Raw genomic sequence first — 112,269 nt, 5'->3', positions numbered from 1 at the left:
CGTGGCCTGTGACCTGAAGGAGGCAGACATGACCGAAGCCTATATCTACGACGCCATTCGCAGCCCGCGTGGCAAGGGACGCCCGGACGGGTCCCTGCACGAGGTGACCTCGGTCGCCATGGGCAAGCAGATGCTGAACGCCATCAAGGACCGCTCGGGGCTGGACGGCCACGCGGTCGAGGACGTGATCTGGGGCAATGCGACCCAGGCGATGGAACAGGGCGGCTGCCTGGCGCGGACGACCGTGCTGGCCTCGGACCTTGATCAGCGCATTCCCGGCCTGTCGATCAACCGGTTCTGTGCCAGCGGCATGGAAGCCGTGAACCTGGCCGCAAACCAGGTGAAGGGCGGCGCGGGCGAGGCCTATATCGCCGGGGGCGTCGAAATGATGTCCCGCGTGCCCATGGGATCGGACGGCGCCGCCGTGGCGGTTGATCCGACCGTGGCCATCGACGACTACTTCGTGCCGCAGGGCATTTCCGCCGACATCATCGCAACCGAATACGGGTTTTCCCGCGATGACGTCGATGCCTTTGCGGTCGAAAGCCAGAAGCGCGCCGCCGAGGCCTGGGCCGACAAGCGGTTCGCGAACTCGATCGTGCCGATCCGCGACGTGAACGGGCTTACGATCCTGGACCACGACGAATTCATGCGCCCCGGCACAGACATGCAGTCGCTTGGCGGGCTGAAGGCGTCTTTCAAGGACATGGGCGAGGTCATGCCGGGCTTCGACAACGTGGCCAAGCTGAAGTACCCGCACCTTGAGCGGATCAACCACGTGCACCATGCCGGGAACTCCTCGGGCATCGTTGACGGGTCCGCCGCCGTGCTGATCGGCAACAAGGAATTCGGCGAAAAATACGGGCTGAAACCCCGTGCCCGCATCCGCGCCACCGCCAAGATCGGCACCGATCCGACGATCATGCTGACCGGCCCGGTGCCCGCCACGCAGCGCATACTGGAACAGTCCGGCATGTCGATTTCCGACATCGACCTCTTTGAGGTGAACGAGGCGTTTTCCTCGGTCGTGCTGCGCTTCATGCAGGCCTTCGACGTCGACCATGACAAGCTGAACGTGAACGGCGGCGCGATTGCCATGGGTCACCCCCTTGGCGCATCCGGCGCGATCATCATCGGCACCCTGCTGGACGAGCTTGAGCGGCGCGGCCTGGGCACTGGCCTTGCGACGCTTTGCGTGGCCTCGGGCATGGGTGCTGCGACGATCATCGAACGCGTGTAACCGGACCCCTTGATTTCAACTCCGATCAGGAGAACCGATATGACTGAATTCACACTGGAAAAAGGCGCCGACGGCGTCGCCATCATCACCTGGGACCTGCCCGGGAAATCCATGAACGTGCTGACGCTTGAGGGCGCGCAGCAGCTGGACGCCGCCATCGACGACGCGCTGGCCGATGACGCGGTCAAGGGCATCGTCATCACCTCCGGCAAGGACAGCTTTGCCGCCGGGATGGACCTGAACGTGCTGGCGGGCATGAAGGACAGCGGCGCGCAGGGCGTATTTGACGGCGTCATGAGCCTCCACCACATGCTGCGCAAGATCGAACGCGCCGGCATGGAGCCCAAGACCAACAAGGGCGGCAAGCCGATCGCCGCCGCCCTGCCCGGCACCGCCATGGGCATCGGGCTGGAACTGCCGCTGGCCTGCCACCGCATCTTCGCCGCCGACAACCCCAAGGCCCGCATCGGCCTGCCGGAAATCATGGTCGGCATCTTCCCCGGTTCGGGCGGTACCACGCGGCTTGTGCGCAAGCTGGGCGTGATGGGTGCCTCGCAGTACCTGCTGCAGGGCAAATCCGTCGATCCGAAGAAGGCGAAATCGGCAGGCCTCATCGACGAGGTTGCCGAAGATCCGGTCGCGGCCGCGAAGGAATGGGTTCTGTCCGAGCCCAAGATCGTCAAACCCTGGGACGAAAAGGGCTTCAAGCTGCCCGGCGGGGCTCCCTATCACCCGGCAGGATTCCAGACCTTCGTCGGCGCCAACGCCATGGTCAACGGCCAGACCTGGGGCGCCTTCCCGGCCCCCAAGGCGCTGCTCTCGGCCGTCTATGAAGGCGCGATGGTGCCCTTCGACACCGCGCTGAAGATCGAGGCACGCTGGTTCACCTCCGTCATCATGAACCCGTCCTCGGGCGCGATGATCCGGTCGCTTTTCCTTAACAAGGAAGCGTTGGAGAAGGGCGCGAACCGTCCCGAGGCCCCGGATCAGACCGTCAAAAAGGTTGGCGTCATGGGCGCGGGCATGATGGGCGCGGGCATCGCGCTGGTGTCGGCCCAGGCCGGCATCGAGGTCGTGCTGATCGACCAGAAGCAGGAGGCCGCCGACAAGGGCAAGGCCTATGCCGAGAGCTACTTCGAAAAGGGCATCAAGCGCGGGAAGTCCACGCCTGAAAAGGCCGAGGCGGTGCTGTCGAAGATCACGGCAACCACCGACTATTCGGCTCTGTCCGACGCGGACCTCATCATCGAGGCGGTGTTCGAGGACGTCGGCGTGAAGGCCGAGGTCACGAAGAACGTCGAAGCCGTGGTGCCCGAGGACTGCATCTTCGCCACCAACACCTCGACCCTGCCGATCACCGATCTGGCGAAGGCGTCGAAGCGGCCCGAGCAGTTCATTGGCATCCACTTCTTCTCGCCCGTCGAAAAGATGCTGCTGGTCGAGATCATCAAGGGCGCCGAGACCGGCGACCGCGCGGTGGCCAAGGCGCTCGACTACGTGCGTCAGATCCGCAAGACGCCGATCGTCGTCAACGACGCGCGCTTCTTCTACGCCAACCGCTGCATCATCCCATACCTCAACGAAGGCGCCCGCATGGTTGCCGAAGGGGTGGAACCGGTGCTGGTCGACAACGCCGCGCGTTTGCTGGGGATGCCCGTCGGCCCGCTGCAGCTGATCGACGAGACCTCGATCGACCTCGCCGTCAAGATCGCCAAGGCGACGAAGGAAGCCCTGGGCGACAAGTATCCGTCGGACAACAAGCCGGTCGATGACCTGATGTTCGCGCTTTACGATCAGGGTCGCCTGGGCCGCAAGTCGAACGCGGGCTTCTACAGCTATGACGACAAGGGCAAGCGGGAAGGCATCTGGGACGGTCTTGACGACCTGACGCCCACGCTCGACGACCAGCCCGACCTGATCGAGGTGCAGCATCGCCTGATGTTCGCCCAGGTGCTGGAAGCTGTCCGCGCGCTGGAGGAAGGCGTGCTTGAGGACATCCGCGAAGGCGACGTCGGCGCGATCCTCGGCTGGGGCTTCGCCCCCTGGTCCGGCGGGCCCTTCAGCTGGCTCGACATCCTCGGCGCGGAATATGCGGCTGAGCGCTGCGACCAGCTGGCCCAGAAGTTCGGGCCGCGCTTCTCCTGCCCCGACCTCCTGCGCGAGATGGCGTCGAAGGGTCAGTCCTTCTATGGCCGCTTCGGTCAGGACGCGAAGGCGGCGTAAGCCACTGCCAGACAAACGAAACGGCCTCTTCGGAGGCCGTTTTTTTGCGCCATATCCCGCACAGAGTCCAAAGGGGGAATCGCGCCGTCCCGCCGACTTGGCCCCTGCCCGCTTCCCCGAAGGGATCCGTAGCGCTACACTGCCTGAAAACAAACAGAAGCAGTGCCCATGATCCCTCTCCGTGCCGCCCTCCTCGCGGGGCTGACCTTGTTGCCCGTTGCCGCCCATGCCGCCGATCCCTACCGGGTTGCGGGGGTCGAAGACGAAGACCTGCTCAAGATGCGGGCCGGGCCCGGGACCGGGTTCGACGTGATCGTCGGGCTGCCCAATGGCACGCGCCTGCTGGTGCAAAGCTGCGAACGCAGCGGGGCGACGGTCTGGTGCAAGGTCTCGCTGGATCGGGCGCGGCGGCTCAAGGGCTATGTCTCGCAGGCCTATATCCGGCCCGAATGACCCGCGCCCAATCCCTTTGAACTCCGGTCCCGGCTGGCCTATAGACTGCACCCGCAGCATCCAGCCGAGGGCCCCCATGAGCACCGAAAAGACACTCGTTCTGTCCAGCGACCACGCCGACATCGACCTGCGGCGCACCATCGCCGCCCATGCCGAGGCACAGGGCTGGACCGTCACCGACATTGGCCCCCAGACCAATGAGAGCACGCATTACCCGCTGCACGGCGAAGCGGCGGCCAAGGTCGTGGCCTCGGGCCAAGCGCGGTTGGGGATCGTGATCTGCGGCACGGGCCAGGGCATCATGATGGCGGCGAACAAGGTCAAGGGCATCCGCTGCGGCGTCTGCCACGACACGTTCTCGGCCCGGATGATCCGCCAGCACAATGACGCCAACATGCTGTCCATGGGGGCGCGGGTGATCGGCCAAGGCTTGGCGCTGGATATCGTCGACGCCTTCCTGTCGGCCGAGTTCGAAGGCGGCCGTCATGCGACCCGCGTCGACATGATCACCGCGATCGAAGGCTGACGCCGCCGTCACGACCAACAGACGACAAAAAAGACCACGGCCTGCGCCGTGGTCTCAGTCCGCCCGACGTGGACGGGTGGAGCAAGGTATCAGACACGCGATACCGAAGGGAACTTCTGTAAACTCAGGCCGCCATGGCCAGACCGTGGTCCAGCTCGGCGCGGATGGCGTCGACCAGCGCGCCGTCGGTCCAGGACTTGAGGGTGCGGTATTCGCGGCCGCCCTCGGGGCGGTTCAGCATACCTGCCAGGTCCGAGCGCGAGGGGCAGATGCACATCGCGCCGGAGGCGGCAAAGACGACCTCGTCATTGTCGAACTCAAGCGTCACGACATAGGCGGGGGCTTCGGGGGTGATGCGGGTGATGCCGCAGATGCCGTCCAGGTCCTTGGCCTGCATCAGCACGAAGGGATCATCCAGCGCGGCCTCGGCGGCGTCGCTTTCGATCAGCACGGCCTGGTGCGGCAGCAGCACCATGTCCTGAGCGTTGCCGATGGCACCGGCGGGGACGAACAGCGGCTGCATCGCCTTGGGGCAGGCCCCTTCGGCGAACCAGATCGGATCGCGGCGGACGGCGCGGACCTCTTGCAGGCCGTTGTCGAAGGTCACGACGCGGGCACCGGGTTCGATCGTCTCGATCCGCTGGAAGCCCATGGCCGTCGCGATCTTGGTGCCTTCCACCAGGCCAGAGCACGCACCCATCACACCGCCGTTGTAGGCGCCGGTCATCTCGGTCATCCGCAGGGCCTTGTCTGCGCCTTTGGTGAATGCGTTCGTCATGTTCTATCTCCGGTTCCCGGCGTTTTGCCGTTTCGCTGACCCCTTCATTAAGCAGGGGTTAAACGGCTGGATCGGGTTGGAAATGGGGCAACTTGGCGACTTTGGACACAATCCCGCCCCGGTTCGCGGCAAAACCGCAGGACTGTCGCGGCCTCAGCTACAGTGCGGGGGCGTCAAAGCGGTATCCGAAGCGTTTGATGTCTTCGTCGCAAAGTTTACCCAGCAAATTCGAATCAACTTCGTCGTAATACGACCGGTAGTCCCGCCCGGTGCCCGTCACGTTCTCCTGCGGCAGGTCGAACCGGAACCCGAGGTGATCGAACAGCGGCGCCGCATCGTGCTGGAAATCTTCCAGCCGCAGGAACAGCGCGGGCCATTCCGCCCCCGCCGCGTCGGTCACGTAGTGACGCGCCGGACTGGCACGGAAACTGGCGCCGATCATCGGATGGTTGAGGAAGGGGCTGAACTCAAGCTCTTTCGCCAGCCGCACCGCCGGGTGATCGAAGCTTTGCTTTTGCAGCCAGTGGTAATAGCTGACCGTCCGCGCCCAGGGGTTGCGCACCAGCGCAAAGATCAGCAGGTCGTCCAACTCGTCCAGGCGGACCAGCCCGTCCAGATCGGCCAGCGTCGAATGCTTCCAAAGCCGCCCGCGCGTCTCGATCCCCTTCACCTTGCCCCGCCGGTTCCGCGCCTTGGGCGTGTCGCCCAGCATGATGTCGTCCTTCATCGCCCGATCCTCCAGCGCCAGGGCAAGCGAGGTGCCCCCGGTCTTGGGGATATGGATGAAAAGGTAACGACGGCCGCGCGACAGGATCATGGGCCGGAGTTAGGCGGAACCGGCGCGGTGTGGCAAGGGGGTGCGGCGGCGCGCCTCCGACCCTGAGGCCGCCCCGACATCCCGGATCGCGGTCGCCCAAAACACGCCCCGGTCTCCCCAGGCGAAACCGTCCCCTCTCCCCCCGGGGGAGAGGGCTAGGGTGAGGGGTCGGCAACCCCGCCCCATTGCCCTTCCCGCCCGGCCCCCCTACCAATCCGCCCAAGCCCCCCCCCCCGAAGGACCCCCATGGACATCAGCCCCCTCCTCTTCCTCGCGGCCCTGCTGGTCGGCACCTCCAAGGGCGGGATGTCGTCGATGGGATCGCTGGCCGTGCCGATGGTGGCGCTGGTGATGAACCCGGTGACCGCCGCCGCGACGCTGCTGCCGGTCTATATCGTTACCGACTGGGTCAGCGTGGCGCTGTACCGGCGCGACTATTCGGCCCCGAACCTGAAGATCCTCGTGCCTGCCATGCTGATCGGGGTGGCGCTGGCCACCCTGCTGGTCACCCTGGCCCCCGAGGCGCTTTTGCTGATCCTCACCGGCTCGATCGGGCTCTGGTACTGCCTGCGGTCCTGGCTGCGCCGCACCCCCGCCGCCCGCACCGAACCGCACCGGATCCGCGGCACCGCCTGGGGGATCCTGGCCGGGATCGCCAGCTACATCACCCATTCCGCCGGGCCGCCGACCCAGGCCTACCTGCTGCCGCAACAGCTGCCCAAACTGCAGTACGCGGGCACGATCGCCATCTGTTTCGCCATTATCAACCTGTCGAAACTGCCGGGCTATGCGCTGGCCGGGCAGTTCGACGGGCTGGACCTTCGCCTTGTGCTGTCGCTGACGGCCGTGGGGATCGCGGGCACCGTGCTGGGCCGCTGGCTGACCGGCGTGCTGCCGCAATCCGCCTACGTCAAGGTGATCGAGGTGCTGCTGTTCCTCGTCTCGCTCATCCTGCTGACCAAGGGCGCAACCGCGCTGCTGACCTGAGGGCAATTCCCTCGGCCCCAGATCTGCGCTATCCCGGATGCCGGAAAGCATGGGGAGGATGACCATGGGCTGGATGGCCGACGAAACCGGACTTGAGAAATGCGCAGCGAACTACGTGCCGCTGACGCCGCTGTCGAACCTGCGCCGCGCGGTGAAGATCTGGCCGAAGCGCGAGGCGCTGGTCTATGGCACCTTCCGCAAGACCTATGCCGAATACTACGACCGCGTCACCCGGCTTGCCTCGGCCCTTGTCGGTTTGGGAGTGAAGCCGGGCGATGTCGTGGCGACCATCCTGCCCAACCTGCCCAACCACGCCGAGGCGCATTTCGGCGTGCCCGCCTGCGGCGCGGTCCTGAACGCGATCAACACGCGGGTCGAGCCCGACACGATCGCCTATATCCTCGATCACGGCGGGGCGAAGGTCGTGCTGTGCGACAGCCAGTTCATCCATGTCCTGGCCGAGGCCGTCGAGCGGATGGAAGGCCCCGCCCCCATCATCATCGAATGCCCCGACGATCAGGCCGGCGTCCACGCCCAGACCGACCATGTGACGCACGAGGAGCTGCTGACCAAGGGCGACCCCACCTTCGACTGGATCATGCCCGAGGACGAATGGGAGAGCATTGCCCTCAACTACACCTCCGGCACCACCGGGCGGCCCAAGGGCGTGGTCTATCACCATCGCGGCGCGCATCAGAACGGCATGGGCCAGATCCTGTCGTGGCAGATGACGCATTACCCGCGCTACCTGACCATCGTGCCGCTGTTCCACTGCAACGGCTGGTGCCACACCTGGATGATCCCTCTGCTGGGCGGCACCGTCGTCTGCTGCCGCGACATCACCGCGCCTGCCCTCTTCAGCGCTTTCGCCGACGAAGGCGTCACCCATTTCGGCGGCGCGCCCATTGTGCTCAACATGCTGGTCAACGCCCCCGACGACCAGAAGCGCGACTTTCCCCAGACGGTTCAGGTCTTCACCGCCGGCGCCCCGCCCGCCCCCGCGACGCTGGCCAAGATCGAACCCATGGGCTTCAACGTCACGCAGGTCTACGGCCTGACCGAGGTCTACGGCCCCGCCACCGAATGCACCTGGGACGACGACCTCTGGGGCGACCTGCAAGGCGACGACCGCGCCGCGATCAAGGCGCGTCAGGGCGTGGCCATGCCCGCCTATGAACACATCACCACCATGACCTCGACCATGGAGCAGATCCCCATGGACGGCACCGCCACGGGCGAGATCATGATGCGCGGCAACGGCGTCATGAAGGGCTATTACAAGAACCCCAAGGCCACCGAAGAGGCCTTCAAGGGCGGTTACTTCCACACCGGCGACATCGCCGTGCAGCACCCCGACGGCTACATGCAGATCGCCGACCGGGCGAAGGACATCATCATCTCGGGCGGGGAAAACATCTCTTCGGTCGAGGTCGAGGGCGTGCTGATGGCCCACCCGGATGTGCTGCTTTGCGCCGTGGTGGCCAAGCCGGACGACAAATGGGGCGAGGTTCCTTGCGCCTTTGTCGAACTGAAGGACGGCCGCACCGGGGACGAGGCCGCGCTGATCGCCTTTGCCCGCGAACGGCTGGCCGGGTTCAAGACGCCCAAGAAGGTGGTGTTCCAGGACCTTCCCAAGACCTCGACCGGCAAGATCCAGAAGTTCGAACTGCGGACGCAGGCCAAGACCATGTGAGGGACGGCGCCATCAACCGGCGCCCTCCCCGCTCTGCCTGCAAAGGGCCCCATGATCACGGATATCGAGGATTTCTTCACCAAGGGCTGCGGGCGCTGCGACCGCTTCGACACGCCGGCCTGTTCGGCCCGGCTTTGGATTGACGGGCTGACAAAGCTGCGGGCCATCTGCCGCTCTGCCGGTCTGGAAGAAACCGTCAGGTGGGGGCAGCCCTGCTATCGCCACGCCGACCGGAACATCGCCATCGTGGGCGCCTACCAGCAGAAGTTCATCCTCGGCTTCTTCGATGCCGCCCTGCTGTCGGACCCCGAGGGCGTGCTGGAAAAGCCCGGGCCGAATACGCAGCACGCCAACACCATGTCCTTTACCGATGCAGCGCAGGTTGCGGATCTGGAACCGACCATCCGCGCCTATCTGGACGAGGCCAAGCGCCACGCGGAGGCCGGCACCAGACCGCCAAGGAACACCGCCGCCCCGGACCTGCCGGAAGAGCTGTCGGACGCGCTGGATGCGGATGCCGAACTGGCCGAGGCCTTCCATGCCCTTACCCCCGGACGACAGCGCAGCTACGTCATCAACCTGAGCAGTGCAAAGACAGCCGAGACACGGATCAGACGGATCGGGAAATTCCGCGACAGGATCCTCATGGGCAAGGGCGCGACGGAACGCTAACCCGCGCCCGGCCCGCCGTACGCCACCGTTTCCATCCGATGATTGGAAGCCCGAAACCCCGGCAACCGGACAACACGGTCGGAGACACCCTCCGTGCTGTCCGGCGGCGCCACACCTTACCAAGGCTCCTCCTGCCGCGGCTCGGGGCGCGCGACAAGCCTAGGCCGACCAGCGCCCATGGCGGAATACCTGCCGGGCGGTTAAATGGGCCTATACGTAAGAACAGGGGATTGCAGGAATCGCAGGGCCGTCGGCGGAATTGCTCCTGCCTTCCCCCCATGATAGATTGGTGCCAGAGGCGGAGCAGGCCCAACATATGGCGATCGACACCGAATATCAGCAGCTCGTGGCAACGGGCCTGTGGCGCGCCTCGCCCGAGGGGCAGCGCCGCGAAGTGACCGTGACCATCGGCGCGGAAACTCTGATCCTGTCGGACGATCAGGCCCGTGCGGTGGCGCATTGGTCCCTGCCCGCGCTGGTCCGCGCCAATCCCGGCGTGATCCCGGCCATCTATCATCCCGACGGCGATCCCGGCGAGACGCTGGAACTGGCCGAGACCGAGGATCAGATGATCCGCGCGCTCGACAAGCTGCGCACCGCCATTGAACGCCGCCGCCCGCATCCCGGACGGCTGCGCATGGTCCTGCTGGTGCTGATGCTGGGCGCCGTGATCATCGGCGGCGTCTTCTGGCTGCCCGACGCGCTGCGCCGCCACGCGGTGTCGGTTGTGCCGCAGGCCAAGCGGGCCGAGATCGGCGAAGCCCTGAAAGAGGAAATCACCCGCGTCTCCGGCCCCGCCTGCGACTGGGCCGACGGGCAAGAGGCGCTGAACCGTCTGGCCACGCGCATCGCCCCGCAGGACAAGCGCCTGCGCCTGCGTGTCGTGGAAGAAGCCGTGCGCGGCGCCCTCTTCCTGCCCGGACGCGAGATCCTGATCAACAAGCGCCTGATCGAGGATTACGAAGAACCAGACGTCGTCGCAGGCTTCGTGCTGAACGAACTCCTGCGCGCCGCTGCCACCGATCCGCTGGACGACCTGCTGCGTTTTGCGGGCGCGCGCGCCTCGTTCCAGTTGCTGACCATCGGCGACATGCCCGGCGGTGCGCTGCGCAAATACGCCGAACACCTGCTGACCAACGACCGCACAGCGCTCGACACCGCCGCCCTGCTCAACCGCTTTGCCAACGCGCAGGTCCGGTCCTCGCCCTATGCCTATGCCCTGGATCTGAGCGGTGAAAGCACCCTGCCCCTGATCGAAGGCGACCCCTTCCGCGCCGAGGCCCCGCCCCCCCTGCTGCCCGACGCCGACTGGCTGCGGCTGCAGGAAATCTGCGAATAACGCGCGCCGCGCGGCAAAAGACAGTCACGCCCGATTTCCGGCGGCAGGCCGTCTGAAATCCGCTAGTCTTGGTGCATGATGTTTGACCTGCCCGATCCCGCCACCTGCTATGCCAGCTTCTTTGACAGCCCCGACATGATGCGCGGGCGGCTTTGGGTCGGCGTGACCTCGACCGGCATCCTGTGCCGCCCCGGCTGCCCCGCCCGCAGGCCCAAGCCCGAGAACTGCGCCTGGTTCGCCTCTGTCCCCGCCGCGCTGGACGCGGGCTTCCGGCCCTGCAAACGGTGCCGGCCCACCGAACCCGCCGGGGCCGATCCGCTGGTTGCCCGCCTGTCACGCGCGCTGGAAGACGACCCCGCCCGCCGCTGGAGCGAAGGCGACGTCAGCGCCATGGGCATCGACCCCTCGACCGCCCGGCGCGCCTTTCGCCGCGCCCTGGGGATCACCTTTCTCGACTATGCGCGCCTGCGCCGCCTGCAGGCCGGGGCGCGCGAACTGTCACGCGGGTCGCGGGTGATCGACGCCCAGCTCGAGGCCGGGTTCGACAGCGGATCGGGCTTTCGCGCGGCCTTCGCCCGCCTGCTCGGCCTCCCGCCCGAGGCGCTGGCCACCCGCGCCGACGCGCTGCTGCAGGCCGACTGGATCGACACCGAACTTGGCCCGATGATCGCCGTGGCCGACGACCACGGCCTGCACCTGCTCGAATTTGCCGACCGCCCCGCCCTGCCCCGTGAACTGGCGCGGCTGCACAAGGCGGTGAAGGGCCGGATGACCTTTGGCCGGACAGCCCCGATGGATCAGGCCGCCCGCGAACTGGCCCGGTACCTGGCGGGCGATGACGCCACCTTCTCCACGCCGCTGACCTATCACGGCACGCCCTTCACCTGCGCCGTCTGGGACGCGCTGCGCCAGATCCCGGCAGGCGAGACGCTTAGCTATTCCGCGCTTGCCGCACGCCTTGGCCGCCCCGAGGCCACCCGCGCCGTCGCCCGGGCCAATGGCGCCAACCAGATCGCCGTTCTGATCCCCTGCCACCGGGTGGTCGGCGCCGACGGCTCGCTGACCGGTTACGGCGGCGGGCTTTGGCGCAAGGACCGGCTGATCGAACTGGAACGCAGCTACGGTCGCGCAACAGCCTGACGCACAAGGCAAAAGGCCCCGGATGTCCGGGGCCTTGGTCAATCCTGTCTCGTCAGCCTAGCGCCGGGGAAAGGCGCCCGGGAACCCGGCCTTCTGCGCGGTGCGCAGCGCATGGCCGATCGCGCGGTCCGACCCGAAGGGACCGGCCATCACGACCTGGCCGCTGGCATCGTTGCGGATCGTGACGGGCAGACCCGCCGCCGCCAGACGCTGCGCCGTGGCCTGGGCATTGGACGGCGTGCGGAAGCTGCCGACCTGCACATAACGGCCCGAGATCGGCGCGCGGTCGACCTTCGGCGCCGCGCTGCGGCTGGACACGTTCGGCGCCACGGCCACGCCCTGCGGCCGGATCTCGACCGGGACCAGCCGACGCGGCAGGGTCTTGGTCCAGACCAGCTCCATCTGACGCTTGCCCGCCAGCGTCTGTTCGGCACGGCGCGGATTCAGGCGGTCGTCTTCCCAGATCGGACGATAACCCTTGGGGATGCGCACATCCTGCGCCATGACCCGTTCCTTGTAGGCCGGGGCCGGCATCACCCGCGCCTGGGGCGAGACATATCCCTGCCCGGTCGTACGCGCCCGGACCACTCGGGTCACCGGGCGGTCCGTGGTGCGGGCCTGCACGGGCGCAGGCGCGGCGACCACGACCGGCGCGCGCTTTTCATAGCTGGGCAGGGCCACGGCGGCCGGCGCCGGGGCGGCATAGCTGGGGGCGATCACGCGGGGCGCGGCGGCCACCACGCGGGCCGATCCCGCCGCATAAGGCGCATAGTCCGACTGCGGCCCGCAGCGCAGGGCAAAGCCCCCGTTGCCGCGTTCCATGTACTGACGCCCGACCGGCGACAGGTCTCCGCAGGGATCATCGACCGAGGTCACGGCGCGCGGCGCGGTCTGCACCGGCGCGGCGACACGCGGGCGCGCTTCGACCACGGGGGCCGTCGGCACACGGACGACCGGCGCAGCAGGGCGTGCCACCCGCACCGTCGGCCCGGCGACAGACGCGGCTACCGGAGCGGGTGCCGGGGTGATCACCTGGGGCCGCGCGGCCACGACAGGCGCGGCGGCCGGCGCAGCAGCGACCGAGGCCACCCGGGCAGGCGCCGTCTCGGCCGGGGCGCCGCTTTCGGGCACGGCCGCCGTGATTTCGGTCACGTCGGAGCGCGGCAGCGCGGGCTGCGCGCGGGTCGCGCCCGCCACGTTGGTCGGCTGGAAGCCACAGACCTGCGACCGGTTGCGCGCGACACGCGGCACCCAGGTCACCTGGCCTTCGAACCCGGCACGGATGAAGACACAGCCTTCGCTGTCGACATACTGCTTGCCGGTGAAACTGGCGGGCGGATATTCGGCCGGACCGTCCTTGGGCCGGATGATGTTCTGTGCCGCGACAGGTGCAGCCCCCAGAATCGACAGCAGCAAAACGGCAGAAAACTTGCGCGACAACGGATTCATCCAGACCCCCCGGGGATTTGCCCCGATCCTGCCCCAAACCCCGGCTTGAGTAAAGGGATCAGGACGGGCCAGCCCCCCTATTTGGTGCCGAACATCCGGTCACCCGCATCACCTAGACCCGGCACGATATAGCCCTGATCGTTCAGGCGTTCGTCCAGCGCGGCGGTGATGATCGGCACATCCGGATGCGCCTCTTTCATGCGGGCGACGCCCTCGGGGGCGGCCAGCAGGCACAGGAAACGGATGTTCTTGGCGCCCGCGTTCTTCAGCAGGTCGATCGCCGCGGCCGAGGAATTGCCCGTGGCCAGCATCGGATCGACCGCGATCACCATCCGGTCTTCCAGGTTTTCGGGCACCTTGAAGTAATACTGCACCGGCTGCAGCGTCTTCTCGTCCCGATACAGCCCGACAAAACCGACCCGCGCCGCCGGAATCAGTTCCAGGATCCCGTCCAACAAACCGTTGCCCGCCCGCAGGATCGAAATCAGCGCCAGCTTGCGCCCTTCGAGGATCGGCGCCTCCATTTCCTCGATCGGGGTCTTGGTGGTCTGCATCGTCACCGGCAGATCCCGCGTGACCTCGTAGGCCAGAAGCAGAGAGATCTCGCGCAGCAGCTGCCGGAACGACTTGGTCGACGTCGTCTCGTCCCGCATCAGGGTCAGCTTGTGCTGCACAAGCGGGTGATCGACGATCGTGAGGTGCTGGGTCATGCGGGATGGTCCTTCAGTCTTTCGGCCAGTTTCGCCTTGGTATCACCATCACAGAAGGCCGCGTCCAGTGCGTTGCGCGAGATTTCAAGGAAATCCTCGGCGCCCCAACCGAAGGCGCGTTCCAATTGTTCGTATTCACGGGTCATCGTGGTGTGGAAGAACGGCGGATCATCGGTCGACACGGTGACCTTCACCCCGCGCTCGCGCAGCGCCTGGATCGGGTGGCGATCCCACTTGGGATAAAGCCCCAGAACGATGTTCGAGCCTGGGCAGACCTCAAGCGTGACACCGCTTTCCGCCAGCTGATCGACCAGCGCCAGGTCCTCGATCGCGCGCACGCCATGGCCGACGCGCACGACGCCGATCCCGTCCACCGCTTCGCGGACCGAGGCCGGGCCGCCCCATTCGCCCGCATGCGCCGTCAGCTGCAGCCCCGCCTCGCGCGCCAGGTCGAACGACCAGGCGAAATCGGTCAGCTTGCCCTTGCCCTCGTCCCCGCCGATGCCGAAGCCGGTGATCCAGTCGCCCGCCGTCTCGGCCGCACAGAGCGCCGAGGCCTTGGCCTTCTCGGGTCCGAAATGGCGGATGCAGGTGACGATGCCCCGCATGACGATGCCATCTTTCGCCTCGGCCCGCGCCGCCGCCTCCTGCATGGCATGCAGATATTCGCGCCAGGCCGCCACGTCCGATCCGCCGCAGAAATCGGGCGAGATGAACATCTCGGTATAGATCACCCCATGGGCGGCGCTTTCCTCCAGCACCGCCGTGGTCAGCCGCGCATAGTCGTCGGGCGTCTTCAGGACCGACGTCGCGGCCTCGTACACCGACAGGAAATGCACGAAGTCGCGGAAGTCATAACTTCCGTCCTCCTTGAACACGCGCGAGATATCGACCGATTTCTCCTGCGCCAGCCCCCGGATGAAGGCAGGCGGCGCCGCGCCTTCGATATGCAGATGAAGCTCTAGCTTCGGCAGGTCTTTCAGGCTCATGTCACCCTCTCGTTCATGTCTTGTCGCCGCGCCCGTGGCGGGCTTGGGATGCCTCCGGCGGGGATATTTTCAGCAAAAAGAAAGCATATCTTCATCTTGCCGGAAATACTCCGGGGGAGTCCGCAGGACGGGGGCAGCGCCCCCTAAGTCCACGCCACCCCCAGGTGCGCCGCCGCCAGATGGGCGACACCGGTGAAGGGGATCACCCCCAATTCGCCCGCGCCCTGCCCGGCAACCAGCACCGGCACCCGTTCGCGGGTGTGGTCCGTGCCGATCCAGCTGGGGTCGTTGCCATGGTCCGCCGTCAGGATCAGCATGTCGCCCTCCCGCAGGTTCGGCAGGATCGCCCCGATGCCGGCGTCGAACCATTCCAGCGCCCGGGCATAGCCCGAGATATCGCGGCGGTGGCCGTAAAGGCTGTCGAACTCGACGAAGTTGGCGAAGGTCAGGCTGCCGTCCTCGGCCGTGTCGACCGCGCGCGCCAGGTGATCCATCAGCGCGGCGTCCGTCCCCTTCACCACGTCGTCGATGCCGGACATCGAAAAGATGTCGCCGATCTTGCCGATCGCATGAACGGGCCGTCCCGCCGCCTGCACCCGGTCGCAGAGCGTGGGCGCCGGGGGGGCGATGGCGAAATCCTTGCGGTTGGTCGTCCGCTGGAAATCCGCCGCGGAGGTTCCGACGAAGGGCCGCGCGATAACCCGCCCGACCTTCATCGCGTGCAGGGTCGGCGCGATGGCCTTGCACAGATCAAGCAGCCTTTGCAGGCCGAAGGTCTCCTCGTGCGCGGCGATCTGGAAGACCGAATCCGCCGAGGTGTAGCAGATGGGCTGGCCGGTGCGCATGTGTTCCTCGCCCAGCTCCGCGATGATCGCGGTGCCCGAGGCATGGCAATTGCCCAGGATCGCGTCTGTGCCCGCCGCGCGACAGACCTTTGCCACCAGGTCGTCGGGAAAGGCCGGCGTGGTGTCGGGGAAATAGGTCCAGTCCCAGGGCACCGGCACGCCCGCCAGTTCCCAGTGCCCCGAGGGCGTGTCCTTGCCCGGCGAGACCTCGGTCGCGGCGCCCCAGGTGCCCGTGGGGATGGCGTCGAGACCCGGCGCGTCGATGCCCGAGGCTAGCCGGACCGCCGCCCCCAGCCCGAGCGCATCCAGATGCGGCAGGCGCAGCGGGCCGGACCGGCCGTCTTCGGCCCGCCCCTCGGCACAGGCCTGCGCGATATGGGCCAGCGTGTTGGCGCCCGTGTCGGGCACGTCGCCGTTGAAGAACCGATCCGCATCCGGCGCGCCGCCGATGCCGACCGAATCCATCACCGCCAGAAAGACCCGCGCCATCAGCCGATGCCCTCGCGGATCAGCGGTGGCACCTCGGGCGCGCTCTCGGACAGTCTCACCGCCGCCTGCACCGACCGAACCGCGGCCGTGGCATGATCCATCCGCGAGGCATGGACGCGGCCAAGCGCCTGGCCCTTGGTGACCTTGGTGCCCAGGGGCAGCATGTCCGACAGGCCGACCGCATAGTCGATCTCGTCCCCCTCGACATGCCGTCCGCCGCCCAGGTCGACGACGGCCAGGCCAAGCGCCTGCCCGTCCATTTCCGACACGTAACCGTCGGACAGGGCGGGGATTTCCCGGATCACCGTCGCCTCGGGCAGGAACCGGCCCGGGTTCTCGACGAAATGCACCGGCCCGCCCATGGCCGCGACCATGCGGCCAAAGACCTCGGCCGCCTTGCCGTTGGCGATGACCTCAAGCACCTTCGCCGTGCCCTCGGCCACGTCCGCCGCCAGCCCCGCGCCCGACAGCACCACGCCGCCCAGCATCGCCGACAGCTCCAGAAGCGGCCCCTCGGCCCGGCTTGCCAGCACATCGCAGGACGCCGCGACCTCAAGCGCATTGCCAAGCGCCGGGGCCAGCGGCTGCGACATGTCGGAAATCACCGCCGCCGTGCGGCACCCGGCCTCGTTCGCGGTGGTCACCAGCGCCTCGGCCAGCGATTTCGCCTCGTCCATGTTCTTCATGAAGGCGCCCGAGCCGATCTTGACGTCCAGCACCAGCCCATCAAGCCCCGCCGCCAGCTTCTTGGACAGGATCGAGGCGGTGATCAGATCAAGGCTTTCCACGGTCGAGGTCACGTCGCGCACCGCATAAAGCCGCCGGTCCGCCGGGGCGATGCCTGCGGTGGCCGAGACGATCGCGCAGCCGGTCTTTTCGACGACATCGCGGAACCGCGCCTCGTCCAGCGTGGTGATCAGGCCCGGGATCGCCTCCATCTTGTCGAGCGTGCCGCCCGTGTGGCCCAGCCCCCGGCCCGAGATCATCGGAACATAGGCCCCGCAGGCCGCCAGCGCAGGCGCCAGCACAAGGCTGACGCAGTCGCCCACGCCGCCCGTCGAATGCTTGTCCAGCGCAGGCCCCGGCAGATCCCAGGCCAGAACGCGTCCCGAATCCCGCATCGCGAGCGTCAGGGCGACCCGCCCCTCGTCGGACATGCCGTTGAGCAGCGCGGCCATGGCAAAGGCCCCGGCCTGCGCGTCCGTCACATGGCCGTCGGCCAGTCCGGCGGCGAACCACTGCAATTCGTCCCGCGTCGGCGTGTCGCCGTCGCGCAGGGTGGCGATGATGCGGCGGGCGTCCATCAGACCCCCTCCCCGGCCTTATCCCAGGCCTTGTCCATATGGCTGGCGTCGAACCGGCCCGGCAGGATCTCGGCCAGGGTCATCTGGCGCGACTTGCCGTCGATCGTGCCCATGGTCACCACGACCTCGGGTCCGCCGAATTCCACCAGTTTCTGGCGGCAGCCGCCGCAACAGGGCACCGGCTCGGGGCTGTCCGCGATCACCGCGACCTCGGCGATCTCGGTCTCTCCGGCGGCGCACATGGCGGCGATGGCCCCGGCCTCGGCGCAGGTGCCTTCGGGATAGGCCACGTTTTCCACGTTCACGCCGACATAGACCTTGCCCGACCTCGTGCGGATCGCCGCCCCCACCTTGAACCGGGAATAGGGCGCATAAGCGTTGCCCCAGACATCGCGCGCCGCTTGCATCAGATCCATGATAGCCTCCTGCTTGACCCGAACCGGAGATAAGAACGGGAGTCACAGTCAATGCCCCATGGCGCGGCAATGCAAGGGGGGACGCGGGGTCCGCCCCGTCACCTGCCGTCAGGCGGCAGTCCGCTGCCTGTCCGGGACGACAAATGCAACCGCCGGGGCAAGCCCGTCTTCCCCCGGCACAAGAAATAGTTTAACGCTCAACCATCCAGAGCGGAGGAGTCGGAATGTCCACGGAACAAGGGTCAGGCAAGAGGGAAGCGCTGCGGCAGGCGGCCCTGACGTATCACGAACTTCCCCGCCCCGGTAAGCTTGAGATCCGCGCGACCAAACCGCTGGCCAACGGCCGCGACCTGAGCCTGGCCTATTCTCCCGGCGTGGCCGAGGCCTGCCTCGAGATCAAGGATGATGCCACCAATGCCTCGCGCTATACCGGGCGCGGCAACCTTGTCGCGGTGGTGTCGAACGGCACCGCCGTGCTGGGCCTTGGCAATATCGGCGCGCTGGCCTCGAAACCGGTGATGGAGGGCAAGGCCGTCCTCTTCAAGAAATTCGCGGGCATCGACTGCTTCGATATCGAGGTGAACGAACCCGACCCCGAAAAGCTGGCCGATATCGTCTGCGCGCTGGAACCGACCTTCGGCGCGATCAACCTTGAAGACATCAAGGCCCCCGACTGCTTCGTGGTGGAAAAACTGTGCCGCGAACGGATGAACATCCCCGTCTTCCACGACGACCAGCACGGCACGGCCATCGTGGTCGGTGCGGCCGCCACCAATGCCCTGCATGTCGCGGGCAAGGACTGGGCCGACATCAAGGTGGTGTCGACGGGCGGCGGCGCGGCGGGCATCGCCTGCCTCAACATGCTGCTGAAACTGGGTGTCAAACGCGAAAACGTCTGGCTCTGCGACATCCACGGGCTGGTCTACGAAGGCCGGGCCGAAGACATGAACCCGCAGAAGGCCGCCTTTGCCCAAGCTTCCGACCTGCGCACGCTGGACGATGTGATCGACGGCGCGGACCTGTTCCTGGGCCTTTCGGGCCCCGGGGTGCTGAAGCCTGAACAGGTGGCCCGCATGGGCGCGCGCCCGATCATCTTTGCCCTGGCCAACCCCACGCCCGAAATCATGCCCGAGGACGCCCGCGCGGTCGCCCCGGATGCCATCATCGCCACCGGCCGGTCGGATTTCCCCAACCAGGTCAACAACGTGCTGTGCTTTCCGTTCATCTTCCGCGGCGCGCTCGACGTCGGCGCGACCGAGATCAACGACGAGATGAAGATCGCCTGCATCGAAGGCATCGCCGCCCTCGCCCGGGCCACCACCAGCGCCGAAGCCGCCGCCGCCTACCAGGGCGAACAGCTGACCTTCGGGGCCGATTACCTGATCCCCAAACCCTTCGATCCGCGCCTGTCGGCCACCGTATCCACCGCCGTGGCCCGCGCCGCGATGGAGTCGGGCGTCGCCACCCGCCCGATCGAGGATCTGGACGCCTACCGCGAAAAACTGCGGTCGTCGGTCGTGCGCTCGGCCCTGCTGATGCGGCCCGTCTTCGACGCCGCCCGCACCGCCTCGCGCCGCATCGTCTATGCCGAGGGCGAGGACGAACGGGTGCTGCGCGCCGCCCAGGCGATCCTTGAGGAAACCACCGAACAGCCGATCCTCATCGGCCGCCCCGAGGTGATTGAACACCGCTGCACCCGCGCGGGCCTCAAGATCCGGCCGGGCGTCGATTTCACCGTGGTGAACCCGGAAAACGACCCGCGCTACCGCGATTACTGGGGCACCTATCACGACCTGATGGCGCGCAAGGGGGTCACCCCCGACCTCGCCCGCGCGATCATGCGCACCAATACCACCGCCATCGGCGCGGTGATGGTGCACCGGGACGAGGCCGACAGCCTGATCTGCGGCACCTTCGGCGAATACAACTGGCACCTCAACTACATCAGCCAGGTGCTGGGCAATGCCGACCTCAGCCCCCATGGCGCCCTGTCGCTGATGATCCTCGAGGACGGGCCGCTGTTCCTGGCCGACACCCATATCCATTCGACCCCCACGGCCGAACAGATCGCCAAGGCCACCATCGGCGCCGCGCGCCACGTCAAGCGCTTCGGCCTGACACCCCGCGTGGCCATCTGCGGCCGGTCGCAGTTCGGCAACCAGGAGACCGAAAGCGCCGCGCGCCTGCGCGACGCCATCGCGATCCTCGACAGCACCCCGCGCGACTTCGCCTATGAAGGCGAGATGAACATCGACACCGCGCTTGATCCCGAGCTGCGCGAACGGGTCTTCCCCGGGTCGCGGATGGACGGGGTGGCCAACGTGCTGATCTTCGCCAACGCCGACGCCGCATCCGGCGTGCGCAACATCCTCAAGCTGCGCGGCGGCGGGCTCGAGGTCGGGCCGATCCTGATGGGCATGGGCAACCGCGCCCATATCGTGACGCCCTCGATCACCTCGCGCGGGTTGCTGAACATGGCCGCCATCGCAGGCACGCCGGTGGCGCATTACGGCTGACGCAGCGCGCCGCCCCTGGCCAGGTGGGCGGCGCGCCCCGCATCGCGGGATTACTTCTTGGTGGTGCTGGTGCCGGGTTTCGCCGGTTTCGGCTTCTTGTCGCCCATGGCGGTCATCCTTGATGAGGACACGGCACGATGCCGTGCCTGCCCCCATTCGACGCCTCGCAGCCCCGAGTCGGCAAGAAGATTCACAGCGGAATCGCCCGACAAACACGCATCCCCGGATCACATTTGCTTGTCGGCCCGCCTGACTTTGCAAACATCGCCAGATTTTGCCCCCGCCCCCTGCAACAAAATGGCTTTGCAAAAGTTTGCAGGCCCGGAAACCGCATTTCTGCAAAACTTTTGCGCCAAAGCGCCGCGCCCCGGCGCTTGAAACTTGCGCGAAAGAAGACCTTCATCCTACCAAACCCGAAGTCTCGGAGGAGGAGGAGAGCCACCATGGGATACAGCGACGTCTACGCCAGCTGGCAGAAGGACCCCGAAGCGTTCTGGATGCAGGCCGCCGAAGCGATCGATTGGGACCGCAAGCCGACCCGCGCGCTCGATGACAGCAACGCCCCCCTCTACGAATGGTTCACCGACGGCATGGTCAACACCTGCTGGAACGCCGTGGACCGGCACGTCGAACAGGGCCGCGGCGAACAGGCCGCCATCATCTACGACAGCCCCATCACCCACACCAAGCGCGAGATTTCCTTCGTCGAACTCCGCAACCGCGTCGCCACCCTTGCCGGGGCCCTGCGGGCCAAAGGCGTCGAAAAGGGCGACCGCGTCATCATCTACATGCCGATGATCCCCGAGACGCTGGAAGCCATGCTGGCCTGCGCCCGCATCGGCGCCGTGCATTCCGTGGTCTTCGGCGGCTTTGCCTCGAACGAACTGGCCGTGCGCATCGATGACTGCACCCCCAAGGCGATCATCGCCGCCTCCTGCGGGTTGGAGCCGGGCCGCGTGGTGCATTACAAGCCGCTTCTCGACGGGGCCATCGACCTTGCCACCCACAAGCCCGACTTCTGCGTGATCTTCCAGCGCGAACAAGAGGTTGCCGAACTTACCCCCGGCCGCGACGTCAACTGGCACGGGTTCCAGTACGGTGTCGAGCCCGCCGAATGCGTGCCCGTCGAAGGCAGCCACCCGGCCTATATCCTCTATACCTCCGGCACCACCGGTCAGCCCAAGGGCGTCGTGCGCGCCACCGGCGGCCACCTCGTCGCGCTGAACTGGACGATGAAGAACCACTACAACGTCGATCCCGGCGATGTCTTCTGGGCGGCGTCGGACGTCGGCTGGGTCGTGGGCCACAGCTATATCTGCTACGGGCCCCTGATCCACGGCAACACCACCGTGGTATTCGAGGGCAAGCCCGTCGGCACCCCCGACGCCGGCACCTTCTGGCGGGTGATTTCCGAACACAAGGTCCGCAGCTTCTTCACCGCCCCCACGGCCTTCCGCGCGATCAAGCGCGAGGATCCCAAGGGCGAATACGTCAAGAAATACGACCTGTCCTGCCTGCGCGCGCTCTACCTTGCGGGCGAACGCGGCGACCCCGATACGATCAACTGGGCCAAGAACATCCTTGGCGTGCCGGTGATCGACCACTGGTGGCAGACCGAACTGGGCTATCCGGCGGTCGGCAACCCCATGGGGATCGAGCTTCTGCCGGTCAAGGTCGGCTCTCCTTCGGTCGCGATGCCGGGCTATGATTTCAAGGTGCTCGACGACGAGGGCAAGGAACTGCCCGCGGGCGAGCTTGGCGCGCTGGTCACGCCCCTGCCCCTGCCACCCGGCACCTTCCCGACGCTCTGGAACGCCGAAGCGCGATTCCGCAAGTCCTACCTCGACCACTTCCCCGGATACTACGAGACCGGCGATGCCGGCATGGTCGACGAGGACGGCTATGTCTGGATCATGGCGCGCACCGATGACGTCATCAACGTCGCGGGCCACCGCCTCTCGACCGGCGGGATGGAGGAGGTCCTGGCCAACCACCCCGACGTCGCCGAATGCGCCGTGATCGGCGTGAAGGACGACCTCAAGGGTCAGCTGCCCGTCGGCTTCCTCTGCCTGACGACCGGGGTCAACCGCCCCCACGACGAGATCGTCAAAGAGGTCGTCACCATGGTCCGCGACGCCATCGGCCCCGTCGCCGCCTTCAAGCTGGCGGTCGTGGTGGACCGCCTGCCCAAGACCCGGTCTGGCAAGATCCTGCGCGCCACGATGGTCAAGATCGCCGACAGCGAAGACTACAAGCTGCCCGCCACGATCGACGACCCTGCCATCCTGGACGAGATCAAGGTCGCCCTCCAAGGCATTGGCTACGCGAAATAAATCACCCCGCGACACGTAGGGTGCGTGCATGCACGCACCGCCACCACGCATGGGACAGACAGAAAAAGGGCGGGGTTTCCCCCGCCCTTTGCGCGTCATGCGATCGCGTCAGATCACTTGCGGCGACGGCGCACCAGCCCCAAGGCGCCCAGCCCGCCGATCAGCAGCGGCAGACCTGCCGGCAGCGGAACGGCCGGCGTCGTCGTTTCGGCCTCCGTCAGGAAGACCTGAGAGGCAGAGCTGTAGGAAACGCTGCTGTCCGTCTGAACCGAGAACGTCGCGGTATGCGTGAAGTCCAGATCCGTCAGGCCATTGTTGTCCCCGAAACGTACTGCGCTTACGAAGAGATGGCCAAAGATCTTGAGCGTCTGGTTGTTGCTGGTGAGTGTTGTAGACGCAGTCAGAACTTCGTCCAACATGTCGGTAATTTCGTTCACAGAGTCGTCGCTACTGCCAAAAATTACAAGGCGTTCATAGCTGTCGTAGTCCAAGGCGCTGCAGACGTCTTTACCTAAGCACTGCCAGCTCTGGGAATCTCCCGCAAACGAACCGTCATAGATCGCGACTTCGGCTCGAATAGTGAACGACGATCCGATGAAGGCGCCCGCAGCCAAGGCATCTGAGTTAATGGTTCCGTCGACGCCCAAGTTAACCGTGGCCAGTGTCCCCATCCCACCGGTGAACGTCAGGGTGTCCCCCATGGTTGCCGCCCCGCTGCTTTGGGCAGAGAACCCACTGGGACCGCCGGTATTGCCGACCTCTGCCGTTGCGCCGGCCTTGAGCGTACCGGCGGCAAGATCCGCAATAGCCGAAGCCGTGGCGGTGCTTTTCCCCTCGGTCGGCAAGTCCAGCGACGAGTCGGTCGAAAGGGTTGAGCGTTTTACCGCATCGTCTTGAGTGTCTTCTAATTCTTCTGCAACTTTGCCGTCAGAGCCAATGCGGGATGCCTCGCTCGCTACCATGGTTTCAGCGAACCAGCCGTTGGGAGCCACCGACGCTGCAAAGGCCTGCCCCGGAACCACGGTGACAAAGCCCGTGGCCGCCAGCGCAAATGCGCCATTCAGGCACATGAATTTAATGGATTTCATCGTAGTTTCCTTGAACTAGATTCTAAAATTAGGTCGGCAGAGGTTGCCGTGAAGCAACAATTCGGTCAAAGGATTTTTGCCAAAAGGAAATACAGGTTTACTCTGATTCAAGCCCAAGGTGTCGCCAAGGCGCGTCGCACGCCTTTTGGTTGCGCCGAGACGATCGCTCCCCCCGACAGAACCACAAAAAAGGGCGGGGTTTCCCCCGCCCTCTCTCGGTCGAAAAATCGGCCGTCAGTGCTTAGACATGAAGTCGTCGACTTCGCGCTTGGCCTCGTCCTTGGCATAGCCGTAGCGTTCCTGCAGCTTGCCTTCCAGCTTCTCGCGGTTGCCCGCAACAACGTCGAGGTCATCGTTGGTCAGCTTGCCCCACTGGACCTGAGCCTCGCCCTTGATCTGCTTCCAATTGCCTTCGATTTGATCCCAGTTCATGACAGTATCCTCCGTTGAGATGTCATTCGCAGGGTCAACCGACACGACCCGTGGGCGGTTCCCGCCGACCTACAGGTCGCGCCCCCAGGTCTGCCCCTTCAGATTGGCCCCGAAAGACATGTGGTGCGATTCCTCCATCAGCTCAAACCCCCGGGATTGATAGATTTTCCGCGCAGCCGTCAGCACATCGTTGGTCCAAAGCTCGATCCGCCGATAGCCCACGGCGGTCGAGAATGTGAGACATTGATCAACCAGTTTACCGCCCAGCCCCAGGCCGCGCGCATGGGCTTCGACGTGCAGCAGGCGCAATTGGGCGATCTCGGGGGTCTTTTCCATCACGAAGACCGCACCGGCGGGCTGGCCATCGACCTCGGCCAGCCATCCGGTTTCGCGCAGGGCGGGCTGGCGGGCGGCGAAGTCGGACAGGATCTTCAGCACCAGCGTCTCGTAGTCGCCGTTCCAGCCGTATTCGCGGACATACAGCCGGGTCTGCTGCGCGATGACCCAGCCCATGTCGCCGGGACGGATGCGGCGCAGGGTGATCTCCGGCGCGCCGCGGTCGCTCAGCAGGCGCTCGGCCTCGGTCAGGACCTCGACCAGCCGTTCACGCTCTCCGTCGCGCAGGGTGTCGAGGTAGGCGCCGATCTGGTCCTGCTGCGCCTGCACGTTGTCGAGGTAGAGCGCATGGCCCTTCCCCGTCAGGAACAGCCGCAACCGCTTGGCATGGTCGGGGTCCGGGCGCCGGTCCAGCAAGCCGCCCTTTTCCAGATCCGCGACGGCCCGGCTGACCTGCGCCTTGTCCAGCCCGACCGCACGGGCAATCTCGGCAGCTGTCGGCGCCGCCTCTCCGGCGATGCCGATCTGGTAGAGCACCCGCATCGGCGTCAGCCCGTAATCGGTGCCGAGGAAGCGGTCGGACAGCGCGCCGACGAATGCGGTGTAGAACCGGTTGAACTGCCGAACGGCTTCGACCTGATCAAGACTGGCGTACATGTGATGACCTCCGCAACACTCAGGTTGCAGATGTCGATCATTGTGTTGATCGAGTCAACACATATCCGTCACATGAACTGTTCCCGGATCAACCGCTCCTCAAGCCCATGGCCGGGATCGAACAGCAGCCGGTGCACGATCTTCGGCTCGGACACGATTTCGACCGACAGCACATTGGGCACCGACCGGCTGTCGGCGTCGGCCATCACCGGGCGTTTCTCGGGCTCGAGCACGTCGAACCGCACATGCGAGGCCACAGGGATCAGTGCCCCGCGCCAGCGCCGGGGCCGGAAGGGGGCGATGGCGGTCAGGGCCAGAACGTCGGCATCGATCGGCAGGATCGGACCGTGGGCGGAATAGTTGTAGGCGGTCGATCCGGCCGGGGTGGCCAACAGTGCGCCGTCGCAGACAAGCTCCTCCATCCGGACCTTGCCATCGACGGAAATCCGCAGCTTGGCCGCCTGTGGACCCGCGCGCAGCAGCGACACCTCGTTGATCGCCAGCTCCTGCGTGACCTTGCCGTCGGCCCGGGTCGCCCGCATCGACAACGGATTGATCAGCGCCAGTTCGGCGGCCTCGACCCGCTCCATCAGGTCGATGTCGTGGAATTCGTTCATCAAAAAGCCGACGGTGCCACGGTTCATGCCATAGACCGGCGCGTGCAGGTGCTGCGTCCGGTGCAGCGTGGACAGCATGAAGCCATCACCGCCAAGCGCCACGATCACATCGGCCTCGGCCTCGGGCACATGGCCGTATCGCGCCGCCAGTTCGTCCCGCGCCTGCCGCGCCTTGGGCCCCCGGCTGGCCACAAAGGCCAGTTTCTTCACCATGCCGCCGATCCCCTGCCGGAGTTTCCGTTCCGCTTATCGCCTTCCGAAACAACCATAAACTTCCGCGCCTTGCCAGCCCTGCCGCAAACGTAACCGAAAGCGTCACAATCGCCCCTTCCAGCCTATGGTCTATTCCGGTAAGCAACCCGCAAACCTGCCATCGGAGATCCCGCCATGAAAGACATCAAGGACGAAGGCTTCTTCACCGAAGCGCTTGAATCCCGCGACCCCGAAATTTTCGGTGCCATCCGCAACGAACTTGGCCGCCAGCGCGACGAGATCGAGCTGATCGCCTCCGAGAACATCGTCTCGGCCGCCGTGCTTGAGGCACAGGGATCGGTGATGACGAACAAGTACGCCGAAGGCTATCCGGGCAAGCGCTACTATGGTGGCTGCCAGTTCGTCGACGTGGCCGAGGAGCTGGCCATCGAACGCGCCAAAGAGCTGTTCGGCTGCAACTTCGCGAACGTCCAGCCGAACTCGGGCAGCCAGATGAACCAGGCGGTCTTTCTGGCGCTGCTGCAGCCGGGCGACACCTTCATGGGCCTCGATCTGAACTCGGGCGGTCACCTGACCCACGGGTCGCCGGTGAACATGTCGGGCAAGTGGTTCAACGTCGTCTCCTACGGCGTGCGCCAGCAGGACGAACTGCTTGATATGGAAGACATCCGCGCCAAGGCGCTGGAACACAAGCCCAAGCTGATCGTCGCCGGCGGCACCGCCTATTCCCGCGTCTGGGATTGGCAGGCGTTCCGCGATATCGCGGACGAGGTTGGCGCCTACCTGATGGTCGACATGGCCCACATCGCGGGCCTCGTGGCCGGCGGCGTGCACCCCTCGCCCATTGGTATCGCCGATGTCGTGACCACCACCACGCACAAATCCCTGCGCGGTCCGCGCGGTGGCATGGTGCTGACCAATGACGAGGCGATCGCCAAGAAGATCAACTCGGCCGTGTTCCCCGGCCTTCAGGGTGGTCCGCTGATGCATGTCATCGCCGCCAAGGCCGTGGCCTTCGGTGAAGCCCTGCGCCCCGAGTTCAAGGATTATGCCGCGCAGGTCGTGAAGAACGCCCAGGCCATGGCCGACCAGCTGATGAAGGGTGGGATCAACATCGTCTCGGGTGGCACCGACAACCACCTCTGCCTCGCCGACCTGCGTCCCAAGGGCGTGACCGGCAAGGCGGCCGAGGCCGCCCTGGGCCGCGCCCACATCACCTGCAACAAGAACGGCGTGCCCTTCGATCCTGAAAAGCCCTTCGTGACCTCGGGCATCCGCCTGGGTGCGCCCGCAGGCACCACGCGCGGCTTCGGTGAGGCCGAATTCCGCCAGATCGCCGACTGGATCGTCGAGGTCGTGGACGGCCTGGCAGCCAACGGCGACGCCGACAACGGTGAGGTCGAGGAAAAGGTGAAAGCCGAGGTCTCGGCGCTCTGCGCGAAGTTCCCGCTGTATCCGAACATGTGATATCCGGGGGCCCGCGCCCCTTCACATATGCGACAATTCAGAAAGGTCCGGCGCCGAAAGGATGCCGGGCCCTTTCCTTTTGCAACATTTCAGATCAAACCGCGCCACCTGGCAAAGGCGATGACAAGCGCTGCCAGAAGCAGCAGGTTGAACGCCAGGGACGCCAGCCCGCCGATCAGGCGCCGACTGCGCAGGTCCTTTACGTCGACGGACTGGATGCCCTCCATCAGCCGGTCAAAGGCCCGGTCCAGTTTCTTGGCGTCCAGTTGTTGCTGCAGCTTGGGATGCCCGGCCAGATCCTGCGCCGCCAGGATCTCGGCCCCGGCCTTGCGGGCCCGGATCGGAAGGCGCCGCCCGGCCCGCGCCAGCGCCTGACGCAGGTCGGCCGGCTTGCCGCCGAAGGCCTTCTTCAGCGCGGTCTCGGCCTCTTTCACGCGCCGATTGAAGCGGGAGTCGTCGTACATCTGGCAGCACCTCTGGGCAAATCCTACAATTCCGCTCCGGCGTGCTCAACCGCTCTGGCAAGTCGTCCGGCGCGGGCCTAGGGTCGCGGCATGTTGAACATGATCCGCCACGACGGCCCCGCCGGGACCACCCCCCTTGTCATCGCGCACGGCCTGTTCGGGTCGGCCAAGAACTTTGCCGGGGTCGCGAGAAAACTGAGCGAAACCCGCACCGTGGTCTGCGTCGACATGCGCAATCACGGCGACAGCCCCTGGACGGACACCCACAGCTATCCCGACCTTGCGGGTGACCTGGCCGAGGTCGTGCAAAGCCTGGGCACGGCGGATCTGATGGGCCATTCCATGGGCGGCAAGTCGTCCATGGTGATGGCGCTGACCCGGCCAGAGGGCCTGCGCCGCCTGGTGATCGCCGATATCGCGCCCGTCGCCTATGACCACAGCCAGACCGACAAGATCGACGCGATGGAGGCCGTCGACCTGTCTGCCGTCACCCGCCGGTCCGACGTCACCGCGCGCCTGCAGGAGCTGGGGGTCAGCGCGGGCTATGCCGGGTTCTTCACCCAGTCCTTCGATCTGGCCGAGAAGCGCTGGCGCTTCAACCTCAGAACCCTGCGCGCCGAGATGGACAAGCTGGTCGGCTTTCCGCAGGTCGAGGGCCGGTTCGACGGCCCTGCGCTGTTCCTGTCCGGCGGCGACAGCGATTATGTCCTGCCCGAGCACCGCGATCGCATCAAGACGCTGTTCCCGAACGCCTATATGGCCAAGCTGCCCCGCGCCGGCCACCTGCTGCACGGCGACCGCCCCGAGGCCTTCCTGACCGCCGTTCAGACCTTCCTGGACGCCCCGGATCGTCAGGCGTCGTAAAGGCGACGCGCCACGGCCCAGGTGACCGGCACCGCCGCGACGGCCCCGAACACCGCGGCCATCAGGATCGGCCGCAGGGTGTCCTGCCCCGTGACCAGCGCCACGACAACGGCCGACCCCGCAAGGGTCGTGCCGATCAGCGAATAAAGCATGGAGGCCAGGCGCAGCATGGGCGGTCCCTTTCGTGATACCGGGATCAGGGTGCGCCACGGTCGCGCGACCGGCCTTGATCTGGATCACCCGACCGCGTCAGGTCTCGGCCAGCTCGTCCGAGGTTGAGCCCTCTTCAAGCGTGTCCCCGATCCCGGAGCCGGTGTCAGGGTCGCGATCCGGGTCCCCCGACGACGGGTTCGATCGCGCAAAGCCGCTGCGCAGCCCGCCGACGGATTGATCCACCAGACGCTCGATCTCTCCGATCCCGGGATTCCGCGCCTCGATCTCGGCGATGATGTCGCGCAGGGCATCCTGCAGAGCACCTTGCGGGATAGGCGCTAGGTCGGGCCGCTCGATCCCCTGCCCCGCAGGCGCGCCCGGATCCCCCGTGCCCTGCGTCGAGACCACCGGATGCGGCCGCGTGACCAGCCAGCGCGGCCCGCCCATGTAGACGGCGGCGTACAAGGTCTTCGCGGTCTTCTCGGACGCGCCACCGACCCGCAGCGCCTCGTAGAACATGCGGTGCGTCGCCTGCCAGGGGCGCGTGTGGTAATAGGGCGTCGCTTCGTTCCCGACACCGCAATAGCTGTCGTGGATCGCCGCCGCCTTGGCAAAGGCCGGATCGGTCGGCCGCCCCACGACGGACACGAAGACCGGCGGGATCGACGCCCCGTCCGTCAGGATCCCCTTGGGCGCGATCCAGGTCTGCTGCCGCGCGTCGACGAAGTTCAGATCCTGCGCCAGCGGCTGGAACGGATAGGGCCTGCGCGGCAGCCGCACGATGTCCGAGGCCAGCTGCAGCGGCGCATTCACGAAGGCACAGAAGGTCCCCGCCGCCCCGGTACAGAACGTCGCCCCGCGCGTATCGCTGTCGGGTGGCGGAACGCAGGCCGCAAGAAGCGGCCAGGCGGCAATGGACAGGGCAAGGCGCAGGCGGGGTGTGGAGAGACGACGCGTAACGGGCACAGGGAAATCCGGCTGAGACAAAGACTGACTTGAATGGCCGGGATGATTCCACGTGGGGGGGCGTCGGGCAAGATGGTAATGTTGCCGGGGGGTGTTCAGCCTTTCCTAACCAGTTTGCGGCACCTTGGCCGCATGCCCAACTACCGCCGCCCCCATTTGTCCGGGGCCAGGATCTTTTTCACCGTCACTCTCGCCGATCGCGACAGCGACCTCCTGGTTAGGCAGGTCGACCTGCTGCGCACTGCCGTGCGCCGGACCCGCGCCGAACGTCCCTTCGCGATAGAGGCATGGGTGGTCTTGCCGGACCACATGCACTGCATCTGGCAGATGCCAGACGGCGACAGCGACTATCCGACGCGATGGCGCCTGATAAAGTCACGGTTTTCCCGACAGCTGGACCCGGGCCCGCGGCGACCAAGCCACGTCCGGCGCGCGGAACGGGGGATCTGGCAGAGACGGTACTGGGAGCATCACATCCGGTCAGACCGCGAATTTCACAGACTGCTGGAATATTGCTGGGCCAACCCGGTCAAACATGGCCTCGTCGATACACCGCACGACTGGCAATGGTCATCCATCCATTCCGACGCGCGGTGTCCAAGGGAGCGTCCGTGCGCCGTCGAAAAGGTTGTGAACGCCGCGTAGGGTGCGTGCTTGCACGCACCATATCAGGCATTGGCGGCGGTGCGTGCAAGCACGCACCCTACGGGCGTCGCCAACGATGTGTAGGAAGGACCCCAACCGGGTGCCGCACGCGATTTGGCTAAAGCCAATTCGCTTTCGCGCACTCACGCTTAAGATGGATTAATTATCCATCTTAAGCGCGCTGATAAACGCTTCCTGCGGGATATCCACCTTCCCGAACTGCCGCATCTTCTTCTTGCCGGCCTTCTGCTTGTCCAGCAGCTTGCGCTTCCGGGTGGCGTCGCCGCCATAGCACTTGGCCGTCACGTCCTTGCGCAGCGCGGCGAGGGTTTCGCGGGCGATGACCTTGCCGCCGATGGCGGCCTGGATCGGGATCTTGAACATGTGGCGCGGGATCAGGTCCTTGAGCTTCTCGCACATCGCCCGGCCCCGCATCTCGGCCCGGTCGCGGTGGACCATCATCGACAGCGCGTCGACGGGTTCGTCGTTCACCAGGATCTGCATCTTGACGAGGTTGTCCTCGCGGTACCCCTCAAGCTGGTAATCGAAGGACGCATAGCCCTTGGTCACCGATTTCAGCCGGTCGTAGAAGTCGAAGACGACCTCGTTCAGCGGCAGGTCATAGACGGCCATGGCGCGGCCGCCGACGTAGGTGAGGTCCATCTGGATCCCCCGCCGGTCCTGGCAGAGCTTCAGCACGTCGCCCAGGTATTCGTCGGGCACCATGATGGTCGCCTTGATCCGCGGTTCCTCGATATGATCGACATGAGTCATGTCGGGCATGTCGGCGGGGTTGTGCAGGTCGATCTTCGACCCGTCGCGCATGTAGACGTGGTAGATCACCGAGGGCGCGGTGGTGATCAGTTCGATGTCATATTCACGCTCGATCCGGTCGCGGATGACCTCGAGGTGCAGCAACCCGAGGAAACCGCAGCGGAAGCCAAAGCCAAGCGCGGCCGAGGTCTCCATTTCATACGAAAACGAAGCGTCGTTCAGCGCCAGCTTCTCGATCGCGTCGCGCAGATCCTCGAATTCGGCGGAATCCACGGGGAAAAGGCCACAGAAGACGACCGGGATCGACGGTTTGAAGCCCGGCAGCGGTTTTTCGCAACCCTTCTTCTCGGTGGTGATCGTGTCGCCGACCTTGGTGTCGCGCACCTGCTTGATCTGTGCGGTCAGGAACCCGATCTCGCCCGGGCCCAGTTCGGTGACGTTCTGCATCGCGGGACGGAAGACGCCGATGCGGTCGACCTGGTACTTGGCGTCCGTCTGCATCATCTTGATCTGGTCGCCCTTTTTCAGGACGCCATCCATGATCCGCACCAGAACGACCACGCCGAGATAGGGGTCATACCAGCTGTCGACCAGCATCGCCTTGAGCGGCGCGTTGCGGTCGCCCTTGGGCGCGGGCAGCCGTTTGATGATCGCCTCGAGCGTTTCGGCAATGCCGATGCCCGACTTGGCCGAAACCAGCATGGCTTCGGAGGCGTCGATGCCGATCACGTCCTCGATCTGTTCCTTCACCCGTTCGGGTTCGGACGCAGGCAGGTCGATCTTGTTGAGGACGGGGACGATTTCATGATCCGCGTCGATCGCCTGATAGACGTTGGCCAGCGTCTGCGCCTCGACCCCCTGGGTCGAGTCGACGACCAGCAGCGATCCTTCGACCGCGCGCATGGACCGCGAGACCTCGTAGGCAAAGTCGACGTGTCCGGGGGTGTCGATCAGGTTCAGCACATAGGTGTCGCCGTCCTGCGCGATGTATTCGATCCGGACGGTGTTCGCCTTGATGGTGATCCCGCGTTCGCGCTCGATGTCCATCGCGTCGAGCAGCTGCTCTTTCATCTCGCGTTCCGAGACGGTGTTCGTCGATTGGATCAGACGGTCGGCCAGGGTGGATTTACCGTGGTCGATATGGGCAACGATTGAGAAGTTGCGGATATGTGCGAGATCGGTCATTCGCGCCAGATAGCAGAGGTTTCGCGCCCGTGGAAGATGGCATGAGCGGGCATGGTCACAGCAGCGGTCCGAACCCGTCGCGGCGTGGCCGCGAGAAGGCCTGCCCGGCCCGCTCTCTAACGCATTCGTGATCGGTCAAGCCCCCCGCCCGTCCTATCCTTGCCCCAAGACCAAACCCAGGGAGAGACGACCATGCTGACCCGACGCACGATCCTGCTGACCGGCGCCGCCGCTGCAGGCACCACGCTGATCCGCCCCTATGCCGCGATGGCCGAAAGCCACGCCGCCATGGCCGGCGACACCTACACCACCGCCAACGGAGAGATCGTGATCCACCCGGTCTCGCATGCCTCTTTCGTGATGGAGACCCCGGCGGGCGTGATCTACAACGATCCCGTCGGCGGCGCGGATCTCTACAAGGATTTCCCCGCCCCCGATCTGATCCTGATCACCCACCACCACGGCGACCACTACGACCAGCCGACGCTGGACGCGCTGTGGAACGACAACGTGACCATGGTCGCCAACCCGACGGTCTTCGACAAGCTGCCCGAAGAAATGAAGGCCAAGACGGCCTCGATGTCCAACGGCGACACCGGCGAGGCCCGCGGCCTGCCGATCGAGGCGATCCCCGCCTACAACCTGACCGAGGACCGGCTGCAGTATCACCCGCAGGGCCGCGACAACGGCTATATCCTGTCGGTCGACGGTCTGCGCGTCTACATCGCCGGCGACACCGAGGACATCCCCGAGATGCGCGCGCTGACCGACATCGACATCGCCTTCGTGCCCTTCAACCTGCCCTACACCATGGACGAGGCACAGGCCGCCAGCGCGGTGGCGGAATTCGCCCCCAAGGTCGTCTACCCCTACCACTACAAGGGCAGTGACGTCGGCAAGTTCGAAGCAGGCCTCAGCGCCGCCGGCAGCACGACCGAGGTTGTCGTCGGATCGTTCTACGGCCAGAGCGCCTGATCGCCCACGCTTCGTCGCAAAAAGGCCCGCCGACTGATCTGTCGGCGGGCCTTTCTGCGCTCGCATCTCTCGTCCAGGATACGCCGATCGGCGAACCCTTGCCGATGCGCTGCCCGCCTGTGGAAAACTTGATAAATCTTAACGAATTTGGTTTATTGCGGCTTGTGCGGAAACGGCAAAACGTCGACCGCAGATGGTTACCGTGAACGACCCGGGGCAAACCCGGACCTGGGACAAAGGCAGTAGAATGCGCATTCATCTTCTCGCGGCATCGGCCGCGCTTATCCTTTCCTCCGCCGCAGCCGAAGCAGGGCCGATCAGCCGCGCCTGCATGGCCTCTGACCGCAACGCCCGCAGCTATGCGCTGTGTGGTTGCCTGCAGCAGGTCGCCAACCGGACGCTGGACCGCAGCGACCAACGCCTGGCCGCCAAGATCTTCCGCAAGCCGCAGATGGCGCAGGACATCAAGATGTCGGGCAGTTCGTCGCAGAAGGCGTTCTGGCAGAAATACAAGGCCTTCGGCGCCAACGCGACGCAGACCTGCGCGTCGTGATCGCCTAGGCGCGCGTCAGACCGCGGGCGCAGGCCTCGATCAGGTCCAGCGCCCCGTCGAAATCGCGCGTGTAGTAGGGGTCGGGCACGTCTGACACGCCCCTTTCGGGGGCGTAATCCGTGAACAGCCGCACGGGCGTGGTGACGCCCGGTGGCCGCAACGCCTCGACCCCGCGCAGGTTCGCGCCGTCCATGCAAAGGATCAGGTCGAACCGCGTAAAGTCCGCCCGGTCGAACTGCCGTGCCCTGAGCGCCGACAGATCGTACCCCCGGGCCTTCGCCGCCGCCTGCATCGGGCCATAGGGCGGATCGCCCACGTGCCAGCCGCCGGTGCCACAGCTGTCCAGCGTCAGGTTGGGCGCCATGGCCCGCACCACCCCTTCGGCCGCCGGTGAGCGGCAGACATTTCCCAGACAGACAAAGAGGATGCGGGTCGGGTGGGCCATGCGCTATCCTGCCCCCGTACACCGAAAGGAGCAACCATGGACCACATCGTCATCCTGACCGGCGCGGGCATCTCCGCCGAAAGCGGCATGGGCACCTTTCGGGGCGCGGGCGGGCTGTGGGAAGACCGCCGCGTCGAAGAGGTCGCCACCCCCGAAGGATTCGCCCGCGATCCTGCGCTGGTCCACGCCTTCTACAACGCCCGCCGCCAGAAGGCCGCCACGGTCGCCCCGAACGCGGCCCACAAGGCGATCGCCCGGTTGCAGCGCGACTATCCCGGGCTGGTCACGCTGATCACCCAGAACGTCGATGCGCTGCATGAAAAGGGCGGCTCCGACCGCGTGATCCACATGCACGGGCATCTGGCCGGGGCGCTGTGTGCCGCCTGCGGCCACAGGTGGGAGGCCCCCGCCGAAATGCATCCCGGCCATGCCTGCCCGGTCTGCAACGCCCCCGCCGCCCGTCCCGATGTCGTCTGGTTCGGAGAGATGCCCTATCACATGGAGGAGATCTTCGAGGCCCTGGCAGGCTGCACGCTGTTCGCCGCCATCGGCACCTCGGGCAATGTCTATCCCGCCGCCGGCTTCGTGCAGGAGGCCGACCGCGCCGGCGCCCATACGGTCGAGATCAACCTGGAGCCCTCGGCGGTGGTGTCCGACTTCGCCGAAACGCGGTTCGGTCCGGCGACCCGGACTGTGCCCGACTGGGTCGACGAGGTCCTGGCGCGCGGCTGACCGCGCACCCCCCGGCGCGACACCGGGGTCCGATGGCTCAGTGCGACGGCGCTGTCTTCGAATGGTCCATCGCTCCGTGATCCATGGGATCCTGGCGTTCAAGATCCACGGGCACGTCGATGGTCATTTCGCCCGCCTTCTCGAACACCAGCGTGACCGGAAAGGTCATGCCCTGTTCGAAGGCCGTGGTCAGCCCCATGAACATCACGTGATCGCCCCCCCGCGCCAGGTTATGTTCGCCCCCGGCGGGCACGGCAAAGCCATCCCCGACCCGACGCATCTTCATCACGCCGTCATCGCCCGCGATATGGGTGTGCAGCTCGGCCCGCTTGGCCACGCCCGAACGCACGTCGATCAGCCGGTCATCATCGTCGCCGGTGTTCACCAGCGTCATGAAGGCCGCACCCGCCATGGCGGACGGCCCCGAAGACCGGGCATAGGCATCGCGGACCTCGATATCCGCCAGCGCGGCGGTCGCAAGCGACAGGGTGGACAGGGCGGCAAGGGCCGGGGTTCGTATACGCATGCTAAGTCCTTTGGATCTTGTGTCGGAAAATCGGGATCACGCCCATCCCGGCAGCCCCCGCGCCGCGCAAACCCCGACGCTGGCCGCCCCGACGGGCAAGGCCACCGAGGGTTCCGGCGCGGCATGGGCCGCCGCCTGCCCGGTCATCACGACCCGCAGGATCGTCAGCCACGGCAGGCCAGGATGTCGGATCACGCACATGACTGCGATCTATCCACGGCAAGGCCGGAAATAAAGTGTGACAAACGGAAACAGCCCCATCCGGTCACCCGGACGAGGCTGCGAAATCCGCGATCGAAAGGATCAGGCCTCGGCCTGGACCTTCGCGATTTCTTTTTTGACTTTCAGCGCGGCGGCGGACAGCTCGGCGTCCTTCGCCTTGGCCAGGAACTTGTCCAGGCCACCGCGGTGGTCCACGGTCCGCAGGGCTGCGGCGGAAATGCGCAGCTTGATGTTGCGGCCAAGCGCTTCAGAGCGCAGGGACACGTCATTCAGGTTCGGCAGAAACCGGCGACGGGTCTTGTTGTTGGCGTGGCTGACATTGTTGCCAGTCATCGGGCCTTTACCGGTCAGTTCGCAACGGCGCGACATGGGTCACTCCTCGTCTCATCTGTCGGGGCGAATGGTCGCGCCCAGGGTCGGAAAGCAAATGGGCACAGTCATGGACCGCGCCCCGAATTCAGTCCGGGCCTGATACGCCCCTATCCCCGACTCGTCAAGACCCGCCTCTCAGCTTTTCGCACTGGCGGAAAATCCCCTTCACCTTCCCGGAAATACTCCCGCCGGAGGCATCCGCACCCCGCCACCCAGACCACTGCCCGGATCAGCCGCGCAACCGTGCCAGCATCTCTTCCGCCGCCGCCGTGGCCGTCTTCTGCCCGCCCGCGACCGCCTCGGCCAGCCGGGCCATGTCGTCGCGCGCCTGCGCCGCGTTGAGCTGCGCCAGCAAGCCGTTCTTCACATCCTCGCGGAACCAGTACCGCGCCTGTTCGGCCCGTCGCCCGTCGAAATGCCCGGTCTCGCGCCGCCAGTCGCTCAGCGCCTGCATCTCGGCCCAGGCCTTTTCCAACCCGGTCTCCTCGACCGCCGACACCGTCATCGCCTTGGGAAACCCTTCGGGATCCTGCGGCCGCTTGCGCAGAAGCCGAAGCGCGCCGGCATAGTCCGCACAGGTGCGCGTCGCGGTGGATTTCAGCTCTCCATCCGCCTTGTTCACAAGGATCACGTCGGCCATCTCCATGATGCCACGCTTGACCCCCTGAAGCTCGTCACCCCCCGCAGGTGCCAGCAGCAGCAGGAACAGATCCGTCATCTCGGACACCATCGTCTCGGACTGGCCGACGCCCACGGTTTCCACCAGCACCACGTCAAACCCCGCCGCCTCGCACAGCGCCACCGCCTCGCGCGACCGGCGCGCCACGCCGCCCAGCTGCGTCTGCGAGGGCGAGGGCCGGATGAAGGCGTTCGGGTCGCGCGACAGCCGTTCCATCCGCGTCTTGTCCCCCAGGATCGACCCGCCCGACCGCGCCGAGGACGGATCGACCGCCAGCACCGCGACGCGCAGCCCCAGGCCGGTCAGCATCATGCCGAACGACTCGATGAAGGTCGACTTGCCGACGCCGGGGGTACCTGACAGCCCGATCCGAAGCGCCTGCGGCCCGTCCCGCCCGGCCAGCGCCTCGAGCAATTCGATCGCCTGCGCCCGGTGATCCGCCCGCCCTGATTCCACCAGCGTGATGGCCCGGGAAAGGCTGCGGCGGTCCCCGCCTGCGATCTTGTCGGCCAGTGCTGCGATATCCATGCGATCCCCCGTCAAACCGGGGTCTTGTATGCCCCGGGGTCATGGGCGCGGCAACCCGTCTGGGCGGGGTCGAGGCCTGCGCTCGGCATCAGGTTCGCCATGCTCATGCTAGACACCGGTCATGTGTCCCGCCCGGCGGATACGGCGGGCTGCGCCGCATTGACCGGCAGGTGTTTGCAAGCAAGCACCGAGAGGGGCCCGCCCCCGTCGCCATTGTCACTCGGACCAATGGCGCTCGAATGGCGACCGGCGCTTTCGCGCCACCCTCGGGCCGGTCGCTGCCCTCGTCAATACGATCAGCCGACATCTTACGGTGGCACCCCATCTGGCATCCCCACGTCCAATCCCCGATAAGACAACCATGACCCGCACGCCCCTGCCCATCGACGACACCCTGCCCGCCCTGATCGACGCCCTGCGCGATATGGGTCGCGCCGTGCTGCAGGCCCCGCCCGGCGCGGGCAAGACGACCCGGGTGCCGCTCGCCATGCTCGACGCGGACCTCACCGGGCAGAAGATCGTCATGCTGGAACCCCGCCGCCTTGCCGCCCGCGCCGCCGCCGACCGCATGGCCGCCACCCTGGGCGAAGAGACCGGCCAGACCGTCGGCTACCGCATCCGGGGCGAGGCGAAGACATCCAAGGCCACAAGGATCGAGGTCGTCACCGAAGGCATCCTGACCCGGATGATCCAGTCCGACCCGGAACTCACGGGCATCGGCGCGGTGATCTTTGACGAATTCCATGAACGCAGCCTGAACGCGGATCTGGGCCTCGCCCTCTGCCTCGAAATCGCGGGCGCCCTGCGCGACGACCTGATCCTGCTGGCCATGTCCGCCACGCTGGACGCCGCGCCGGTGGCGGCGCTGATGTCGGCGCCGATCCTGACATCCGAAGGCCGCGCCTTTCCGGTCGATATCCGCCACGCCGACCGCCCCGCCCCCAGGGACGCCAGGATCGACCAGATCACCGCCGATGCCGTGCTCGCGGCGCTCCCGGAAACCCAAGGCGGCGTCCTGGTCTTCCTGCCCGGCGAGGGCGAGATCCGCCGGACCGAGGCCCGCCTGAAGGACCGCCTGCCCAAGGACACCCACCTGCACACGCTCTTCGGGGCCATGCCCCTGCCCGCGCAACGGGCCGCCATCCGCCCGGCGGACACGGGCCGCAAGATCGTCCTCGCCACCTCCATCGCCCAAACATCCCTGACGATCGAAGATGTCCGGGTGGTGATCGACGCGGGCCGCGCCCGCCGCGCCCGGTTCGACCCCGGGTCGGGGATGTCACGGCTGGTCACCGAACGGGTCTCGAAGGCCGAGGCGACGCAACGCGCGGGCCGCGCGGGCCGGGTGGCCGAGGGCACCTGCTACAGGCTCTGGACCCGCGGCGAGGACGGCGCCCTGCCCGCCTTCGCCCCGCCCGAGATCGAGACCGCCGACCTCGCCCCCCTCGCCCTCGACCTGGCGCAATGGGGCGCCACGCCCGATGCGGTGCCGCTGCTGACGCCACCGAACCCCGGTACCTATGCCGAGGCCGTCACGCTGCTGACCGATCTGGGTGCGCTTGACGGTGGATTGATCACCGACCACGGTCGCGCGCTGGCCCGGCTGCCGACCCATCCGCGCCTGGCCAACATGCTGGCCCGCGCTGGCAGACAGGCGGCCACGCTCGCCGCCCTGCTGGCCGACCGCGATCCGCTGCCGCGCGGGGCGCCGACGGATCTCTCCCTCCGGATCGAGGCGCAGAGCGACCTGCGCCGCTACACCGACCGCCACCCATGGCAACCAGACCGCGGCGCGCTGAACCGGATCCGCGACGAAGCAAAACGCCTCAGCCGCCTCGCCCCTGACGCCCCCGAGATGCCGCTGGCAGAGATGGCCGCGCTGGCCTATCCTGACCGCATCGGGCAGCGCCGCAAGGGCGACCAGCCGCGCTATGTGCTGTCCGGCGGCAAGGGCGCGATCCTGCCCGAGGGCGACACGCTGGCCGCCGCCCCCTTCCTCGTCGCCACCGACCTGGACGGCGACCCGCGCGAGGCAAAGATCCGGCAGGCCGTCCAGATCAGCGCGACCGAAATCCGCGCCGCCTTTCCCGACCGCATCAAATGGATCGACACCTGCGACTGGTCGAAACGCGACCGACGCGTCATCGCCCGGCAACAGGAACGCCTTGGCGCCATCGCGCTGGACGACCGCCTGTGGAAGGACGCCCCGGAGGAAGCGATCGCGAAAGCCATGCTCGACGGTGTCCGAGACCTCGGCCTGACGATCAGTGACAAGGCCCGCCTCTTCCTCGCCCGCGCGCAGCTGGTCGGCCCGGACGCAGGTCTGCCCGCCTTCGACGACGACACGTTGATGGGTACGCTGGACGACTGGCTGCTGCCGCACTTGCGGGGCGTCAGGGACGCGGCCGGGTGGCGCAAGTTCGATATCCTGCCCGCGCTCAAGGCCCGGCTCGACTGGGGCCAGAGCCAGACGCTTAACCGGCTGGCCCCCGCGCAGTTCACCACGCCGCTTGGGCGGCAGATCGCGATCGACTATGCCTCGGACCCGCCGGAAATCGCGCTGCGCCTGCAGGAAATGTTCGGCCAGACAGTGCACCCGATGGTTGGCCGCACGCCACTGAAGGTCACGCTGCTGTCCCCCGCAGGCCGCCCGATCCAGACGACAGCCGACCTGCCCGGCTTCTGGTCCGGCTCCTACGCCGATGTGCGCAAGGACATGCGCGCGCAATACCCCAAGCACCCCTGGCCCGAGGATCCGACCCAGGCCGATCCGACCCTGCGCGCCAAACCCCGCAAGGGCTGACAGGGGCAGACAGCCCGGCCCGTCTTCTTCTGGTCAAAAATACCTCGGGAGGGTGAGGCGCAGAGCGCCGAGGGAGGGCAGCGCCCTCCCTACCCCATGATGCTCAGGCGCCGAGGCACCAGCGCATGACGGCCTTCTGGGCATGCAGCCGGTTTTCGGCCTCGTCAAAGATCACCGACTGCGGGCCGTCCATGACCGACGAGGTCACCTCTTCCTCACGGTGCGCGGGCAGGCAATGCATGAACAGCGCGTCCTTGCCCGCGGCCTCCATCAGGCGATCATTCACCTGGTAGGCCCGCAGCAGGTTGTGGCGACGTTCGCGCGACGACTGCGCATCGTGCATCGACACCCAGGTATCCGCAACGACCAGGTCTGCGCCGTCCACGCCCTTCCAGGGGTCGCGCTGGATGGTGAAATCGACCCCCGCCTCGCGCGCCATGTCGACGAATTCGCGGTCGGGATCCAGCTGTTGCGGGCCGCAGAAGGTCAGCGAGAAATCGAACTGCTGCGCCGCATGCAGGAACGAGGCAAAGACGTTGTTGCCGTCGCCCATCCAGACCACCTTCTTGCCTGCGATCGACCCGCGGTGTTCCTCGAAGGTCAGGATGTCGGCCATGATCTGGCAGGGGTGCGTGCGGTCGGTCAGCCCGTTGATGACGGGAACCGAGGCATATTCGGACATCTCGTACAGGACATCTTCGTCGAAGGTCCGGATCATGATCATGTCGACATAGCGCGACAGCACCCGGGCGGTGTCGGCGATCGTCTCGCCATGGCCCAGCTGCATGTCCTGGCCCGACAGAACCATGGTCTGGCCACCCATCTGGCGCACGCCCACGTCAAAGGACACCCGCGTCCGGGTCGAGGGCTTTTCGAAGATCAGCGCGACCATGCGGCCGTCCAGCGGCAGTTCGTCATCCGGCGCGCCCTTGGGACGGCCGGCGCGGGCGTCCTTCATGGTGCGGGCCTGATCAATCATGCCGCGCAGGTCGGATTTGTCGGTCGTGTGGATATCAAGGAAATGGTTCATCGCGTCGGTCCTTCGGCGGGCGGGGAAAGGGGCTCTGCCCCTGCCGATCCGTGCGGGGCACGGATCGGCAACCCCGGAGTATTTCTGGAAAGGTGAAGATCAGGCCGAGGCCATGCGCTTCGCGGTCCGGTCCAGACGGTCGATGGCTTCGGCGATCTCGTCCTCGGACAGGGTCAGCGCGGGCAACAGACGCACGACGTTGTCGGCGGCGGGAACCGTGATCAGCTCTTCGGCGTAGCCTGCCTTGACGAAATCGACCGGGGCGACCTTGGTCCTCAGACCCAGCATGAAGCCCTGGCCGCGCACCTCTTCGAAGATCTCGGGGTTGTCGGCGACAAGGCCCTCGAGCTTCTGGCGCAGGGCCGAGGCCTTGCGGCGCACCCCGTCCAGGAACCCGTCTTCGGTGATCGCGCGCACCACGGCGAGGCCCACGGCACAGCCAAGCGGGTTGCCACCGTAGGTCGATCCATGCGTGCCCGCGACCATGCCCGAAGCCGCGTCTTCGGTGGCCAGCACCGCGCCAAGCGGGAAGCCGCCGCCGATGCCCTTGGCCACCAGCATGACATCAGGCGTCACGCCCGCCCATTCATGCGCGAACAGCCGACCCGTGCGGCCCATGCCGCACTGGATCTCGTCGAAGATCAGCAGCGTGCCGGTGTCGTCGCAGATCTGGCGCAGCGCCTTCATGTGATCGTCGGGCAGCACGTGGATGCCGCCTTCGCCCTGGATCGGTTCGATCAGGATCGCGGCGGTCTTGTCGGTCACGGCGGCCTTCAGCGCGTCGAGATCGCCGAAGGGCAGCTGTTTGAACCCCGGAAGCAGCGGCCCGAAGCCCTTGACCATCTTTTCCGTCGGCGCGGCGGCGATGGCGGCCGAGGACCGGCCATGGAAGGCGCCGGTGAAGGTAATGATCTCGACCCGGTCGGGCTGGCCCTTTTCGTACCAGTACTTGCGGACCATCTTGACGCCCAGCTCGGTCGACTCGGTGCCCGAATTGGTAAAGAAGACCGTGTCGGCAAAGGTGGCATCGACCAGCGCATCGGCCAGCGCCTGCTGCTGCGGGATCTCGTAGAGGTTCGACACATGCCAGAGTTTCTGCGCCTGGTCGGTCAGGGCATTCACCACGATCGGGTTGGAATGGCCCAGCGCGGCGACGGCGATGCCCGAGCCGAGATCGAGGAATCGGCGGCCGTCCTCCTCGATCAGCCAGGAGCCTTCGCCCTTCACGAAATGAAGCGGCGCACGGGAATAGGTCGGCAGAACGGACGGGATCATCGCGTTATCCTCTGATTGGGAAGCCCTGAGGAAGCATAGCCCTCGGGGAAAAGTCAACAATATGGGAAATGAACAGGCGGGCGGGACGTCAGGCGCGGAGGCGTCGGCGTCGGATCTGTGCGATATGGGCCAGCTTGGTCATGCGCAGGGCATAGCCTGCGCGCGCCGGGCTGTGAAGCGGAATTCGTGATCGGCCCCCGTGGGGTGGCGGGTCGTGGCGCGGGTGCATCACGCCGCCCGTCCCGACGCCTGTCCCGATGCCTGTCCCGATGCCTGTCACGCCTTGTCGGCGTCCGGGTCGGTGGCGATGTCGGGATCATTGTAACTGGCGGGGTCGTAGTCATCGGGGTCGTAGGCGGTATCGTCCTCACCGATGCCGGTGACATGGGTCGTCCCGGTGTCTTCGTCGTAGACCAGCCCGTAGGTCGCCCGCCCGTCGGACTTGTAGCGCAGGTATTCGTGGATCCCGGCATAGACGAAGGCCAGGGCAAAGGGGGTCAGTATGACGGCTGCGATCAACTGGGCAGAGATGGCGGCACCTTTTGCTTGTTTCGACAGGTCGTGCGGAACGGGCCCGGCACGACGGGTGCCCCATCAGATGATGCAAACGGCGTATCTGTCAATCCGGGCGGGGCCGTGGCCGCCTGCTGGCGCGCGCTATTCGGTGGCCGCAGGGGCCGTGTCACCGGGGGTCGTGTCGCCGGGGGTCGCGGCGGCCTCGCCCTCTTCGGCCGGCAGCGCGCCGTTGATCCATTCGCCGCTTTCGGTTTCCCCAGAGGCATAGGTCATCACGCCCTGGCCCTGGCGGCGTCCGGCTTCGAAGAAGCCTTCGTAGCGGTCGCCGTTGGCGTAGGTAGCCACGCCTTCGCCGGTGATCTCGCCCGCTTTCCAGCCGCCGGTGTAGGTGAAGCCGTCGGGCATGGTGATGGTGCCCTGCCCGTCGCGTTCGCCAGCCACGAAATCGCCTTCGTAGACCGTGCCATCGGGATAGGTCGCACGGCCCTTGCCCTGCCGTTCGCCGCCGACCCACGCGCCCTCGTAGCGGTAGCCGTCGGGGTAGGTCATCACGCCGAAGCCTTCGTTCTGCGCCGCGACAAAATCGCCCTCGTAGGTCAGGCCGTTGGGATAGGTGGCGATGCCTTTGCCGTCGATCAGCCCATCGCTCCAGCCGCCGTCATAGGTCGCGCCGTCGGGATAGGTGATCTTGCCCTGACCATTGGCCAGGTCATCGGTGAAGGCGCCTTCGTAGATCGACCCGTCGGGATAGGTGACCCGGCCCATGCCTTCGATCTTTCCGTTCACCCAGTCGCCCGAATAGACATAGCCGTCGGTGCCGGTAAAGCGCCCCTTGCCGTGGCGCATGTCGTCCGAAAAATCGCCCTCGTAGACATCGCCATTGGCATAGGTGACCTTGCCGCGCCCTTCGCGCCGCCCTTCGACCAGGGCACCTTCGTAGATGTCGCCGTTGGGTTGCGTCAGCGTGCCGATGCCGTCGATCTGGCCATTCGCCCAGGTGCCTTCGTAGATCAGCCCGTCGGGCATGGTCAGCTTGCCCTGCCCCTCGCGCGCGCCGCGCACAATCTGGCCGACATAGATCGCGCCGTCAGGATAGGTGATCGTGCCCTCACCTTCCTTGACGCCGTTGACCCAGTCGCCATCGTAGATATAGCCGCCCGGCGCGGTCATCACGCCGCGCCCGTGGTGCATGGCGTTGAAGAACTCGCCTTCGTAGGTGGTGTCGTTGGCATAATGCGCCACGCCGCGCCCGTTGATCTTGCCCTCGTCCCAGTCACCTTCGTAGGTGCCGCCGTCGGAGAAGGTGATCTTGCCCACGCCCTGCGGCTTGCCCTTGGAGAATTCGCCCTCGTAGACCGATCCGTTCGGGAACTTGGCGATGCCGCGGCCGCGGATCTCGCCCTCGACCCAGTCGCCCGAATATTCATAGCCATTGGGCAGGGTGTAGGTGCCGGTGCCGTGCTGCAACCCATCCTTGAAGGTGCCTTCATAGACGCCGCCGTCGTCGTACTGCTTGGTCTGCACCTGCTGCGCCAGCGCAGCGGTGGTCAGCACAAGCGTCAGGGCCGCGCCGGACAGAAGGGATCCAAGGGTCTTTTGCATCATGGTCATCAACTCTCCCACGGTCCGCAGTTAGGGCAAACCGGACCGCGGAAAACCTAGACGCCACCACATCGCGCCGCAATGCCTTTCGCCCAATTCGCCTTTCCCTCACGCAGACGTGCCGCTAAGCAGGCGCAAGGACAGACGAAAAGGCCCGCCATGACCGACCGTTTCCGCATCACCCTGGCCCAGCTGAACCCGACCGTGGGCGATCTTTCCGGCAATGCCGCCAAGGCGCGTGACGCCTGGGCGCAAGGCAAGGCCGCCGACGCCCACCTGGTCGCCCTGCCCGAGATGTTCATCACCGGCTACCAGACGCAGGACCTGATCGAGAAACCGGTGTTCCACCAGGCCGCCATCGCCGCGATCGAAGCGCTGGCGACGGACTGTGCCGACGGCCCCGCGCTGGCGATCGGCGGCCCGGCGCTGGAGGGCGCGGGCCTTTATAACGCCTACTACATCCTGTCGAAGGGCAAGATCACCAGCCGGGTGCTCAAGCACAACCTGCCGAACGAGACGGTCTTTGACGAGGTGCGGCTTTACGACAGCGGGCCGCTCGGCGGGCCCTATTCGGTCGGCAACACGCGCATCGGATCGCCGATCTGCGAAGACGCCTGGCACGCGGAGGTGCCGGAAACCCTGGCCGAGACCGGGGCCGAATTCCTGCTGGTGCCCAATGGATCGCCCTACTATCGCGGCAAGCTGGACATGCGGATGAACCAGATGGTGGCGCGCGTGGTCGAAACCGGCCTGCCACTGATCTATCTGAACATGGTGGGCGGCCAGGACGACCAGGTCTTCGACGGCGCCACCTTCGGCCTGAACCCGGGCGGTGAGCTGGCCTTCATCCTGCCCCCCTTCGACGAAGAGATCCGGCAGATCGACCTGACGCGCGGGCCCGAAGGCTGGCGGATCGAGCCGGGCGAAAAGGCGCACCAGCCCGACGAATGGGAACAGGACTATCGCTGCATGGTCGAATCCCTGCGCGATTACTGCGGCAAGACCGGGTTCAAGAAGGTACTGCTGGGTCTGTCGGGCGGGATCGACAGCGCCATCGTCGCGACCATCGCCGCAGACGCGCTTGGCCCCGACAACGTGCGCTGCGTCATGCTGCCGTCGGAATACACCTCGGACCACTCGCTCGAGGACGCCAAGGCCTGCGCCGAGGCACTTGGCTGCCGCTATGACTTTGTCCCGATCGCCGCCGGAAGGCAGGCGATCACCGCAACCCTCGCACCGCTTTTCGAAGGGACCGAGCCCGACCTTACGGAAGAAAACATCCAGTCCCGCCTGCGCGGGCTGCTGCTGATGGCGCTGTCGAACAAGTTCGGGGAAATGCTGCTGACCACCGGCAACAAGTCCGAGGTCGCGGTCGGCTATGCCACGATCTATGGCGACATGGCGGGCGGCTACAACCCGATCAAGGATCTCTACAAGACGCGCGTCTTCGAACAGTGCCGCTGGCGCAACGTCAATCACCGCGACTGGATGATGGGCCCCGAGGGCGAGGTCATCCCCGACCGCATCATCACCAAGCCGCCGTCCGCCGAACTGCGCCCCGACCAGAAGGACAGCGACTCGCTCCCCGACTACCCAGTGCTGGACGGGCTGCTTGAACTGCTGGTCGACCGTGACGCCTCGATCGCGGATTGCGTGGCGGCGGGCTATGCCCACGACGATGCCAAGAAGGTCGAGCGGCTGATTTATCTCAGCGAATACAAACGCTTCCAGTCCGCACCCGGCACACGCCTGACCAAGAGCGCCTTCTGGCTGGACCGCCGCTATCCGATCGTCAATCGCTGGCGCGACGGCTAGGCGTCCTGTCCCGGCAGATAGCTGAGGCAGACGACGCTGTCGCTGACCTGCTTCATGCCGTTGAAACGCAGCCGGGGCAGCGGGCCGCGAAAGAACGGTTGCCCCTGCCCAAGCACACCGGGATGGAAATACAGCCGGTATTCGTCGATCAGCCCCATCTGGCCCAGGCTGTGGGCCAGGGTCGGTCCGGACACGTCGATCTCGCCCTCCACCCGGCCCTTCAGATCGCGCACGAAGGGTTCCAGATCACCTGAGATCAGTTCCGCGCCCGGCCCGACCGAGCTCAGCGATTGCGACGCGACCCAGACGGGCTGCGCGCGCCAGGCCTTGGCAAAGGCATGCTCGGCCGCTGACCAGGCGGGATCGTCGACCTCCCAATAGCGCATCAGCTGGTAGACACGGCTGCCATAGAGGCTGCCCGAGATGCGGCCTGCGTAATCGATCCAGTGCTGGAACAGCACCGGGTCCGGCGCAGCTTCCTCGTGATCGACGTAGCCGTCGAGCGACAGGTTCATTGCGAAGACAAGGCGGGCCATGGAAGCCTCCGTTCTGGGGGCGGATACGCGCCCGGCACGATCATGGCGGGTCCGGGGTGACTCGCCAAGCGATACCCGCTGACACGGGGAACAGGACCGGCTAGGGTCCGCCCATGCCGCGCCTGCTGATCGTCTATCATTCCCGCACCCAGGGCACCCGCCAGATGGCCGAGGCCGCCTGTCACGCCGCGCGCGCCGAGGTCGAGACGACCTTGCTGACCGCCGCCGAGGCCGGGCCGGACGACCTTCTGGCGCATGACGGGTACCTCTTTGCCGCGCCGGAAAACCTGGCCGCGATCGCAGGCGTCATGAAGGATTTCTACGACCGCAGCTATTACCCGGTGCTGGGCCGGATCGAGGGCCGACCCTATGCCCAGATGGTCTGTGCCGGGTCGGATGGCGACAACGCCGCCCGCCAGACTGCCCGCATCGCCAAGGGATGGCGCCTGCGCGAGGTCCAGCCGCCGCTGATCATCTGCACCCACGCCCAGACGCCCGAGGCGATTTTGGCGGAAAAGGTGATCCCCGACGCCGATCTTGAACGATGCAGGGAGCTGGGAGCCGCGCTTGGCGCGGGTCTGGCCATGGGCGCGTTCTGACCGGGCACGGCGTTAGACGGGTACGACCGCCAGACCGGATACGACCATCAGACCGGGTTCGACCGTCAGATCGGGCAAAATCGTCATAGCGGGCACATCCGTTAGAGCGAACACAACCGCCAGACCGGACACAACCGTCAGGGCGAACACAACTGTCAGACTGGGTACAACCGTCACATTGGGCACGACCGTCAGGCCCGGCTCGACCGTCAGGCCCGACACGACCGTCAGACCGTCAGACCGTTGATATGCGGCCGATCCAGCTAAAACATACGCCGTAAGCCATCAGGAATATCCAGCGGCACTCTCACATCGAACCGCCTCCACCCCGACCGGGCCTATGGGGTTATTCCCACCACCGATCGATCCGGGCGATATCCTCGTCCGACCATCCGAAATGGTGCGCGAACTCGTGGACCACGACATGGGCGATCAGGTCGTCCAGCTCCACATCGCCACGGTCGCGCCATTCGGCCAGAATGGGGGCGCGGAAAATCCAGACGGTGTCCGGCTCTCCGCCCGCGTCCCACAGGTGCTTTTCGGTAAGCGGCACCCCCTCGTACAGTCCGGTCAGGTCAAGCGGGTCACCGATCCCCAGCCCATCCAGCATCTCGGTCTCGGGCAGTTCGGCCACGCACAGCCGGACGGCCTCGGCATGGGCGCGAAACGCCTCGGGCAGCTGCGTGATCGCCTGTCGCGCCACGCGGGCAAAATCGTTTAGCGTCGGATCGGTCATCCGCCGGATATGGACTTGCCGACCTGTCCCGGCAAGCCCCGTACCTGTGGCGGATGTCAGATCGACACGCGCATCCCGATCCGGTCCTGCACCAGCCCGGCGACCCGCTGGATGCCCGCATCGACCGATGCCCCCTGCGCCTGATCGGCCCGCAGCGCATCCACGGCATCCAGCAGCACATCGTCCCGGGCCGCGCGGGCGACCCCGCTCAGGAACTGGGTGACGTAGCCGACGGTTGCGCTGTCGGCAGGCTTGCCAAGCGTATCGGCCACCGCCGCCATGTCATCGCGATAGGCCACGGCATCCGGCGACACCTCGTCGGGATCGACCACGCGTGGCCCGGACGGGCGCCTCTCTTCGGGGACATGGCGCAGGATTTCGGCCTGGAAGGCGGCCATCTTGCGCACCGGTTTCGCCAGGAACCCGTCGGCCCCGGCATCAATCGCAGCCGCTTCCCAATCCTCGTCGCCCGAGGTTGCGATCAGCACATCGACCCGCGGCGTTGCCCCGTCCATCTCACGGATAAGATCCAGCCCGGATCCGTCCGGCAGGCCGACGTCGACGATCAGGACCGTCGGGCGATAGACCTGCAGATGGCGCCGCGCCGAGGCCAGGCAATCCGCGCGCCGGATCCGCGCGCCGGACCGGATGCACATCAGGCGCACCGCTTCGCTGGCGTATCGGCTGTCTTCGACCACCAGGATCGTCATCCCAAGAAGCGGCCGCGTGGCCGTGGGTACGTGATCGCGTGGCAGATAATCCTTGTCGTCCATCCCGGTCTCCTTTCTGGAATGAGCCCTTGCGACCAACTCTACCGCCGCGAATCTCAAAAGGTCGTTAACGGACCGCGTCGCCCTGCCACGCTTGCGCGATCCGCCCCCGCGACGCATAAATCGCCAAAACCTGAAGGAGACCTGCCATGATCGGCCGCCTGAACCACGTCGCCATCGCCGTCCCGGACCTGACCGCCGCCGCCGACCAGTACCGCAACGCCCTTGGCGCCAAGGTCGGTGACCCGCAGGACGAACCCGATCACGGCGTCACCGTGATCTTCATCGAACTGCCCAACACCAAGATCGAACTGCTCTATCCCTTGGGCGAAAACTCTCCGATCCAGGGGTTTCTCGACAAGAACCCCTCGGGCGGCATCCACCATGTCTGCTACGAGGTCGACGACATCATCGCCGCCCGCGACCACCTGAAATCCACCGGCGCGCGGGTGCTGGGCGATGGCAATCCCAAGATCGGCGCTCATGGCAAGCCGGTGCTGTTCCTGCACCCCAAGGACTTCAACGGCTGCCTCGTGGAACTGGAGCAGGTCTGATGGGACCGACCTCCGCCCTCGTCCTCTTCGCAGTGATCTGGTTCATGACCCTGCTCGTGATCGCGCCGATCCGGCTCAAGACGCAGCAGGACCTGGGCAAGGTCACCCCCGGCACCCAGTCCGGCGCGCCCGAGGTCCATCACCTGAAAGCAAAGCTCTGGATCACGACCGGGATCTCGGTCGTGCTTTTCGTCATCATCGCAGGCATCATCCTGTCGGGCTGGATCACGGTCCAGGATCTGGACTGGTTCAACCGCATGGAAGACGCCTATCCCGACAACTGAACTCGCTCCGGCCCCGAACCGACGGAGCCGGATGCTGCGTCAGGCGCGACGACGCCGCGCAACGAAGCCAAGCCCGCCAAGAGCCGCAAGAATCAGCGGAAGGGTCGCCGGCAGCGGCACCACGGTCGTCTCTGACCCAAAGTCCGGAGCGGTGACCGAGATCGCGTTGACCTGGAACGTCTCACCCAAGGTCTGCTTGGCGATCAGCAGCGACAGCGCATTGGTCCGGTCAAACGGGTTCGTGGTCGACCCGGAATAGCTGTTACCGAGAATGTCGAGCGCGATCTCCGTCGCTCCGTCGGCCAGCGTCCAGTTGACGGTAAAGTCGAAGGACCCGCCGATGGAAGTCTGAGGATTGTTGCCAAGATTGACCAAGGTCTGCATCTGGACCGACCCGTCCGAGGTGGCATCATAGTTGGAAAAGGTCGCAAAGCCGTCGACATGGGGTAGGATCGAGACGTAGTTCAGACCGTCCCACAGGCCGATGGAGAAATCGAAGTCGTCGCTCGTGCGCGTGACGTTCAGCGTCGCGCTGACCGTCTGGGTCGCGTCGCCGACGGCAATTGAACCGGCGTCCAGCAGGTCCCAACGTATCAGGATCGGATTCACGACCGTCCCGGTGTCGAAGAAGAGCGATGAGCCGACGCTGGTCGGCGCCTGGTTGGGGAAGGACACTCCGGTTTCCGTCAGGAGGCCAGTTCCCGTCCGGTTGATGGTCCCCGCGTATGCCGACGTGGCTGCGGCGATCAGAATGGCTGCGGCCGAGGCCGTGCGGCAGAGGAAAGTCATCAGTACATTCCTTCGAAATTGGCGCGATACATCGGCAGAATGTCACCCGAAACATCCAGTGGGGCAAGTGAGAGGTTGACGTAACGGAAGGATTTTGACGGCATTTCGGGCACATTGTTTCCTGCCCGACCAGAATTGGACCGGACGCCCGGCCATTGTTTCCAATCCGCCGGGATCCGGTCCGCCCGGCCGGACCGCGCGGGGGCCAGCCGAATCCGGCACCACCCGCCTGAATCCCCGAGCTTCTTCTGGTCCCAAATACCTCGGGGGGCGGCGCGTCAGCGCCGAGGGGGGCAGAGCCCCCCCCGTCTGCCTACCGTCGCTCCAGCCGGTGGAAGATGTGGGTAAAGGTCGCCGCGCCGATGATCGGGATCAGCAGGTTGACCAGAGGCACCGACAGCGGCATCGCCATCAGAACGCCCGCGATCCAGATGGTCAGCATGTGCCGCTGCCGCAGCTCTTTCGCCTTTTCGCGCCCCACGCGGCGCATCGCCGCCAGGGTAAAGTACTCACGCCCCAGCAGAAACCCGTTCATCCCCCAGAAGATGAACAGCGCCAGCGGCGCGAAGAAGGCATAGAGGATCAGCGCCAGAAGGTTGGCAACGATGATCACCCCCAGAAAGCTGATGGTGTCGACCACGGCTTCCAGAAACGGTGTTTTCGGGGCCGGCGGCAGGGCTGGATAATGCACCGCCTCGACCGCGTCGGCCACGTCTTCAAGGAACATCGAGGTGATCGCCGAGGCGACAGGAACCATCAGGAAGACCGACAGGATCAGCATCACCCCGACCGAGGACCAGGTCAGCAGGTCCTTCAGCCAGGTCACCTGACCGATCAGCGGCAGGGTCGCCTCTTCGCCGACGCTCCATTGCAGAAAGCCAAGGAAGGCGGCGGTGACCGCGACCAGCAGCGCCACCGTCAGCACAAGCCCCAGCAACAGCACCCGGCGGAACCGGGGATCGCCCAGCTGGCCGAGCGCCGCGAAGAACGACGACAGGATTACGCCGAGAGCCACGTCGTCAGCTCCGTCACCTGGGGCCGGGGGCGTTCCGTGGGCGCGGTGGCGAAGGATCCGATGTGGACGATGCCCGCAACGGTTTCATCGGCACCAAGGCCCAGCCCGTCCTCGACAAATCCACGATCAAAGGAAATCCAGCCGGACACCCAGCCCGCCCCCCAGCCCGAGGCCAGCGCGGCATTGACGAGGCCGAGGCAGACCGCCCCCGCCGACAGCGTCTGTTCCCGGTAGGGCACCTTTTCCGCCGCGACGGGGCGTTCGACGATCACCACGGCCAGGTTGCCGCGATCGAACTGGCCGCGCCCCTTGGCGATGCCCTCGTCGTCCTTGCCAAGCGCCCGCGCCCGGGCCTCGGCCAGATCGGCCAGCCGCGCCATCGCGGGCTTTTCCACGACGATGAACCGCCAGGGCGTCAGCGCGCCATGATCGGGCGAGCGTGCAGCATAGGTCAGAAGCTCCTCGACCTCGGCCCGGTCGGGCACGGGGGCGGTCAGGACCTTGGGCGAATGCGACCGGCGGGTGGCAAGAAAGTCGAGGGCGGCCTGGTTCTTTTCGGGCATGGGATCTCCGGTTTGCTTTGGCTTATGTCGGCCCTGACACCCCCCGGGTCAAGGCCTGCCAAACCCGCCTGTGCAGCCCGTTCAACCGCCTCACTTCGCGAAATATTCCGCCATCCCTCCGATCAGCCCGCTGTAGAAGGCATCGACCTGCGGATTGGGCTGGCGGGCCGCGACCGTGGCCGCCATCGGGTCCTCGGCAATGCAGTCCGAGCCCGACAGCACCTCAAGCACGCGGTGACCGCAGAAGGGCACGTAGGCCTCGGAATAGCCGCCCTCGTGCACCAGGAGAAGCCGACCGTCGCACAGCCGTTCGGCCGCACGTTTGACCCGGGCGGTCATCTCTCCGAACGTCTCGGCGGTGCAGAGCATCCGGGCGATCGGGTCGAAAATGCCCGCATCGAAACCGCAGGCGACGATGATCACGTCGGGCTCGTACCGGTCGAGCGCGGGCAGCACGATCCGGTCCATCGCCTCGAGATAGCCGACATGGCCGACGCCCGGCGGCAGCGGGATGTTCATGTTGTAGCCGTCGCCCTTGCCCTTGCCGCGGGCCGTGGCGCTACCGGTGTCCAGCGGATAGTTGTGTTCCTGGTGGATCGAGATCGTCAGCACATCGTCGCGGTCATAGTAGATGTGTTCCGTGCCATTGCCGTGGTGCACGTCCCAGTCGACCACCGCGACCCGGCCCGCCAGCCCCTTGGCCTTCGCGGATTCGATGGCGATGGCGATATTGGCCAGCAGGCAGAAGCCGTTGGGCCAGTCGGGCAGGCAATGGTGCCCCGGCGGACGCGACAGGGCATAGGCGTTGTCGACATTGCCCGCCATGACGTCCAGCAGGGCCTGCGTGGCCAGCCCCGCCGACAGCGCGGCGATCTCGTACCCGTCCTTGGCAAAAGGGGTGCGCAGGCCAAGTTCCCCGCCACCCGCATCCGACAGCGCCTTGAATTCATCGAGATACGAGGCCGGGTGCACCCGCAACAGATCGTCCCGGCTGGCCGGTTTGGCCGAGGTCATGACCAGGTCTTTGGTGATCCCGGTGACCTCCATCAGGTTGCGCAACCGGCGCTTCGTTTCAGGACTTTCCGGCAATCCGCCCGCGGCCAGCGGCTGCACCAGACCGCCAAGCGGCATGGTCAGCGCATAGTTCCCGCCCGCGTGCCAAAAGCAGCGTTCGTCCCAGTAGAAGCCGGTTGACATGGGCGATCCTCCTTCGTTCCCTTGCCGGACTTTGGCCCGCCCCGCCCCGCACTGCAAGCCACCCGCGAAAGACCGTCATGCCCCGCGATCCGTCCCGCGACCTGCCCGATCTTGGCGACCTGGCCCGTCCGGGTGCCGAGATCACGCTGCGGGTCACGCCCCGCGCGGCCCGCAACCGCATCACCCGGGAGGGCGACGAGATCCGCGTCTACACCACCACCCCGCCCGAGGATGGGCGCGCCAATGCGGCGGTGGCGCGGATGCTGGCCAAGGCCCTGGGCGTGCCAAAGACCAGCCTCACCCTGATCCGGGGCCAGACCAGCCGTGACAAGACTTTTCGGATCGCGGATTAGTCGGTCTTGGATGGGACCAGCGTATAGCTGCCCTCGGGCAGGTTCATCGCCGCCGCCAGGTCGCGCAGCTGCGCCATCGACAGGGTGATCTTCTGCGTCACATCCAGCCGCGCGTCGTATTGTTCGACCGTGACGCATTCTTCGAAGGCGTTGATGACAACGTCTTCCTGAAGCGGTGCGCCCCCGTCGTCGACAAGGGTGATGAGGGTGGAATCAAATTCGTGCTCGATGGTGAACATGGGCCGAGCCTAGAGCGCGAAGGCCGGGCGGCGCAAGCGATCGGGGGCCGGGCGATGAACTCTTGCTGAACTTCGCGGCATGACCGCCATGCCTGCTTGCGCAGGGGGCGAAAAAGCCGCTAGGTCAGGGACAAGGGGGCAGATCATGCGCATGACCACGACACTTCGGACCATCCTTCTGCCTGCCCTGCTGGCCCTTGCGGCCTGCGACGTGCCGATGCCCACCACCATCGCCCCGACCACGCAAAGCAGCGCGGCACAGGTGCCCCCGACCGCTGCCGCTGCCGCCGACCGGTTCGTCCGCGTCGCCGAACGCATCGAACCCGCCGCCGAAGCCGCCTGTCGCCGCGAGGCCGGGGATCTGAACTGCGATTTCCTGATCCTCGTCGACGACAGCCCGGATGCACCGATCAACGCCTTCCAGATGCGCGATGACAGTGGCCGCCCGCTGTTGATCGTCACCGTCCCGATGATCACCTACGTGCGCAACGATGACGAAATGGCCTTTGTGCTGGCCCATGAGGCCGCGCACCACATCGCGCGCCACCTTGATCGACGGCAGGAAGCCACCCGGGCCAGCGCCCTGATCTTCGCCACGGCTGCCGCCAGAACCGGCGTGTCCGGGTCTGCCGTCGAATCCGCCGCCCGCTTCGGCGCGGTCCTGGGGTCGCGCGCCTATGCCAAGGATTACGAGCTTGAGGCCGATGCCCGAGGTGCCCGGATCGCCCGCGCCGCCGGTTTCGATGCCATCAACGGCGCGCGCTATTTCGAACGCTCGCCCGATCCGGGCAACCGGTTCCTCGGCACCCATCCGCCGAACTCCAACCGGGTCGAGGCCGTCCGCGCCGCGCTGCGCTGACCATTTGATCCGGATCAAGGTGGCCGGGCCTGTCGCCCGCTAGACCTGCTGGTGAACAACCGCAGGAGCCACCATGTCCCCCCTGGGCCCCATCACTGACCACCTGGACCTCGTGCGGCGCATGGCCCGCGCGACAAAGACCGATCTTGGCGCCGCGATGCAGGATGGCACGCTGACCAGCGATAGCTGGGCCACGATGGTCACCAACTGTCGCGGCTGCGCCGGCCCCGGCGCCTGCAGCGCGCGTCTGTCGACGCTTGAGCTGGCCGACGGCGTGGCCCCTGCCCCCGATTATTGCCGCAACCGCGCGACCTTTGACCGGCTTGGCCGTCAGGGCGCCTGATCACGAAGGACAGAACCATGGGATTTTTCGACCGACTCGCCAGTCAGGAACCGCTGATGCAGGGCATGGCCCAACGGATGGGCGTGGATTTTGCCGACTGGATCGGTCGCGATCCGCAGCGGGCGGGCGATTACCGGACCGCCGTGCTGACCTGTGCCGGGTGCAAGGCCGGGGACGCCTGCCGAGGCTGGCAGGCCGATCACGCCACAGCCGCAGATGCCCCCGCCTTCTGCCGCAACCGGCACCTGCTGGCCACCCTGCGGGACGCCTGAACCCGGGATACCGGCCCGGAGACCCGCAGCCGTTCGGGGGAATGCCGCTGCAGGGTCAGATCCGGGACCGGTCCGACGCCGGTGCATCGCCGAGGGGACGATGTACCGGCGTCAAACATCAGCGGGTGTCAGACTCGACGCCCCCAGAGATCGTATTCGCTGGCCTCGTCCACCTCGACCGTCACGAAATCCCCGGGCGCAAGGCCTTCGGTGACTTCGTCGATGAAGAGATTTCCGTCGATCTCGGGCGCATCGGCCTTGGTCCGGCATGTGGCGATGCCGTCTTCGTCGATCTCGTCCACGATGACCTGCTGAAGGGTGCCCACCTTGGCGGCCAGCTTGGCCTCGGAAATGGCCTGCGCCTTTTCCATGAAGCGGTCCCAACGGTCCTGCTTGACCTCGGGATCCACGTGATCGGGCAGATCGTTCGACCGGGCCCCGGCGACGTTTTCGTACTGGAAGCAGCCGACGCGATCCAGCTGCGCTTCGTCCAGCCAATCCAGAAGCGTCTGGAATTCCGCCTCCGTCTCGCCGGGGTAGCCGACGATGAAGGTCGAGCGCAGGGTGATGTCGGGGCAGATGTCACGCCATTCGGCGATCCGGTCCAGCGTCTTTTCCGCCGCCGCCGGACGGGCCATCCGGCGCAGGGTGTCGGGATGGGCGTGTTGGAACGGAATGTCGAGATATGGTAAAATACCCCCGTCATTCATGAGGGGGATCAGGTCTTTTACGTGCGGATATGGATAGACATAGTGCAACCGCACCCAGGCACCCAGCTGCCCCAACTCGCGCGCAAGGTCGGTCACATGGGCCCGCACCTCGCGGTCCTTCCAGGGGCTGGTGTCGTGCTTGCGGTCCACCCCGTAGGCCGAGGTATCCTGTGAGATCACCAGCAGTTCGCGCACCCCGGCCTCGACCAGTTTCTCGGCCTCGCGCAGCACGGCGTGCACGGGGCGCGAGGACAGGCGCCCGCGCATGTCGGGGATGATGCAGAACTTGCACTTGTGATTGCAGCCCTCGGAGATCTTCAGATAGCTGAAGTGGCGCGGCGTCAGGCTGACGGCGCTGGCGGGCAGCAGGTCGATGAACGGATCGGGCGCGGGCGGCACGGCCCCATGCACCGCGTCCAGCACCTGTTCGTACTGATGCGGCCCGGTCACGGCCAGCACCTTGGGGTGCACGCCGGTGATGTATTCGGGCTCGGCCCCGAGACAGCCGGTCACGATGACCTTGCCGTTTTCCTTCAGCGCCTCGCCGATCGCGCCCAGGCTTTCGGCCTTGGCGCTGTCCAGGAAGCCACAGGTGTTCACGATCACCGCGTCCGCCCCCGCATAATCGGGCGAAATCGCATAGCCTTCGGCCCGCAGCCGCGTCAGGATGCGTTCGCTGTCGACAAGCGCCTTCGGACACCCGAGAGACACCATGCCGATCGACGGCTGACCTTCCCTTCGTGCCTCGTCAAAGCGGGGCGCGGGCGCAAGGTCGGGGCGGAGGTTTGGTGGATTCTGGGACATAGAGCCGCCTATACGCCCTTGGCCGCGTTTTGCAACTGTCCTGCCGCGTCCCGGACTTGTGACGAGGCCCGCGACTGGACTTGTGACCGGGGGGGTGCGTGATACTGTGCCAGCGGCTTGATACGGGGAAACCACATGCGGCTTATTCGGCTTCTGATCGGTGCGGTCATCGTCTTTGTCCTGCTTGTCGGCGTCGGCCTGTTCTTCGTGCCCGGAGACCAGATTGCCCGGATCGCCGCAGATGAACTGACCCGCCGCACCGGCCGCGACGTGCAGATCGCCGGGGGCGCCAAGGTGACGCTTTGGCCTGAACTGGGCGTGACCGTGGGGGCGTTGAAGATCGCCAATGCGCCCTGGTCGCAGAACGGGCCGATGTTCCAGGCCGAAGAGGTGACGATCGGCGTCGATGCCGCCGCCCTGATCGACCGCCAGATCAAGATCCGCGCGCTGCGGGCCGCAAACCCCGAGATCCTGCTGGAACGCAATGCCGAGGGGCTTGGAAACTGGGAACTGGCCGCGGCCAAGCCCGCCCCCCCCGCGCCTGCTGTCGCCGACGCTCCGGTGCAGACCACCGCACCCGCCAAACCCCTGCCCGCCTTCACGCTGGATCTGGCGGAGATCACGAATGCCTCGATCTATTTCACCGACCGCAGCACCGGCACCGAGATCAGCCAGCGCGGCATCGACCTGACCCTGGCCTGGCCCGATGCGGGCGGCCCCGCGCGCGTCGATCTGACCCTGCGGCCGAACGGTGACCCGGTCCGCCTGTCTGGCACCGTCGCCGATCCGCAGGCACTTGCCGGGGCGAAGATCACGGACCTCGACCTCAGCCTGAGTGCGCCGGGCGGCGAGGCGCGGTTCGTCGGCCGCGCCTCGGTCGCGCCCGAGGCGCAGGGACAGCTGACGCTGGATGTCGCCGACACCGCCACCCTGACCGAGGCGCTTGGCCTGTCACGCCTGGATCTGCCCAAGGGTCTGGGCCGCGATCTTGAGGCCCAGGGCGAGCTGACCATGACCCGCGAGGGTACGCTGCTGTCGCTGCGCAAGGCGGGCCTGCGGTCCGGCACCAACCGCGCCGCGCTTGAGGCCGATGTCACCCTGCGCGGCGCACGTCCCAAAATCAGGGCCCAGATCCTGGCCGAGGCGCTGGATCTGACCGGGCTGACCGGCGGCACAGGCGAAGCGCCTGCGGGCGGCACGCCGGAAACCGGCTGGTCGACTGCACCGATCGACGCCTCTGCCCTCGGGCGGCTGGACGGAGAGATCTCGGTGACGGCGGCGTCGGTCGACCTGGGGGCGATCGACCTTGGGGCCACCCGCGCGGTCGTCACCATCGACAATTCCCGCGCCGTCGCGACCCTGCGCGAAGTGCGCGCCTTCGGCGGCAACCTGACCGGCGAATTCGTCGCCAACAACCGCAACGGCCTGTCCGTCGGCGGCGACCTGCAGGCCAGCGACATCGCCCTGCAGAGCCTGCTGAGCGATCTTGCCGGGATCACCCGCTTCACCGGCGCGGCCTCGGCCAGGGTGAAGTTCCTGGGCGTCGGGCAAAGCGTGGCGGCGATCATGAATTCGCTGTCCGGGTCGGGCGGCGTCGACACCGGGCGCGGCACGATCGAAGGGATCGACCTGGACCGGCTGTTCCGGGGCGGCGATCCGACCGGCGGCACCACGATCTTCGACGCGACCAATGCCACCTTCACGATGGACAAGGGCGTGCTGCGCAATGACGACCTGCTGATGCGGCTGGCCGGGATCGAGGCGCGCGGCACCGGCACCGTCGGGCTGGGCCAGCAGCAGATCGACTATCTTTTCACGCCGGTCAGCCTGCAGGCCCGCGACGGGCGCGGCCTGGCGATCCCGGTCCGCATCCGGGGCGCCTGGGCCAACCCGAAGATCACCGTCGACGTTGAAAAAGCCATCCAGCTCAATGCTCAGGAGGAAAAGTCGAAGGTCGAACAGAAGGTCCGGGACGAGGTCGCCCGCAAGCTTGGCATCGAACAGCAGGACGGCGAAAGCACCGAAGACGCGCTGAAACGCACGCTTGAGGAAGAGGCCAAGAAGGGCCTTCTGAAGCTGCTGAGCCGCTAGCCGGTCATCCGCGCCGCAAGCTGCGCCCGCATCCCCGCGTCGATGCCGATCCGATCCAGATAGGCCACCGGGCCACCATAGGACGTGTCGAGGTATTCCAGCACGGCCCGCATGGTTTCCGGCGCACTGGCGAGGATCTGGTCGGTGCGTTCCGGCGTCTGGCCCCGCGCCTGGATCGCCACCCGCAGGCGGTCCATCAGCGCCGATCCCAGCCGCGCGGTCAAAGCGTATTCGGCCACGACCACGTCGCGCGGCACGCCGGCGTTCGACAGAAGCAGCGCGGCGATCAGACCGGTGCGGTCCTTCCCGGCGGTGCAGTGGAAATAGACCCCGCCCGGCCCCGCCGCCGCCACGGTGCGAAACACCTTGAAGAAATTGCCCTGGCATTCATCCAGCGCCCGGACATAGCGGATCCCCATGTTGAACCCGCCTTCGGCCTCTTCGGCCATCCGGTCCAGCGGCGCCAGCCCGTCAAACAGCGGGATATTGACGTAGATCACCCGAGGATCGTCGGCCAGAGGATTGGGATCATTGGCGATCTCATCTGCGCGACGCAGGTCGATCACGGTGGCTAGTCCCCGCGACAGCAGATCCTCGTGGTGTTCGCTGTCTATTCCGGTCAGCGCACAGCCCCGCCAGACCGCGCCTTCGCGGGTCCGGCTGCCGGTCTCGGTCTCGTATCCACCGAGACAGCGGATGTTGTGGACGCCGGGGTACGGCAGGGCCTGGGTTTCCAGAATGACGCTCATGGGGGATCCTCCTTGCGCGGCAAGGTACGGGTTTCGCCCCGGATGGCAAGGCGGCCCCGCGGGGATGCCTCCGGCGGGAGTATTTCGGGCAAGATGAAGGATCAGCCGCGCCCGACCGCGCCCTGCGCGACCGCGACGGATTTCAGAACGGCAAAGCAGGGCGTTCCGGGTCGCAGGCCAAGGGCATCGGCGGACCGGCGCGTGATCCGGGCCAGCAGAAGGTCATCGCCCGCGCGCAGCTGGACCATGACGCCGGGGCCCTGGCCCGGCTGCACCTCGGTCACCGTGGCGGACAGGATATTGAGCGCCGAGACATTCTCAGGCCGGTCGAGCGCCAGCATCACGTCCTGCGCCGCGATGCGGACGCGCAGCGGATCGCCCGGTGCGCCCGCCGTCGCGGGAAGGAAGAGCCGCCCGCCCGAGACCGCGATTTCCGTCAGCCCGTCGTCATGCTGTGCCGCGATCCGCCCGGGCAGCACAGCCCCGGCCATGCGGGGGCCGAAGATCGGGGCCAGGGTGGGATCGGCCAGGAGATCGGCGGCGGGACCTGTGCGGACCACCCGGCCCCGGTCCATCAGGACGAGCGTCGTGGCGAGGCGGGCGACCTCCTCGACCGAGTGCGAGACAAAGAGGATCGGCAGACCGGCCTCATCGCGGAGCCGTTCGAGGTAGGGCAGGATCTCGGCCTTGCGCGCCGCATCCAGCGCGGCCAGCGGTTCGTCCATGATCAGAAGCTCGGGCTCCGACAGAAGCGCGCGGCCGATCGCGACGCGCTGTGCCTCACCCCCCGACAGCGCGCGGGGGCGGCGGCGAAGCAGATCACCTATTCCGAGAAGGTCGGTGACCCGTTGCAACCCATGGTCGTTTCGCGCGCCATATAGAAGATTGCCGCGCACCGAGAGATGCGGAAAAAGGCGCGCATCCTGAAAGACATAGCCGATCCTGCGCCGATGTTTCGGAACGGATGTTCCGCCTTGGGATAGCAGGCTTTTTCCGTTCAGAACGATGCTTCCGCTATCCGGCTGCAGCAGCCCCGCGACGGCGTTCACCACGCTTGTCTTGCCCGCGCCCGACCGCCCGAACAGGGCCGTGACCCCGCCCGGAGCCTCGAAGGCGACGTCAAGATCCAGCGTGCCCAGCCGGTGGCGAAGGGTGACCGACAGGCTCATGAGCCCACCCGCCGTGCCATCCGTCGCGCCAGCGCCTCGGACGCGACCAGCGCCACCGTGGCCACCACGATCGACACGATGACAAGCCGCAGCGCCGCACCATCCCCGCCCGGCTGCTGCAGAAAGGCATAGATCGCCGAGGGCAGAGTGCGGGTTTCACCCGGGATATTCGACACGAAGGTGATCGTGGCGCCAAATTCGCCCATGGCCTTGGCGAAGGCCAGCACCGCCCCCGCCAGTACGCCCGGCAGGATCAGCGGCAGGGTCACGGTCAGGAAGACCCGCAGGCGCGACGCCCCAAGCGTGGCGGCCGCGTCCTCGAGCCTCGGATCGACCGCGTCGATCGCGAGCCGGATCGCCCGGACCATCAGCGGAAAGCCCATGACCGCCGCCGCAAGCGCCGCCCCGGTCCAGCGGAAGGCAAAGACCACCCCGAGCGAGGCCAGCGCCTGCCCTAGCGGCGCGACCGGTGATAAGGTCAGCAACAGAAGGTAGCCCACGACCACCGGCGGCATCACCAGCGGCAGGTGGACCAGCACGTTCAACACGCCCCGCCCCCAGAACCGCCCGCGGGCCAGCGCCATGGCCACGAGGATGCCGGGGGGCAGCGACAAGAGGGTGGCCCAGACCGCGACCTTCAGCGACAGCGCCACGGCCGCCCATTCCTGCGGTCCCAGCCAGCCCGTCACGGGGTCGGCACGGCGCCGAACCCGGCCGCCGCGAAGATCTCTTGCGCCGGGGGCGTTGCAAGGAAGGTCAGGAAATCCTGTGCCTCGGGGCGGGCAAAGGCGATCAGCGCGCCGGGATAGGTGATCGGGCTGTGGCTGCCTTCGGGAAAGGTCCCGCGCAGGTGCACCTGCGGCTCGGCGGCCGCGTCCGTGGCATAGACGATGCCCCATTGCGCCGCGCCTGTGGCCACCAGCGCCAGCGCCGCGCGGACATTGTCGGCCTCGGCCAGGCTGTCGCGCACTGCGTCCCATTGCCCGAGCGAGGCGAGCGCTTCGCGGGCATAGACGCCGGCCGGAACCGCTTCGGTCAACGCGACGGCCAGCCGCCCGCCTGCCAGAAGCCCCGGCAGGTCCAGCTCGGGCGTCAGGGCGATGTCCTCTCCGGCACCGTGGGACACCAGCACGAGGCTGTTGGACCACAGGTCGCGCCGCGTGTCGTTGCGGATATGCCCAAGCGCCGCCAGATGGTCCATCCAGCCCTGGTTGGCCGACAGGAAGACATCCGCGGGGGCCCCGGCTTCGATCTGCCGGGCCAGGGCGGAACTGCCCGCGTAGGAGATCACGATGTCGTGGCCCGTCTCATCTTCGAAGGCGGCGGCGGCGGCATCCAGGGGACCGGCCAGGCTGGCGGCGGCAAAGACCAGGATCCTCTCGGCCTGCGCCGGCAGGGAGAGCGCCATAAGGGTCAGAAAAACGGCAAGTATTCTTATCATCGGGCGCATCTGATCCGGTCCCCGCCGCGATTTCAAGCGCAAAGCGGGGCCCCTGTACCATTGGCCATGTCCACCCCGGCGCTTGCGTCAGCCCGGCGGCCCGTGCATACCCGGACGTCACAGCCGGACCAGACCCCATGCCCGTCACGATCAACAGCCTTCTCGACCTCGCCGCCCTGCCCTTCGACGAGATCATCGATGTCCGCAGCCCGGCCGAGTATGCCGAAGATCACATGCCCGGTGCGATTTCCCTGCCGGTGATGAGCAATGATGAACGCGCCCGGGTCGGCACCATCTACACCCAGGTCGATCCGTTTCAGGCCCGCAAGATCGGCGCGGCCATCGTTGCACGCAACGCCGCGCGGCACCTGGAAGGGCCGCTGGCGGATCGTGAGGGGGGGTGGCGACCACTGGTCTATTGCTGGCGCGGCGGGCAGCGATCGGGATCCTTCGCGGTGATCCTCAAGCAGATCGGCTGGCGGTCCGATACCGTCGACGGCGGCTATCGCGCCTATCGCCGGATGGTCGCCCGGATGCTGCACGACGATCCCCTGCCCTGGCGGCCCGTGCTGATCGACGGCAACACCGGCACCGCCAAGACGCAGCTGCTGCGCCATCTTCGCGACATCGGCGCGCAGGTTGTCGACCTTGAAGGGCTGGCCGAGCATCGCGGATCGCTGTTCGGCGGTCTGGCCGGGCCGCAGCCTGCGCAGAAGATGTTCGAAAGCCGTCTGGCCGGGGCGCTTGTGCCGCTGGATCCCGCCCGCCCGGTCTATATCGAAGCCGAAAGCAACAAGGTCGGCGACATCCTGATCCCCGGGTCGGTCTGGAAGGCGATGCTGGACGCGCCTCGGATTACGCTCTCTGCGCCCCTTGCCGCCCGCGCCGCGCACCTGATCGACACCTACGCCGAACTGACGTCGGACCCCGGCGCGCTTATGACGATCATCGACAAGCTGCGGCCCTACCACGCGGCCGAACGGATCGAGCGCTGGCAAACCCTTGCCACATCACGCGATTTCCACGCGCTTTGCGCCGACCTGATGCAGGCGCATTACGATCCGCGCTATGCCAAAAGCGCGACGCGCAAGGCCGCCGCACAGGGGCGCCACGACCTGCCGGACCTGTCGGAAACCACGCTGCGCAGGGCAGCCGAACGGATCGCGGACGAGACGGGGCTTTAGACCAGCGTGATGCCCGTTGGCCCGTCGGTCATGCGACCGATCCGGGCGGCGGGAAGGCCCGCCTCGGTCAGCGCCGCGATCAGCCCTGCCGCCTCGGCCTCGGCCACCGTGGCGAGGAACCCGCCCGCCGTCTGCGGATCATGCAAAAGCGCGGTCAGGGCCGTATCGGGGCCAAAGACCGGGGCGTTGGCGCGGTTCGCGTCGTAAAGCGTTGATCTGACACCCTGTTCCGAGGCCTCCAACGCGCCGGGATAGATCGGCACGGCCTGCATCGCGACCTCTGCCCCCAACCCAGAGGCCCGGCAGATCGCCATCAGGTGCCCGGCCAGGCCAAAGCCCGTCACATCCGTCATCGCATGGGCGCCCCGCAGGATCCGCGCCGCCTGTCCGGGACCAGCCGCCATCGCGGACCAAAGCTGCGCCACGTCGACGCCCCGCGCCTTGCCCTGCATCTCGGCCGCCAGAAGGACCCCCGCCCCGATCCGGCCGGTCAGGATCACGGCGTCGCCCGCCCGCGCGCCGCCTACGGTGATCGGGTCGGCATCGCAAAGCCCCGTCACCGTGAAGCCGATCGTCAGCTCGGCCCCCATGGTCGAATGGCCACCCAGGATCACCGCGCCCTCGGCGGCAAAGACATCCGACGCGGCCTGCATGATCTCGGCCATCATGCGGCGCTGGATCGCATCGGTGCCGCGCGGCAGGATAATCTGCGCCAGGGCCGACTGCGGCTGGGCGCCCATGGCCCGGACATCGCCGAGCGCATGCTGCGCGGCGATGCGGGCCATAAGGCCAGGATCGTCGGTGAAGGCGCGCAGGTGATCCGTGGTCAGCACCTGCCGCTGACCGCCGATGCGCAGCACGCCCGCATCGTCGCCCGGCCCGGTTTCGACATCCGGCCGGTCGGGTTGCGGCAGCGTCGACAGGATATCGCCCAGCACCCCCGCCCCGACCTTCGATCCGCAGCCTGCGCAAAGCGGAGCGGCAGACAGGATATCCCGGACCCCGACGGCAGCGCCCCGTGGCACCGTCGGCGCAGCCATGACCGGCAGATCGGTCAGGCGGCGCATGAAGCGCCGGTCGATCTGGTCCTTCCAGCGCCAGATAAGCCCGCCCGCCGGGGCGACGGGCAGCGCGGGCCATTTCTCGGCAACCGCGCGGCGGTCCCCGAGCGAGACGAGCCGCAGAAAGTGTCTTTGCGGATGGAAGCGTTTCAGCGCGCCGCCGGTCGCCCGGGCGCGCAGGTTGTGGCGCAGCACCTTGGCCGCCCGCACGGCATAGACCCCGGCCTTGGGACGCGGATCATGGGTCAGGTGCGCGCAGTCCCCGGCAGCGAAAAGGTCATCGTGTCCAATGACCTGCAGCGTGTCCTTCACCTTGATGAAGCCGTCCTGCAAGGGCAGCGAGGTGCTGCCGAGCCAGGCCTGCGGCGTCGCGCCGCCCGCACCTACGGTCAGGGCGGACGGCAGCTGCTGTCCATCCCCAAGCGTCACATGATCGGCGGTGACGGCCCGCGCGCTGCCCGTGATCAGGTCGATCCCTGCGCGGTCCAGCTCGGCCTGCAGGCGGGCGCCCAGGGCCGCGCCCGCCCCGGCAAGACCCGATCGCCCGATGATGCGCACCTCGGCCCCCGGCCCCAGGCGGTGGCGCATGGCAAGGGCCAGTTCGACGCCGCCCAATCCGCCGCCGATGACGGTGACCGGGCCACGAGGCCCCGCCAGGTACCTCTCCCACGCGGCCGAGAAGTCGGCGAAGGGTTTGACCGGCACACCGTGATCGGCAAATCCCGCAACCTGCGGCAGATGCCCGGTGATCCCGATGTCGATCGAGGCGACGTCATAGCCGATCACGCGATCACCGACCGTGATCGTTTTGGCGACGGGATCCAGTGCCGAAGCCGCACCAAGGATCAGCCGGGCGCCCGCGAACCGGGTCAGCCGCACCAGATCGATGCCGATGTCGTCAGCCGAATAATGCCCCGCGACATGGCCCGGAAGCATGCCCGTATAGGGTGCTACGGGGCGCGGGTCGATCAGGGTCAGGCGCACGCCCGGCACGGGATCCATCCCCCACATGCGCAGCACCAGCGCATGGGCATGCCCGCCCCCGACCAGCACGAGGTCTGTGGTGATCGGAACCTGAGAGATCATGCGCACCTCTGATCGCAGCCTGCCCCGGTGCTACCGCGTCGGGACGGCGTCGTCCATCGGGAGGATCCCCACGCCGCGCCGCGCAACCGGACGGAGGCGCATGTTCCAATTGGATAATCCCTTCGGGCGGATCGGATCGACACCCCGCAAAAATTGTTGCGCCTGTATACCCGGAATGCCCGACAGGGCACGGACCAATGCCCACGGCCCGACAGCAAAATGCCGAAGATTTAAGCGCCGAAAACAAAACCAATGGATTTCATGGCGTTGCATGCTACCCTTTTTGGCATAACCGATAAACCGGGATTTTGCGAAACACGAAGGGCGGGCTAGGCTGGGGGCATGGATCAGAATCAAGTGTTCGACGAAATGTGGGGGCGGGAGGAAAATCTCCGGGCACCCTATGGCCTTTTCAAATCCTGGTTCGACGGCGAAGAACCCAAGCGATTACGGGCAAAACAGCGTGAAGCCGAAGAGCTTTTCCGTCTGACGGGGATCACCTTCAACGTCTACGGCCAAGCGGCCGCGGAAGAGCGGCTCATCCCCTTCGACATCGTTCCGCGCATCATCTCGGGCCTGGAATGGCAGAGGCTGAGCAAGGGGATCGAACAGCGCGTGCGCGCGATCAACGCCTTCCTCTACGACATCTACCACGGTCAGGAGATCATCAAGGCGGGCCGCCTGCCGGAACGGATGATCACCGACAACGACGCCTTCCTGCCGCACATGATCGGCGTGCAGCCGCCGGGCGGGGTCTATACCCATATCGTCGGCATCGATCTGGTGCGCACCGACGACAACCAGTTCTACGTGCTGGAAGACAACGCCAGAACGCCCTCGGGTGTCAGCTACATGCTGGAAAACCGCGAGACGATGCTGCAGATGTTCCCCGAACTTTTCGCCCGCAACCGGGTGCAGCGGGTCGAGAACTATCCGTCGGATTTGCGGTCATCGCTGGCCGCCTGCGCGCCGTCGGTCGCGGGCAGCAGCCCCACGGTCGCGGTGCTGACGCCGGGGATCTACAATTCAGCCTATTTCGAACATGCCTTCCTGGCCGACCAGATGGGTGTCGAACTGGTCGAAGGGCATGACCTGCGGGTGATCGACGGACGGGTCGCCATGCGCACGACCCAGGGGTACAAGCCGATCGACGTGCTGTACCGCCGGGTGGATGACGAATTCCTCGACCCGCTGAACTTCAACCCCGACAGCGCCCTGGGCGTGCCCGGGATCATGGATGTCTACCGCGCGGGCGGGATCACCATCGCCAATGCGCCCGGCACCGGCATCGCCGACGACAAGGCGATCTACAGCTACATGCCCGACATCGTCGAATTCTACACCGGCGAAAAGGCCCTGCTGGAAAACGTGCCGACCTGGCGCTGTTCCGAACCCGACAGCCTGGCTTATGTCCTTGATAACCTGTCCGACCTGGTGGTGAAGGAAGTGCACGGATCGGGCGGTTACGGCATGCTGATCGGCCCGACCGCCACCAAGAAGGACATCGCCGAGTTCCGCAAGAAGCTTGAGGCCAAGCCCGGAAACTACATCGCGCAGCCCACGCTGGCGCTGTCGACCGTGCCGGTCTTCACCCGCGCGGGCCTGTCTCCGCGCCACGTCGATCTGCGGCCCTTCGTGCTGGTAAGCCCCAACAAGATCAACATCACCCCCGGCGGCCTGACCCGCGTGGCCCTGCAGAAGGGATCGCTTGTCGTGAACTCTTCCCAGGGCGGCGGCACCAAGGACACCTGGGTACTGGAGGACTGATGCTAGGCAAGACGGCAAACGGCCTCTTCTGGATGTACCGCTATCTCGAGCGGGCCGAGAACACTTCACGCCTGATCGAAACCGGCCAGCGCATGGCGCTGACCCGGCTGGGATCGTCCGAGGCGGAATGGAAATCCATCCTTCAGACCGCGGGCGTCTGGCACGGGTTCGAGGCGACCGGAGAGGAACTGACCAAGGAATCCGCCATCGACTGGCTTCTGCGGTCCAAGCAGAACCCGTCCTCGGTGCTGATGTCGATCGAAGGCGCGCGCCAGAACGCCCGACTCGTGCGGACGGCCCTGACTCTTGAGACGTGGGAGGCAACGAACGCCTGCTACATGAAGGCGAAGGAACTGCTGGCCCGCAAGGTCAGCGAACGCGACCTGCCCGCCACCATGGGCGTGATCCGCCAGCGCACCGCGCTGGTGCGGGGGGCGACCCACGGCACGATGATGCGCAACGACATCTACAACTTTGCGCGCATCGGCACCTTCTTGGAACGCGCCGACAACACGGCCCGGATCCTGGACGTGAAATACTACGTGCTGCTGCCCTCGGTCATGTCCGTGGGATCGTCGATCGACAACGTGCAGTGGGAAACCATCCTGCGCTCGGTCTCGGCCCGGGGCGGGTTCCGCATGACCTATGGCAACCAGTACGACCCGATCGACATCGCGCATTTCCTGATCCTCGACGGGCGGATGCCCCGGTCGTTGGCCTTCTGCATCCGCAAGATGCGCGACAACCTCAGCTATCTGAACGCCACCTACGGCGAGGTGCCCGAAAGTTCGCGCAAGATCGCGGATCTTGAGGAACAGTACCTCTCGCGTGACATCTCGGCTGTTTTCGATCAGGGTCTTCACGACTACCTGCAAGCCGTCCTGTCGCGGATGAGCGATATCGGCGCCCAGATCGAAAAAGACTATCGGTTCTACGAATAGCCATGCGTTTGAAGATCAGACATACCACCCGCTATCAGTTCGAGGCCCCGGTTCATCGCGGCCTGCAACAACTGCGTGTCACCCCGCTTGCCGGGGGCAACCAGTCCGTGACGGGCTGGTCGGTCGAGATCGACCAGGGCACCAAACAGCTGGAATTCCAGGATCATTTCGGCAACCACGTCGATCTGATCGCTCTGGACACCGACACGCAGGAGGTCACGATCACCTGCGGCGGCGAGGTCGAGCTGGTGGAAAACCATGGTGTCCTCGGGCGGCACTGGGGCCCGACGCCGCTGTGGCTGTACAAGCGCCAGACCGACCGCACCAAGGCCGGGGTCAATGTCCGGCGTCTGGCGCGACAGGTCGAAGGCGACAGCGATCTGGACCGGATGCACATGCTGAAAGAGCTTACCGCCGATGCGGTGGCCTACAAGACCGGCGCGTCGGAACCCGACTGGACCGCCGAGGACGCCGTGATCGAAGGGCACGGTGTCTGCCAGGATCACGCCCATGTCTTCATCGCCTGCGCCCGCGTGCTTGGCCTGCCCGCCCGGTACGTCTCCGGGTACCTGATGATGGACGACCGGACGGACCAGGACGCCATGCATGCCTGGGCGGAAGTGTGTCTTCCCGACCTCGGTTGGGTCGGTTTCGATGCCTCCAACCGCATGTCCCCCGACACGCGCTATGTCCGCGTTGCGACGGGGCTGGACTATTCCGATGCCGCGCCTGTAATTGGCACCAGAGTCGGCGGCACGGGCGAAGCCCTGAGCGTCGAGATCGAGGTGGCGCAACAACAGTAGGCGTGGTCACGAAATGACGTACTGCGTGGGCATGGTCCTGGACCGGGGCCTGGTTTTCATGTCCGACACCCGCACCAATGCGGGGCTGGACAATATCTCGACCTTCCGGAAGATGACCCATTGGGAGGTGCCGGGCGACCGCGTCCTCACCCTGATGACCGCCGGCAACCTGGCCACCACTCAGGCCGTGGTGTCGATCCTGGACGAACGCAACAAGGCCCCCGACGACCGCGAACCCTCGCTGCTCAAGGCGCCGTCGATGTTCCAGTGCGCCCGGATCGTCGCCGACACGCTGCGCGACGTGATTTCCAAGCACAACCAGGCGGGCCAGCAGGCCTCGGCCTTCAATGCGACGATCATCCTGGGCGGCCAGATCCAGGGCGGCCCGACGCGGCTGTTCCTGATCTATCCCGAAGGCAACTTCATCGAGGCCGGCGACGACACCCCCTTCTTCCAGATCGGCGAAATGAAATACGGCCGCCCGATCCTTGTCCGCGCCTACGAACCCGACATGACCTTCGAAGAGGCCATGCGGCTGCTTCTGGTCAGCTTCGACAGCACGCTCAAGGCCAACCTGACCGTCGGCCTGCCCTTTGATTACCACCTGTATGAATCCGACAGCCTGACCCTTGGCGCCGAAGGTCGGATCGAAAAGGACGACGACTATTTCGCGACCGTGTCGCAGGGCTGGGGCGATGCCCTGAAGTCGGCCCTGCAAAGCCTGCCCGTGTTCCAGATGCCGACCGCGCCCTCTTCGGAAGGATAGGTCTGCCAACCCTTCACATTTTGGCCCGATTCCTTTCGTAAACCCGACGCCACCTGACCTGTATACCGCAAGAACTGTGGGCAGGGACGACTGTTGGGAAAGGGCCGCCCGTGGATCACAGGAAAGAGATCGACCGCCTTTACGCGCTGGAATATGGCGACAAGTTCGAATTCGCCTGCCGGATGCTTCTGGTCGCGACCGGCGCCGTGATCCACTTCAACTACACCGGCACGATCGTCGCCCTGGTGTGGTGCCTGTGTTTCCTGGTCGCTCACGCCGCCTTCTTCATCACCCTGCGCACCCGCCCGCAGGATTGCACGGCCCATGACACGCGACAGGCCGGGGCCATGGGTCTTGTGATGCTGTCATCGTTCATCTGGCTGCCCGCCTGGCTGATCGCGCAGGAAGACGTGGCGCTGCGTATTTCCGGAACCGCCGCGACCGGCGCGCTTCTGGTCTTCCTGATCCATCGATCCGACCGCATGAAATGGATGGTGATCGGAGAGATCGTGATGGTCGCCCTTGCCGTCAGCTATGTGGTGCTGACCAACCTGCACGATGTCGCCAGCGCCGGGGCCCAAATGGTCATGGGCTTTGCCGGCTTCGCACTGATCGCCTATTTCAGCCGCACCATCCTCGATCACCGCAAGCAGCGGATCGAGGCCGAGGCCGCATCGATCCGGTCCATCCAGGCCCAGAAGATGGAGGCCGTCGGGCAGCTTGCCGGGGGCGTGGCCCATGATTTCAACAACATCCTGACCGCCGTGACCGGCAACCTCGAGCTCTACCAGGTGGTCGACGATCCGGACGAGCGTGAACAATTCGTCCGCGACGCCCACAACGCCGCCGAACGCGCCGCGACCCTTGTCCGGCAGCTGCTGGCCTATTCCCGCAAGTCCACGCTGACCGTCGCCGAACATTCGGTGCAGCTGATCTTTGACCAGGTCACGACCCTGTCGCGGCGCCTGCTGCCCAGTTCCATCAACCTTGTCTTCACCGAACCCTGTGACCGCATGCGCGTCCGAGTCGACCAGAACCAGTTGATCACCGCCATGATCAACCTGATCGTCAACGCCCGCGACGCGCTTGGCGGCTCCGGCCTGCTCGAGGTCCGCGCAACCCCCTGCGAGTTGCCCGAACCGACCCCGATGCTCGACGGCGCCACGATCGCACCGGGCCGCTACGTCTGCATCACCATCCAGGACAACGGCCCCGGCATCCCTAGGGACGTGCTGCGCCGCGTGACCGAACCCTTCTTCACGACCAAGGCCATCGGCGAAGGATCGGGCCTGGGCCTGTCGATGGTCGAAGGCTTCGCGCGCCAGTCGGGCGGCGGCATGATGATCGAAACCTCGCCCGCAGGCACCCGCGTACGCCTGTACCTGCCCTGCGCGACCCGCCGAGAGGACATGGTTCCCGCACGCCAGTCGGACACGATCATGCCCGCCCTAGGCCAGCCCGCGATCGGCTAGACCGTGACACGTGGCTGACGCCGGACCGACATCAATTCAGCACCTTTTCCTTGTTCAATAAATCGGCCGTGTCAAAATGGCCGTATTGGACGAGGTCACCATGAAACGTTTCATCGCCGCATTCATTTGCGCAATTTTCACGGCAATTCAGCCCGTTCCGTCATCGGCGCAATCCTACGACCACCTGTTCCGGGAATTCGACGCACGATATCTGACGCATGACGACAAACGTCTGCTGCAACTCGCCCTGGCGTTCGAAGGTGTCTACAACGGTCTCATCGACGGAGCCTGGGGCGGCATGAGCCAACGTGCCATGGACTCCTATGCCATGCGAGAGTTCGGAACACGATCCGAGGACTGGCATATGGCGTTGCTGGCATTCCGCTATATTGACCGCCATTCCAATGACGGCTGGGACATACGGTTTCTCTCTGGCCTCGGAATGTCGATCCTGGTGCCGGAAAAGGCCCTGGTTGTGGATCCGCCAAGCGACAATTTCGTCAACTTCCGGCATCGCGGAAGCTCGCTTTCCGTGTCCTACGGGCGCCACGCCACGGCGACCGCAAACAATATTCATGACTTCACCCTGAAGCAGCGCGCCTCCGGGACAAAACCTTACGTCGTTCGCAAATCACATCTGGCCGTGTCTTCGGTCACGAAACCGGATGGCACCACGCTATACACCCGCACGAACCGCGTTGACGGTCTTTGGTCGACGATCATGGTGTCGGCTTCGCGCAAGGACAAGAACATCCTGAACGCCGTGGTGGCCAGCATCGCAACCGGACGCAGCGCGCGCATGACCATCACGCAGGGCGGTCGGCTCGACCTGATCATCCGCGAGGCACTGGCCATTGCAAACGCACCCGATGCCGGTCCGTCCGAGGGTCAAACCGTCGCCGCCCCGCCGCCCGACAAGGATGGCGAGGGCAGTACGGGGTCGGGATTTTTCGTTTCTGCGCGCGGGCACGTCATGACCAACGCCCATGTCATAGACGGGTGCACCAACATCACCGTCGACGGAGAACCGGCAAGTCTGGTCGATACCTCGGACATCTTTGACTTGGCGATCCTGCATCGCCCCGGAACCGGTGCTCAGCCTCATGCCAGTTTTGCGGCGCGTCCTGCGCGCCTCAACAGCGATGTCACCGCGGTCGGCTTCCCCTATGGCGGCGTGCTGGGCGGCCTAAACGTCACACGCGGCGCCGTGTCGGCCATGAAAGGCTTCGACAACAATTCAGTACGGATGCAGATTTCCGCGCCGGTTCAGAGCGGCAATTCCGGTGGCCCCCTCCTGTCGTCGGACGGGACTGTCGTGGGTGTCGTGGTGGCCAAGCTGGACGCGGTGAAAGTCGCGGCGGCTCTTGGCGACCTGCCACAGAACGTCAACTACGCCGTGCGGGGCGAATTGGCGAAACTGTTCATGTCCCAGAACGGCATTGACCCAACCTTGGCTGACGCCGGACCGGGGATCGCGCCCGAAGATCTGGCAGAGCAGGCCAAGGCCTATACGGTCTTCATCGAGTGTCGGTGATTCACAGCCCGAACGGCAGGATGCCCAGGTGATCAGCGTCCGAATGTCGGGAAAAGTCACTTTCCTTGGAAAGTGTGATGGTGCGGTCGAGAAGACTCGAACTTCCACTCCGGTTAAGGAACAGCGACCTCAACGCTGCGCGTCTACCAATTCCGCCACGACCGCACTGTCTTGACTTGGTGGCGCGGGGAATAGCCCGGTTCAAATGGGATGTGAAGGGGGAAATTGCGTTTTTCCGTAAAAGTTTCCGACCCCGATTGGCGGGCGGATCGACCGCCCCCCTGCCCGATGTCGCAAGGCCGAAGGCCGCACGAAGACCAAACGAAGACGACGCCCCGACACCGGCATCCTGACCGGACCACGGCAACGAAAAACCCGTGGCGCAGAGGCTGCGCCACGGGTCGACCTGATCAGGGGATCAGGCTTACTGCTTCAGTTGGAACGTCGGCAGGGCCGCCGGCTGCGGGCTGGCCATCGGCTGGGCCTCAGATCCACCCGACAGGGCCGCCTTCAGCACATCGACGCGGTCGGCCTGGCCCGGGGCGAAGACCGGCGCCGCGCCATTGTCGAGCGCCGAGATCGCCATGTCGTACCAGCCCTTGGCCTTGTCCGCGTTCGCCGTCGTGCCGAAGCCCTGGGTCATATGGTGACCGACGGTTTCCGCATAGGGCGTCTGGCCTGCGCCCACCAGCAGCAGGGCCGAGCCAAGCGCCACGTCCTGCTTGTCACGACGGTAGCCGGAATAGAGGCAGATCGCGCCGGTCGACTGCAGCTGTTCGATCGACATGTTGGCCGACAGGGCGAACTTCTGGACCATCGGCGCGACCTCGGCCGGGGACCCGGTTTCAAGCGCGGCGACATAGGGTGCCAGGGCCGGACCGAAGGCGTCGCACTGGGCATCCACCTGTTCGACCGTCATGCCGGCAACCTGCTTCATCATCTCTTCGCCACGCGCGATGGCGTAGGTCCGGGTCAGGCACAGCTGTTCGTTCAGCGCCATGCCAGGATCGCTCATCGTCGAGACGGTGACATAGCCGCCGTTGGAGTTGGTCAGCACGTTGACCTTGCTGCAGTAGCTGGCCAGCGAGGTCTGCGCCTTGGGGGCCGCGCCGAACATCGGGATCGCCGACAGGCCCGGGGCCGCCCCGGCCGAGGCCATGACAGGCGCATCCGCCGCAGCGGCCGGAGCGGTGGCGGGAGCCGTCACCGGGGCCTGTGCTGCGGCCATCATCGGGTCGTTCATCTTGCAGCCCGTGTAGTCGCATTCAAAAGCGGCCGTGGTGATGTGGTTCGACCGGGTGTCGTTCAGCTGGTACATGAACTGCTTGCGCTGATAGCCATCGGCGGTCGAGGCGAACAGCAACGTGGTGCACTGCGTCTGGCCACACCAGAAGGACGAGCCCGTGACGGATGTGTCGATGACATAGTCGTTCTTGCCGTCCTGGTTCAGGTCGGCCGTCTGGATGAAGCCAGCGCGCTGCAGCAGCTGTTCCGGCGAGGGTTCAGAGCTTTCGGCGATCTCGTCCACCGCGTCCGAGACCTCCATCGGCAGGCCGGCATAGCCCATGCCGCCGTGGCCCGCATACTGACGGCCCGCGCCGCCCATCTGTTCCTTCTGCCACACCGCCAGCAAGCCCTTCACGCCCTGCGGATTGCGCTGCATGGCCTTGATGACGTCAGGCCCGCCCAGCTGCGCACGGTTGTACGAGCTGACAAGGAAGGTGCGTTCGTATTCGGTCAGGTGCCCGGTGGCCGGATAGCCCAGGAACGCCTGGTACTGCGAAATCGCGGCCCGCGACCGACCGCCCAGCACGCCATCGGCGCCACCGGCATTGAAGCCGAAATAATTCAGCGAGGTCTGCACTTCGCGGTTCTGCGCCCGCGTCGCGCTGCTGACACCCGAGGACTTGCGCTGCACATAGACCTTCTGGCGCGGCTTTTGCGAATTCATGATCGCGCCGCCAATGATACCGCCGACAATTGCGGCGCCCAGGTTATCTGCCATGGCAGCGACCGGAGTGGTCACCAGCATCGTTGCCGCAAGCAGGGTGGAAACACGTCTGGCCTTCATCTTAAATCTCCTCGGATCCAAAAAATAATTACTGACGCCAGATTAGACCCGGCCATTGCGATTCACGAAATGGTTTTTGCAATGAACAGGGTCTGGTTTTCCTGACCTGTTGCGCCCGGTCGCGCCCCGTCCTAAAGACGCGGAAGGATTTTCGAAGGGTTTCAACGCCATGCCCGAATGGATCATCTCGTCCGGCCTGACCGCCTATGACGACGCCGTCGCCCTGATGGAAGATCGTGCCAACCGGATCGCCGCCGGCGAGGCCGAAGAGCTTGTCTGGCTGGTCGAGCACCCTCCCCTTTACACCGCAGGCACCTCGGCCCGGCCCGAGGATCTGACCGACCCCGACCGCTTCCCGGTGCACGACACCCGGCGCGGCGGGCAGTACACCTATCATGGTCCCGGCCAGCGCGTCGTCTATGTCATGCTTGATCTCAATCGACGCGGCCGCGATGTGCGCAAGTTCGTTCAGCAGTTGGAACACTGGGTGATCGCCACGCTGGACGACTTCAACATTCGCGGCGAAATTCGCGACGGCCGAGTCGGGGTCTGGGTGGCGCGCCCGGAAAAGCCTGCCCTTCCAGATGGATCGCCGCGAGAAGACAAGATTGCGGCCATTGGAATTCGCCTGCGTAAATGGGTGAGCTTTCATGGCATATCGATCAATGTCGATCCCGAGCTGGACCATTTCAACGGCATTGTGCCCTGCGGCATTACCGGACACGGCGTGACCAGCCTTGTCGATCTTGGACTGCCGGTCACGATGGACGATCTGGACGTGGCACTTGCCCGGCAGTTTCCGCGCGCCTTCCCCGATCCCGACAGCGGCGCCTGACGCCCCTGCGACAAAACGGCGGCACGTTCACCCTGTCGAAGACCCCCACCTTGCCCTATTTATGGGCGGAACGCGCAGCCAAAGAGGAAGCCCCATGATCCGGACCCTGTCGATCATCGCCACCATCTCTGCCATCGCCGCCCCGGCCTACGCCGAAGGGGACGTCGCGACCGGCGAGAAAGAGTTTCGCAAATGCAAATCCTGCCACGCCATCGAGTCGGCGGATGAAACCATCGTCAAAGGCGGCAAGACCGGCCCGAACCTTTATGGCGTGATCGGCCGCACCGCAGGCACCGCCGAAGGGTTCAGCTATGGCGCCGATCTGGTCGCGGCGGGCGATGCGGGCGTGGTCTGGGACGAAGCCAGCCTGGCGACCTACATCGAAGACCCCAAGGCCTTCCTGCAGGACACGCTGGACGACAAGGGCGCGAAGTCGAAGATGACCTTCAAGCTCAAGAAGAACACCGCCGACGTGGCGGCCTATCTGGCCACCTTCAGCGAATAACGGCGGCCTTCACGCCGTGACCATGTCGCCGCGCCGGGCGGGTGCTTGCACCCGGCCGACGCAGTTTGGTTCAAAGTGGTGGGTCAACCGCCTTCGACATGGCGGCGGTAGCTGTCCAGGATCGCCTGCCAGCCCGCCCTCTGCATCTCGACATCATTCTCGCTTTCGGCGTCGAACGTCGTCGTGACCCGCGTGGCAAGGCCTTCGGGCGTGAAGGTGGTCACGACGCGGCGGCCGTCCTCCATCACGTAGGACAGCCTGCGCAGCGGTTGCACGTCGTCGTAGACCGCCGTGAAATCGAAGCCGAAGCTGCCGTCCTTCGCCTCCATCCGCGCAGTGTAGGTGCCACCGACGCGCAGGTCATTCTCGGCGCGCGGGCACTGCCAGTCATCCGAGGCGAAGTTCCACTGCGTGATATGCCCCGGCTCGGTAAAGCGGTCCCAGGCGATTTCCGACGGGACGTCGACGATGGTGTCGATGGTGATGGTCTGCTGGCTCATGCGGGTGTCCTCCTCGCGGCACTGGCGAAGGATGATGCCGCGCCTGGGTGCATGGATCAGCGCGCGACAGGGCGCGCCGGTTCCATCAAAACCGCACCGGATCAGACATCAAGCGTCGTGCGCCGTTCCCATTCCGAGAAATGCCCGAGGAAGCTTTGCCATTCCTGAAGCTTGAGCTTGATGTAGGCGGCCGAGAATGCCTCGCCCATCATCGCCTTCAACACCGCGTCGCCGTCGAATTCGCGCACCGCGTCCAACAGGTTCAGCGGCAGGCGCGGCGCATCGGTGACGCTGTGCCCGTCGGTGTACATGTTGATGTCGAGCCGTGCGCCGGGATCGGCCTTGGCCTCGATCCCCGCCAGCCCCGCCGCGATGATCGCCGCCTGCAACAGGTAGGGGTTGGTGGCCCCGTCCGGCAGGCGCAGTTCGAACCGCCCCGGTCCCGGAACGCGCACCATGTGGGTGCGGTTGTTGCCCGACCAGGTGACCGTGTTCGGCGCCCAGGTCGCGCCCGAGGCCGTGACCGGCGCGTTGATCCGCTTGTAGCTGTTGACGACCGGATTGGTGATGACCGTCATCGCCTTGGCGTGCGCCATGATGCCGCCCAGAAACTGCATGCCCTTCTTCGACAACCCGTTCGGATCGCTGGCGTCGGCAAAGACGTTGGTCTTGCCCTTCAGGTCCCAGACCGAGATATGGGCGTGGCAGCCATTGCCCGTCAGCCCCTCGATCGGCTTGGGCATGAAGGTCGCCCGCAGCCCGTGCTTTTCGGCGACGGATTTCACCATGAACTTGAAGAACGAATGCCGGTCGGCCGTGACCAGGGCGTCGTCGAAATCCCAGTTCATCTCGAACTGGCCGTTCGCGTCTTCGTGGTCGTTCTGATAGGGGCCCCAGCCCAGCTGCAGCATGTAATCGCAGATCTCGGCGATCACGTCATAGCGGCGCATCACGGCCTGCTGGTCGTAACAGGGTTTCTCGGCCGTATCGGCCGGGTCGGAGATCGCGTCACCTTCGGGCGTCAGCAGAAAGAACTCGGCCTCGATGCCGGTCTTGACGCGCAGCCCCTGTTCGGCGGCCCTGGCGACCAGCGCCTTGAGCACGCCGCGCGGCATCTGGTCGACCGGCTGGCCGTCCATGACGCCCACGGTCGGCACCCAGGCAACGTCCGGCTTCCAGGGCAGCTGGATCACCGCATCCGGATCGGGGACCGCCAGCAGATCGGCATTGGCCGGCGACATGTCGAGCCAGGAGGCAAAGCCCGCAAAGCCCGCGCCGTCGGCCTCCATCCCCGCGATGGCCTGCGCCGGCACCAGCTTGGCCCGCTGCGCCCCGAAAAGATCGGTGTAGGAAACCATGAAGTACTTCACGCCGTTCTTCTCGGCAAATTTGGCAAGCTTGCTCATCTGTCCTCGTCCTGTCCTATCCGTGCAGTGGGGCTCTGCCCCGCGCCTTCGGCGCCCCCCGAGGTATTTCCGACCAGAAGAAGCCGGGGGGCGGCGTTTGTCTCAGATCTGCGGTTTTCCCGGCCACCAGTCTGTTCCGGCCAGGGGCACCTTGGCCATGGCGGCGGCCTCCATCGTCAGCGCGCAGAGGTCTTCTGGTTCCAAATTGTGCACATGGCTCTTGCCGCAGGCGCGCGCGATGGTCTGGCATTCCAGCGTCATCACGTTGAGGTAGTTGCGCAGCCGCCGCCCCGCGGCCTCGGGATCGAGGCGCTTGGCCAGTTCGGGATCCTGCGTGGTGATGCCGGCCGGGTCGCGGCCTTCGTGCCAGTCGTCATAGGCCCCATGGGTCGTCCCGAGGGCGTTGTACTCGGCCTCCCACTTCGGGTCGTTGTCACCAAGCGCGATCAGGGCGGCGGTGCCGATGGACACTGCATCGGCCCCAAGCGCCAGCGCCTTGGCCACATCCGCGCCCGTGCGGATGCCACCCGAGACGACCAGCTGCACCTCGCGGTGCAGGCCCAGGTCCTGCAGCGCCTGCACGGCGGGGCGGATACAGGCCAGCGTCGGCTGGCCGACGTGTTCGATGAAGACATCCTGCGTCGCCGCCGTGCCGCCCTGCATTCCGTCCAGCACCACGACATCTGCCCCGGCCTTCACCGCCAGCGCCGTGTCGTAGTAGGGACGCGCGCCGCCGACCTTGACGTAGATCGGGACCTGCCAGCCGGTGATTTCACGCAACTCGAGGATCTTGATCTCCATGTCGTCGGGGCCGGTCCAGTCCGGGTGACGGCAGGCCGAGCGCTGGTCGATGCCCACGGGCAGGTCACGCATTCCCGCGACCCGGTCGGTGATCTTCTGCCCCAGCAGCATGCCGCCGCCACCGGGCTTCGCGCCCTGCCCCACGACGATCTCGATCGCGTCGGCGCGACGCAGATCGCGCGGGTTCATGCCGTAGCGGGACGGCAGATACTGGTAGACAAGCTTTTCGCTATGTCCGCGCTCTTCCTCGGTCATGCCGCCATCGCCGGTGGTGGTCGAGGTGCCCGCCATGGTGGCGCCGCGTCCCAGGGCCTCTTTCGCCTGGGCCGAGAGCGATCCGAAGGACATGCCCGCGATGGTGATCGGGATCTTCAGCTCGATCGGTTTCTTGGCAAACCGCGTGCCGAGCGTAACGGAGGTGTCGCATTTCTCGCGATACCCTTCGAGCGGATAGCGCGAGATCGACGCGCCGAGAAACAGCAGGTCGTCGAAGTGCGGCACGCGGCGTTTCGCGCCGCCACCGCGGATGTCGTAGATGCCGGTCGCCGCCGCCCGGCGGATTTCGGAATTCACCTCGCGGGTGAAGGTCGCGGACTGGCGCGGGTCGGTCGGGGGTGTCTTGTCCATCAGTACTGATCCGCGTGGTCGATGTTGAAATGATAAAGGTTGCGGGCTGAGCCGTAGCGCTTGAACTCTTCGGGTTTCGCATCCGCCCCGGCGCGCGCCAGAAGATCGGCCAGAAGCTCGAGGTGCTCCGGCCGCATCTCTTTCTCGATGCAGTCGGCGCCAAGGGATTTCACCGTGCCGCGCACGAACAGCCGCGCCTCGTAAAGGCTGTCACCCAAGGCGTCGCCCGCATCGCCCAGCACGACAAGGTTCCCCTTTTGCGCCATGAAGGCCGACATGTGGCCGATGTTGCCATGCACCACGATGTCGATCCCTTTCATCGAGATCCCGCAGCGCGAGGACGCATTGCCCTTGATATTGAGAAGCCCGCCGCGCCCCGTCGCCCCCGCATATTGCGAGGCATCGCCGTCGATCACGACCTCGCCCGACATCATGTTTTCCGCCACGCCCGGCCCGACCGATCCGGTCACATGCACCCGGGCCTGCGCATTCATACCCGCGCAGTAATATCCGGTGGATCCCTTCACCGTGACCTCGATCGGCGCATCAAGGCCCACGGCCACCGCATGGGCGCCGCGCGGGTTTTCGATGACCCACTGGGTCTGGTTGGTCGTCTCGGCCTGGGCCTGCAGGGTCGCGTTGACCTCTCGCAGCTCCATCGCGGCCATGTCGAGGCTCTGCATGATCAGCGCTCCCAGAAATAAACGGTGGCGGGTTCGGGTTCCCAGACGCGGGCAGCGTCGATCCCCGGCAGGTCCGCGAAGGCGCGGTATTCGGACCCGAAGGCCACGTAATCGTCGGTTTCGGCCATGACGGCCGGCTTGCAGGCCACCGGGTCGCGCACCACGCCGAACCCGTTGCGGGTGCCGGTGACAAAGGTGAAGAACCCGTCCAGGTCCTTCAGCGTGCCTTCCAGCGCCTCGCCCAGGGACGCGCCCTCGGCGATGCGGGACGAGATATAGGCCGCCCCGACTTCGGTATCGTTTTCGGTCTTGGTGAAGACACCCTTTTTCGCCAGCCGCCGCCGCATGTCGTTGTGGTTCGACAGCGACCCGTTGTGGACAAGGCACTGGTCGTCGGCGGTGGAAAACGGATGCGCGCCAAGGGTCGTCACGGCAGATTCCGTGGCCATCCGGGTGTGACCGATGCCATGCGTCCCGCCCATCTTCGCCAGGTCGAACCGGGCGGCGACGTCGCGCGGCAGGCCGACCTCCTTGTAGATCTCCATCGCCTCGCCGACGCCCATGATGCGGATCGCCCGCGCGTCCAGCGCCGCGATCGCCGCATCGCGCGCGGCCAAGGGCAGATGCAGGACGGCATGGGTATCGACGACATCGACCGTCACCTCGGCCCCGGCGGCATCGGACAGGGCCGCCGCCAGCCCGTCGAAGGCCACATCGGGCGTGTCGGACTGCACGGTGATCTTCAGCCCCTGCCCCGCGCCGCCGTAGATGGCGATCCCGGCGCTGTCGGGGCCACGGTCAGTCATCTTGATCAGCATGCCGGTCAGCAGCGCGCCAAGGTCCGGCTGCATCGCGTCATTCTTGAGGAACAATCCCACGATGCCACACATCGCGCTCTCCTTCAGTCATGTCTTCCACTTGCTGGAATTGACCGTATCAGGAAAATTTTTTTCTTCTCAAGAAATTTATGACGCACATTAGGGGCGCGACACCCCGGTTTGCCCAAAATTCGGGCAGCTCAGCCTGCCTGCGGGTAGGTGATCACCGAAAGATACCGGATCGGAAAGGTGATCAGCGCCTCCGGCCCATGAGGCGCGTCGGAATCGAACAGCAGCGAGTCGCCCGGATCCAGCCGGTAGAGCCGGTCACCATGGCGATAATCCATCACACCCTCGATGACATAGAGCATCTCGATCCCCTCGTGCTGGAAGGTCGGGAAGCGGTCACTCTCGCTTGTCAGGGTAATCAGGTAAGGTTCGACCACCACGCCCGAGTTGTTCGACCCGATGTGGCCCAGCAGGTGATACTGATGGCCCGCACGGGTGCCCGCGCGTTCGATCTCCACCCCCTCGCCCGCCTTGACGTGCATGCAGCCCTTGTCTTCCTCGTAGCCCGAAAACAGCTGCACCAGCGGCACCTTCAGCGCATGGGCCAGCGCCGAAATCGTCGACAGCGACGGAGAGATCACGCCGTTTTCGATCTTGGACAGCATGCCGACGGATAACCCGGTCTGCGCCGCCAGATCCGCCCCGGTCATCCGCTGCCGCTTGCGCAGGGCCCGCACCTCGCGCCCGATCGCGACCTCGAGGTTCTTTTCCCGTGCGTCACGCAGCGCATGCGGGTCCTGCTTGAGAGGTTCGGGCTTGGTCATGATGAGGTCCTTCGGCGCGGCGCAGCCCCCAGAGTTCCGCGCCACGACGCGGGCGTCAACCGGGTGTCTGCCAAGTTCTGCGTGGGACGTGGGACACGGTGGTTTGGTATTGAAAGGTTGAGAAGCAGTAAGATGACCTGCCGCCTGCCGTAGACGCCTTGCAGGCAGGGCATCTGCCCGCAACTCATGATTTTTTGGCACGGTAGCCGTCTGAGTTTCAGAAGGCATTCGCCACACCCACGCCGGCAAAGCGCGCAACGGACCAGCTCTCACGGTTTGGCACAAACCGCTGTCATTCAATCATGCTGTTCGAAAGCGGGACACTTCCCTGCGGAAAGTGTGTTGGCGCACCCATGAGGATTCGAACCTCAGACCTCTGCCTTCGGAGGGCAGCGCTCTATCCAGCTGAGCTATGGGTGCCGCACGGGGGGCTATAGGACAAACCGCAGCCCCCCGCAATCGCAAATCCGCCTCAGGCGGCGCGGCGCCCGATGGCGAGCTTGGTCATCTCGGGGATCATCTCGGTGATCTCGACCGAGTCAAAGCCGCCACGGTCCAGATCGGCGGCCAGCGTCCCGGTGTCGACCGACCGCGCCTCGGGCGTGAAGGCCGTGTGCTGCAGCTGCCATAGGGCGGCAAGGCCCGGGCCACTCCGGTCGGCTTCGACCATGAAATCATGGATCATCAACTGGCCGTCCGGGTTCAGCACGGCCTGCGCATCGGCGATCAGGTCGTCATGGCAATCCCCCGGCACACCGGAAAACAGGTAGGACATCAGCACCGCATCCTGCCCCTCGGGCCAGTCGGTCTTCAGCGCGTTCCCTTCAACATAGGTGATCCGGTCCGACAACCCGGCCTCGGCCACGTACCGACGCCCCAGGGCCGCGACGTTGGGAAAGTCGACGATCGTGGCGGTCAGTTCCGGAAAGGCCTGGCACAGCGTGATGGCAAAGGCCCCGGTGCCGCCGCCCACGTCCAGCAGGCACCGCGCCTGCCCCAGATCGACCTTCTTCGCCATCTGCCGCGCGGGGCCAAGCGACCCGGCGTGCTGGCTTTCCGAATAAAGCCGCGCCTGCGCGGGGTCCGCAAACCATTGTTCGTAGCTTTGCGTCGCGTCGTCGGGCAGGTCGCCCTTCACCGCGCCATCCAGCTGATCCAGCAGCGGGTACATCTGCTGGCCGACCTGAAGCCGAAGGTAATCCCCGAAGTCGTACTTCGCGCCCTTGACCAGAAAGGCCGCCGCCGCCGGCGAATTTGAATAGTGACCGTCTTCGACCACCAGCAACCCCAGCCCCGCCAGCGCGGTCATCAGCGTTTCGGCCCTGTCGCGGTGGATGCCGGTGACGGTGGCGATCTCATCGGCGGTTCTGGGCGCCTCGGCGAGGTGGGTGAACACCTGAAGATCCAGCGCGACGAACAGCGCCTTGGCCCCCATGAACCCGAAGGCAATACTGGAAATCTGGTCGGCTTCCGTGGCCGGGGTCATCTGTCTCTCCTTCTCATGATGGGTTCAGCCTAACGGCCCAGGGGCGGGCTGGCCACCGGCGGGCATGGGAACGCGCAAGTCCTCCGGGCGAACGCCCGGCAATCCGGCAGCCTCGCAACGGGCGTTCCTGCGTGATAATGAATACCTATCGAAACAGATCAAACCGGTCGTCATACATGATCAACAAGCTCGAGATGCTCATCGCCTTAGCGCAGGAACAACACTTTGGCCGCGCCGCGCAAAGCCTGTCGATCACGCAGCCCAGCCTGTCTGCGGGGATCCGGCAGCTTGAGGATCACCTGGGCGTCAAGCTGGTCGAACGCGGGTCGCGCTTCGGCGGCCTCACGCCAGAAGGCCAGCGTGCACTGGTCATGGCGCGCAAGATCGTCGGTGACAGCCGCCGCCTGCGCGACGAGATGCGCGCGAAACGCACCGGTCTGACCGGGCGGCTGAGGCTGGGCGTGATCCCGACCGCGCTGACCTGGGCGTCGCACCTGGCCGCGCGCATGGCCGAACGCCACCCCGGCGTCAGTTTCTCGATCAGGTCAGGATCGTCGCGTGACATGCTGACCTTGCTGGAAAATCTGGAAATCGACGCGGGCATCACCTATCTCGACAACGAACCGCTTGGCCGGGTGTCCTCGGTCGATCTTTACCGCGAAAGCTATCGGCTGGTCTGCACCGCGTCGCATCCCCTTGCCCTGCGCGATCAGGTCACCTGGGGCGAGGTCGCTCAGCAACGGCTCTGTCTGCTGACGCCCGAGATGCAGAACCGCCGCATCATCAACCACAACTTCATGCAGGCCGGTGCCAGCCCCACCCCGATGATCGAGGCGAATTCCACGGTCGTGCTTGCCTCGACCGTGGCGCGCGGCGACTGGGTGACCATCCTGCCCGGGGATCTGGCCGAATTCCTGGCCGCCGGGCGCGATCTGGTCACCATCCCGATCGAGGGCGGGACGCAGGCCTATACGGTCGGCCTGATCACCGAATACCAGGAGCCGCACACGCCGGTGTTGGAGGCGCTTCTGCGCGAGGCCGGATCGCTTTGATAGTCACTTCCTATTGCCCGACCGGATAACGATATTGATTCCATATCTCTGTTCAGGCACGCCTGCGTGACAGCCAAAGGGACCGCCGCATGACCACTCAGCCCCCTCAGCCAGACGAGATCCGCGCCCTCATCGAGACCGAGGTACATCGCGAAGGTCCGCTGCTGCCGATCCTTCACGCGATCCAGTCCGCCCATGGGCATATCCCCGACATGGCCCTGCCGATCATCGCCGAAACGCTTGGCCTGACCCGGGCCGAGGTGCATGGCGTCGTCAGCTTCTACCACGATTTCCGCAGCACCCCCGCCGCCCGCCACGTGGTCAAGATCTGCCGCGCCGAGGCCTGCCAGTCCGTGGGCGCCAATGCCCTGACCGACGCGGTGCTGTCGCACTTCGGGCTGGACGCGCATGGCTCCACGCCGGACGGCCGCCTGACGATCGAACCCGTCTATTGCCTGGGTCTGTGCGCCTGTGGACCCGCCGCGATGATCGACGGCAAGGTGATCGGCCGTGCCAGCGCCGAAAGCCTGTCGTCCCGGTTGGAGGCGCTCGCATGAAGATCTACGTCCCCCTCGACAGTGCCGCCAAGGCGCTTGGCGCCGACGACGTGGCCGAGGCGATCCGCAGCGAGGCCGAGGCGCGCGGCCTTCAGATCGACCTGATCCGCACCGGCACGCGCGGCATGATCTGGCTTGAACCGCTGGTCGAGGTCGACCGGGGCGACGGCCGCATGGCCTACGGCCCGGTCATGCCGGATGACGTCGCCGCGATCCTCGACGGCACCGCCGAGACCCCGGGCCCCGTCGAGGACATCCCCTTCTTCGCCAGTCAGACCCGCCTGACCTTCGCCCGCTGCGGTGTGATCGACCCGCTCTCGCTGGCGGATTACGAGGCGCACGGCGGCCTCACCGGCCTCCGCCGCGCCCTCACCATGGACGCCGCAGAGATCGTCGAGGAAACCAAGACCTCCGGCCTGCGCGGTCGTGGCGGCGCGGGTTTTCCGACCGGCATCAAGTGGGACACGGTCCGGCAGGCACAGGCGGATCGCAAATATATCGTGTGCAACGCCGACGAAGGCGACAGCGGCACCTTCGCCGACCGCATGATCATGGAGGGCGACCCGCTCTCGCTGATCGAAGGCATGGTGATCGCCGGTCTCGGCACCGGGGCGACGAAAGGCTTCGTCTACATCCGGTCCGAATACCCCGACGCCATCACGATCATGGACCGCGCCATCCGTCTGGCGCGGGAGGGCGGCGTGCTGGGCCACGACATCCTCGGCTCGGGCCGCACCTTCGACATGGAGGTCCGCGTCGGTGCGGGCGCTTATGTCTGCGGTGAGGAAACCTCGCTGCTCAACTCTCTCGAAGGCAAGCGCGGCGTCGTCCGCGCCAAGCCGCCGCTTCCAGCACTCGAAGGCGCCTTCGGCAAACCCACGGTGGTGAACAACGTCCTGTCGCTCGCCACGATCCCGGTGATTTTCGAGAAGGGCGCGCAGCATTACGCCGACTTCGGCCTCGGACGGTCGCGCGGCACCATGCCGATCCAGATCGCCGGCAACGTCAAACACGGCGGCCTTTACGAGACCGCCTTTGGCCTGCCCCTCGGCCAGCTGGTCAATGACATCGCCGGCGGCACTGCCTCGGGCCGGCCGGTCAAGGCGGTGCAGGTCGGCGGCCCCCTTGGCGCCTATTTCGCCCCGCACCAGTTCGACACCCCCTTCGGATACGAGGACTTCGATGCCGCAGGCGGCCTGATCGGCCATGCGGGCATCACCGTCTTCGACGACAGTGCCGACATGCTGGGCATGGCGCGTTTCGCCATGGAGTTCTGCGCGGTCGAAAGCTGCGGCAAGTGCACCCCCTGCCGCATCGGCGCGGTGCGCGGGGTCGAAACCATCGACCGCATTCGCGCCGGGGACCCCTCCGCCGTGCCCCTGCTGACCGATCTGTGCGAGACGATGAAGGATGGCTCGCTCTGCGCGCTCGGCGGGTTCACCCCCTACCCCGTGATGTCTGCGCTACGGCTGTTCCCCGAGGAGTTCGGCACCGCGAAAGAGGCCGCCGAATGACCCGCATCACCCCCTCCACAACCCTCCCCCTGAAGGGAGAGGGGGCGCGAACGGCGCACTCCGCCCCTCATACCGGCGCTGCGCCTGTGGCCAGCGCACTCCCCTCCCCCTGCCAGGAGGAGGGTCAGGGAGGGGGTCACCCCGCCCCGATCGGAGCGACCAGATGACCGACAAACCCAAGGGCCCCGCCTCCTACTTCCCCTCGATCGAGGCGAAATATGGCCAGCCGATCGAGCACTGGCTGCAGATGGTCCGCGACCGCCTGACGGCAGATCCGGGCCTCAAGCACATGGAAATCGTGGCCTACCTCAAAACCGAACACGGCCTCGGACACGGCCATGCCAACGCAATCGTCGCCCATGAACTGGCGACGCTGAAGAAAGCGCAGGGCTGAGCCATGGGCACGCGCCTCACCACCCCACGCAACCGTCCCCTCTCCCCCCGCCGGAGAGGGCCAGGGAGAGAGGCATTGCCCTCGACCACGCCGCACACCCTTCGGAGATCCTGACATGAAAGACTTCATCCTCCCCCCGAAGGACTGGGACATGGGCACCCCCCTGCCCAAATCCGACACCACCGTCTCGCTCAAGATCGACGGCTTCGACGTCACCGTGCCGACCGGCACCTCGGTCATGCGCGCCGCGATGGAGGCCGGGATCAAGATCCCCAAGCTCTGCGCCACCGACTCGGTCGAGGCCTTCGGCTCCTGCCGCCTCTGCCTCGTCGAAATCGAAGGCCGTCGCGGCACCCCCGCCTCCTGCACCACGCCCGTGACCGACGGGATGGAGGTCCGCACCCAGTCCGACAAGCTGCACAAGCTCCGCAAGGGCGTGATGGAGCTCTATATCTCCGACCACCCGCTCGACTGCCTGACCTGCGCCGCCAACGGAAACTGCGAGCTTCAGGACATGGCCGGCATGACCGGCCTGCGCGACATGCGTTATGCCAAGGGCGACAACCACTACGCCCCCACCTCCGGCACGCTGTCGGTCAACGACCTCCGCGCCCGCACCCCCGACGGCGCGACCAACGCCCGCTACATCCCGAAGGACGACAGCAACCCCTACTTCACCTACGACCCGGCGAAATGCATCGTCTGCTCGCGCTGCGTCCGCGCCTGCGAAGAGGTTCAGGGCACCTTCGCCCTGACCATCGAAGGCCGGGGCTTCGACAGCCGCGTCTCCTTCGGCGCGAAGACCGACGATGCGCTCAGCTCTGACTGCGTCTCCTGCGGCGCCTGTGTGCAGGCCTGCCCGACCGCGACGCTTCAGGAAAAGTCCGTCGCCGAGATGGGCACCCCCGACCGGTCCGTCGTCACCACCTGCGCCTATTGCGGCGTCGGCTGTTCCTTCAAGGCCGAACTCAACGGCGACAAACTGGTGCGCATGACGCCTTACAAGCACGGCAAGGCCAACCGTGGCCACAGCTGCGTCAAGGGCCGCTTCGCCTATGGCTATGCCGAACACCCCGACCGGATCCTGAACCCGATGATCCGCGACAGCATCGACGAGCCGTGGCGCGAGGTCTCGTGGGACGAAGCCATGACCTTCACGGCGCAACGCCTGACCAAGATCCGCGAGACCTACGGCCGAAAATCCCTCGGCGTCATCACGTCGTCGCGCTGCACGAACGAGGAAACCTACCTCGTCCAGAAACTCACCCGCGCGGTGTTCATGAACAACAACACCGACACCTGCGCCCGCGTCTGCCACTCGCCCACGGGCTATGGCCTCGGCCAGACCTTCGGCACCTCCGCCGGCACGCAGGACTTCGACTCGGTCGAGGACACCGATATCGCCATCGTCATCGGGGCCAACCCGACCGACGGCCACCCGGTCTTCGCCTCGCGCCTGCGCAAGCGCCTGCGGCAGGGCGCCAAGCTGATCGTCATCGACCCGCGCCGGATCGACCTGCTGGCCACGCCGCACATGGGCGACAAGTGGCACCTGCCGCTGCGCCCCGGCACCAACGTCGCTGTCGTCTCGGCGCTGGCCCACGTGATCGTCACCGAAGGCCTCGCCGACGAAGACTTCATCAAGACCCGCTGCGACTGGGACGAATACTCGGACTACGCCGCCTTCATCTCTGACCCGCGCCATTCGCCCGAGGCGACCGAGCTGCTGACCGGCGTGCCCTCCGCCACCCTGCGCGAGGCCGCCCGCGCCTTCGCCACCGGCGGCAACGGTGCCATCTACTACGGCCTTGGCGTGACCGAACACTCCCAGGGCTCGACCACCGTCATGGGCATCGCCAACCTCGCCATGCTGACCGGCAACATCGGTCGGCGCGGCGTCGGCGTGAACCCGCTGCGCGGCCAGAACAACGTGCAGGGCTCTTGCGACATGGGCAGCTTCCCCCACGAGCTTCCCGGCTATCGCCATGTCAAAGACCCCGAGGTCCGCGCGATCTTCCAAAAGGCCTGGGGTGTGGAGATTGACCCCGAACCCGGCCTGCGCATCCCCAACATGCTCGACGCCGCTGTCGAGGGCACGTTCAAGGCCCTCTACTGCCAGGGTGAGGACATCCTCCAGTCCGATCCCGACACCAAACACGTCGCCGCCGGCCTTGCCGCGATGGAATGCGTCATCGTCCACGACCTCTTCCTGAACGAGACCGCGAACTACGCCCACGTCTTCCTCCCCGGCTCCTCCTTCCTCGAAAAGGAGGGCACCTTCACCAATGCCGAACGCCGCATCAACCGCGTCCGCGAGGTGATGAAACCGAAGAACGGCTATGCGGATTGGGAGGTCACCCAGCTTCTCGCCAATGCCCTGGGCGCCGGGTGGCACTACACCCATCCCGCTCAGATCATGGAGGAAATCGCGGCCACCACCCCCGGCTTTGCCAATGTGACCTATGACTTCCTCGAAGAACGCGGATCGGTGCAGTGGCCCTGCAACGACGCCGCGCCCGAGGGCACGCCGCTGATGCATGTCGACGGCTTCGTGCGTGGCAAGGGCCGCTTCATCGTGACCGAATACGTGGCCACCGATGAGAAGACCGGCCCCCGTTTCCCGCTGCTGCTGACCACCGGCCGCATCCTGTCGCAGTACAACGTCGGCGCCCAGACCCGCCGCACCGACAACAACGTCTGGCACGATCAGGACCTGCTGGAAATCCACCCCCATGACGCCGAAAACCGTGGCATCCGCGAAGGCGACTGGATCCGCCTCGCCTCCCGCTCGGGCGAGACGACCCTGCGGGCGACCATCACCGACCGCGTCTCCCCCGGCGTCGTCTACACGACCTTCCACCACCCCGACACACAGGCCAACGTGGTCACCACCGACTTCTCGGACTGGGCCACCAACTGCCCGGAATACAAGGTGACCGCGGTGCAGGTCGCGCCCTCCAACGGGCCGTCGGACTGGCAGGAAGACTACGCCGCCCAGGCCGAACAGTCGCGCCGCATCCTGCCGGCGGCGGAATGACATCGGCCCGGCGCACGGCCCTCAGGATCGGAAACGGCCCCGCCGTCTCCGCCCCCCGTGCGCTGGCCGAGGAAACGCCGGTGGCGCTCACCTACAACGGCTCCACACAGGCCGTAATGATGGCCACCCCTGCCGATCTCGAGGACTTTGCCCTGGGCTTTTCGCTCACCGAAGGCATCATCACCGACCCCGCCCAGATCACCGAACTGACGGTCGAGCCGCACGGCGACGGGATCGAGCTGCGCATGTGGCTGGCGCAGGACCGGGCCGAGGCACTGGCCACCCGCCGCCGCGCCATGGCGGGCCCCGTGGGCTGCGGTCTCTGCGGCATCGACAGCCTTGACCAGGCCATGCGCGCCCTGCCCCGCGTGACCGCCCGGCCTGACCTTGACCTGCAGCGGATCCTCACCGCAACGGACACCCTGCGCGCGGCGCAACCCCTGCATGATGAAACCCGCGCGGTGCATGCGGCGGGATTCCTGACGCGCGACGGCCTGACCCTCGCCCGCGAAGACGTCGGGCGGCACAATGCCCTCGACAAGGTCATCGGCGCGTTGGCCCGCCAGGGTCGAAACCCTGCCACGGGCGCCTTCGTCATGACCTCTCGCATCTCGATCGAACTGGTGCAGAAGTGCGCGCTGGCGGGCTGCGGCATGCTGATCGCCGTCTCCGCCCCGACCGCCCGCGCCGTGGCCATGGCTGAATCGGCGGGCATCACGATCACCGCGCTTGCGAAGAACGGCACCGCCCAGGTCTTCACCCACCCCGACCGCATCCCCGGCCTGACGACAGGAGCCGACCATGTCGCCTGAAAAGATGACCACCATGGCGAACCAGATCGCCACCTTCTTCGCCTCCCAGCCCGGCACGGACCAGGCGGAACGTGTGGCGGCCCATATCAACGATTTCTGGGATCCCCGGATGCGCCGCCAGCTGCTGGACCACCTGGAGGCCGGGGGCGCGGGCCTGTCGGACCTGGCGATCGCCGCCCATCCCCATATCAGGGTGCCTGCGGAAACCGCGTGATGCCTCCGGCGGGAGTATTTCCGGCAAGATGAAAGGGACGCCTGTCCCTTCTTCTGGTCCCAAATACCTCGGGGAGCGCGAGGGGCAGCGCCCCTCGGTCCGGACCTATCCGATCCGCACCAGGTGATTGTCCCAGGCGCGCGGCGCCAGTGTCAGCGGCGTCATCCCGTCCGCGCCCAGCCGCATCACGCCGCCCAGGCCATCGGTCGCGATCATCCCGTGCCCGCGGGCCGCCAGGCCGCAGACGTCCGTCCGGTGCAACGTTTCCTTGAACGCGCCGTCGAGACCAAACAGATGCGCCCGCCCGCCCCGGGGCGAGGTGATGCCGACCTGCCCACCGGAAAGGGCGACAGACCCGGCATAGCCCTCCATCGCCAACTGTTCGGCAAGATCGGCCTGGCACAGAACCGGGGCGCCACCGCGACGGTGCAGGCCCAGAAGCGGCGCGGGATCGGGCAGATCGCCCTGCCACTGCATGGCGAAGGCGAGGGTGTCGCCGTCCGTTGCAAGGTGACGGATCGAACACTGGTGCAGGTCCAGCTGCAGCTCGACCCGCTCGGTCACGCCCTGCATCGTCGCATAGGCGAGGTTGGGGCGCATGGTGTCGAGGTTCAGCTTCTCCCGTCCATGGTCGGGATGGGTGAGGATGCCGCCGTTCGCCACCGCCAGCACATCGCCGGGCAGCGCCAGGATTTCGTGCGGGCCGATGCCGCCCGAGGGGATGCTGCCGATGCGCCGATAGCCCTCGGAGCGTGACCAGAAGCCGATCCGCCCTTCGCCGCTGTCGATGTGGTTTTCGGTGGTGCACAACACCGCGCCCCCGTCGAGAAACGCGCCGTGACCGTAGAAGTGGTGGCCCTCCGGCGCCTCGAGCCGGTGTGCCAGCGTGCCGGACGCGCAATCGATCACCAGCGCGAAGGTGCCGGGGCGACGGGCAAAGGCGACGGCCTCGGGGGCCGAGGGGTGCGCAGTGGCGGCATGGCCCCGGCCCGGCAGGGCGATGCGGAAGACATCCTGACCCGCCGCCGACAGGCCAAAAAGCGCATATTGCCCGTCCGGCTCTTTCGCCGCGGCCAGGTAGGCCGGGTCGCCCGCGTCGGCCCAGCTGAGCCGCGGCACCGCCGCCGAGGCGAGCAGGCTGGCCAGAAAGCCGCGTCGCGTCGTCATCTCAGTCCCCGTCCGCCGAATTGAAGCCAGACCCGACGCCCAGCTGCGTCCCGATCTCGGCCGAGACGGCGGTTTGCGCGGCGCGCACGCTTTGCTGCACGATCTCGACCTTCAGGCGGCCCGAGGGATCATCGACCATGGCAAAGACCGGATCCTGCAGATCCTGCGCCTGCGCACGGGCCTGGGCAAAGGCCGCATCCGTCACAGGGGTCGGCGCATCCGACAGCGCATCGGCCAGGTCGTTGAGCGCCGCCAGCGACTGTTCGAGGTTGCGCAGGGACCGCCCCGCGCGCCGCGCCTCGGCGCGTTCGGGCCGGGGCCGGTCGAAACTGCCAAGCGGACGGCCAAGCCGTTGATCCGCGTCGAATTCAAGCCCCGCCATCAGCGCGGTGTAAAGCCGTTGCGCTGCCTCTTTGTCGGACAGGTAGGCGGTGTTCCCGGCCTCTCCGGCTGTCAGCAGGCGCTGCGCGTAATCGGCCCAGTCGGCGTTGATCTCTCCGGCCATGCGCGACAGATCCTGCGCGATGGCTTGAACCAGCCGGCAGTCATAGCTGTCGCGGTCATAGCTGCCGTCCTCGGCATAAAGCAGGCGCTCCAGCGCGAAGAACCCCCGCCCGGCGACCGAGACCTCGGCAAAGCCCGCCGGGTCGTCGACCACTGGATCGGCATCGCGCAACAGGCCCGCCACGGTCGAGGCGACCATGCCCCGCTTGTCGGGCCAGAAGGCGATCGCCAGCGCCCGGCCGTCGGTCTCAAGCGGGCCGAAGCCAAGGTGGCTGATCCCCAGCCAGGCGTCCCAGGCATTATCGAAGGACGGGCGCACCGCCTGGGCCGTGCAATCGGCGGCGGCATTGACCGCAAGCGCGCGGGCCTGGATCGCGAAGGTTTCGACACGGGGCAGGATGTGGTCCTGCACGGCCTCTGGCACGCCTGCGGCAACGGGGCCGGCGACAGGAATAGCGGCGGTCAGGCACAGGGCGATGGCGAGGGAACGGATCATAGGCTCTCCAGATAGCGGATGAGGTCGGCGCGGTCGGACGGGTCGAGGGCGATGACATGGTCACGGGCGGCCTCTGCCTCCCCTCCATGCCAGAGCACGGCTTCCAGCAACGACCGCGCGCGGCCATCGTGCAGGTAATAGCTGTGCCCATTCACCTGCGGCGTCAAGCCGATGCCCCAGAGCGGCGGGGTCTTCCATTCCCGACCCGAGGCGCGGCCTTCGGGGCGGCGATCGGCCAGACCTTCGCCCATGTCATGCAGCAGCAGGTCGGTGAAGGGCCAGATCAGCTGAAAAGACTGTTCGGGCTGATCCTCAAGCCGGTTGGTCACGTATTTCGGTGTGTGGCAGGCGGTGCAGCCCGCCTCGTGAAAGACCCGCTTGCCGTTCAGCACCTCGGGCGTGTCGATGTCGCGCCGGGCCGGCACGCCAAGGTTGCGGGAATAGAAGGTGACAAGATCCAGCCCCACGGCGTCAATCTCGGTTCCACGGTCGTCGTCATCGCCGTGCGGGGCGGCGCGACAGGCGGCCTCGGCTTCTGTGCAATCGCCCCAGGGCGCGGGGAACAGCGGCGTGGAGATGCCGATGTCGCCCGCGAAGGCGGCGGCGGATTGTTCCCGCACCGTCGGCGCGCCCGCCTTCCAGCCGAACCGGCCCAGCATCGGGCGGTCATGTTCGAAGGACCAGACGATCTGCGGGCGGCCCGAGATCCCGTCGCCATCGGCATCGTCGGGATCGGCCTGCGCCAGGATGTCATCGGCCGCGATCGCTTCGAGAAGCCCCAGCCCGATCATCTGCGGCGCGACGCGCGGCGACAGCATCGCGCCCTCGGCCAGCGGGCCGTAGCCCAGATCGGCCGCCGCCCATGTCGGCTTGCGCAGGCTGGCGGTCCCGCCGTTCAGCGCGACCGGGATCTCTTCCCAGGTGACGTCCAGACGGTATTCCGCCGGATGGCCCGCCACGCCGAAATCCTGCATCTGCCCGCCATAGGTTGGATCGGGGCGCGTGCGGTCAGGCGTATCGCCCAACGACAACAGGAAGGCTTCGATCCGCGATACGTCCGAATCGCCATGGGCCGGGACCGACACGCGCAGGAACATCGATACCGCGTCGTCCTCGGGCCCCTCGGGCGGGTGGCCGCGACCGTCCTTCAGGTGGCACCGCTGGCAGGACCGCGCGTTGTAAAGTGGACCCAAACCATCGGAGGCCAGGGTCGATGACGGCGACGACACCCAGAGCTTCTTGAAAAGCCCGTTGCCCAGCTTGAAGTCCAGCTCCTTCTCGAAGGCCATGTTGGCCGAGAACTGCGAAAACGCATCCGCATCCGACCGCAGCCGTACCGTCGCCGCCCCGGCCGGGTTGCTTTCGAACCGCTCGGGCGCCGTGAAATCGGTGGTGGGTGCGGTCACGCCTGCGATGCGCGCGCGTTCGGCGTCGGTGCGCGGGATGACCGACAGGAAGGGCTGCGACAGGTCCCCCGCCCCGGTCGGCTCTGCCAGGGCCGCCGATCCCATGGCGATGATGCCGAGGGCAACGGCCGGTAACATTCCCGTCGCCGCAGGGCCCTTGCGCACGAATGTCCTTGAATTCTTCATCATACCTTATAGATACAGTCAGGATTTCGACAGGCCGGTGATAGCACCGCGCCTTGCCGAGGGAAAGCCCGACCATGATGCCACTCAGACTGCCCCATTCGCCAGACGCCGATCTGCCGCAGGTCGAAGCGGCCCCCTTCGGAGCCGAGGACATGAACTTCCTCAACCACCTGCGCATGGTGGCCCTGTCGTGTCGCGTCAAACCCCGGTCGAATATCTTCGAAGCCTGCGCGCTGATCGCGACCGATCCGCAAAGCACCCGCGACGCGCATGTCGAGGCGCTGATGCGGTCGCTGAGCGAGGCGATGAACCGCCGCCCGACCCTGCTGCGGACCGGATCGACCGAGGTGTCGTTCGACGAAGCCTGGTTGATCCGGCTTGCGAAATCGCTGGCCCACGGTGACAGCGACAGCGCGGCCTTCCTGCTGGCCTCGCGGGTCGTCCCTGCGCACCGCCGGAACATCCGCTTTCTGGTGGGCCGCATCTCTGACTGTTTCGCTCTAGTTTAGAATCTTTCTAAAAAGTCTTGCCAAAGGCTGCGCGGTGCATATGTTTATGTCAACGCCAGCCAGCCTGTGCCCGCATGGGCCGCCAGCCAGCCAGAATATTTGTCGCATCATCACAAGCGAGGTTCTGAACCATGTCCCAGACCGCAGTTGCCCTGTCCCCCGATGCCCGCGCCCAGATCGCGGACGCCCTGAACCAGTCCGTCGCGGAAACCGCCGTGACCACCATGATGGCCCAGAATTTCCACTGGAATGTCACCGGCATGGCCTTCGGGCCCCTGCATGACCTGTTCCAGAAGATCTACGAGGACCACTTTGTCGCGCAAGACGATCTGGCCGAACGCATCCGCCAGTTGGACGTCCCCGCCGAAGGTACCCTTGCGGGCATGCTGAAGCGGTCCAAGGTGTCCGAGCATGAAGGCAAGGCCACCGACAAGGAAATGATCAAGATGCTGCTCGACGCGCAGGAAACGCTGGCCTCGACCGTCGCTGGCGCGGGTGAGCTGGCCGCCGAACTGGGCGACACGCTGACCGAAGACCTGTGCATTGCACGCGGTCAGACGCACGAGAAATTCGCCTGGTTCCTGCGGGCACACCTGCAGTAATCCAAGGCATCAGCCGATGCGCGAAAGGCGGCCCCCGGGGCCGCCTTTTGTCGTTGATCGCATCGCCAGCTTGGTGCGGCGCGCACCGCCGCATGCCCGCTCAGCTGGCGATGTCGAAGACCTCGGCCACGGGTTTGACCTTCTTCTTGCGGCACTTCTTCAGATAGGCAGGGGCCCAGTGGGTGTACCGCCCCATGGCCTTCTGCTGCGCCACCAGCATCCCCACGAAAGCCGCCCGGAACCGGTCGGATTTCAGCGCCTTGTACATCTTCTTCTGATCCTTCGTCATCGAACAGCCGATGCAGTGCCCCTCGCGGCGGAACTTGCAGACGTCGATGCAGGGGCTGGGGGTCTTGGACATGGCCTGTGAACTCCTGGCGGGGTGGACTGCGGCAGAAACCAGATGTCCGGCCCCCTTGCAGGGACCGGACGCGGTAAGTGTCGATGTAGGTCGAAACCCTTACTGGAAAACGGCGTCGGGGTTGTCGAGGCTGTCGGAACCTTCGAACCCGATCTGGTCAAGGCCAAGCGTCGTCACCGCACGTTCGATCGACTTGGTCTGCCCGACAAGGCTGTCGACGGCCGACATGATCAGCGCCTCGCCACCCTTGTTGCCACGCTCGAGCATCTGATCGTAGGAGAACCCGCCTTCGGCGGCAGCCTTCAGCTGGCCCAGCTCGCCCATGGTGTGATCCAGCGCCGCGCGCAGTTCCGCGTCGACACCGGCATCCGCCTCGGCCACGAGGTCGGACAGGGAGGCACCGGTCACCACGGTGCCGTCGATCGCGACGTATTCACCATAATAGACGTTCCGGATTCCCAGCCCGTCGTAATAGTGGCTGTTGTGCGTATTGTCCGAAAAGCAGTCGTGCTCTTCCTCGGGATCGTTCAGCATGACGCCCAGCTTCATCCGTTCGCCCGCCTGTTCGCCGTAGGACAGCGATCCCATGCCGGTCAGCATCGCCGACACACCCGCATCGGGGTTGTCCAGCAGTGTCGTGCGCGCCACGCCTTCGGCGCCCCACTGCGACGCCATCCATTCCAGGTCCGAGATCAGCAGGTCGGTCGCCGCCACCAGGTAGGCGCCGCGACGGTCGCAGTTGCCGTTCGTGCAGTCGTCACCGGCCGCGTAGTCGGTGAAGGGACGGTCCCCTGCCCCATGCGCGGTGCCGTTCAGATCCTGCCCCCACAGCAGGAATTCGATGGCGTGGTACCCGGTCGCCACGTTCGCCTCGACCTCGTCGGCCTCGTGCAGGGTCTCGGCCAGCAGCTCGGGCGTGATCTCGGTCGCGTCGACCTCTTCACCCGACAGGGTGAAGGTCGGGTTGGCCACGACGTTCAGGACGGCATACTGGTTTTCATCCGTCACGCCGCCGTAGTCCGCATCGACATAATCGATCAGGCCTTCGTCCAGCGGCCAGGCGTTCACCTTGCCTTCCCAGTCGTCGACGATGGCATTGCCGAACCGGAAGACCTCGGTCTGCTGATAGGGCACGCGGGCGGCGATCCAGGCGGTGCGCGCAGCCGCCAGCGTTTCGGCCGAGGGACCGGCGATCAGCGCATCGACCGCCGCCTTCAGCGCCTTGGCCGAGGTCAGGCTGTCGGAATAGCCCGCCTGCGCGATATCCGCATAGGTGTTCAGCACATCGGTCTTTTCCACCGCCAGCGCCGGCAGGGCACAGAGGGCAAAAATCGCGGTGGAGGTCATCAGTCTTGGCATGAAGCTATCCTGTCCTTTGGTCTTCAATTGAGCATCCGGCGCGGCACCGGGGCCGCACGCATGAGATCCAGACCAACGGTCTGGGCAAGGGAAACCGCCAGCGGCGCCGCATCGGCCCGCATCATCAGGCAGGCGATCATCAGCGCCTCTTCCCGGTCCGTCGCCGCCTGCGAACAGAACAGCGCAAAGACCGCCTCGTCCGCGCCGACGCAGCTGCAGTCGACCGAATGGCGCACCAGAGGGCGGCGGGAATGATGGAAGATCAGCGACAGAAGATCGGTGAACCGGGCAAAGACCGCATGGGCACGATCCGGCCCGTATTTGCGCTCAAGCTCGCTCCGCAGCGCAGCCTGACCGTCATCGCCGTCGCACCACAGGCGCAGCGCGCGGACCCACCAGGCCTCGGCCTGCGGCAGATGCGCCAGCTTGCCCACGGCCGAAGCGCCACGATCAACGTGCATGACGGGGACCTTTCGGGCGCAGCGCCACGGGGGCGGAGTGGGATGGGCAAAGCGGCATTGACGATTCCTCTTGCCGCATACCTGACAGTTTTGCTTTCACCCGTCAATTCCGACTTTTTCACTCAGACAATATTCCGGCCGGAATCCTGCGGCCTGAACCGTTGATTTCACGGGGCCCGGTGGTACAACCACCCGGATCTGGAAAGGGAGGATCCGGCATGAGCGGCAACGAGGTTCTGATCGCGGGCGGCGGCATCGGCGGGCTGTCCCTGGCCCTGACGCTGCACCAGATCGGCGTGCCCTGCCGGGTCTTCGAGACGGTCGAACAGATCCGCCCCCTTGGCGTCGGCATCAACCTGCAACCCAATGCGGTGCGCGAACTTTATGACCTGGGCTTCACGCAGGCCGACCTGGATCGGATCGGCCTGCCGGTGCGCGAATGGGCGCTGCTGGGTCTGCGCGGGCAAGAGGCCTACGCCGAACCGCGCGGGCTTGAGGCCGGCTACAACTGGCCGCAATATGCCGTCCACCGGGGCGAATTACAGATGTTGCTTCTGGAAAAGGTGCACGAGCGTCTGGGCCCCGACGCCGTGGTGCTGGGCGCCCGGGTCGAGGGCTATGACCAGACCAAGGATGGCGTCACAGCCCGCATCCGCCACGCCGATGGCCGCGACGAGACGGTCGCGGGCCGCCTGCTGATCGCCTGCGACGGGCTTCATTCCGCCGTGCGCGCGCAGATGTACCCCGACCAGCCGCCGATCCAGTGGGGCGGCGCGGTGATGTGGCGTGGCACGACGCGGACGCGCGCCCTGCGGTCGGGATCGTCTTTCATCGGGCTTGGCACCTCGCGCCATCGCATGGTGCTGTATCCGATCAGCGCGCCGGACGCCGATGGCATGGTCACGATGAACTGGATCGCCGAGGTCACCATCGACAACACCGGCGGCTGGCGGTCGGGTGACTGGAACCGCAAGGTCGACCACGCCGACTTCGTGCATCACTTCGAAGGGTGGGAATTCGACTGGCTCGACGTCCCTGCCCTGCTGAATGCCACGTCGGACGTCTGGGAATACCCGATGATCGACCGCGACCCGGTGCCCAGCTGGCAGGACGGGCGCGTGGCGCTACTGGGCGACGCGGCGCATGTGATGTACCCCACGGGATCCAACGGCGCGAGCCAGGCGGTGATCGACGGCCGGGTGCTTGGCGCGAAGATGATCGACCATGGCGTGACGCCCGACGCCATCGCCGCCTATGACGCGGAGCTCTGCGACAAGGTCTCGGCCCTTGTGCTGCGCAACCGGGGCGCGGGGCCCTTCGCCCTGCTGAACGTCATCGACGACCGCTGCGGCGGCCAGTTCGACCGGATCGACGACGTGGTCCCGCCCGAAGAGCGGGACGAGATCATGGGCGCCTACAAGAAGGCCGCCGGGTTCGCGATCCAGACGCTGAACGCCGCCGGTCCGACGATCGCACCCGGCGCGACGGTGTCCGAGACGGCCTGAGCGCCGCCTCGCACCCTTTCGCCGGGTCGCGGGTCAGCCCCGCGCCCGCGCCTCGGCATAGGCCATGTACTGGTCAAAGCTCTCGGGGTTGCCCATGCTGTCGCGGTTCACGACCTTGGCCGGGTCATGGCCCAGCAGCAGCTTTTTCACCGGCACTTCCAGCTTCTTGCCTGACAATGTGCGCGGCACCGCCGTCACCTCGACGATCTCGTCGGGCAGGAACCGGGCCGACACGGCCTCGCGGATGGCGAGCTTGACCTTGTCGCGCAGCGCGTCGGTCAGCCCGCCCTCCTTCGGCTGCACGAAGAGCACCATGAAGCTGTCGCGACCCAGGAATTCAAGGTCGATCACCAGGCTGTCCAGAACCTCGTCCAGGCCTTCGACGGCGCGGTAGATCTCGGACGAGCCAAGGCGCAGGCCGCGCCGGTTGATCGTGGCATCCGACCGGCCATAGATCACCGACCCGCCCTCGGGGGTGAATTCGATCCAGTCGCCATGCCGCCAGATGCCGGGATAGGTGTCGAAATAGCTCTCAAACAGGCGCGTGCCGTCGTCGTCGCCCCAGAAATAGAGCGGCATCGAGGGCAGCGGTTCGGTGCAGACCAGTTCGCCCACCTCGCCGATCAGTTCCTGCCCGTCCTCGCTGTAGGCGCGCACGGCATTGCCAAGCGCACGGCACTGCATCTCGCCCGCGCGCACGGGCATCCCCGGATGGCCCAGCACGAAGGCGCCGGCCAGGTCGGTGCCGCCGGAAATGGGCGCCAGCCAGATGTCGGACTTCACCTCGGAATAGATCCAGTCATAGCCTTCCTGGCTTAGCGGCGACCCGGTAGAGCCGAGCGAGCGCAGCGCCGAGAAATCGAGTTCGGCCCCCGGTTTGATCCCGGCCTTCTGGCAGGCCTGGAAGAACGCCGCGCCTGCACCGAAGTAGGTCAGCCGTTCACGCGCGACCAGCCGCCAGACGTCCAGCATGTCGGGATGGTTCGGCGCGCCGTCATGCAGCGCCAGCATCGCCCCCTGCGCCAGCGCGTTCAGCTGCGAATTCCACATGATCCAGCCCGAGGAGGTCAGCCAGCAGAACCGATCATCGGGCCCGACGTCCTGATGCAGCGCCTGCTTGGCCCCCTCGATCAGCACGCCGCCGTGGCCATGCACGATCGGCTTGGGGTTGCCCGTCGTGCCCGAGGAATAGACCACCCAGACGGGATGCGAGAAATCGACCATCCGCACCTGCGAGGGTTGCGGTTGCGCCATCGCGTCAGACCAGAGCGTCCAGCCCGCGCCGTCGCCCACCACCGGCACGAGGATCTTGTGGTCCAGTGTCGGCAGTTCCGCCGCCAGCCCCGTCAGGATGTCCCGTTTGTCATAGGTCTTGCCACCATGGACATAGCCGTCCTGCGCGATCAGCACCTTGGGTTCAATCTGCCGGAACCGGTCAAGGATCGCGGTATGGCCCATGTCGGGCGCACAGAGTGACCAGATCGCCCCCAGCCCCGCCACGGCGAGGAAAGAGATCATCGCGTCGGGCGTGTTGGGCAGTACCGCGACCACGCGGTCGCCTTCGCCCACGCCCATCTCGCGCAGCTTGGCCTGAAGCGAACCGACCTTCGCGTCCAGCTCGGCCCAGCTCAGCTCGATCTGGCCGAAGGTTTCCGACTGGCAGCTGATCGCCTGCGCGTCGCCCTTGGCCGCGACATGGCCAAGGATCGCGGCGGCCATGTTGGTCCTGGCGCCCGGGAACCAGTCGGCGCCGGGCATCTTGCGTTCGGGCAGCACCTCGGTCCAGCCGCTGACGGGCAGGTCGCAATAGGCGATGATCGCGGTCCAGAACCCGTCGAGGTCGCTGACCGACCATTCCCACATCTCGTGATAACTGGCGAAGCTCAGGCCCCGGTTGTCGTTGAGCCAGCGTTCGAAGCCGGCCAGCCGGGTGGCGGCGGCGCGCTCCGGGCTTGGGGTCCACAGGATGGGTCTGTCGTCGGGCATCTGGTCTCCTCCCCTGAAGCGCGTGACTGGCGAATTCGTGACAGATCTCGCCGGAATGTAAATGGCTTAGGCGATCTGCGCCCTGTCCAGGATCGCACCCTCGGCGCGCAGGCGATCGCGCACCGCACCCGGATCGAGGGCCCCGCGCGCGACCAGTGCCGCGGCGATCCCCGCCGCCTGCCCTGTCGCCATGGCCGTGCCCATCACCCGGATCGCCGCGCCGCCCTTGCGGTCGCCATCGGCCAGACGTCCGGCACAGAAGAGGTTCAGCGTGTCGACCGAATGCAGGCAGGACAGCGGGATCTCGTAGGCGCCCTTGTCCGGCGGATAGTCGAACGAGGACGCGAAGCTGTCGCGGTCATGCCATTCCGCGCCCCAGGCCCCCAGGGCAATCGTATCGTCATACCTCTGCCGGGCCTCGATCTCGGCCCAGCTCAGCTGATGGCGGCAATTCAGGTGGCGGCTTTCGCGCGTTCCGATCTCGGGCCCCGTCGAGACCAGATAGGCACGCTCGCACCCCGGGATGCCCCGGATCGCGTCCAGATACCCCCAGGCCTGCCGACGCGCGCCGATTTCGGCCCGGCTCAGGCTGGCCGCATCGCGCGGGTCATAGTCGACCGACGCGAGGTAGAGCACCATGTCGCCCGACCCCGGCAGCCGCACGATCACGCATTTTTCCTTGGTCAGCTCGGACACCCGCCCCTCGGCCTTGGCCCGCGCGTTATAGGCCGTCACGACCTCGACCAGCTGATCCGCCGTCACGGTGACATCCGAAGGAATGCCACCGAACCGCGTGCCAAGCGTGCCAAGGTTCACGCCATCGGGATTGCCATACCGGGTCGACGCGCCACCCAGATGCGCCAGATCGCCGTCGCCGGTGCAATCGACGAAGGCATCGGCCTGCGCCGCATGTGTGCCGCCGTGATCGCTCCAAGCGACTTGGCTGATCCGGTCGCCATCGCGCGTGGCCCCGGTCAGCGTCGCGCCGAAGCGCACGTCCACCCCGGCCTCGACCACCATCCGGTCCAGCACCAGTTTCAGCGCCTCGGGCTCGAACACCGAGAACACACCGCGAAACCGTTGCGGCGGGGTGATCGCGTTGCGCGCGACCAAGGCCTGCACGACCTCGGCCCCGAAGCCGCCGACCACCATCCGCGCCTCATCGCCCAGGGTATACAGCCCGCACAGCGTCAGAACGTTGCGCACGGCCGCAGCGCCGCCCAGACAGCCGTGCCGTTCCAGCAGCAGCACCTTTGCCCCTTCGCGCGCAGCCCCCACAGCCGCAGCAACGCCGGCGGTTCCGCCCCCGGCCACGATCACATCATGGGTCATGTCCGCCACCCCAGCACACGTCGTTCGATCAATCCGATCAACGCCGAGACGACGACGCCCAGCACCGACAGGATCACCACGCCCGCGAACAGCCGTTCAAGGTCATACAGCGACCCGGCCTGCAGGATATAGGCCCCGATGCCGTATTCCGCGCCCAGCATTTCCGCCGCCACCAGCAGGATGATCGCGATGGCCAGCGAAATCCGCAGCCCCGACAGGATCCCCGGCATGGCCCCCGGCAACACGATCTTGCGCACGATTGACCACCACGACAGGCCGAAGGACTGGCCCATGCGGATCAGCGTCCGGTCCACGTTGTCGACCGCGCCATAGGTCGCGACCACCGTGGGCGTGAAGGTGCCAAAGGCGATCAGCGCGTATTTCGAGCCCTCGCCGATGCCGAACCAGATGACGAAGAGCGGCAGCAGTGCGATCTTGGGGATCGGGAACAGCGCCGCCACCAGCGGCACGGCCCCCGCCCGGACGTAGGAGAAAAGCCCGATCAGCACACCGACGCTGACGCCCACGGTCACGCCGAACAGCGCCCCCACGAAGAGCCGCGCCAGCGACGGCCCGAGGTGCTTGAACAGCATGCCGGATTGGTAAAGCTCTCCGAAAGTGGCCAGCACGTCCGACGGTTTCGGCAGCGTCAGGGCCGAAATCCACCCCGCCCGCGTGCCCCATTCCGCGATCAGGATCAGCACGACGAAGACGACGAACCCGACCCATCTGTGCGGGCGCGGGGCAAAGCCGCCGCCACGGAACGCGACGGGCTTGGCGGCGGTGGCGGGCGCCGTTGCGCCAGAGAGTGTGGCGTCAGACATTGATCAGCTCCGCATCCGCAGCCCGCGCCTCGTCGCGCATCAGCTGCCAGAGGTATTTCTGTTTCTCGTCCAGATCGGGATCGCCGAACTGCCGCTGATCCAACGGCTTGTCGATCGTCACGACCTCCTGGATGCGGCCCGGGCGGCGCGACAGCACGACGATCTGGTGGCCCAGGCGGACCGCTTCGTTCAGGTTGTGGGTGACATAGACGGCGGTGAACGGCTGGCGCGACCAGAGCGAGATCAGGTCGTCCATCAACAGCTCCCGCGTCTGGCTGTCGAGCGCCGAAAGCGGTTCGTCCATCAGCATCACCGCCGGATTCACCGCCAGTGCCCGCGCGATGGCGACCCGCTGTTTCATGCCCCCCGACAGCTGCTTGGGCAGGGCCTTGGCGAAATCCGTGAGCTTGGTCCTCGCCAGCACGTCCCCGATGATCTCGCGCGCCCGCGCGCCCTTGATCCCGTGGTCTTCGAGAACGAGAGAGATGTTCCCCTCGACCGTCCGCCAGGGCAGCAGGGCGAAGTCCTGGAAGATATAGGTCAGCGGATTGAGGCACCCCTCGGGCGGCTCACCGATCTGGCTGATCCTCCCCTGCCCGGGCCGTTCCAGCCCGCCGATGAACCGCAGAAGCGTGGACTTGCCGCAGCCTGAAGGCCCGACGATGCAGACGATCCGGCCCGCCGGGATGTCCAGCGTGATGTCGTTCATCACCGCGACGCCGTCATAGCTGTGGGATATGCCGTCCAGTCTGATGTCCATGGGGTCTCGCTCGTATTGGAATTGAGGGCCGCGACCGTTCCGAGGGGGCGTGATAACGCCGCCGTCGAACCAAAGGTTCGCCAAAGACGGAACGGGGGCGGGTCGGCGCTGCCCGGCGCGAACGCCGGGCAGATCGCCGACCCGACCGTGATCGCAGGATCGGCTTACGACATCATCTCGACGTAGGAGGTATCCACCAGGTCCTCGATCGTCACGCCGCTGTCGACATAGCCACCGGCCTTGAACCACGCCAGCTGATCCTCGACCGAGGCCAGGTTCAGCTTGGCCCCTTCATTGATCCGCATGGTGCCGTTCACGATCGACGGTTTGGCCTTTTCGAAGGGACGGTCGTTGTAGACATACTGGTGGATCAGCTTGACCATCTCGTCCACACCGGCTTCGCCGCCCGCGTTGTCGATCATGGTTGAGTTGTAGTCGGTTACGCCCTTCGAGAACCCGGCCAGGAAGGCCTCGGTCTTGTCGCGCTGGTTCGCGGCATTGTCGGCCGAGGTGAAGACGGTCGTCGTCTGGTAATCCGGCAGGTAATCCTGCACCGCGCCGATGATGTGCACCGCGCCCGACCCGGCCAGCGGCTTGGCGATGTGCGGCACGATGTTCCAGGCGTCGATCTGGCCCGACTTGATCGCGCCGACAACCGCGCCGACCTTCTGCAAGGGTTTGAAGGCAAGGGAAATACCCTCGGCCTGGGCGATCTTGTCCCCGACGTAATGGAACGACGACCCGGTCTGGGTTACACCGTAAGCCTTGCCATCCAGCTTGGACGGATCGGTGATCCCGGCCTTGTAGGCCGCGTCAGAGGCCAGGATCTGCTGGCCGTCGATCCCCTCTTCCTCGATCAGCGCGCCGCCGATGACCTTGATCGCGCCCTTCTGCGCCAGGCTGATCAGCCCGCCCGAGATCGCGGTAACGGCATAGTCGATATCACCGCTTGCGATCGCCACGGCCATCGGCTGCGCAGCCTGGAAGAACTCCAGCTCCACATCGAGGCCCGCATCCGCGAAATAGCCGCGATCCTTCGCAACGAAGCTGCCGGAATGCGAGGTGAAGCGCAGCGCGCCCACCTTGATCTTGGTACCCTGCGCAATGGCCGGAGCGGCCAGCGCAGTGGCGGCAGCGGCGCCGCCCATGACAAGCGCCTGACGGCGGTTCAGTTTGATCATGATCTCCTCCCTCGGATCAGTGAAGGGGCGTCACGCCCCGGTCTTGAAATCTCCGGCGATATCCTGTGCCAGCAGGTCGATCGCCCGATCGGTGTCGCGGGTCAGCACGGCTTCAAGAAGCGCCGTCTGCCGGTCCCGCCGGGCCGTGAAATCCAGATGCCCCTCGCGCAGTTGCGCCAGCCGGAACCGGCGGCTCTGGTCGAAGAACTTTCGTTGCAGATCGATCAGGCGCGGCGATCCGCAGCCCGAGATCAGCGCGGCTGAGAAGTCACGGCAGGCCTCGTCCCATTCCAGCGCGGTCAGATCGTCGGGCGCCCCCGCAACGCGCGCCTCGGCCTTGCGCAGGGCATGCTGCGCCGCAATCACGCGCCCTTCCCAACCGGTATCGCCCTCGGCCATGGCCCGCGCCAGTCCGATCTTCTCGACCTCGGCCCGCACGAGACAGATGTCGCGCAGGTCGTCTTCGGTGGCCGAGGTCACCCGGAACCCGCGCTGCGCCGTCGCCTCGACCAGGCCCTCGGCGCTCAGCATCCGCAGGGTTTCGCGCATCGAATGGTTGGAGCCGCCATAGCGCTGCCGCAGCGCCTCGATCTTCAGCTTCTGGTCCGGCAACAGCGTGCCGAAGGAAATGTCGCGACGCAGCGCCGAGGCGAGCATCGCCACGACCGTATCATCCTCGCGTTCTGCACGTTTGAAGATCAACCCGGCCTCCCCAACCGAAATGTTGGATATTTCTGGAAGCGTTGGAGAGGATTGTCAAACCTCCGCCCCGCCGCATCGCGGCAAAAGGGGCTTTGCCCCTCGCCGCCTGCGGCGTTTCACCCCAGGATATTGAACCAGGGGAAGAGAGGACCGTCCCCCTGCTTCCTCTGGTGTCCATATCCTCGGGGGTGAATTGGCCAGCGGCCAAGAGGGGGCAGACAGCCCCCTGCGCCCGCTCTGTCGCGGTCGAACGGCGGACGGGTGGCGCGGACAGCCTCGACCGAGGCCATGATCGCGCGCAGCTGTGCCGCAAGGCCCGGCTCCGCGCCCTTGAACACGCCGTCCAGCGCTGCGGTGCCGATGGTGAACCCCGCCGCCCCGGCACTGCCCGCCGCCGCGATCCGGTCGCCGCTTTCGATCGAGCCTGCCACGATGACCGGCTTGCGTGCCGCCGCGCAGACGCGGGCGATCATCGGCGGCACGTCACCGTCGTACCGCCAGGCCAGAAGATCGAGGCCATGCACCCCCGCCATCCCTGCCAGCCGGGCGGCATCGGCCACGATATCCTCGACCGGGCCGTTCAGCACCGACGGGTGGCCCGTCACACGGCCCGGAAAGGGATAGTAGCGCAGACCCGATCCGGCGATCACCGGCAGCACATCTTCGGCATGGGTGCCGCCCAGCAGCACGTCGACACCGATGTCCACCGCCGCGCGGGCCGAGGCGATCTCGCTCTCCCGGTCTTCGCTGACGACCTCGAGATAGGAGGTCGCGCCGCCTGCCCGGATCAGCCCGTTCAGCGCACGCAACCGGTCGAAAGGCAGCCCGATGTCCTTGAAGCCGATGTGCCGGACGCCCAGCGCCTGGGCGACGGCAAGATGATCGGCCGCATCCGTCACGGTGCGGTCGTTGCGAGTCAGCATGAAGATGAAGTCCATGGGCCTCCGGTCCGGCTGGGTGGTCCCACCCTACCCCGCCGCGCCGCCGCGCCAAGCGGTTTCCGCCCTAAAGGTCCTTCATCAGCCGCAGCGCATCGTAGATCGCCGCATGGATGTTCCGGGCCGAGACCGCGTCGCCGATCCGGAACAGCTGGTATCGGCCTTCGGGGTTGGTGCGGATCCGCTGCGGGTGCCCGGCAATCAGATCGGCGTGATCCACCTCGCCGCGGTTGACCGACGCCTCGCGCAACTCGAAATACAGATCGTCCAGCGGGACGGTGCCGTAGTTCACCACGACATGGTCATAAGTCTTTTCCTCGACCAGGTCCGAGACGTCCGAGCCGATCCGCGCCACCAGGCGGTTGCCCGCGCGCGCGACGCCAAGCAGGCGACGCATCACGGTCATGCCGATCCGGCCCTGCAGCGCGCGCATGTAGGGCGTCAGGGTCATGGACATGATGTCGGGCGCGAAGGTGCGGTCGGGGGTCATCACCTCGACCTCCGCCCCGGTGGCCAGCGCCGCCTCGGCCGCCTGCAGCGCCGGGTGATCGCCGCTTTCGTCGTAGATCAGGACCGATCCTGTCAGCTTGGCATCGCCCGCGATCACGTCCCAGGCCGAGGTGACATGCGTGGCCTCGCCCTGTTGTTCCAGAAGTTCCAGGTTGGGCAGGCCGCCGGTCGCCACGATCACCATGTCCGGGTCAAGCGCGGTGACGTCACCGGCCTCGGCCCAGGTGTTGAAGTGGAAGCGGACATCGCGGGCGGCGCACTGTGCCATGCGCCAGTCGATGATCCCCTGCATCTCGCGCCGCCGGGGCGTGCGCGTGGCCAGCCGGACCTGGCCGCCTGGATCGCCTGCCGCCTCGAAAACGGTCACCTCGTGCCCGCGCATCGCCGCGACCCGCGCGGCCTCCAGCCCGCCGGGTCCAGCGCCAACGATGACCACCCGTTTCCGCTCCGCCGCCGGAGAGATCACATGCGGCATCGACTGTTCGCGGCCCGTCGCGGGGTTGTGGATGCACAGCGCCTCTCCCCCGCCGTAGATCCGGTCGAGGCAGTAGGTCGCGCCGACGCAGGGACGGATGTCACCCTCCTGCCCCGCCATGATCTTCTGCACGATATGCGGCTCGGCCATATGCGCGCGCGTCATGCCGACCATGTCGAGCTGACCGGAGGAGACGGCATAGCGCGCCGTCGCCACGTCCGGAATGCGGGCGGCGTGGAAGGTGGGCAGGCCGATCTCGCGCCGGACATCTCCGGCGAAGTCGAGATGCGGGGCCGAGGCCATGCCCTGTACCGGGATCACGTCTGTCAGCGCGGCGTCGGTGTGGATGCGGCCCCGGATCACGTTCAGGAAATCGACATGGCCGCTGTCGCGCAGCATCCGCGCGATCGCCATGCCGTCGTCGCGCGACAGCCCACCCTCCTGCGCCTCGTCCCCCACGAACCGCAGGCCGACGATGAAGTCGGGCCCGACGCGTTTTCGGATCGCCTCCAGCACGTCGAGCGAAAACCGCGCCCGGTTCTCCAGCGTGTCCATGCCATACGGCCCGGAAAGCCGGTTGTTCAGCGGCGTCCAGAAGGCATCCATCAGGTGGCCGTAGGCCTCAAGCTCGATCCCGTCCATGCCACCCGCCTGCATCCGTTCGGCCGCATCTGCATAGTCGCGGATGATCCGGGCGATGTCCCAGTCCTCAAGCACTTTGGGAAAGGCCTTGTGCGCGGGTTCACGGTGCATCCCCGGCGCGACGGAGGGCAGCCAGTCGCCCTTGTTCCACACCGTCCGGCGGCCCAGATGCGTCAGCTGGATCATCACCGCGCAGCCGTGATCGTGAAGCTCGTCCGTCAGCGCGCGGATCCAGGGCACCACCGCGTCATCGTAGGCGAGGATGTTGTTGAAGACCGGCGGGCTGTCGCGTGACACCACCGCCGACCCGGCGGTCATCGACAGCGCCACGCCCCCCTTGGCCCGTTCGACGTGATAGGCGCGGTAGCGGCCCTTGGGCATCCCGTCCTCCGGGTAGGCCGGTTCATGGCTGGTCGTCATGATCCGGTTGCGAAGGGTCAGGTGTTTCAGGTGATAGGGCTGAAGAAGCGGATCTTGGGACATGACACCTCGGGCGATATGTCCGTGATCGGGCCCGGCACACGCGGGATTGTCAAGCGCGGGGGCGTCTACCCGGCCGCCTGCCGCGCCACGGCGGCGCAGCCGGTCAGCGCGGCGGCATCCTCGACGATCAACCAGGCCGGAATGGGCCCGGCCAGGAAACGCGAGGGGGCGGTCAGGATCGCCGCACACTCACGGGCAGCGGCGGTCGACAGAACCGAACGCGCGACGCCCCCGGCGAGGTAGAGGCCCCCGGTCGGCAGGTAGAGCATCGACAGATCCCGCAGCAACAGGCCGATCAACCGGGCAAAGAGGTCGACAACGGCATCGCCCTCCGCATTGCCCTGGCCATGGGAGGACACCAGGGCAGCGGCCTCACCCCCCGAATGCGCCGAGACAAGGGCCTGCAGGCCACGCCCCGAAAACAGGTCTTCCACAGTCGGAAAGCTGTCCGACAGGCCCGGCATCGCGTGATCGAGGGCGCGGGCACAGGCCGACGGCAGGCTGGCGTGACCGGCCTCCACGCCCGGACAAATCACGCCGGGGTTCAACGGGATCACCGGGCTTACGTTGAAGCCGGTACCGATGCCGACGACCAGGGCCTGGCCGCGCGCAACCGCCGCGCCCGCAACCAGCGGACGCAACTGGTCCGGGCGCAGGGCCGGAGAGGCATAGCCAAGCGCAGTCAGGTCGTTGATGATCCGCACCTCGGCCCCGAAGGCCGCCGCCAGGTCCGGGACCGACAGCGTCCAGTCCAGGTTGGTCAGCCGCGCACTGTCGCCTTTCACCGGCCCCGCCACGGCCACGACCAGACGGGTCAGGCCAACCTGCCCGACCTCGGCCAGGTAGGCCGTCAGGAGGTCGTCGAACCGCGCGAATCCCGCGTTGCGATAGCTACGCACACTGTCGGGTACCATGCCGTCCGGGCCGACCAGAGCAAGGCGGGCATTGGTGCCGCCGATGTCCGCGATGACCTGCATCGCGTCAGTTCAGGCGCTGGCCGGTATCGGGCGCAAAGTAGGACACCTTGCCCAGATCGAAGGCCAACTGCTGGACCTGCCCGGGCCGCGCCGTGGTTTCTGCGTGCAGCCGGGCCGTGACCTGCTTGCCGCCCATCTGCATGACGACGAAGGTATCCGCCCCCGCCGGTTCGACGATATCCACCGTGCATTCCGCGTGCTGGGCCGTCTGGCTGGCCCGGAAACCGGGCTCGGCGATATCTTCGGGCCGGACACCGATGATGACATCGGCGGGCAGATCACGGGTGCGGGCGTCGGTCAGCACGATCGGCGCGCCATCCTTGCGGGCGATCTCGATCCGGGTTTCTCCGCCGGTCTGGCTGGCCTTGGCGGGGATCAGGTTCATCGCCGGATTGCCCATGAAGTCCGCGACGAAGAGGTTCGCGGGGGTATTGTAGATCTCGGACGGGGTGCCGATCTGCTGGATCACGCCGCCCTTCATGACGACGATCTTGGTGGCCAGGGTCATCGCCTCGATCTGGTCGTGGGTCACGTAGACCATCGAGGCGTTCAGCCTCTGGTGCAGTTCCTTGATCTCGGTGCGCATCTCGACCCGCAGCTTGGCGTCGAGGTTCGACAGCGGCTCGTCGAACAGGAAAAGCTTGGGATCGCGCACCAGCGCCCGGCCCATGGCGACCCGCTGCCGCTGTCCGCCCGACAGCTGCCCCGGACGGCGCGACAGAAGCTGTTCGATCTGAAGCTGCTGCGCCACCTCGCGCAGCTTGCGGTCCTGGGTCGCCGCATCCACGCCCCGCACCTTCATGCCGAAGGTGATGTTCCGCGCCACCGTCATCGTCGGGTAAAGCGCGTAGGACTGGAAGACCATCGCGATGTCGCGGTCCTTGGGGCTGACGTTGGTCATGTCGCGCCCGTCGATGTGCAGGCTGCCGCCGGTGATCGGCTCAAGCCCCGCGATGCAGTTCAGAAGGGTGGACTTGCCGCAGCCCGACGGGCCGACCAGCACCAGGAAGTCGCCCGGATCGATCGCGACGTTGATGTCCTTCAGGATCTCGACCTGGCCGTAGTTCTTGTAAAGGCCTTTGATATCCAGGATGGGAGCCATGGGATTATCCTTTCACGGAACCGGCGGTCAGGCCGCGGATGAAGTACTTGCCCGCCACCACGTAGACGAGGAGCGTCGGCAGCGCCGCGATGATCGCGGTGGCCATGTCGACGTTG

General features: G+C 66.3%; 113 protein-coding genes and 2 tRNA genes (2 of these 115 only partly in view). 47 read left to right on the top strand and 68 right to left on the bottom strand.

Features of this window, described 5'->3' with window-relative positions; translation table 11 throughout:
- From E4S58_RS14830 to rpiB, 5 genes are all read left to right on the top strand, one after another.
- Positions 1–12 carry the end of a glutathione S-transferase family protein gene (locus E4S58_RS14830; protein WP_136637233.1) on the top strand. It extends 624 nt beyond the left edge of the window, so only the last 12 of its 636 coding nucleotides appear in the window; the start codon falls outside the window, past its left edge; the stop codon is at positions 10–12.
- 16 nt (positions 13–28) lie between these two features.
- Positions 29–1,240 (top strand): acetyl-CoA C-acetyltransferase, encoded by a 1,212-nt coding sequence (locus tag E4S58_RS14825; RefSeq protein WP_136637232.1) that lies wholly within the window; start codon positions 29–31, stop codon positions 1,238–1,240.
- A 39-nt stretch (positions 1,241–1,279) separates the two neighbouring features.
- Entirely contained in the window at positions 1,280–3,463 is a 2,184-nt protein-coding gene (locus E4S58_RS14820) for a 3-hydroxyacyl-CoA dehydrogenase NAD-binding domain-containing protein (protein ID WP_136637231.1), read from the top strand.
- A gap of 168 nt (positions 3,464–3,631) precedes the next feature.
- Positions 3,632–3,916, top strand: coding sequence for an SH3 domain-containing protein (locus tag E4S58_RS14815; protein WP_136637230.1), 285 nt, complete (start codon positions 3,632–3,634; stop codon positions 3,914–3,916).
- Between the two features lie 76 nt (positions 3,917–3,992).
- Positions 3,993–4,442 carry a ribose 5-phosphate isomerase B gene (gene rpiB, locus E4S58_RS14810; protein ID WP_136637229.1) on the top strand — a complete coding sequence of 150 codons (450 nt, stop codon included), beginning with the start codon at positions 3,993–3,995 and terminating at the stop codon, positions 4,440–4,442.
- A 124-nt stretch (positions 4,443–4,566) separates the two neighbouring features.
- On the opposite strand, the gene E4S58_RS14805 is transcribed toward rpiB, so the two are convergent.
- Positions 4,567–5,220 carry a Hint domain-containing protein gene (locus E4S58_RS14805; RefSeq protein WP_136637228.1) on the bottom strand — a complete coding sequence of 218 codons (654 nt, stop codon included), beginning with the start codon at positions 5,218–5,220 and terminating at the stop codon, positions 4,567–4,569.
- Positions 5,221–5,377: 157 nt separating this feature from the next.
- Positions 5,378–6,037: a sulfotransferase family protein gene (locus tag E4S58_RS14800; protein ID WP_136637227.1), complete on the bottom strand. Its 660-nt coding sequence runs from the start codon at positions 6,035–6,037 to the stop codon at positions 5,378–5,380.
- Between the two features lie 246 nt (positions 6,038–6,283).
- Here E4S58_RS14800 and E4S58_RS14795 point away from each other — a divergent pair, with 246 nt between their 5' ends.
- The 5 genes from E4S58_RS14795 (at position 6,284) to E4S58_RS14775 (ending at position 11,868) form a co-directional block, all read left to right on the top strand.
- Positions 6,284–7,024: a sulfite exporter TauE/SafE family protein gene (locus E4S58_RS14795; protein ID WP_136637226.1), complete on the top strand. Its 741-nt coding sequence runs from the start codon at positions 6,284–6,286 to the stop codon at positions 7,022–7,024.
- Between the two features lie 64 nt (positions 7,025–7,088).
- Positions 7,089–8,717 (top strand): AMP-binding protein, encoded by a 1,629-nt coding sequence (locus E4S58_RS14790; RefSeq protein WP_136637596.1) that lies wholly within the window; start codon positions 7,089–7,091, stop codon positions 8,715–8,717.
- A gap of 51 nt (positions 8,718–8,768) precedes the next feature.
- On the top strand, positions 8,769–9,389 hold the full coding sequence (locus tag E4S58_RS14785) for a YdeI/OmpD-associated family protein (protein WP_136637225.1): 621 nt from the start codon (positions 8,769–8,771) through the stop codon (positions 9,387–9,389).
- A gap of 316 nt (positions 9,390–9,705) precedes the next feature.
- Positions 9,706–10,728: a hypothetical protein gene (locus E4S58_RS14780; RefSeq protein ID WP_136637224.1), complete on the top strand. Its 1,023-nt coding sequence runs from the start codon at positions 9,706–9,708 to the stop codon at positions 10,726–10,728.
- Positions 10,729–10,803: 75 nt separating this feature from the next.
- The gene (locus E4S58_RS14775) at positions 10,804–11,868 is read left to right on the top strand and encodes a bifunctional transcriptional activator/DNA repair enzyme AdaA (protein ID WP_136637223.1); all 1,065 of its coding nucleotides are present in this window, start codon (positions 10,804–10,806) and stop codon (positions 11,866–11,868) included.
- A 57-nt stretch (positions 11,869–11,925) separates the two neighbouring features.
- Here the strand turns inward: E4S58_RS14775 and E4S58_RS14770 are convergent, their stop codons facing one another.
- The 6 genes from E4S58_RS14770 to E4S58_RS14745 all read right to left on the bottom strand — a co-directional run bounded on the left by E4S58_RS14770 (position 11,926) and on the right by E4S58_RS14745 (position 18,070).
- Positions 11,926–13,317, bottom strand: coding sequence for an SPOR domain-containing protein (locus E4S58_RS14770; RefSeq protein ID WP_169052681.1), 1,392 nt, complete (start codon positions 13,315–13,317; stop codon positions 11,926–11,928).
- A 77-nt stretch (positions 13,318–13,394) separates the two neighbouring features.
- A complete protein-coding gene (gene upp, locus E4S58_RS14765; RefSeq protein WP_136637221.1) occupies positions 13,395–14,027 on the bottom strand; it encodes a uracil phosphoribosyltransferase in 633 nt (210 codons plus the stop codon).
- Positions 14,024–15,016: an adenosine deaminase gene (locus E4S58_RS14760; protein ID WP_136637220.1), complete on the bottom strand. Its 993-nt coding sequence runs from the start codon at positions 15,014–15,016 to the stop codon at positions 14,024–14,026. Before E4S58_RS14760 ends, upp begins: the two co-directional genes overlap by 4 nt.
- Positions 15,017–15,159: 143 nt before the next feature.
- Complete coding sequence (locus E4S58_RS14755; RefSeq protein WP_136637219.1) at positions 15,160–16,350, bottom strand: phosphopentomutase; 1,191 nt, start codon at positions 16,348–16,350, stop codon at positions 15,160–15,162.
- Positions 16,350–17,654, bottom strand: coding sequence for a thymidine phosphorylase (locus tag E4S58_RS14750; protein WP_205965395.1), 1,305 nt, complete (start codon positions 17,652–17,654; stop codon positions 16,350–16,352). The genes E4S58_RS14755 and E4S58_RS14750 overlap by 1 nt, the downstream gene beginning before the upstream one ends.
- Positions 17,654–18,070 (bottom strand): cytidine deaminase, encoded by a 417-nt coding sequence (locus tag E4S58_RS14745; protein WP_136637217.1) that lies wholly within the window; start codon positions 18,068–18,070, stop codon positions 17,654–17,656. The genes E4S58_RS14750 and E4S58_RS14745 overlap by 1 nt, the downstream gene beginning before the upstream one ends.
- 224 nt (positions 18,071–18,294) lie before the next feature.
- Here E4S58_RS14745 and E4S58_RS14740 point away from each other — a divergent pair, with 224 nt between their 5' ends.
- Complete coding sequence (locus tag E4S58_RS14740) at positions 18,295–20,586, top strand: NADP-dependent malic enzyme (protein ID WP_136637216.1); 2,292 nt, start codon at positions 18,295–18,297, stop codon at positions 20,584–20,586.
- A gap of 50 nt (positions 20,587–20,636) precedes the next feature.
- Here E4S58_RS14740 and E4S58_RS17930 read toward each other — a convergent pair whose 3' ends face one another.
- Positions 20,637–20,780, bottom strand: a complete 144-nt coding sequence (locus E4S58_RS17930; protein WP_169052680.1) for a hypothetical protein — start codon at positions 20,778–20,780, stop codon at positions 20,637–20,639.
- A gap of 249 nt (positions 20,781–21,029) precedes the next feature.
- Between E4S58_RS17930 and prpE the strand changes: the two genes are divergently transcribed.
- Positions 21,030–22,919, top strand: coding sequence for a propionate-CoA ligase PrpE (gene prpE / locus E4S58_RS14735; protein WP_136637215.1), 1,890 nt, complete (start codon positions 21,030–21,032; stop codon positions 22,917–22,919).
- A gap of 113 nt (positions 22,920–23,032) precedes the next feature.
- Here the strand turns inward: prpE and E4S58_RS14730 are convergent, their stop codons facing one another.
- From E4S58_RS14730 to E4S58_RS14715, 4 genes are all read right to left on the bottom strand, one after another.
- Positions 23,033–24,007 (bottom strand): VPLPA-CTERM sorting domain-containing protein, encoded by a 975-nt coding sequence (locus E4S58_RS14730; RefSeq protein ID WP_136637214.1) that lies wholly within the window; start codon positions 24,005–24,007, stop codon positions 23,033–23,035.
- 234 nt (positions 24,008–24,241) lie between these two features.
- Entirely contained in the window at positions 24,242–24,439 is a 198-nt protein-coding gene (locus tag E4S58_RS14725; protein WP_136637213.1) for a CsbD family protein, read from the bottom strand.
- A gap of 69 nt (positions 24,440–24,508) precedes the next feature.
- Positions 24,509–25,432: a bifunctional helix-turn-helix transcriptional regulator/GNAT family N-acetyltransferase gene (locus E4S58_RS14720; protein ID WP_136637212.1), complete on the bottom strand. Its 924-nt coding sequence runs from the start codon at positions 25,430–25,432 to the stop codon at positions 24,509–24,511.
- Positions 25,433–25,500: 68 nt separating this feature from the next.
- Entirely contained in the window at positions 25,501–26,262 is a 762-nt protein-coding gene (locus tag E4S58_RS14715) for an NAD kinase (protein WP_136637211.1), read from the bottom strand.
- Positions 26,263–26,436: 174 nt separating this feature from the next.
- Here E4S58_RS14715 and glyA point away from each other — a divergent pair, with 174 nt between their 5' ends.
- The gene (gene glyA / locus E4S58_RS14710; protein ID WP_136637210.1) at positions 26,437–27,729 is read left to right on the top strand and encodes a serine hydroxymethyltransferase; all 1,293 of its coding nucleotides are present in this window, start codon (positions 26,437–26,439) and stop codon (positions 27,727–27,729) included.
- A gap of 89 nt (positions 27,730–27,818) precedes the next feature.
- On the opposite strand, the gene E4S58_RS14705 is transcribed toward glyA, so the two are convergent.
- Entirely contained in the window at positions 27,819–28,193 is a 375-nt protein-coding gene (locus E4S58_RS14705) for a hypothetical protein (protein ID WP_136637209.1), read from the bottom strand.
- A gap of 90 nt (positions 28,194–28,283) precedes the next feature.
- Here E4S58_RS14705 and E4S58_RS14700 point away from each other — a divergent pair, with 90 nt between their 5' ends.
- Positions 28,284–29,057, top strand: a complete 774-nt coding sequence (locus tag E4S58_RS14700) for an alpha/beta fold hydrolase (protein ID WP_136637208.1) — start codon at positions 28,284–28,286, stop codon at positions 29,055–29,057.
- Here the strand turns inward: E4S58_RS14700 and E4S58_RS14695 are convergent.
- Positions 29,045–29,227 (bottom strand): CTP synthetase, encoded by a 183-nt coding sequence (locus tag E4S58_RS14695; protein WP_136637207.1) that lies wholly within the window; start codon positions 29,225–29,227, stop codon positions 29,045–29,047. The two genes, E4S58_RS14700 and E4S58_RS14695, sit on opposite strands and share 13 nt — an antisense overlap.
- Positions 29,228–29,306: 79 nt before the next feature.
- Entirely contained in the window at positions 29,307–30,176 is an 870-nt protein-coding gene (locus tag E4S58_RS14690) for a DUF1353 domain-containing protein (RefSeq protein WP_169052679.1), read from the bottom strand.
- A gap of 33 nt (positions 30,177–30,209) precedes the next feature.
- On the opposite strand from E4S58_RS14690, the gene E4S58_RS18145 reads away from it, so the two are divergent.
- Entirely contained in the window at positions 30,210–30,821 is a 612-nt protein-coding gene (locus E4S58_RS18145) for an REP-associated tyrosine transposase (protein WP_420821286.1), read from the top strand.
- A 159-nt stretch (positions 30,822–30,980) separates the two neighbouring features.
- Here E4S58_RS18145 and lepA read toward each other — a convergent pair whose 3' ends face one another.
- Positions 30,981–32,780, bottom strand: a complete 1,800-nt coding sequence (gene lepA, locus E4S58_RS14680; RefSeq protein ID WP_136637204.1) for a translation elongation factor 4 — start codon at positions 32,778–32,780, stop codon at positions 30,981–30,983.
- A gap of 192 nt (positions 32,781–32,972) precedes the next feature.
- On the opposite strand from lepA, the gene E4S58_RS14675 reads away from it, so the two are divergent.
- Positions 32,973–33,755: an MBL fold metallo-hydrolase gene (locus E4S58_RS14675; protein ID WP_136637203.1), complete on the top strand. Its 783-nt coding sequence runs from the start codon at positions 32,973–32,975 to the stop codon at positions 33,753–33,755.
- A gap of 247 nt (positions 33,756–34,002) precedes the next feature.
- On the top strand, positions 34,003–34,308 hold the full coding sequence (locus tag E4S58_RS14670) for a hypothetical protein (RefSeq protein ID WP_136637202.1): 306 nt from the start codon (positions 34,003–34,005) through the stop codon (positions 34,306–34,308).
- Between the two features lie 4 nt (positions 34,309–34,312).
- On the opposite strand, the gene E4S58_RS14665 is transcribed toward E4S58_RS14670, so the two are convergent.
- Positions 34,313–34,753 (bottom strand): low molecular weight protein-tyrosine-phosphatase, encoded by a 441-nt coding sequence (locus E4S58_RS14665; protein WP_136637201.1) that lies wholly within the window; start codon positions 34,751–34,753, stop codon positions 34,313–34,315.
- A 36-nt stretch (positions 34,754–34,789) separates the two neighbouring features.
- Between E4S58_RS14665 and E4S58_RS14660 the strand changes: the two genes are divergently transcribed.
- The gene (locus E4S58_RS14660; RefSeq protein WP_136637200.1) at positions 34,790–35,485 is read left to right on the top strand and encodes an NAD-dependent deacylase; all 696 of its coding nucleotides are present in this window, start codon (positions 34,790–34,792) and stop codon (positions 35,483–35,485) included.
- Positions 35,486–35,522: 37 nt separating this feature from the next.
- On the opposite strand, the gene E4S58_RS14655 is transcribed toward E4S58_RS14660, so the two are convergent.
- From E4S58_RS14655 to meaB, 4 genes are all read right to left on the bottom strand, one after another.
- A complete protein-coding gene (locus E4S58_RS14655; protein ID WP_136637199.1) occupies positions 35,523–36,011 on the bottom strand; it encodes a copper chaperone PCu(A)C in 489 nt (162 codons plus the stop codon).
- Between the two features lie 36 nt (positions 36,012–36,047).
- A complete protein-coding gene (locus tag E4S58_RS17925; protein WP_169052678.1) occupies positions 36,048–36,206 on the bottom strand; it encodes a hypothetical protein in 159 nt (52 codons plus the stop codon).
- A gap of 108 nt (positions 36,207–36,314) precedes the next feature.
- A complete protein-coding gene (rpmB, locus tag E4S58_RS14650; protein ID WP_136637198.1) occupies positions 36,315–36,602 on the bottom strand; it encodes a 50S ribosomal protein L28 in 288 nt (95 codons plus the stop codon).
- A 232-nt stretch (positions 36,603–36,834) separates the two neighbouring features.
- A complete protein-coding gene (gene meaB, locus E4S58_RS14645) occupies positions 36,835–37,812 on the bottom strand; it encodes a methylmalonyl Co-A mutase-associated GTPase MeaB (protein WP_136637197.1) in 978 nt (325 codons plus the stop codon).
- 361 nt (positions 37,813–38,173) lie between these two features.
- Here meaB and hrpB point away from each other — a divergent pair, with 361 nt between their 5' ends.
- Complete coding sequence (hrpB, locus tag E4S58_RS14640) at positions 38,174–40,615, top strand: ATP-dependent helicase HrpB (RefSeq protein ID WP_136637196.1); 2,442 nt, start codon at positions 38,174–38,176, stop codon at positions 40,613–40,615.
- 103 nt (positions 40,616–40,718) lie between these two features.
- On the opposite strand, the gene argF is transcribed toward hrpB, so the two are convergent.
- From argF to E4S58_RS14620, 4 genes are all read right to left on the bottom strand, one after another.
- On the bottom strand, positions 40,719–41,645 hold the full coding sequence (gene argF, locus E4S58_RS14635; protein WP_136637195.1) for an ornithine carbamoyltransferase: 927 nt from the start codon (positions 41,643–41,645) through the stop codon (positions 40,719–40,721).
- A gap of 99 nt (positions 41,646–41,744) precedes the next feature.
- Positions 41,745–42,920: an aspartate aminotransferase family protein gene (locus E4S58_RS14630; RefSeq protein WP_136637194.1), complete on the bottom strand. Its 1,176-nt coding sequence runs from the start codon at positions 42,918–42,920 to the stop codon at positions 41,745–41,747.
- Between the two features lie 276 nt (positions 42,921–43,196).
- Positions 43,197–43,439: a hypothetical protein gene (locus E4S58_RS14625; RefSeq protein WP_420821285.1), complete on the bottom strand. Its 243-nt coding sequence runs from the start codon at positions 43,437–43,439 to the stop codon at positions 43,197–43,199.
- Positions 43,440–43,577: 138 nt separating this feature from the next.
- Complete coding sequence (locus E4S58_RS14620) at positions 43,578–45,047, bottom strand: MORN repeat-containing protein (protein WP_420821284.1); 1,470 nt, start codon at positions 45,045–45,047, stop codon at positions 43,578–43,580.
- Positions 45,048–45,197: 150 nt separating this feature from the next.
- Between E4S58_RS14620 and E4S58_RS14615 the strand changes: the two genes are divergently transcribed.
- Positions 45,198–46,853 carry an NAD+ synthase gene (locus tag E4S58_RS14615; RefSeq protein WP_136637192.1) on the top strand — a complete coding sequence of 552 codons (1,656 nt, stop codon included), beginning with the start codon at positions 45,198–45,200 and terminating at the stop codon, positions 46,851–46,853.
- On the opposite strand, the gene E4S58_RS14610 is transcribed toward E4S58_RS14615, so the two are convergent.
- Positions 46,850–47,389, bottom strand: coding sequence for a dihydrofolate reductase family protein (locus E4S58_RS14610; protein WP_136637191.1), 540 nt, complete (start codon positions 47,387–47,389; stop codon positions 46,850–46,852). The two genes, E4S58_RS14615 and E4S58_RS14610, sit on opposite strands and share 4 nt — an antisense overlap.
- Positions 47,390–47,502: 113 nt before the next feature.
- Between E4S58_RS14610 and E4S58_RS14605 the strand changes: the two genes are divergently transcribed.
- The gene (locus E4S58_RS14605; RefSeq protein WP_136637190.1) at positions 47,503–47,988 is read left to right on the top strand and encodes a flavodoxin family protein; all 486 of its coding nucleotides are present in this window, start codon (positions 47,503–47,505) and stop codon (positions 47,986–47,988) included.
- Positions 47,989–48,000: 12 nt separating this feature from the next.
- On the opposite strand, the gene E4S58_RS14600 is transcribed toward E4S58_RS14605, so the two are convergent.
- The 3 genes from E4S58_RS14600 to E4S58_RS14590 all read right to left on the bottom strand — a co-directional run bounded on the left by E4S58_RS14600 (position 48,001) and on the right by E4S58_RS14590 (position 49,497).
- Positions 48,001–48,210, bottom strand: a complete 210-nt coding sequence (locus E4S58_RS14600) for a hypothetical protein (RefSeq protein ID WP_136637189.1) — start codon at positions 48,208–48,210, stop codon at positions 48,001–48,003.
- 124 nt (positions 48,211–48,334) lie between these two features.
- Positions 48,335–48,724: a metallopeptidase family protein gene (locus tag E4S58_RS14595; protein WP_136637188.1), complete on the bottom strand. Its 390-nt coding sequence runs from the start codon at positions 48,722–48,724 to the stop codon at positions 48,335–48,337.
- 56 nt (positions 48,725–48,780) lie between these two features.
- The gene (locus tag E4S58_RS14590; protein ID WP_136637187.1) at positions 48,781–49,497 is read right to left on the bottom strand and encodes a response regulator; all 717 of its coding nucleotides are present in this window, start codon (positions 49,495–49,497) and stop codon (positions 48,781–48,783) included.
- Between the two features lie 146 nt (positions 49,498–49,643).
- Here E4S58_RS14590 and mce point away from each other — a divergent pair, with 146 nt between their 5' ends.
- Together mce and E4S58_RS14580 are read left to right on the top strand one after the other, a co-directional pair.
- A complete protein-coding gene (gene mce / locus E4S58_RS14585) occupies positions 49,644–50,048 on the top strand; it encodes a methylmalonyl-CoA epimerase (RefSeq protein WP_136637186.1) in 405 nt (134 codons plus the stop codon).
- Complete coding sequence (locus tag E4S58_RS14580; RefSeq protein ID WP_136637185.1) at positions 50,048–50,332, top strand: DUF1467 family protein; 285 nt, start codon at positions 50,048–50,050, stop codon at positions 50,330–50,332. Before mce ends, E4S58_RS14580 begins: the two co-directional genes overlap by 1 nt.
- Before the next feature lie 39 nt (positions 50,333–50,371).
- Here the strand turns inward: E4S58_RS14580 and E4S58_RS14575 are convergent, their stop codons facing one another.
- The 4 genes from E4S58_RS14575 to E4S58_RS14560 all read right to left on the bottom strand — a co-directional run bounded on the left by E4S58_RS14575 (position 50,372) and on the right by E4S58_RS14560 (position 53,896).
- Positions 50,372–51,121 carry a VPLPA-CTERM sorting domain-containing protein gene (locus tag E4S58_RS14575; protein ID WP_136637184.1) on the bottom strand — a complete coding sequence of 250 codons (750 nt, stop codon included), beginning with the start codon at positions 51,119–51,121 and terminating at the stop codon, positions 50,372–50,374.
- Positions 51,122–51,434: 313 nt separating this feature from the next.
- Positions 51,435–52,136 carry an EI24 domain-containing protein gene (locus E4S58_RS14570; protein WP_136637183.1) on the bottom strand — a complete coding sequence of 234 codons (702 nt, stop codon included), beginning with the start codon at positions 52,134–52,136 and terminating at the stop codon, positions 51,435–51,437.
- Entirely contained in the window at positions 52,121–52,699 is a 579-nt protein-coding gene (locus tag E4S58_RS14565) for a nitroreductase family protein (protein WP_136637182.1), read from the bottom strand. The genes E4S58_RS14570 and E4S58_RS14565 overlap by 16 nt, the downstream gene beginning before the upstream one ends.
- Positions 52,700–52,789: 90 nt before the next feature.
- Entirely contained in the window at positions 52,790–53,896 is a 1,107-nt protein-coding gene (locus E4S58_RS14560; protein ID WP_136637181.1) for a class II histone deacetylase, read from the bottom strand.
- 77 nt (positions 53,897–53,973) lie between these two features.
- On the opposite strand from E4S58_RS14560, the gene E4S58_RS14555 reads away from it, so the two are divergent.
- Complete coding sequence (locus tag E4S58_RS14555; RefSeq protein WP_136637180.1) at positions 53,974–54,249, top strand: DUF167 domain-containing protein; 276 nt, start codon at positions 53,974–53,976, stop codon at positions 54,247–54,249.
- Here E4S58_RS14555 and E4S58_RS14550 read toward each other — a convergent pair.
- Positions 54,246–54,488 carry a hypothetical protein gene (locus tag E4S58_RS14550; protein WP_136637179.1) on the bottom strand — a complete coding sequence of 81 codons (243 nt, stop codon included), beginning with the start codon at positions 54,486–54,488 and terminating at the stop codon, positions 54,246–54,248. The two genes, E4S58_RS14555 and E4S58_RS14550, sit on opposite strands and share 4 nt — an antisense overlap.
- 151 nt (positions 54,489–54,639) lie before the next feature.
- Between E4S58_RS14550 and E4S58_RS14545 the strand changes: the two genes are divergently transcribed.
- From E4S58_RS14545 to E4S58_RS14535, 3 genes are all read left to right on the top strand, one after another.
- Positions 54,640–55,347: a M48 family metalloprotease gene (locus tag E4S58_RS14545; RefSeq protein ID WP_136637178.1), complete on the top strand. Its 708-nt coding sequence runs from the start codon at positions 54,640–54,642 to the stop codon at positions 55,345–55,347.
- A gap of 73 nt (positions 55,348–55,420) precedes the next feature.
- On the top strand, positions 55,421–55,690 hold the full coding sequence (locus tag E4S58_RS14540; RefSeq protein WP_136637177.1) for a DUF6455 family protein: 270 nt from the start codon (positions 55,421–55,423) through the stop codon (positions 55,688–55,690).
- 17 nt (positions 55,691–55,707) lie between these two features.
- Positions 55,708–55,962, top strand: coding sequence for a DUF6455 family protein (locus E4S58_RS14535; protein WP_136637176.1), 255 nt, complete (start codon positions 55,708–55,710; stop codon positions 55,960–55,962).
- Positions 55,963–56,090: 128 nt separating this feature from the next.
- Here E4S58_RS14535 and rimO read toward each other — a convergent pair whose 3' ends face one another.
- Positions 56,091–57,476 carry a 30S ribosomal protein S12 methylthiotransferase RimO gene (gene rimO, locus E4S58_RS14530; RefSeq protein WP_136637175.1) on the bottom strand — a complete coding sequence of 462 codons (1,386 nt, stop codon included), beginning with the start codon at positions 57,474–57,476 and terminating at the stop codon, positions 56,091–56,093.
- Between the two features lie 135 nt (positions 57,477–57,611).
- Here rimO and E4S58_RS14525 point away from each other — a divergent pair, with 135 nt between their 5' ends.
- Entirely contained in the window at positions 57,612–59,567 is a 1,956-nt protein-coding gene (locus E4S58_RS14525) for an AsmA family protein (protein ID WP_136637174.1), read from the top strand.
- On the opposite strand, the gene E4S58_RS14520 is transcribed toward E4S58_RS14525, so the two are convergent.
- The 4 genes from E4S58_RS14520 to modA all read right to left on the bottom strand — a co-directional run bounded on the left by E4S58_RS14520 (position 59,564) and on the right by modA (position 62,926).
- Positions 59,564–60,316, bottom strand: coding sequence for a tyrosine-protein phosphatase (locus E4S58_RS14520; RefSeq protein ID WP_136637173.1), 753 nt, complete (start codon positions 60,314–60,316; stop codon positions 59,564–59,566). The genes E4S58_RS14525 and E4S58_RS14520 overlap by 4 nt on opposite strands.
- 101 nt (positions 60,317–60,417) lie before the next feature.
- Positions 60,418–61,485 carry a molybdenum ABC transporter ATP-binding protein gene (gene modC, locus E4S58_RS14515; RefSeq protein WP_136637172.1) on the bottom strand — a complete coding sequence of 356 codons (1,068 nt, stop codon included), beginning with the start codon at positions 61,483–61,485 and terminating at the stop codon, positions 60,418–60,420.
- Positions 61,482–62,174, bottom strand: a complete 693-nt coding sequence (gene modB, locus E4S58_RS14510) for a molybdate ABC transporter permease subunit (protein WP_136637171.1) — start codon at positions 62,172–62,174, stop codon at positions 61,482–61,484. Before modB ends, modC begins: the two co-directional genes overlap by 4 nt.
- Entirely contained in the window at positions 62,171–62,926 is a 756-nt protein-coding gene (modA, locus tag E4S58_RS14505) for a molybdate ABC transporter substrate-binding protein (RefSeq protein ID WP_136637170.1), read from the bottom strand. The genes modB and modA overlap by 4 nt, the downstream gene beginning before the upstream one ends.
- Positions 62,927–63,063: 137 nt before the next feature.
- Here modA and mnmH point away from each other — a divergent pair, with 137 nt between their 5' ends.
- A complete protein-coding gene (gene mnmH, locus E4S58_RS14500; protein WP_136637169.1) occupies positions 63,064–64,110 on the top strand; it encodes a tRNA 2-selenouridine(34) synthase MnmH in 1,047 nt (348 codons plus the stop codon).
- Here mnmH and selD read toward each other — a convergent pair.
- Positions 64,107–66,257: a selenide, water dikinase SelD gene (gene selD, locus E4S58_RS14495; RefSeq protein WP_136637168.1), complete on the bottom strand. Its 2,151-nt coding sequence runs from the start codon at positions 66,255–66,257 to the stop codon at positions 64,107–64,109. The genes mnmH and selD overlap by 4 nt on opposite strands.
- A gap of 342 nt (positions 66,258–66,599) precedes the next feature.
- Here selD and E4S58_RS14490 point away from each other — a divergent pair, with 342 nt between their 5' ends.
- The 6 genes from E4S58_RS14490 (at position 66,600) to E4S58_RS14465 (ending at position 73,540) form a co-directional block, all read left to right on the top strand.
- On the top strand, positions 66,600–68,024 hold the full coding sequence (locus tag E4S58_RS14490; RefSeq protein ID WP_136637167.1) for a circularly permuted type 2 ATP-grasp protein: 1,425 nt from the start codon (positions 66,600–66,602) through the stop codon (positions 68,022–68,024).
- Positions 68,024–68,965: an alpha-E domain-containing protein gene (locus tag E4S58_RS14485; protein ID WP_136637166.1), complete on the top strand. Its 942-nt coding sequence runs from the start codon at positions 68,024–68,026 to the stop codon at positions 68,963–68,965. The genes E4S58_RS14490 and E4S58_RS14485 overlap by 1 nt, the downstream gene beginning before the upstream one ends.
- Before the next feature lie 2 nt (positions 68,966–68,967).
- Positions 68,968–69,768 carry a transglutaminase family protein gene (locus tag E4S58_RS14480; protein ID WP_136637165.1) on the top strand — a complete coding sequence of 267 codons (801 nt, stop codon included), beginning with the start codon at positions 68,968–68,970 and terminating at the stop codon, positions 69,766–69,768.
- 13 nt (positions 69,769–69,781) lie between these two features.
- Complete coding sequence (locus tag E4S58_RS14475; protein ID WP_169052677.1) at positions 69,782–70,534, top strand: proteasome-type protease; 753 nt, start codon at positions 69,782–69,784, stop codon at positions 70,532–70,534.
- A gap of 110 nt (positions 70,535–70,644) precedes the next feature.
- Positions 70,645–72,006, top strand: coding sequence for an ATP-binding protein (locus tag E4S58_RS14470; RefSeq protein ID WP_136637163.1), 1,362 nt, complete (start codon positions 70,645–70,647; stop codon positions 72,004–72,006).
- A gap of 100 nt (positions 72,007–72,106) precedes the next feature.
- Positions 72,107–73,540, top strand: a complete 1,434-nt coding sequence (locus tag E4S58_RS14465) for a S1C family serine protease (RefSeq protein WP_136637162.1) — start codon at positions 72,107–72,109, stop codon at positions 73,538–73,540.
- Between the two features lie 78 nt (positions 73,541–73,618).
- On the opposite strand, the gene E4S58_RS14460 is transcribed toward E4S58_RS14465, so the two are convergent.
- Positions 73,619–73,705: transfer RNA gene (locus E4S58_RS14460), tRNA-Leu, on the bottom strand.
- Positions 73,706–73,964: 259 nt separating this feature from the next.
- Complete coding sequence (locus E4S58_RS14455) at positions 73,965–75,611, bottom strand: peptidoglycan-binding domain-containing protein (RefSeq protein WP_136637161.1); 1,647 nt, start codon at positions 75,609–75,611, stop codon at positions 73,965–73,967.
- A 169-nt stretch (positions 75,612–75,780) separates the two neighbouring features.
- On the opposite strand from E4S58_RS14455, the gene lipB reads away from it, so the two are divergent.
- Complete coding sequence (gene lipB, locus E4S58_RS14450; protein WP_136637160.1) at positions 75,781–76,446, top strand: lipoyl(octanoyl) transferase LipB; 666 nt, start codon at positions 75,781–75,783, stop codon at positions 76,444–76,446.
- 94 nt (positions 76,447–76,540) lie between these two features.
- Positions 76,541–76,951, top strand: coding sequence for a c-type cytochrome (locus E4S58_RS14445; RefSeq protein WP_136637159.1), 411 nt, complete (start codon positions 76,541–76,543; stop codon positions 76,949–76,951).
- A gap of 83 nt (positions 76,952–77,034) precedes the next feature.
- Here the strand turns inward: E4S58_RS14445 and E4S58_RS14440 are convergent, their stop codons facing one another.
- From E4S58_RS14440 to E4S58_RS14405, 8 genes are all read right to left on the bottom strand, one after another.
- Entirely contained in the window at positions 77,035–77,451 is a 417-nt protein-coding gene (locus tag E4S58_RS14440) for an SRPBCC family protein (protein ID WP_136637158.1), read from the bottom strand.
- Between the two features lie 101 nt (positions 77,452–77,552).
- Complete coding sequence (gene glnT, locus E4S58_RS14435) at positions 77,553–78,857, bottom strand: type III glutamate--ammonia ligase (RefSeq protein WP_136637157.1); 1,305 nt, start codon at positions 78,855–78,857, stop codon at positions 77,553–77,555.
- Positions 78,858–78,959: 102 nt separating this feature from the next.
- Positions 78,960–80,285: an FMN-binding glutamate synthase family protein gene (locus tag E4S58_RS14430; RefSeq protein ID WP_136637156.1), complete on the bottom strand. Its 1,326-nt coding sequence runs from the start codon at positions 80,283–80,285 to the stop codon at positions 78,960–78,962.
- Positions 80,285–80,968, bottom strand: coding sequence for a GltB/FmdC/FwdC-like GXGXG domain-containing protein (locus E4S58_RS14425; RefSeq protein WP_136637155.1), 684 nt, complete (start codon positions 80,966–80,968; stop codon positions 80,285–80,287). The genes E4S58_RS14430 and E4S58_RS14425 overlap by 1 nt, the downstream gene beginning before the upstream one ends.
- 2 nt (positions 80,969–80,970) lie before the next feature.
- Positions 80,971–81,858 carry a class II glutamine amidotransferase gene (locus tag E4S58_RS14420; RefSeq protein ID WP_136637154.1) on the bottom strand — a complete coding sequence of 296 codons (888 nt, stop codon included), beginning with the start codon at positions 81,856–81,858 and terminating at the stop codon, positions 80,971–80,973.
- Positions 81,859–81,986: 128 nt separating this feature from the next.
- Positions 81,987–82,619 carry a helix-turn-helix domain-containing protein gene (locus E4S58_RS14415; RefSeq protein ID WP_136637153.1) on the bottom strand — a complete coding sequence of 211 codons (633 nt, stop codon included), beginning with the start codon at positions 82,617–82,619 and terminating at the stop codon, positions 81,987–81,989.
- A 343-nt stretch (positions 82,620–82,962) separates the two neighbouring features.
- Positions 82,963–83,039, bottom strand: a tRNA-Arg gene (locus E4S58_RS14410).
- A 52-nt stretch (positions 83,040–83,091) separates the two neighbouring features.
- A complete protein-coding gene (locus tag E4S58_RS14405; protein ID WP_136637152.1) occupies positions 83,092–84,105 on the bottom strand; it encodes a methyltransferase in 1,014 nt (337 codons plus the stop codon).
- Positions 84,106–84,281: 176 nt separating this feature from the next.
- Here E4S58_RS14405 and E4S58_RS14400 point away from each other — a divergent pair, with 176 nt between their 5' ends.
- From E4S58_RS14400 to E4S58_RS14370, 7 genes are all read left to right on the top strand, one after another.
- Entirely contained in the window at positions 84,282–85,157 is an 876-nt protein-coding gene (locus E4S58_RS14400; protein WP_136637151.1) for a LysR family transcriptional regulator, read from the top strand.
- A gap of 89 nt (positions 85,158–85,246) precedes the next feature.
- Complete coding sequence (locus E4S58_RS14395) at positions 85,247–85,714, top strand: formate dehydrogenase subunit gamma (RefSeq protein WP_136637150.1); 468 nt, start codon at positions 85,247–85,249, stop codon at positions 85,712–85,714.
- On the top strand, positions 85,711–87,228 hold the full coding sequence (locus E4S58_RS14390) for a formate dehydrogenase beta subunit (RefSeq protein ID WP_136637149.1): 1,518 nt from the start codon (positions 85,711–85,713) through the stop codon (positions 87,226–87,228). The genes E4S58_RS14395 and E4S58_RS14390 overlap by 4 nt, the downstream gene beginning before the upstream one ends.
- Before the next feature lie 163 nt (positions 87,229–87,391).
- Positions 87,392–87,622 carry a DUF4287 domain-containing protein gene (locus tag E4S58_RS14385; RefSeq protein WP_136637148.1) on the top strand — a complete coding sequence of 77 codons (231 nt, stop codon included), beginning with the start codon at positions 87,392–87,394 and terminating at the stop codon, positions 87,620–87,622.
- A 115-nt stretch (positions 87,623–87,737) separates the two neighbouring features.
- The gene (gene fdhF, locus E4S58_RS14380) at positions 87,738–90,659 is read left to right on the top strand and encodes a formate dehydrogenase subunit alpha (RefSeq protein ID WP_136637147.1); all 2,922 of its coding nucleotides are present in this window, start codon (positions 87,738–87,740) and stop codon (positions 90,657–90,659) included.
- The gene (gene fdhD, locus E4S58_RS14375) at positions 90,656–91,471 is read left to right on the top strand and encodes a formate dehydrogenase accessory sulfurtransferase FdhD (protein WP_136637146.1); all 816 of its coding nucleotides are present in this window, start codon (positions 90,656–90,658) and stop codon (positions 91,469–91,471) included. The genes fdhF and fdhD overlap by 4 nt, the downstream gene beginning before the upstream one ends.
- The gene (locus E4S58_RS14370) at positions 91,461–91,685 is read left to right on the top strand and encodes a formate dehydrogenase subunit delta (protein WP_136637145.1); all 225 of its coding nucleotides are present in this window, start codon (positions 91,461–91,463) and stop codon (positions 91,683–91,685) included. The genes fdhD and E4S58_RS14370 overlap by 11 nt, the downstream gene beginning before the upstream one ends.
- Positions 91,686–91,790: 105 nt before the next feature.
- Here E4S58_RS14370 and E4S58_RS14365 read toward each other — a convergent pair whose 3' ends face one another.
- From E4S58_RS14365 to E4S58_RS14355, 3 genes are read right to left on the bottom strand one after another with little or no spacing between them, the layout of a single operon-like run.
- The gene (locus E4S58_RS14365) at positions 91,791–92,852 is read right to left on the bottom strand and encodes a DUF1513 domain-containing protein (RefSeq protein ID WP_136637144.1); all 1,062 of its coding nucleotides are present in this window, start codon (positions 92,850–92,852) and stop codon (positions 91,791–91,793) included.
- 1 nt (position 92,853) lies between these two features.
- Positions 92,854–93,852, bottom strand: coding sequence for an imelysin family protein (locus tag E4S58_RS14360; protein ID WP_136637143.1), 999 nt, complete (start codon positions 93,850–93,852; stop codon positions 92,854–92,856).
- Entirely contained in the window at positions 93,849–95,363 is a 1,515-nt protein-coding gene (locus E4S58_RS14355) for a di-heme oxidoreductase family protein (RefSeq protein WP_240789589.1), read from the bottom strand. The genes E4S58_RS14360 and E4S58_RS14355 overlap by 4 nt, the downstream gene beginning before the upstream one ends.
- A gap of 155 nt (positions 95,364–95,518) precedes the next feature.
- On the opposite strand from E4S58_RS14355, the gene E4S58_RS14350 reads away from it, so the two are divergent.
- Entirely contained in the window at positions 95,519–95,953 is a 435-nt protein-coding gene (locus tag E4S58_RS14350; protein ID WP_136637141.1) for a hypothetical protein, read from the top strand.
- 131 nt (positions 95,954–96,084) lie between these two features.
- Entirely contained in the window at positions 96,085–96,555 is a 471-nt protein-coding gene (locus E4S58_RS14345; protein WP_136637140.1) for a Dps family protein, read from the top strand.
- A 100-nt stretch (positions 96,556–96,655) separates the two neighbouring features.
- Here E4S58_RS14345 and E4S58_RS14340 read toward each other — a convergent pair whose 3' ends face one another.
- The 3 genes from E4S58_RS14340 to E4S58_RS14330 form a co-directional block, all read right to left on the bottom strand.
- The gene (locus E4S58_RS14340; RefSeq protein ID WP_136637139.1) at positions 96,656–96,916 is read right to left on the bottom strand and encodes a DUF1289 domain-containing protein; all 261 of its coding nucleotides are present in this window, start codon (positions 96,914–96,916) and stop codon (positions 96,656–96,658) included.
- A gap of 99 nt (positions 96,917–97,015) precedes the next feature.
- Positions 97,016–98,275 (bottom strand): imelysin family protein, encoded by a 1,260-nt coding sequence (locus E4S58_RS14335; protein ID WP_136637138.1) that lies wholly within the window; start codon positions 98,273–98,275, stop codon positions 97,016–97,018.
- A gap of 23 nt (positions 98,276–98,298) precedes the next feature.
- Complete coding sequence (locus E4S58_RS14330; protein ID WP_136637137.1) at positions 98,299–98,736, bottom strand: hypothetical protein; 438 nt, start codon at positions 98,734–98,736, stop codon at positions 98,299–98,301.
- 218 nt (positions 98,737–98,954) lie between these two features.
- Here E4S58_RS14330 and E4S58_RS14325 point away from each other — a divergent pair, with 218 nt between their 5' ends.
- Positions 98,955–100,241 carry a flavin-dependent oxidoreductase gene (locus E4S58_RS14325; protein ID WP_136637136.1) on the top strand — a complete coding sequence of 429 codons (1,287 nt, stop codon included), beginning with the start codon at positions 98,955–98,957 and terminating at the stop codon, positions 100,239–100,241.
- Positions 100,242–100,274: 33 nt separating this feature from the next.
- Here E4S58_RS14325 and E4S58_RS14320 read toward each other — a convergent pair whose 3' ends face one another.
- From E4S58_RS14320 to E4S58_RS14270, 11 genes are all read right to left on the bottom strand, one after another.
- A complete protein-coding gene (locus E4S58_RS14320; RefSeq protein ID WP_136637135.1) occupies positions 100,275–102,227 on the bottom strand; it encodes an acetoacetate--CoA ligase in 1,953 nt (650 codons plus the stop codon).
- Positions 102,228–102,293: 66 nt separating this feature from the next.
- Complete coding sequence (locus E4S58_RS14315) at positions 102,294–103,559, bottom strand: FAD-dependent oxidoreductase (RefSeq protein ID WP_136637134.1); 1,266 nt, start codon at positions 103,557–103,559, stop codon at positions 102,294–102,296.
- Positions 103,556–104,383 carry an ABC transporter permease gene (locus E4S58_RS14310; protein WP_136637133.1) on the bottom strand — a complete coding sequence of 276 codons (828 nt, stop codon included), beginning with the start codon at positions 104,381–104,383 and terminating at the stop codon, positions 103,556–103,558. The genes E4S58_RS14315 and E4S58_RS14310 overlap by 4 nt, the downstream gene beginning before the upstream one ends.
- Positions 104,376–105,143, bottom strand: coding sequence for an ABC transporter ATP-binding protein (locus E4S58_RS14305; RefSeq protein ID WP_136637132.1), 768 nt, complete (start codon positions 105,141–105,143; stop codon positions 104,376–104,378). The genes E4S58_RS14310 and E4S58_RS14305 overlap by 8 nt, the downstream gene beginning before the upstream one ends.
- 164 nt (positions 105,144–105,307) lie before the next feature.
- Positions 105,308–106,324 carry an ABC transporter substrate-binding protein gene (locus tag E4S58_RS14300; protein WP_136637131.1) on the bottom strand — a complete coding sequence of 339 codons (1,017 nt, stop codon included), beginning with the start codon at positions 106,322–106,324 and terminating at the stop codon, positions 105,308–105,310.
- Positions 106,325–106,354: 30 nt separating this feature from the next.
- Positions 106,355–107,026 (bottom strand): GntR family transcriptional regulator, encoded by a 672-nt coding sequence (locus E4S58_RS14295; protein ID WP_136637130.1) that lies wholly within the window; start codon positions 107,024–107,026, stop codon positions 106,355–106,357.
- Between the two features lie 116 nt (positions 107,027–107,142).
- On the bottom strand, positions 107,143–107,964 hold the full coding sequence (locus E4S58_RS14290; RefSeq protein ID WP_205965394.1) for a hypothetical protein: 822 nt from the start codon (positions 107,962–107,964) through the stop codon (positions 107,143–107,145).
- A gap of 67 nt (positions 107,965–108,031) precedes the next feature.
- A complete protein-coding gene (locus E4S58_RS14285; protein WP_136637129.1) occupies positions 108,032–110,074 on the bottom strand; it encodes an NADH:flavin oxidoreductase in 2,043 nt (680 codons plus the stop codon).
- A 65-nt stretch (positions 110,075–110,139) separates the two neighbouring features.
- Complete coding sequence (locus tag E4S58_RS14280) at positions 110,140–111,051, bottom strand: glucokinase (RefSeq protein WP_136637128.1); 912 nt, start codon at positions 111,049–111,051, stop codon at positions 110,140–110,142.
- A gap of 4 nt (positions 111,052–111,055) precedes the next feature.
- Complete coding sequence (locus E4S58_RS14275; protein ID WP_136637127.1) at positions 111,056–112,153, bottom strand: ABC transporter ATP-binding protein; 1,098 nt, start codon at positions 112,151–112,153, stop codon at positions 111,056–111,058.
- 4 nt (positions 112,154–112,157) lie between these two features.
- Positions 112,158–112,269 carry the end of a carbohydrate ABC transporter permease gene (locus E4S58_RS14270; RefSeq protein WP_136637126.1) on the bottom strand. The gene runs 782 nt beyond the window's last position, so the window shows 112 of its 894 coding nt (coding positions 783–894); its start codon lies off the right edge, out of view; it ends in the stop codon at positions 112,158–112,160.

The sequence above is a fragment of the Pseudooceanicola onchidii genome (genome assembly GCF_004959925.1).
Lineage (GTDB): Bacteria > Pseudomonadota > Alphaproteobacteria > Rhodobacterales > Rhodobacteraceae > Pseudooceanicola > Pseudooceanicola onchidii.
This window is presented reverse-complemented; position numbering and strand designations above follow the sequence as displayed.

Bases quoted from the DNA above. Each gene is read 5' to 3' on its own strand.
- fdhF (WP_136637147.1), top strand. From the start codon at position 87,738: ATGAAAGACTTCATCCTCCCCCCGAAGGACTGGGACATGGGCACCCCC.
- E4S58_RS14305 (WP_136637132.1), bottom strand. From the start codon at position 105,143: ATGGACATCAGACTGGACGGCATATCCCACAGCTATGACGGCGTCGCG.
- E4S58_RS14445 (WP_136637159.1), top strand. From the start codon at position 76,541: ATGATCCGGACCCTGTCGATCATCGCCACCATCTCTGCCATCGCCGCC.
- E4S58_RS14825 (WP_136637232.1), top strand. From the start codon at position 29: ATGACCGAAGCCTATATCTACGACGCCATTCGCAGCCCGCGTGGCAAG.
- E4S58_RS14770 (WP_169052681.1), bottom strand. From the start codon at position 13,317: ATGAATCCGTTGTCGCGCAAGTTTTCTGCCGTTTTGCTGCTGTCGATT.
- E4S58_RS14525 (WP_136637174.1), top strand. From the start codon at position 57,612: ATGCGGCTTATTCGGCTTCTGATCGGTGCGGTCATCGTCTTTGTCCTG.
- E4S58_RS14320 (WP_136637135.1), bottom strand. From the start codon at position 102,227: ATGCCCGACGACAGACCCATCCTGTGGACCCCAAGCCCGGAGCGCGCC.
- E4S58_RS14750 (WP_205965395.1), bottom strand. From the start codon at position 17,654: ATGGACGCCCGCCGCATCATCGCCACCCTGCGCGACGGCGACACGCCG.
- E4S58_RS14715 (WP_136637211.1), bottom strand. From the start codon at position 26,262: ATGGTGAAGAAACTGGCCTTTGTGGCCAGCCGGGGGCCCAAGGCGCGG.
- E4S58_RS14775 (WP_136637223.1), top strand. From the start codon at position 10,804: ATGATGTTTGACCTGCCCGATCCCGCCACCTGCTATGCCAGCTTCTTT.
- E4S58_RS14545 (WP_136637178.1), top strand. From the start codon at position 54,640: ATGACCACGACACTTCGGACCATCCTTCTGCCTGCCCTGCTGGCCCTT.
- E4S58_RS14675 (WP_136637203.1), top strand. From the start codon at position 32,973: ATGCTGACCCGACGCACGATCCTGCTGACCGGCGCCGCCGCTGCAGGC.
- E4S58_RS14540 (WP_136637177.1), top strand. From the start codon at position 55,421: ATGTCCCCCCTGGGCCCCATCACTGACCACCTGGACCTCGTGCGGCGC.
- E4S58_RS14780 (WP_136637224.1), top strand. From the start codon at position 9,706: ATGGCGATCGACACCGAATATCAGCAGCTCGTGGCAACGGGCCTGTGG.
- E4S58_RS14440 (WP_136637158.1), bottom strand. From the start codon at position 77,451: ATGAGCCAGCAGACCATCACCATCGACACCATCGTCGACGTCCCGTCG.
- E4S58_RS14725 (WP_136637213.1), bottom strand. From the start codon at position 24,439: ATGAACTGGGATCAAATCGAAGGCAATTGGAAGCAGATCAAGGGCGAG.
- E4S58_RS14280 (WP_136637128.1), bottom strand. From the start codon at position 111,051: ATGCAGGTCATCGCGGACATCGGCGGCACCAATGCCCGCCTTGCTCTG.
- E4S58_RS14670 (WP_136637202.1), top strand. From the start codon at position 34,003: ATGCGCATTCATCTTCTCGCGGCATCGGCCGCGCTTATCCTTTCCTCC.
- E4S58_RS14805 (WP_136637228.1), bottom strand. From the start codon at position 5,220: ATGACGAACGCATTCACCAAAGGCGCAGACAAGGCCCTGCGGATGACC.
- E4S58_RS14620 (WP_420821284.1), bottom strand. From the start codon at position 45,047: ATGACCATGATGCAAAAGACCCTTGGATCCCTTCTGTCCGGCGCGGCC.
- E4S58_RS14760 (WP_136637220.1), bottom strand. From the start codon at position 15,016: ATGAGCCTGAAAGACCTGCCGAAGCTAGAGCTTCATCTGCATATCGAA.
- E4S58_RS14350 (WP_136637141.1), top strand. From the start codon at position 95,519: ATGATGCCACTCAGACTGCCCCATTCGCCAGACGCCGATCTGCCGCAG.
- mnmH (WP_136637169.1), top strand. From the start codon at position 63,064: ATGCCCGTCACGATCAACAGCCTTCTCGACCTCGCCGCCCTGCCCTTC.
- E4S58_RS14310 (WP_136637133.1), bottom strand. From the start codon at position 104,383: ATGTCTGACGCCACACTCTCTGGCGCAACGGCGCCCGCCACCGCCGCC.
- E4S58_RS14430 (WP_136637156.1), bottom strand. From the start codon at position 80,285: ATGGACAAGACACCCCCGACCGACCCGCGCCAGTCCGCGACCTTCACC.
- E4S58_RS14730 (WP_136637214.1), bottom strand. From the start codon at position 24,007: ATGAAATCCATTAAATTCATGTGCCTGAATGGCGCATTTGCGCTGGCG.
- E4S58_RS14590 (WP_136637187.1), bottom strand. From the start codon at position 49,497: ATGGACGACAAGGATTATCTGCCACGCGATCACGTACCCACGGCCACG.
- E4S58_RS14595 (WP_136637188.1), bottom strand. From the start codon at position 48,724: ATGACCGATCCGACGCTAAACGATTTTGCCCGCGTGGCGCGACAGGCG.
- E4S58_RS14335 (WP_136637138.1), bottom strand. From the start codon at position 98,275: ATGCCAAGACTGATGACCTCCACCGCGATTTTTGCCCTCTGTGCCCTG.
- E4S58_RS14800 (WP_136637227.1), bottom strand. From the start codon at position 6,037: ATGATCCTGTCGCGCGGCCGTCGTTACCTTTTCATCCATATCCCCAAG.
- glnT (WP_136637157.1), bottom strand. From the start codon at position 78,857: ATGAGCAAGCTTGCCAAATTTGCCGAGAAGAACGGCGTGAAGTACTTC.
- E4S58_RS14705 (WP_136637209.1), bottom strand. From the start codon at position 28,193: ATGTACGACGACTCCCGCTTCAATCGGCGCGTGAAAGAGGCCGAGACC.
- E4S58_RS14790 (WP_136637596.1), top strand. From the start codon at position 7,089: ATGGGCTGGATGGCCGACGAAACCGGACTTGAGAAATGCGCAGCGAAC.
- upp (WP_136637221.1), bottom strand. From the start codon at position 14,027: ATGACCCAGCACCTCACGATCGTCGATCACCCGCTTGTGCAGCACAAG.
- E4S58_RS14490 (WP_136637167.1), top strand. From the start codon at position 66,600: ATGGATCAGAATCAAGTGTTCGACGAAATGTGGGGGCGGGAGGAAAAT.
- E4S58_RS14550 (WP_136637179.1), bottom strand. From the start codon at position 54,488: ATGTTCACCATCGAGCACGAATTTGATTCCACCCTCATCACCCTTGTC.
- E4S58_RS14660 (WP_136637200.1), top strand. From the start codon at position 34,790: ATGGACCACATCGTCATCCTGACCGGCGCGGGCATCTCCGCCGAAAGC.
- E4S58_RS14785 (WP_136637225.1), top strand. From the start codon at position 8,769: ATGATCACGGATATCGAGGATTTCTTCACCAAGGGCTGCGGGCGCTGC.
- E4S58_RS14700 (WP_136637208.1), top strand. From the start codon at position 28,284: ATGTTGAACATGATCCGCCACGACGGCCCCGCCGGGACCACCCCCCTT.
- E4S58_RS14755 (WP_136637219.1), bottom strand. From the start codon at position 16,350: ATGGCGCGGGTCTTTCTGGCGGTGATGGATTCGGTCGGCATCGGCGGC.
- E4S58_RS14385 (WP_136637148.1), top strand. From the start codon at position 87,392: ATGACCGACAAACCCAAGGGCCCCGCCTCCTACTTCCCCTCGATCGAG.
- E4S58_RS14290 (WP_205965394.1), bottom strand. From the start codon at position 107,964: ATGGACTTCATCTTCATGCTGACTCGCAACGACCGCACCGTGACGGAT.
- rimO (WP_136637175.1), bottom strand. From the start codon at position 57,476: ATGTCCCAGAATCCACCAAACCTCCGCCCCGACCTTGCGCCCGCGCCC.
- argF (WP_136637195.1), bottom strand. From the start codon at position 41,645: ATGAACCATTTCCTTGATATCCACACGACCGACAAATCCGACCTGCGC.
- E4S58_RS14665 (WP_136637201.1), bottom strand. From the start codon at position 34,753: ATGGCCCACCCGACCCGCATCCTCTTTGTCTGTCTGGGAAATGTCTGC.
- prpE (WP_136637215.1), top strand. From the start codon at position 21,030: ATGGGATACAGCGACGTCTACGCCAGCTGGCAGAAGGACCCCGAAGCG.
- rpiB (WP_136637229.1), top strand. From the start codon at position 3,993: ATGAGCACCGAAAAGACACTCGTTCTGTCCAGCGACCACGCCGACATC.
- E4S58_RS14795 (WP_136637226.1), top strand. From the start codon at position 6,284: ATGGACATCAGCCCCCTCCTCTTCCTCGCGGCCCTGCTGGTCGGCACC.
- E4S58_RS14520 (WP_136637173.1), bottom strand. From the start codon at position 60,316: ATGAGCGTCATTCTGGAAACCCAGGCCCTGCCGTACCCCGGCGTCCAC.
- E4S58_RS14415 (WP_136637153.1), bottom strand. From the start codon at position 82,619: ATGACCAAGCCCGAACCTCTCAAGCAGGACCCGCATGCGCTGCGTGAC.
- E4S58_RS14360 (WP_136637143.1), bottom strand. From the start codon at position 93,852: ATGATCCGTTCCCTCGCCATCGCCCTGTGCCTGACCGCCGCTATTCCT.
- E4S58_RS14820 (WP_136637231.1), top strand. From the start codon at position 1,280: ATGACTGAATTCACACTGGAAAAAGGCGCCGACGGCGTCGCCATCATC.
- E4S58_RS14420 (WP_136637154.1), bottom strand. From the start codon at position 81,858: ATGTGTGGCATCGTGGGATTGTTCCTCAAGAATGACGCGATGCAGCCG.
- lipB (WP_136637160.1), top strand. From the start codon at position 75,781: ATGCCCGAATGGATCATCTCGTCCGGCCTGACCGCCTATGACGACGCC.
- E4S58_RS14325 (WP_136637136.1), top strand. From the start codon at position 98,955: ATGAGCGGCAACGAGGTTCTGATCGCGGGCGGCGGCATCGGCGGGCTG.
- glyA (WP_136637210.1), top strand. From the start codon at position 26,437: ATGAAAGACATCAAGGACGAAGGCTTCTTCACCGAAGCGCTTGAATCC.
- E4S58_RS14455 (WP_136637161.1), bottom strand. From the start codon at position 75,611: ATGAAGGCCAGACGTGTTTCCACCCTGCTTGCGGCAACGATGCTGGTG.
- hrpB (WP_136637196.1), top strand. From the start codon at position 38,174: ATGACCCGCACGCCCCTGCCCATCGACGACACCCTGCCCGCCCTGATC.
- E4S58_RS14340 (WP_136637139.1), bottom strand. From the start codon at position 96,916: ATGTCCAAGACCCCCAGCCCCTGCATCGACGTCTGCAAGTTCCGCCGC.
- E4S58_RS14740 (WP_136637216.1), top strand. From the start codon at position 18,295: ATGTCCACGGAACAAGGGTCAGGCAAGAGGGAAGCGCTGCGGCAGGCG.
- E4S58_RS14465 (WP_136637162.1), top strand. From the start codon at position 72,107: ATGAAACGTTTCATCGCCGCATTCATTTGCGCAATTTTCACGGCAATT.
- E4S58_RS14285 (WP_136637129.1), bottom strand. From the start codon at position 110,074: ATGTCCCAAGATCCGCTTCTTCAGCCCTATCACCTGAAACACCTGACC.
- E4S58_RS14560 (WP_136637181.1), bottom strand. From the start codon at position 53,896: ATGTCAACCGGCTTCTACTGGGACGAACGCTGCTTTTGGCACGCGGGC.
- mce (WP_136637186.1), top strand. From the start codon at position 49,644: ATGATCGGCCGCCTGAACCACGTCGCCATCGCCGTCCCGGACCTGACC.
- E4S58_RS14745 (WP_136637217.1), bottom strand. From the start codon at position 18,070: ATGGATCTGATGCAAGCGGCGCGCGATGTCTGGGGCAACGCTTATGCG.
- E4S58_RS18145 (WP_420821286.1), top strand. From the start codon at position 30,210: ATGGCCGGGATGATTCCACGTGGGGGGGCGTCGGGCAAGATGGTAATG.
- selD (WP_136637168.1), bottom strand. From the start codon at position 66,257: ATGATCTCTCAGGTTCCGATCACCACAGACCTCGTGCTGGTCGGGGGC.
- E4S58_RS14615 (WP_136637192.1), top strand. From the start codon at position 45,198: ATGACCGACCGTTTCCGCATCACCCTGGCCCAGCTGAACCCGACCGTG.
- E4S58_RS14400 (WP_136637151.1), top strand. From the start codon at position 84,282: ATGATCAACAAGCTCGAGATGCTCATCGCCTTAGCGCAGGAACAACAC.
- E4S58_RS14390 (WP_136637149.1), top strand. From the start codon at position 85,711: ATGAAGATCTACGTCCCCCTCGACAGTGCCGCCAAGGCGCTTGGCGCC.
- E4S58_RS14575 (WP_136637184.1), bottom strand. From the start codon at position 51,121: ATGACTTTCCTCTGCCGCACGGCCTCGGCCGCAGCCATTCTGATCGCC.
- E4S58_RS14365 (WP_136637144.1), bottom strand. From the start codon at position 92,852: ATGACGACGCGACGCGGCTTTCTGGCCAGCCTGCTCGCCTCGGCGGCG.
- E4S58_RS14610 (WP_136637191.1), bottom strand. From the start codon at position 47,389: ATGGCCCGCCTTGTCTTCGCAATGAACCTGTCGCTCGACGGCTACGTC.
- E4S58_RS14355 (WP_240789589.1), bottom strand. From the start codon at position 95,363: ATGGGATCGGCGGCCCTGGCAGAGCCGACCGGGGCGGGGGACCTGTCG.
- fdhD (WP_136637146.1), top strand. From the start codon at position 90,656: ATGACATCGGCCCGGCGCACGGCCCTCAGGATCGGAAACGGCCCCGCC.
- E4S58_RS14315 (WP_136637134.1), bottom strand. From the start codon at position 103,559: ATGACCCATGATGTGATCGTGGCCGGGGGCGGAACCGCCGGCGTTGCT.
- lepA (WP_136637204.1), bottom strand. From the start codon at position 32,780: ATGACCGATCTCGCACATATCCGCAACTTCTCAATCGTTGCCCATATC.
- E4S58_RS14655 (WP_136637199.1), bottom strand. From the start codon at position 36,011: ATGCGTATACGAACCCCGGCCCTTGCCGCCCTGTCCACCCTGTCGCTT.
- E4S58_RS14425 (WP_136637155.1), bottom strand. From the start codon at position 80,968: ATGCAGAGCCTCGACATGGCCGCGATGGAGCTGCGAGAGGTCAACGCG.
- E4S58_RS14815 (WP_136637230.1), top strand. From the start codon at position 3,632: ATGATCCCTCTCCGTGCCGCCCTCCTCGCGGGGCTGACCTTGTTGCCC.
- E4S58_RS14345 (WP_136637140.1), top strand. From the start codon at position 96,085: ATGTCCCAGACCGCAGTTGCCCTGTCCCCCGATGCCCGCGCCCAGATC.
- modA (WP_136637170.1), bottom strand. From the start codon at position 62,926: ATGATAAGAATACTTGCCGTTTTTCTGACCCTTATGGCGCTCTCCCTG.
- E4S58_RS14475 (WP_169052677.1), top strand. From the start codon at position 69,782: ATGACGTACTGCGTGGGCATGGTCCTGGACCGGGGCCTGGTTTTCATG.
- modC (WP_136637172.1), bottom strand. From the start codon at position 61,485: ATGAGCCTGTCGGTCACCCTTCGCCACCGGCTGGGCACGCTGGATCTT.
- E4S58_RS14275 (WP_136637127.1), bottom strand. From the start codon at position 112,153: ATGGCTCCCATCCTGGATATCAAAGGCCTTTACAAGAACTACGGCCAG.
- E4S58_RS14405 (WP_136637152.1), bottom strand. From the start codon at position 84,105: ATGACCCCGGCCACGGAAGCCGACCAGATTTCCAGTATTGCCTTCGGG.
- E4S58_RS14630 (WP_136637194.1), bottom strand. From the start codon at position 42,920: ATGATCCCGTCCGTTCTGCCGACCTATTCCCGTGCGCCGCTTCATTTC.
- E4S58_RS14480 (WP_136637165.1), top strand. From the start codon at position 68,968: ATGCGTTTGAAGATCAGACATACCACCCGCTATCAGTTCGAGGCCCCG.
- E4S58_RS14535 (WP_136637176.1), top strand. From the start codon at position 55,708: ATGGGATTTTTCGACCGACTCGCCAGTCAGGAACCGCTGATGCAGGGC.
- E4S58_RS14485 (WP_136637166.1), top strand. From the start codon at position 68,024: ATGCTAGGCAAGACGGCAAACGGCCTCTTCTGGATGTACCGCTATCTC.
- E4S58_RS14580 (WP_136637185.1), top strand. From the start codon at position 50,048: ATGGGACCGACCTCCGCCCTCGTCCTCTTCGCAGTGATCTGGTTCATG.
- E4S58_RS14695 (WP_136637207.1), bottom strand. From the start codon at position 29,227: ATGCTGCGCCTGGCCTCCATGCTTTATTCGCTGATCGGCACGACCCTT.
- E4S58_RS14720 (WP_136637212.1), bottom strand. From the start codon at position 25,432: ATGTACGCCAGTCTTGATCAGGTCGAAGCCGTTCGGCAGTTCAACCGG.
- E4S58_RS14555 (WP_136637180.1), top strand. From the start codon at position 53,974: ATGCCCCGCGATCCGTCCCGCGACCTGCCCGATCTTGGCGACCTGGCC.
- E4S58_RS14300 (WP_136637131.1), bottom strand. From the start codon at position 106,324: ATGATCAAACTGAACCGCCGTCAGGCGCTTGTCATGGGCGGCGCCGCT.
- E4S58_RS14565 (WP_136637182.1), bottom strand. From the start codon at position 52,699: ATGCCCGAAAAGAACCAGGCCGCCCTCGACTTTCTTGCCACCCGCCGG.
- meaB (WP_136637197.1), bottom strand. From the start codon at position 37,812: ATGGATATCGCAGCACTGGCCGACAAGATCGCAGGCGGGGACCGCCGC.
- E4S58_RS14370 (WP_136637145.1), top strand. From the start codon at position 91,461: ATGTCGCCTGAAAAGATGACCACCATGGCGAACCAGATCGCCACCTTC.
- E4S58_RS14605 (WP_136637190.1), top strand. From the start codon at position 47,503: ATGCCGCGCCTGCTGATCGTCTATCATTCCCGCACCCAGGGCACCCGC.
- E4S58_RS14330 (WP_136637137.1), bottom strand. From the start codon at position 98,736: ATGCACGTTGATCGTGGCGCTTCGGCCGTGGGCAAGCTGGCGCATCTG.
- rpmB (WP_136637198.1), bottom strand. From the start codon at position 36,602: ATGTCGCGCCGTTGCGAACTGACCGGTAAAGGCCCGATGACTGGCAAC.
- E4S58_RS14395 (WP_136637150.1), top strand. From the start codon at position 85,247: ATGACCACTCAGCCCCCTCAGCCAGACGAGATCCGCGCCCTCATCGAG.